General features: G+C 73.5%; 103 protein-coding genes and 3 pseudogenes (1 of these 106 cut by a window edge). 36 read left to right on the forward strand and 70 right to left on the reverse strand.

Annotated features, from left to right (window positions below):
* Window positions 1–532: 532 nt before the first annotated feature.
* Window positions 533–2041, reverse strand: coding sequence for a glutamate synthase subunit beta (locus ACPXCB_RS09720; protein WP_425874147.1), 1509 nt, complete (start codon window positions 2039–2041; stop codon window positions 533–535).
* Entirely contained in the window at window positions 2034–6755 is a 4722-nt protein-coding gene (gene gltB / locus ACPXCB_RS09725; RefSeq protein ID WP_425874149.1) for a glutamate synthase large subunit, read from the reverse strand. The genes ACPXCB_RS09720 and gltB overlap by 8 nt, the downstream gene beginning before the upstream one ends.
* A gap of 146 nt (window positions 6756–6901) precedes the next feature.
* Here gltB and ACPXCB_RS09730 point away from each other — a divergent pair, with 146 nt between their 5' ends.
* The gene (locus ACPXCB_RS09730) at window positions 6902–7747 is read left to right on the forward strand and encodes a GNAT family N-acetyltransferase (RefSeq protein ID WP_425874151.1); all 846 of its coding nucleotides are present in this window, start codon (window positions 6902–6904) and stop codon (window positions 7745–7747) included.
* 34 nt (window positions 7748–7781) lie between these two features.
* Here the strand turns inward: ACPXCB_RS09730 and ACPXCB_RS09735 are convergent, their stop codons facing one another.
* Both ACPXCB_RS09735 and lgt read right to left on the reverse strand, forming a co-directional pair.
* Window positions 7782–8969 (reverse strand): FAD-dependent oxidoreductase, encoded by a 1188-nt coding sequence (locus ACPXCB_RS09735; protein ID WP_425874153.1) that lies wholly within the window; start codon window positions 8967–8969, stop codon window positions 7782–7784.
* Between the two features lie 13 nt (window positions 8970–8982).
* Window positions 8983–10170, reverse strand: coding sequence for a prolipoprotein diacylglyceryl transferase (gene lgt, locus ACPXCB_RS09740; RefSeq protein ID WP_425874155.1), 1188 nt, complete (start codon window positions 10168–10170; stop codon window positions 8983–8985).
* 101 nt (window positions 10171–10271) lie between these two features.
* Here lgt and ACPXCB_RS09745 point away from each other — a divergent pair, with 101 nt between their 5' ends.
* Window positions 10272–10820, forward strand: coding sequence for an NUDIX hydrolase (locus ACPXCB_RS09745; RefSeq protein WP_425874157.1), 549 nt, complete (start codon window positions 10272–10274; stop codon window positions 10818–10820).
* Between the two features lie 115 nt (window positions 10821–10935).
* On the opposite strand, the gene trpA is transcribed toward ACPXCB_RS09745, so the two are convergent.
* Genes trpA through trpC form a run of 3 tightly spaced genes read right to left on the reverse strand, consistent with a single transcriptional unit; the run spans window position 10936 to window position 13823 of the window.
* Complete coding sequence (gene trpA, locus ACPXCB_RS09750; protein WP_425874159.1) at window positions 10936–11739, reverse strand: tryptophan synthase subunit alpha; 804 nt, start codon at window positions 11737–11739, stop codon at window positions 10936–10938.
* A gap of 4 nt (window positions 11740–11743) precedes the next feature.
* Window positions 11744–12979 carry a tryptophan synthase subunit beta gene (gene trpB, locus ACPXCB_RS09755; protein WP_425874161.1) on the reverse strand — a complete coding sequence of 412 codons (1236 nt, stop codon included), beginning with the start codon at window positions 12977–12979 and terminating at the stop codon, window positions 11744–11746.
* A gap of 40 nt (window positions 12980–13019) precedes the next feature.
* Window positions 13020–13823, reverse strand: a complete 804-nt coding sequence (gene trpC, locus ACPXCB_RS09760; protein WP_425874487.1) for an indole-3-glycerol phosphate synthase TrpC — start codon at window positions 13821–13823, stop codon at window positions 13020–13022.
* Between the two features lie 490 nt (window positions 13824–14313).
* Here trpC and ACPXCB_RS09765 point away from each other — a divergent pair, with 490 nt between their 5' ends.
* Window positions 14314–14571, forward strand: coding sequence for a hypothetical protein (locus ACPXCB_RS09765; RefSeq protein WP_101415126.1), 258 nt, complete (start codon window positions 14314–14316; stop codon window positions 14569–14571).
* Here the strand turns inward: ACPXCB_RS09765 and ACPXCB_RS09770 are convergent.
* The 4 genes and pseudogenes from ACPXCB_RS09770 to ACPXCB_RS09785 form a co-directional block, all read right to left on the reverse strand.
* Window positions 14564–15178: a Trp biosynthesis-associated membrane protein gene (locus ACPXCB_RS09770; RefSeq protein ID WP_425874162.1), complete on the reverse strand. Its 615-nt coding sequence runs from the start codon at window positions 15176–15178 to the stop codon at window positions 14564–14566. The genes ACPXCB_RS09765 and ACPXCB_RS09770 overlap by 8 nt on opposite strands.
* A complete protein-coding gene (locus ACPXCB_RS09775) occupies window positions 15175–16761 on the reverse strand; it encodes an anthranilate synthase component I (protein WP_425874164.1) in 1587 nt (528 codons plus the stop codon). Before ACPXCB_RS09775 ends, ACPXCB_RS09770 begins: the two co-directional genes overlap by 4 nt.
* The gene (gene hisI / locus ACPXCB_RS09780) at window positions 16758–17195 is read right to left on the reverse strand and encodes a phosphoribosyl-AMP cyclohydrolase (RefSeq protein WP_311411668.1); all 438 of its coding nucleotides are present in this window, start codon (window positions 17193–17195) and stop codon (window positions 16758–16760) included. Before hisI ends, ACPXCB_RS09775 begins: the two co-directional genes overlap by 4 nt.
* A gap of 180 nt (window positions 17196–17375) precedes the next feature.
* Window positions 17376–17972, reverse strand: a pseudogene (locus ACPXCB_RS09785) (phosphoribosyl-AMP cyclohydrolase); the annotation flags it as partial.
* A gap of 310 nt (window positions 17973–18282) precedes the next feature.
* Here ACPXCB_RS09785 and ACPXCB_RS09790 point away from each other — a divergent pair.
* From ACPXCB_RS09790 to ACPXCB_RS09800, 3 genes are all read left to right on the forward strand, one after another.
* A complete protein-coding gene (locus ACPXCB_RS09790) occupies window positions 18283–19011 on the forward strand; it encodes an ABC transporter ATP-binding protein (RefSeq protein ID WP_425874166.1) in 729 nt (242 codons plus the stop codon).
* Entirely contained in the window at window positions 19008–19763 is a 756-nt protein-coding gene (locus ACPXCB_RS09795) for an ABC transporter permease (RefSeq protein WP_425874168.1), read from the forward strand. Before ACPXCB_RS09790 ends, ACPXCB_RS09795 begins: the two co-directional genes overlap by 4 nt.
* A 67-nt stretch (window positions 19764–19830) precedes the next feature.
* A complete protein-coding gene (locus ACPXCB_RS09800; RefSeq protein WP_425874170.1) occupies window positions 19831–20439 on the forward strand; it encodes a TetR family transcriptional regulator in 609 nt (202 codons plus the stop codon).
* Window positions 20440–20466: 27 nt separating this feature from the next.
* Here ACPXCB_RS09800 and ACPXCB_RS09805 read toward each other — a convergent pair whose 3' ends face one another.
* The 3 genes from ACPXCB_RS09805 to ACPXCB_RS09815 all read right to left on the reverse strand — a co-directional run bounded on the left by ACPXCB_RS09805 (window position 20467) and on the right by ACPXCB_RS09815 (window position 25199).
* Entirely contained in the window at window positions 20467–21225 is a 759-nt protein-coding gene (locus tag ACPXCB_RS09805; protein WP_425874172.1) for a DUF2470 domain-containing protein, read from the reverse strand.
* A 166-nt stretch (window positions 21226–21391) separates the two neighbouring features.
* Complete coding sequence (locus ACPXCB_RS09810) at window positions 21392–23119, reverse strand: ABC transporter ATP-binding protein (protein WP_425874489.1); 1728 nt, start codon at window positions 23117–23119, stop codon at window positions 21392–21394.
* Between the two features lie 199 nt (window positions 23120–23318).
* Window positions 23319–25199, reverse strand: a complete 1881-nt coding sequence (locus ACPXCB_RS09815; protein ID WP_425874491.1) for an ABC transporter ATP-binding protein — start codon at window positions 25197–25199, stop codon at window positions 23319–23321.
* A 145-nt stretch (window positions 25200–25344) separates the two neighbouring features.
* Between ACPXCB_RS09815 and ACPXCB_RS09820 the strand changes: the two genes are divergently transcribed.
* The 3 genes from ACPXCB_RS09820 (at window position 25345) to ACPXCB_RS09830 (ending at window position 29032) form a co-directional block, all read left to right on the forward strand.
* Window positions 25345–25974, forward strand: coding sequence for a TIGR03085 family metal-binding protein (locus ACPXCB_RS09820; protein ID WP_425874174.1), 630 nt, complete (start codon window positions 25345–25347; stop codon window positions 25972–25974).
* A 126-nt stretch (window positions 25975–26100) separates the two neighbouring features.
* Window positions 26101–27066: a terpene synthase family protein gene (locus ACPXCB_RS09825; protein ID WP_425874176.1), complete on the forward strand. Its 966-nt coding sequence runs from the start codon at window positions 26101–26103 to the stop codon at window positions 27064–27066.
* Between the two features lie 139 nt (window positions 27067–27205).
* Window positions 27206–29032 (forward strand): AMP-dependent synthetase/ligase, encoded by a 1827-nt coding sequence (locus ACPXCB_RS09830; RefSeq protein ID WP_425874178.1) that lies wholly within the window; start codon window positions 27206–27208, stop codon window positions 29030–29032.
* 141 nt (window positions 29033–29173) lie between these two features.
* Here the strand turns inward: ACPXCB_RS09830 and ACPXCB_RS09835 are convergent.
* Window positions 29174–29362, reverse strand: a pseudogene (locus ACPXCB_RS09835) (low temperature requirement protein A); the annotation flags it as partial.
* Window positions 29363–29467: 105 nt separating this feature from the next.
* Window positions 29468–30925, reverse strand: coding sequence for a PLP-dependent aminotransferase family protein (locus ACPXCB_RS09840; protein ID WP_425874179.1), 1458 nt, complete (start codon window positions 30923–30925; stop codon window positions 29468–29470).
* Between the two features lie 58 nt (window positions 30926–30983).
* Between ACPXCB_RS09840 and ACPXCB_RS09845 the strand changes: the two genes are divergently transcribed.
* On the forward strand, window positions 30984–31637 hold the full coding sequence (locus ACPXCB_RS09845) for a YczE/YyaS/YitT family protein (RefSeq protein ID WP_425874181.1): 654 nt from the start codon (window positions 30984–30986) through the stop codon (window positions 31635–31637).
* A gap of 54 nt (window positions 31638–31691) precedes the next feature.
* Window positions 31692–32153: a hypothetical protein gene (locus ACPXCB_RS09850; RefSeq protein WP_425874183.1), complete on the forward strand. Its 462-nt coding sequence runs from the start codon at window positions 31692–31694 to the stop codon at window positions 32151–32153.
* A gap of 54 nt (window positions 32154–32207) precedes the next feature.
* On the opposite strand, the gene hisF is transcribed toward ACPXCB_RS09850, so the two are convergent.
* The 12 genes from hisF to hisD all read right to left on the reverse strand — a co-directional run bounded on the left by hisF (window position 32208) and on the right by hisD (window position 40674).
* The gene (hisF, locus tag ACPXCB_RS09855; RefSeq protein ID WP_101411832.1) at window positions 32208–32975 is read right to left on the reverse strand and encodes an imidazole glycerol phosphate synthase subunit HisF; all 768 of its coding nucleotides are present in this window, start codon (window positions 32973–32975) and stop codon (window positions 32208–32210) included.
* A gap of 105 nt (window positions 32976–33080) precedes the next feature.
* Entirely contained in the window at window positions 33081–34082 is a 1002-nt protein-coding gene (locus ACPXCB_RS09860) for an NADP-dependent oxidoreductase (RefSeq protein WP_311411641.1), read from the reverse strand.
* Entirely contained in the window at window positions 34079–34504 is a 426-nt protein-coding gene (locus ACPXCB_RS09865) for an organic hydroperoxide resistance protein (protein WP_425874493.1), read from the reverse strand. The genes ACPXCB_RS09860 and ACPXCB_RS09865 overlap by 4 nt, the downstream gene beginning before the upstream one ends.
* A 5-nt stretch (window positions 34505–34509) precedes the next feature.
* Window positions 34510–34953 carry a MarR family winged helix-turn-helix transcriptional regulator gene (locus ACPXCB_RS09870; RefSeq protein ID WP_425874186.1) on the reverse strand — a complete coding sequence of 148 codons (444 nt, stop codon included), beginning with the start codon at window positions 34951–34953 and terminating at the stop codon, window positions 34510–34512.
* A gap of 93 nt (window positions 34954–35046) precedes the next feature.
* Entirely contained in the window at window positions 35047–35436 is a 390-nt protein-coding gene (locus ACPXCB_RS09875; protein ID WP_425874188.1) for a RidA family protein, read from the reverse strand.
* Window positions 35433–36158, reverse strand: a complete 726-nt coding sequence (priA, locus tag ACPXCB_RS09880; RefSeq protein WP_151454280.1) for a bifunctional 1-(5-phosphoribosyl)-5-((5-phosphoribosylamino)methylideneamino)imidazole-4-carboxamide isomerase/phosphoribosylanthranilate isomerase PriA — start codon at window positions 36156–36158, stop codon at window positions 35433–35435. Before priA ends, ACPXCB_RS09875 begins: the two co-directional genes overlap by 4 nt.
* 17 nt (window positions 36159–36175) lie before the next feature.
* On the reverse strand, window positions 36176–36499 hold the full coding sequence (locus ACPXCB_RS09885) for a hypothetical protein (RefSeq protein WP_425874190.1): 324 nt from the start codon (window positions 36497–36499) through the stop codon (window positions 36176–36178).
* Window positions 36500–36598: 99 nt separating this feature from the next.
* The gene (gene hisH / locus ACPXCB_RS09890; protein ID WP_425874192.1) at window positions 36599–37231 is read right to left on the reverse strand and encodes an imidazole glycerol phosphate synthase subunit HisH; all 633 of its coding nucleotides are present in this window, start codon (window positions 37229–37231) and stop codon (window positions 36599–36601) included.
* Window positions 37228–37401: a hypothetical protein gene (locus ACPXCB_RS09895; RefSeq protein WP_425874194.1), complete on the reverse strand. Its 174-nt coding sequence runs from the start codon at window positions 37399–37401 to the stop codon at window positions 37228–37230. The genes hisH and ACPXCB_RS09895 overlap by 4 nt, the downstream gene beginning before the upstream one ends.
* Before the next feature lie 112 nt (window positions 37402–37513).
* Window positions 37514–38125, reverse strand: a complete 612-nt coding sequence (gene hisB / locus ACPXCB_RS09900; RefSeq protein ID WP_132236332.1) for an imidazoleglycerol-phosphate dehydratase HisB — start codon at window positions 38123–38125, stop codon at window positions 37514–37516.
* Window positions 38126–38219: 94 nt separating this feature from the next.
* Window positions 38220–39293 (reverse strand): histidinol-phosphate transaminase, encoded by a 1074-nt coding sequence (locus ACPXCB_RS09905; protein WP_425874196.1) that lies wholly within the window; start codon window positions 39291–39293, stop codon window positions 38220–38222.
* 58 nt (window positions 39294–39351) lie between these two features.
* On the reverse strand, window positions 39352–40674 hold the full coding sequence (hisD, locus tag ACPXCB_RS09910; protein ID WP_425874198.1) for a histidinol dehydrogenase: 1323 nt from the start codon (window positions 40672–40674) through the stop codon (window positions 39352–39354).
* 106 nt (window positions 40675–40780) lie between these two features.
* Here hisD and ACPXCB_RS09915 point away from each other — a divergent pair, with 106 nt between their 5' ends.
* Window positions 40781–41485: an LON peptidase substrate-binding domain-containing protein gene (locus ACPXCB_RS09915; RefSeq protein ID WP_151454285.1), complete on the forward strand. Its 705-nt coding sequence runs from the start codon at window positions 40781–40783 to the stop codon at window positions 41483–41485.
* On the opposite strand, the gene ACPXCB_RS09920 is transcribed toward ACPXCB_RS09915, so the two are convergent.
* The 24 genes and pseudogenes from ACPXCB_RS09920 to mraZ form a co-directional block, all read right to left on the reverse strand.
* Window positions 41400–42287 (reverse strand): DUF2567 domain-containing protein, encoded by an 888-nt coding sequence (locus ACPXCB_RS09920; RefSeq protein WP_425874200.1) that lies wholly within the window; start codon window positions 42285–42287, stop codon window positions 41400–41402. The genes ACPXCB_RS09915 and ACPXCB_RS09920 overlap by 86 nt on opposite strands.
* Before the next feature lie 56 nt (window positions 42288–42343).
* Window positions 42344–44227 carry an AAA family ATPase gene (locus tag ACPXCB_RS09925; protein WP_425874202.1) on the reverse strand — a complete coding sequence of 628 codons (1884 nt, stop codon included), beginning with the start codon at window positions 44225–44227 and terminating at the stop codon, window positions 42344–42346.
* Window positions 44228–44537: 310 nt separating this feature from the next.
* The gene (locus ACPXCB_RS09930) at window positions 44538–45482 is read right to left on the reverse strand and encodes an RluA family pseudouridine synthase (RefSeq protein ID WP_311411633.1); all 945 of its coding nucleotides are present in this window, start codon (window positions 45480–45482) and stop codon (window positions 44538–44540) included.
* Window positions 45479–46114 (reverse strand): signal peptidase II, encoded by a 636-nt coding sequence (gene lspA / locus ACPXCB_RS09935; protein ID WP_425874204.1) that lies wholly within the window; start codon window positions 46112–46114, stop codon window positions 45479–45481. Before lspA ends, ACPXCB_RS09930 begins: the two co-directional genes overlap by 4 nt.
* Window positions 46115–46180: 66 nt before the next feature.
* Window positions 46181–46600, reverse strand: a complete 420-nt coding sequence (locus tag ACPXCB_RS09940) for a TraR/DksA family transcriptional regulator (RefSeq protein ID WP_121400566.1) — start codon at window positions 46598–46600, stop codon at window positions 46181–46183.
* A 222-nt stretch (window positions 46601–46822) separates the two neighbouring features.
* Entirely contained in the window at window positions 46823–48322 is a 1500-nt protein-coding gene (locus ACPXCB_RS09945) for a potassium/proton antiporter (protein WP_425874494.1), read from the reverse strand.
* A gap of 22 nt (window positions 48323–48344) precedes the next feature.
* Complete coding sequence (locus ACPXCB_RS09950; RefSeq protein WP_151455895.1) at window positions 48345–48644, reverse strand: DUF167 domain-containing protein; 300 nt, start codon at window positions 48642–48644, stop codon at window positions 48345–48347.
* Between the two features lie 18 nt (window positions 48645–48662).
* Window positions 48663–49283, reverse strand: a complete 621-nt coding sequence (locus ACPXCB_RS09955) for a hypothetical protein (RefSeq protein WP_425874205.1) — start codon at window positions 49281–49283, stop codon at window positions 48663–48665.
* Window positions 49284–49359: 76 nt separating this feature from the next.
* On the reverse strand, window positions 49360–50172 hold the full coding sequence (locus ACPXCB_RS09960) for a DivIVA domain-containing protein (protein WP_311411629.1): 813 nt from the start codon (window positions 50170–50172) through the stop codon (window positions 49360–49362).
* A 44-nt stretch (window positions 50173–50216) separates the two neighbouring features.
* The gene (locus ACPXCB_RS09965) at window positions 50217–50522 is read right to left on the reverse strand and encodes a YggT family protein (protein ID WP_088999245.1); all 306 of its coding nucleotides are present in this window, start codon (window positions 50520–50522) and stop codon (window positions 50217–50219) included.
* A gap of 30 nt (window positions 50523–50552) precedes the next feature.
* Window positions 50553–51248 carry a cell division protein SepF gene (locus ACPXCB_RS09970; RefSeq protein ID WP_151455892.1) on the reverse strand — a complete coding sequence of 232 codons (696 nt, stop codon included), beginning with the start codon at window positions 51246–51248 and terminating at the stop codon, window positions 50553–50555.
* 191 nt (window positions 51249–51439) lie between these two features.
* Window positions 51440–52186, reverse strand: a complete 747-nt coding sequence (locus ACPXCB_RS09975) for a YggS family pyridoxal phosphate-dependent enzyme (RefSeq protein ID WP_425874207.1) — start codon at window positions 52184–52186, stop codon at window positions 51440–51442.
* Window positions 52187–52195: 9 nt separating this feature from the next.
* The gene (gene ftsZ / locus ACPXCB_RS09980; protein WP_425874209.1) at window positions 52196–53311 is read right to left on the reverse strand and encodes a cell division protein FtsZ; all 1116 of its coding nucleotides are present in this window, start codon (window positions 53309–53311) and stop codon (window positions 52196–52198) included.
* Window positions 53312–53557: 246 nt separating this feature from the next.
* The gene (locus ACPXCB_RS09985) at window positions 53558–54373 is read right to left on the reverse strand and encodes a cell division protein FtsQ/DivIB (RefSeq protein WP_425874211.1); all 816 of its coding nucleotides are present in this window, start codon (window positions 54371–54373) and stop codon (window positions 53558–53560) included.
* Window positions 54370–55923 carry a UDP-N-acetylmuramate--L-alanine ligase gene (murC, locus tag ACPXCB_RS09990; protein WP_425874213.1) on the reverse strand — a complete coding sequence of 518 codons (1554 nt, stop codon included), beginning with the start codon at window positions 55921–55923 and terminating at the stop codon, window positions 54370–54372. The genes ACPXCB_RS09985 and murC overlap by 4 nt, the downstream gene beginning before the upstream one ends.
* Window positions 55924–56008: 85 nt before the next feature.
* Window positions 56009–57115 carry an undecaprenyldiphospho-muramoylpentapeptide beta-N-acetylglucosaminyltransferase gene (gene murG, locus ACPXCB_RS09995; RefSeq protein WP_132236301.1) on the reverse strand — a complete coding sequence of 369 codons (1107 nt, stop codon included), beginning with the start codon at window positions 57113–57115 and terminating at the stop codon, window positions 56009–56011.
* Window positions 57115–58527 carry an FtsW/RodA/SpoVE family cell cycle protein gene (locus ACPXCB_RS10000; protein WP_425874496.1) on the reverse strand — a complete coding sequence of 471 codons (1413 nt, stop codon included), beginning with the start codon at window positions 58525–58527 and terminating at the stop codon, window positions 57115–57117. Before ACPXCB_RS10000 ends, murG begins: the two co-directional genes overlap by 1 nt.
* A gap of 308 nt (window positions 58528–58835) precedes the next feature.
* Window positions 58836–59963 carry a phospho-N-acetylmuramoyl-pentapeptide-transferase gene (mraY, locus tag ACPXCB_RS10005; protein ID WP_425874216.1) on the reverse strand — a complete coding sequence of 376 codons (1128 nt, stop codon included), beginning with the start codon at window positions 59961–59963 and terminating at the stop codon, window positions 58836–58838.
* Window positions 59960–61384 carry a UDP-N-acetylmuramoyl-tripeptide--D-alanyl-D-alanine ligase gene (locus tag ACPXCB_RS10010; protein ID WP_425874218.1) on the reverse strand — a complete coding sequence of 475 codons (1425 nt, stop codon included), beginning with the start codon at window positions 61382–61384 and terminating at the stop codon, window positions 59960–59962. The genes mraY and ACPXCB_RS10010 overlap by 4 nt, the downstream gene beginning before the upstream one ends.
* Complete coding sequence (locus ACPXCB_RS10015) at window positions 61381–62904, reverse strand: UDP-N-acetylmuramoyl-L-alanyl-D-glutamate--2,6-diaminopimelate ligase (protein WP_425874220.1); 1524 nt, start codon at window positions 62902–62904, stop codon at window positions 61381–61383. The genes ACPXCB_RS10010 and ACPXCB_RS10015 overlap by 4 nt, the downstream gene beginning before the upstream one ends.
* A 91-nt stretch (window positions 62905–62995) precedes the next feature.
* Entirely contained in the window at window positions 62996–65209 is a 2214-nt protein-coding gene (locus tag ACPXCB_RS10020; RefSeq protein WP_425874222.1) for a peptidoglycan D,D-transpeptidase FtsI family protein, read from the reverse strand.
* Window positions 65210–65214: 5 nt separating this feature from the next.
* Window positions 65215–65820: a septum formation initiator family protein gene (locus ACPXCB_RS10025; RefSeq protein ID WP_425874224.1), complete on the reverse strand. Its 606-nt coding sequence runs from the start codon at window positions 65818–65820 to the stop codon at window positions 65215–65217.
* A pseudogene (rsmH, locus tag ACPXCB_RS10030) lies at window positions 65810–66917 on the reverse strand (16S rRNA (cytosine(1402)-N(4))-methyltransferase RsmH). Before rsmH ends, ACPXCB_RS10025 begins: the two are co-directional and overlap by 11 nt.
* Before the next feature lie 204 nt (window positions 66918–67121).
* Window positions 67122–67553 carry a division/cell wall cluster transcriptional repressor MraZ gene (gene mraZ, locus ACPXCB_RS10035; RefSeq protein ID WP_132236289.1) on the reverse strand — a complete coding sequence of 144 codons (432 nt, stop codon included), beginning with the start codon at window positions 67551–67553 and terminating at the stop codon, window positions 67122–67124.
* 355 nt (window positions 67554–67908) lie between these two features.
* Here mraZ and ACPXCB_RS10040 point away from each other — a divergent pair, with 355 nt between their 5' ends.
* From ACPXCB_RS10040 to ACPXCB_RS10055, 4 genes are read left to right on the forward strand one after another with little or no spacing between them, the layout of a single operon-like run.
* A complete protein-coding gene (locus ACPXCB_RS10040) occupies window positions 67909–69156 on the forward strand; it encodes a MurT ligase domain-containing protein (RefSeq protein WP_425874498.1) in 1248 nt (415 codons plus the stop codon).
* Complete coding sequence (locus tag ACPXCB_RS10045) at window positions 69146–69868, forward strand: type 1 glutamine amidotransferase (RefSeq protein WP_132236287.1); 723 nt, start codon at window positions 69146–69148, stop codon at window positions 69866–69868. The genes ACPXCB_RS10040 and ACPXCB_RS10045 overlap by 11 nt, the downstream gene beginning before the upstream one ends.
* On the forward strand, window positions 69865–70548 hold the full coding sequence (locus ACPXCB_RS10050; protein ID WP_425874226.1) for a TVP38/TMEM64 family protein: 684 nt from the start codon (window positions 69865–69867) through the stop codon (window positions 70546–70548). Before ACPXCB_RS10045 ends, ACPXCB_RS10050 begins: the two co-directional genes overlap by 4 nt.
* Before the next feature lie 8 nt (window positions 70549–70556).
* Complete coding sequence (locus tag ACPXCB_RS10055) at window positions 70557–71453, forward strand: aminoglycoside phosphotransferase family protein (protein ID WP_425874228.1); 897 nt, start codon at window positions 70557–70559, stop codon at window positions 71451–71453.
* 100 nt (window positions 71454–71553) lie between these two features.
* Here the strand turns inward: ACPXCB_RS10055 and ACPXCB_RS10060 are convergent, their stop codons facing one another.
* Window positions 71554–72210, reverse strand: a complete 657-nt coding sequence (locus tag ACPXCB_RS10060) for a response regulator transcription factor (protein ID WP_357580154.1) — start codon at window positions 72208–72210, stop codon at window positions 71554–71556.
* Window positions 72207–73478 (reverse strand): sensor histidine kinase, encoded by a 1272-nt coding sequence (locus tag ACPXCB_RS10065; protein WP_425874231.1) that lies wholly within the window; start codon window positions 73476–73478, stop codon window positions 72207–72209. Before ACPXCB_RS10065 ends, ACPXCB_RS10060 begins: the two co-directional genes overlap by 4 nt.
* A gap of 132 nt (window positions 73479–73610) precedes the next feature.
* Here ACPXCB_RS10065 and ACPXCB_RS10070 point away from each other — a divergent pair, with 132 nt between their 5' ends.
* A complete protein-coding gene (locus ACPXCB_RS10070) occupies window positions 73611–74525 on the forward strand; it encodes an ABC transporter ATP-binding protein (protein WP_425874233.1) in 915 nt (304 codons plus the stop codon).
* Window positions 74522–75376 (forward strand): hypothetical protein, encoded by an 855-nt coding sequence (locus ACPXCB_RS10075; RefSeq protein ID WP_425874235.1) that lies wholly within the window; start codon window positions 74522–74524, stop codon window positions 75374–75376. The genes ACPXCB_RS10070 and ACPXCB_RS10075 overlap by 4 nt, the downstream gene beginning before the upstream one ends.
* A 131-nt stretch (window positions 75377–75507) precedes the next feature.
* Here the strand turns inward: ACPXCB_RS10075 and leuS are convergent, their stop codons facing one another.
* Complete coding sequence (gene leuS / locus ACPXCB_RS10080; protein ID WP_425874237.1) at window positions 75508–78342, reverse strand: leucine--tRNA ligase; 2835 nt, start codon at window positions 78340–78342, stop codon at window positions 75508–75510.
* Window positions 78343–78923: 581 nt separating this feature from the next.
* Between leuS and ACPXCB_RS10085 the strand changes: the two genes are divergently transcribed.
* Genes ACPXCB_RS10085 through ACPXCB_RS10095 form a run of 3 tightly spaced genes read left to right on the forward strand, consistent with a single transcriptional unit; the run spans window position 78924 to window position 83758 of the window.
* Entirely contained in the window at window positions 78924–79979 is a 1056-nt protein-coding gene (locus tag ACPXCB_RS10085) for an AAA family ATPase (RefSeq protein WP_425874239.1), read from the forward strand.
* Between the two features lies 1 nt (window position 79980).
* Window positions 79981–81279, forward strand: a complete 1299-nt coding sequence (locus ACPXCB_RS10090) for a DUF58 domain-containing protein (protein ID WP_425874241.1) — start codon at window positions 79981–79983, stop codon at window positions 81277–81279.
* A 16-nt stretch (window positions 81280–81295) separates the two neighbouring features.
* Window positions 81296–83758 carry a transglutaminaseTgpA domain-containing protein gene (locus tag ACPXCB_RS10095; protein WP_425874243.1) on the forward strand — a complete coding sequence of 821 codons (2463 nt, stop codon included), beginning with the start codon at window positions 81296–81298 and terminating at the stop codon, window positions 83756–83758.
* 341 nt (window positions 83759–84099) lie between these two features.
* On the opposite strand, the gene ACPXCB_RS10100 is transcribed toward ACPXCB_RS10095, so the two are convergent.
* The 9 genes from ACPXCB_RS10100 to ACPXCB_RS10140 form a co-directional block, all read right to left on the reverse strand.
* Entirely contained in the window at window positions 84100–84495 is a 396-nt protein-coding gene (locus ACPXCB_RS10100; protein ID WP_132236265.1) for a DUF3040 domain-containing protein, read from the reverse strand.
* Window positions 84496–84610: 115 nt separating this feature from the next.
* Entirely contained in the window at window positions 84611–85870 is a 1260-nt protein-coding gene (locus tag ACPXCB_RS10105; protein ID WP_425874245.1) for a DNA polymerase IV, read from the reverse strand.
* A gap of 52 nt (window positions 85871–85922) precedes the next feature.
* On the reverse strand, window positions 85923–87119 hold the full coding sequence (locus ACPXCB_RS10110) for an alkaline phosphatase family protein (protein WP_425874500.1): 1197 nt from the start codon (window positions 87117–87119) through the stop codon (window positions 85923–85925).
* On the reverse strand, window positions 87071–87835 hold the full coding sequence (locus tag ACPXCB_RS10115) for a methyltransferase domain-containing protein (RefSeq protein WP_425874502.1): 765 nt from the start codon (window positions 87833–87835) through the stop codon (window positions 87071–87073). Before ACPXCB_RS10115 ends, ACPXCB_RS10110 begins: the two co-directional genes overlap by 49 nt.
* Window positions 87836–87892: 57 nt before the next feature.
* The gene (locus ACPXCB_RS10120) at window positions 87893–88066 is read right to left on the reverse strand and encodes a hypothetical protein (protein WP_425874247.1); all 174 of its coding nucleotides are present in this window, start codon (window positions 88064–88066) and stop codon (window positions 87893–87895) included.
* Between the two features lie 99 nt (window positions 88067–88165).
* Window positions 88166–91543 (reverse strand): error-prone DNA polymerase, encoded by a 3378-nt coding sequence (locus ACPXCB_RS10125; protein ID WP_425874249.1) that lies wholly within the window; start codon window positions 91541–91543, stop codon window positions 88166–88168.
* Between the two features lie 771 nt (window positions 91544–92314).
* Window positions 92315–93877: a DNA polymerase Y family protein gene (locus tag ACPXCB_RS10130; RefSeq protein WP_425874251.1), complete on the reverse strand. Its 1563-nt coding sequence runs from the start codon at window positions 93875–93877 to the stop codon at window positions 92315–92317.
* A 28-nt stretch (window positions 93878–93905) separates the two neighbouring features.
* Window positions 93906–94706 (reverse strand): hypothetical protein, encoded by an 801-nt coding sequence (locus tag ACPXCB_RS10135; RefSeq protein WP_425874253.1) that lies wholly within the window; start codon window positions 94704–94706, stop codon window positions 93906–93908.
* 86 nt (window positions 94707–94792) lie between these two features.
* Window positions 94793–95242, reverse strand: a complete 450-nt coding sequence (locus ACPXCB_RS10140; protein ID WP_425874255.1) for an SAV_6107 family HEPN domain-containing protein — start codon at window positions 95240–95242, stop codon at window positions 94793–94795.
* Window positions 95243–95723: 481 nt separating this feature from the next.
* On the opposite strand from ACPXCB_RS10140, the gene ACPXCB_RS10145 reads away from it, so the two are divergent.
* Genes ACPXCB_RS10145 through ACPXCB_RS10175 form a run of 7 tightly spaced genes read left to right on the forward strand, consistent with a single transcriptional unit; the run spans window position 95724 to window position 102208 of the window.
* Window positions 95724–96830 carry an EamA family transporter gene (locus ACPXCB_RS10145; protein ID WP_425874257.1) on the forward strand — a complete coding sequence of 369 codons (1107 nt, stop codon included), beginning with the start codon at window positions 95724–95726 and terminating at the stop codon, window positions 96828–96830.
* 34 nt (window positions 96831–96864) lie between these two features.
* On the forward strand, window positions 96865–97353 hold the full coding sequence (locus tag ACPXCB_RS10150) for a YbaK/EbsC family protein (RefSeq protein WP_425874259.1): 489 nt from the start codon (window positions 96865–96867) through the stop codon (window positions 97351–97353).
* Window positions 97350–98114 (forward strand): monooxygenase, encoded by a 765-nt coding sequence (locus ACPXCB_RS10155; protein WP_425874261.1) that lies wholly within the window; start codon window positions 97350–97352, stop codon window positions 98112–98114. Before ACPXCB_RS10150 ends, ACPXCB_RS10155 begins: the two co-directional genes overlap by 4 nt.
* On the forward strand, window positions 98111–98686 hold the full coding sequence (locus tag ACPXCB_RS10160; protein WP_425874263.1) for a GNAT family N-acetyltransferase: 576 nt from the start codon (window positions 98111–98113) through the stop codon (window positions 98684–98686). The genes ACPXCB_RS10155 and ACPXCB_RS10160 overlap by 4 nt, the downstream gene beginning before the upstream one ends.
* Window positions 98683–99585, forward strand: a complete 903-nt coding sequence (locus ACPXCB_RS10165) for a carotenoid biosynthesis protein (protein ID WP_425874265.1) — start codon at window positions 98683–98685, stop codon at window positions 99583–99585. Before ACPXCB_RS10160 ends, ACPXCB_RS10165 begins: the two co-directional genes overlap by 4 nt.
* Window positions 99582–100709 (forward strand): glycosyltransferase, encoded by a 1128-nt coding sequence (locus tag ACPXCB_RS10170; protein WP_425874267.1) that lies wholly within the window; start codon window positions 99582–99584, stop codon window positions 100707–100709. The genes ACPXCB_RS10165 and ACPXCB_RS10170 overlap by 4 nt, the downstream gene beginning before the upstream one ends.
* 11 nt (window positions 100710–100720) lie before the next feature.
* Window positions 100721–102208, forward strand: coding sequence for a phytoene desaturase family protein (locus ACPXCB_RS10175; protein ID WP_425874269.1), 1488 nt, complete (start codon window positions 100721–100723; stop codon window positions 102206–102208).
* A gap of 110 nt (window positions 102209–102318) precedes the next feature.
* Here ACPXCB_RS10175 and ACPXCB_RS10180 read toward each other — a convergent pair whose 3' ends face one another.
* Window positions 102319–103008 (reverse strand): CDP-alcohol phosphatidyltransferase family protein, encoded by a 690-nt coding sequence (locus tag ACPXCB_RS10180; protein WP_425874271.1) that lies wholly within the window; start codon window positions 103006–103008, stop codon window positions 102319–102321.
* A 43-nt stretch (window positions 103009–103051) separates the two neighbouring features.
* A complete protein-coding gene (gene metF, locus ACPXCB_RS10185) occupies window positions 103052–103969 on the reverse strand; it encodes a methylenetetrahydrofolate reductase [NAD(P)H] (protein WP_425874273.1) in 918 nt (305 codons plus the stop codon).
* Window positions 103970–104221: 252 nt separating this feature from the next.
* Between metF and ACPXCB_RS10190 the strand changes: the two genes are divergently transcribed.
* Both ACPXCB_RS10190 and ACPXCB_RS10195 read left to right on the forward strand, forming a co-directional pair.
* On the forward strand, window positions 104222–104380 hold the full coding sequence (locus ACPXCB_RS10190; RefSeq protein ID WP_425874275.1) for a hypothetical protein: 159 nt from the start codon (window positions 104222–104224) through the stop codon (window positions 104378–104380).
* A 28-nt stretch (window positions 104381–104408) separates the two neighbouring features.
* Window positions 104409–105941 (forward strand): recombinase family protein, encoded by a 1533-nt coding sequence (locus tag ACPXCB_RS10195; protein WP_425874277.1) that lies wholly within the window; start codon window positions 104409–104411, stop codon window positions 105939–105941.
* A gap of 112 nt (window positions 105942–106053) precedes the next feature.
* On the opposite strand, the gene ACPXCB_RS10200 is transcribed toward ACPXCB_RS10195, so the two are convergent.
* The 4 genes from ACPXCB_RS10200 to ACPXCB_RS10215 form a co-directional block, all read right to left on the reverse strand.
* On the reverse strand, window positions 106054–107130 hold the full coding sequence (locus ACPXCB_RS10200) for a hypothetical protein (protein ID WP_425874279.1): 1077 nt from the start codon (window positions 107128–107130) through the stop codon (window positions 106054–106056).
* A gap of 1005 nt (window positions 107131–108135) precedes the next feature.
* Window positions 108136–108534 carry a hypothetical protein gene (locus ACPXCB_RS10205; RefSeq protein ID WP_425874281.1) on the reverse strand — a complete coding sequence of 133 codons (399 nt, stop codon included), beginning with the start codon at window positions 108532–108534 and terminating at the stop codon, window positions 108136–108138.
* 33 nt (window positions 108535–108567) lie between these two features.
* Complete coding sequence (locus ACPXCB_RS10210; protein ID WP_425874283.1) at window positions 108568–109059, reverse strand: hypothetical protein; 492 nt, start codon at window positions 109057–109059, stop codon at window positions 108568–108570.
* Between the two features lie 4 nt (window positions 109060–109063).
* Window positions 109064–109513 (reverse strand): hypothetical protein, encoded by a 450-nt coding sequence (locus ACPXCB_RS10215; protein WP_425874285.1) that lies wholly within the window; start codon window positions 109511–109513, stop codon window positions 109064–109066.
* A gap of 449 nt (window positions 109514–109962) precedes the next feature.
* Between ACPXCB_RS10215 and ACPXCB_RS10220 the strand changes: the two genes are divergently transcribed.
* The 6 genes from ACPXCB_RS10220 to ACPXCB_RS10245 form a co-directional block, all read left to right on the forward strand.
* Window positions 109963–110199, forward strand: a complete 237-nt coding sequence (locus tag ACPXCB_RS10220) for a hypothetical protein (protein ID WP_425874286.1) — start codon at window positions 109963–109965, stop codon at window positions 110197–110199.
* Window positions 110153–111661, forward strand: a complete 1509-nt coding sequence (locus ACPXCB_RS10225) for a hypothetical protein (protein ID WP_425874288.1) — start codon at window positions 110153–110155, stop codon at window positions 111659–111661. Before ACPXCB_RS10220 ends, ACPXCB_RS10225 begins: the two co-directional genes overlap by 47 nt.
* A gap of 72 nt (window positions 111662–111733) precedes the next feature.
* Window positions 111734–112810, forward strand: a complete 1077-nt coding sequence (locus tag ACPXCB_RS10230) for a phage portal protein (RefSeq protein ID WP_425874290.1) — start codon at window positions 111734–111736, stop codon at window positions 112808–112810.
* Window positions 112803–113459, forward strand: coding sequence for an HK97 family phage prohead protease (locus tag ACPXCB_RS10235; RefSeq protein WP_425874292.1), 657 nt, complete (start codon window positions 112803–112805; stop codon window positions 113457–113459). The genes ACPXCB_RS10230 and ACPXCB_RS10235 overlap by 8 nt, the downstream gene beginning before the upstream one ends.
* A gap of 159 nt (window positions 113460–113618) precedes the next feature.
* Window positions 113619–114866 (forward strand): phage major capsid protein, encoded by a 1248-nt coding sequence (locus ACPXCB_RS10240; RefSeq protein WP_425874294.1) that lies wholly within the window; start codon window positions 113619–113621, stop codon window positions 114864–114866.
* A gap of 276 nt (window positions 114867–115142) precedes the next feature.
* Window positions 115143–115343: the beginning of a hypothetical protein gene (locus ACPXCB_RS10245; RefSeq protein WP_425874296.1), read on the forward strand. The gene runs 393 nt beyond the window's last position; the window shows 201 of its 594 coding nt (coding positions 1–201); the start codon lies at window positions 115143–115145; the stop codon falls past the right edge of the window.

The following is a 115343-nucleotide window of genomic DNA, read 5'->3' on the forward strand; positions in this document are numbered from 1 at the left end:
GGACCGGGACCGGGACCGGGACCGGGACCGGGACCGGGACCGGGACCGGGACCGGGACCGGGACCGGGACCGGGACCGGGACCGTATAGGCGAGGACTGCGAGGAGGGCTCTCCGGCTGCCGGTCAGACCGCGGACCGCCAGGTGCTGCGCACGGGACGCGCGTAGGCCCTGCGATCCGACCCGACGTTCTCGCCCTGTGCCCCATCGATGAGCTGGCCCACTCGAGGTGCGCACGACGTACCGGTAGGCCCTGCGATCCGTTTACGACATCAGCTCGACAGCGCCGACACGACCGACAGGGCACCGAGCGCCGACGAATTCCGAACGACAGGGCCCGGACGCCGGTGGAGCCCGCCGCCCGAACGGGATGGCGCACGCCAGCCGGGCGCCAGGCGCAGACGTGGCTCGGGTCGAACGCGTCGACCCGAGCCACGTGTCAGGTACCGGTCCGGGCAGGCCCGCCTGGGAGAGGGCCACCCCAGACAGGGCCGCCCGGGACAGGGCCGCCCGGGACAGGGGCGGGATCGCCGGTCAGCGCGCGGCCAGAGGCTCACAGGCCGGGTCGACCGGGGCCGGCAGGGTGCCCGTCCCGCCCAGGTGGGCGTGGATGGCGGCGGCCGCGGCCCGGCCCTCGGCGATCGCCCAGACGATCAGCGAGGCACCCCGGTGCATGTCGCCGGCGACGAAGACGCCGGCGGTGCCGGTCTGCCAGTCGGATCGGGCGTCGATCGCGCCACGGGCGTTGCGGCCGACCCCGAGCTGATCGAGCAGCGGCTGTTCCTCGGTGCCCTCGAAGCCGATCGCCAGCAGCACCAGGTCGGCCGGCAACTCCCGCTCCGAGCCGGGCAGCGGGGTGACGATGCGCCGCCCGTCGCGCTTCTCCACGGTCACCTCGGCGATCCGTACCGCCCGCACCTGGCCGGTGCCGTCGTCGACGAACTCCTGGACCGCGACGGCGAAGACCCGCTCGCCGCCCTCCTCGTGCGCCGGGTAGCTGCGCAGCAGCCACGGCCACGTGGGCCACGGGTCCCGGGCCTCGTCGCGCGCCTGCGGCGGCTGCGGGTAGAGGTCCAACTGGTGTACGCCGGCCGCGCCCTGGCGGTGCGCCACGCCCAGGCAGTCCGCCGCTGTGTCGCCGCCACCGATGATCACGATGTGCTTTCCGGCCGCGTCGATCGGGTTGCCGTCGGACAGAACCGCCGTGTCGGGCCGGCCGCCCGCCGCCGCGGCGACCACCCGGTTGGCGGCGACGAGGTGGTCCATCGCCTGGTGTACGCCGCGCAGTTCGCGCCCCGGCGTCTCGGGGGTGTCCCGGCCCCGCAGCGCGCCGCAGGCGAGCAGCACCGCGTCGTGCTCGGCGCGCAACTGCTCGGCGGTGACGTCCACGCCGACGTTGACCCCGGTGCGGAAGCGCACGCCCTCGGCGGTGAGCTGGGCCAGCCGCCGGTCGATGTGGACCTTCTCCAGCTTGAAGTCGGGGATTCCGTACCGCAGGAGGCCGCCGATCGCGTCGTCGCGCTCGTACACCGTGACGGCGTGACCGGCGCGGGCGAGCTGCTGCGCGGCGGCGAGACCGGCGGGCCCGGAGCCGACCACGGCGACCGAGCGGCCCGTCGGCGCCGGCGCCGGACGCGGCGCCAGGCCGCCCCGGGCGACGGCCGCGTCGGCGATCTCCACCTCGACCTGCTTGATGGTGACCGGCTGCCCGCCACCGATGCCGAGCACGCAGGCCGCCTCGCAGGGCGCCGGGCAGAGCCGGCCGGTGAACTCGGGGAAGTTGTTGGTGGCGTGCAGCGAGTCCACCGCGGCGTCCCAGTTGCCCGTGCGGACCAGGTCGTTCCAGTCCGGGATGCGGTTGCCCAGCGGGCAGCCGTCGTGGCAGAACGGGATGCCGCAGTCCATGCAGCGGGTGGCCTGCTCGCGGATGAGCTCCTCGCCTGCCGGCGGGTACACCTCGCGCCAGTCGCTGATCCGCACCGGCACCGGGCGGCGCGCGGGCAGCCGCCGGTCGTAGCGCAGGAAACCGTTCGGGTCAGGCACGAGCCACCTCCTGGACCGTCACCCGCGGGGCGGGCAGGGTCGGAACAGACGAAGCGGAGGGCGCCAACTGCGCAGCTGGGGCGGCGTTCGCCGCGAGTGCGCTCATCACCGCGTCGTCGACGTCGCGGCCGGCGGCTTCGGCGGCCCGCATGATCTCCAGCACCCGGCGGTAGTCCCGGGGAACCACGGCGGTGAACTCCGCCACCGCTTCCGGCCAGCGCTTGAGCAGCCCCTCGGCGACCGCCGAGTCGGTCTCGGCGAAGTGCCGCTGCACCAGCTCGTGCAGCATCGCCTGCTCCTCCCCGGACAGCGGCGCCAGGTCGACCAGCTCCGCGTTGACCCGGCGGCGGTCCAGCCGGTGCACGAAGGCCATGCCGCCGGACATGCCGGCGGCGAAGTTGCGGCCGGTCGGGCCCAGCACCACCACGGTCCCGCCGGTCATGTACTCGCAGCCGTGGTCGCCGACGCCCTCGACGACGGCCACCGCGCCGGAGTTGCGTACGGCGAACCGCTCCCCCACCCGGCCGCGCAGGAACAGCTCGCCCGCGGTGGCCCCGTAGAGGATGGTGTTGCCGGCGATGGTCTGGTCCTCGGCCCGCTGCCCCGGCGCGGCCTCGCCGTCGAGAAAGGGGGCGGCGGCGTCCGGCCGCACGATGAGCCGACCGCCGGAGAGGCCCTTGCCCACGTAGTCGTTGGCGTCGCCGTGCAGCCGGAGGGTGACCCCGCCCGGCAGGAACGCGCCGAACGACTGGCCGGCGGTGCCGCGCAGCGTGAACTCGATCGTGTCGGCGGGCAGGCCGGCCCCGCCGAAGCGGCGGGTCACCTCGCCGCCGAGCATCGCGCCGACGCTGCGGTGCTCGTTGCGCACCGCCACCTCCACCCGCACCGGCGTACGGTCGGCCAGCGCCGGCCCGGCCAGGGCGATCAGCTCGTTGTCCAGCGCCAGCTCCAGCCCGTGGTCCTGGGCCCGTACGCCCCGGCGCGCGGCCCCGGCCGGCAGCTCCGGCAGGTGCAGCACGGGGGCCAGGTCCAGCCCGCCGGCCTTCCAGTGCGCGATCGCCGGGGCGACGTCGAGCAGCTCGGCCTGGCCGATGGCCTCCTCGATCGACCGCAGGCCCAGCTCGGCCAGGTAGCCGCGGACCTCCTCGGCGAGGAACAGGAAGAAGTTCTCCACGAACTCCGGCCGGCCGGTGAAGCGTTCCCGCAGCACCGGGTTCTGGGTGGCGATGCCGACCGGGCAGGTGTCGAGGTGGCAGACGCGCATCATGACGCAGCCCTCGACGATCAGCGGCGCGGTGGCGAAGCCGAACTCCTCGGCGCCGAGCAGCGCCGCGACCAGCACGTCGCGGCCGGTCTTGAGCTGCCCGTCGACCTGCACGGTGACCCGGTCGCGCAGCTTGTTGAGCAGCAGCGTCTGCTGCGCCTCCGCCAGCCCCAGCTCCCACGGGGTGCCGGCGTGCTTGAGCGAGTTCAGCGGGGACGCGCCGGTCCCGCCGTCGTGGCCGGAGATCAGGATGACGTCGGCCTTGAGCTTCGCCACGCCCGCCGCGACGGTGCCGACGCCGACCTCGCTGACGAGCTTGACGTGCACCCGGGCGGACGGGTTGACGCACTTCAGGTCGTGGACGAGCTGCGCGAGGTCCTCGATGGAGTAGATGTCGTGGTGCGGCGGCGGGGAGATCAGGCCGACGCCCGGGGTGGCGTGGCGGGTACGGGCGATCCACGGCCAGACCTTGTTGCCGGGCAGCTGCCCGCCCTCGCCGGGCTTGGCGCCCTGCGCCATCTTGATCTGGAGGTCGTCGGCGTTGACCAGGTATTCACTGGTCACCCCGAACCGGCCGCTGGCGATCTGCTTCACGGCGGAGCGGCGGGCCGGGTCGTGCAGCCGGTCGACGTCCTCGCCGCCCTCGCCGGTGTTGGACTTGCCGCCGAGGCGGTTCATCGCGATGGCGAGGGTCTCGTGCGCCTCCGCCGAGATCGACCCGTACGACATGGCGCCGGTGGCGAACCGCTTGACGATCTCGGTGGCCGGTTCGACCTCGTCGAGCGGCACCGGGGGCCGCACGCCCGTACGCAGGGTGAACAGCCCGCGCAGCGAGCCGGCCGCCGCGGCCAGCTCGTCGACCTTGGCCGTGTACTGGCGGAAGACGTCGTACTGGCGGCTGCGGGTGGCGTGCTGGAGCAGGAAGACCGTCTCCGGGTTGAACAGGTGCAGCTCGCCCTCGCGGCGCCACTGGTACTCGCCGCCGACCTCCAGCCGGTCGGACGCCACGGCGCCCGGCGGCGGCCAGGCCACGGCGTGCCGGGCGGCGACCTCGGCGTGGATGCCGTCCAGCCCGATCCCGCCGATCTTGCTCGGGGTGCCCCGGAAGTAGCGCTGGACCAGCTTGGCGTCCAGCCCGACGGCCTCGAAGACCTGCGCCCCGCAGTACGACGACACCGTCGAGATGCCCATCTTCGACATGATCTTCAGGACGCCCTTGCCGAGGCCCTTGACGTAGTTGCGCACGGCCTTGGCCGGTTCCGTGCCGACCAGCGCCCCGGTGGAGATCATGTCCTCCACCGACTCGAACGCCAGGTACGGATTCACCGCCGCCGCGCCGTAGCCGATCAGCACCGCCGCGTGGTGCACCTCGCGGCAGTCGCCGGACTCGACGATCAACGCCACCTGGGTGCGGGTCTGCTCGCGCACGAGGTGCTGGTGCACGGCGGCGGTGAGCAGCAGCGACGGGATGGGGGCGAGGTCGGCGTTGGAGTCCCGGTCCGACAACACCAGGATGCGTACGCCGTCCTCGATGGCCTCGGAGACGTGCCGGCAGATCTCCGTCAGCCGGGCCTTGATCCCGGCGCCGCCCTCCCGGATGCGGTAGAGCCCGGAGACCCGGACCGCCTTGAAGCCGGGCAGGTCGCCGTCCTCGTCGATGGAGAGGATCTTCGCCAGCTCGTCGTTGTCGATCAGCGGGTACGGCAGCACGATCTGCCGACAGCTCGCCGGGCCCGGGTCGAGCAGGTTGCCCTCCGGGCCGATGGTCGACGCCAGGCTGGTCACCAGCTCCTCGCGGATGGCGTCCAGCGGCGGGTTCGTGACCTGTGCGAAGAGCTGATGGAAGTAGTCGTAGAGCAGCCGCGGCCGGGTGGAGAGCGGGGCGATGGGGGTGTCGGTGCCCATCGAGCCGAGCGGCTCGACGCCCGTGCGCGCCATCGGCGCGAGCAGGATCTTCAGCTCCTCCTCGGTGTAGCCGAAGGTCTGCTGGCGGCGGCGTACCGAGTCGTGGGTGTAGACGGTGTGCTGGCGCGGGGGCAGGTCGGTCAGCTCGATCAGGCCGGCGTGCAGCCAGTCGGCGTACGGCTGCTCGGCCGCCAGCTCCGCCTTGATCTCCTCGTCGTGCACGATGCGGCCGGCGACGGTGTCGACCAGGAACATCTTCCCCGGCTGGAGGCGGCCCTTGGCGACCACCCGGGCCGGGTCGAGGTCGAGCACGCCCGCCTCGCTGCCGAGCACCACGAGCCCGTCGTCCGTACGCCACCAGCGTCCCGGGCGCAGCCCGTTGCGGTCCAGCACGGCGCCGACGACGTCGCCGTCGGTGAAGGCGACCGACGCCGGCCCGTCCCACGGCTCCATCAGGCTCGCGTGGAAGCGGTAGAAGGCGCGCTTGTCGGCCGCCATGTCGGGGTCGTTCTCCCACGCCTCGGGGATCATCATCAGCACCGCGTGCGGCAGGCTCCGCCCGGCCAGGTGCAGCAGCTCGAGGACTTCGTCGAAGTTCGCCGAGTCGGAGGCGGCGGGGGTGCAGACCGGGAAGACCCGGCGGATGTTGCCGGGAAAGTTCGGGCTACGGAGCAGTGCCTCGCGGGCCTGCATCCAGTTGCGGTTGCCCCGGATCGTGTTGATCTCGCCGTTGTGCGCGATGAGCCGGTACGGGTGCGCCAGCGGCCAGGACGGGAACGTGTTGGTGGAGAACCGGGAGTGCACCAGCGCGATCGCGCTCTCCACCCGCGCGTCGGACAGCTCCGGATAGAACGCCGGGAGCTGGTCGGGGGTGAGCATGCCCTTGAACACCATGGTCCGCCCGGACAGCGACGGGAAGTAGGCCGGCACGCCCCGCTCGGCGCTCTCCCGCTCGGCCTGCTTGCGCACGCAGAACGCGACCCGCTCCAGCTCGACACCGCCCAGCGGCGACCCGGCCGGTCCGGCCGCCGAGCCCGTGAGCCGGCGCGCGGCGAGGAAGAGCTGCCGCACCCGGGGCATCGCCGCGAGGGCGGTCTCGCCGAGGCCGCTCGGGTCGACCGGCACGTCCCGCCAGCCGAGCACGTCGGCCCCCTCGACCAGCGCGTACTTCTCCACCACGCGGCGCGCGCGGGCCTCGGCGGCGTCGTCGTCGGGAAGGAAGACCAGGCCGGTGGCGTACTCGCCGGCGGGTGGCAGCGGGAAGTCCACCACCGCGCGCAGGAACGCGTCCGGAATCTGGATCATGATGCCCGCGCCGTCGCCGGTGTTGGGTTCCGCGCCTCGGGCTCCCCGGTGGTCCAGCCGGCAGAGCGCGTCGAGGCCGTTGACCACGACCACGTGCGAGCGCCGCCCGTGCAGGTCCGCCACGAAGGCCACACCGCAGGCGTCGTGCTCCTGCGCGGGGTCGTAGAGCCCGGCCGCGGGCGCTCCCGGGCCGAGGTGCGGGGCCTGCTTCGGGCTGCTGTGAGGGTACGGAAAGGCCACCGGGCCTCCTGTCGTCGCTCAGGGTGGATCTCGATCGGGACGACGTCGGCCCTCAAGGGTCTATTGAGTCTACGTTAGGGTCCACCGCGCAAGGCCAGTGCAGATTGATCACACCTTCCAGACTCTGGGACATGTAGTCTCGCGCGGTGGATTTTCTTGACAGGGACCTGTTCGGCCGGTTGGAGCGCTTCTACGACGCGGTGCCCCGGGACGCGGCGCGTACGGAGGAGTACGGCCCGCTCGTGCTGTTCGTCAGGGAAGGCGCCGGTTGGCCGTTCTACGCCCGGCCCCGGCTCGACGCCACCGGTGCCCCGTCACTGGCGGACATCACGGCCGTACGCGAGCGGCAGCGCGAACTCGGCCTGCCCGAGGCCCTTGAATGGGTGCACGAGACCAGCCCCGACCTGCTGGCCGTTGCCCGCTCGGCGGGGCTGGCGGTGCTGGAGGCGCCGCTGATGGTGCTCGACCCGGCCGCCCTGCCCGACCCGGGCACCCTCACGGACGTACCGCTGCGGATGCTCGACGCGGCGGCGCCCGACTTCGCGACGGACCTGGCGGCGCGGGGAGCGGTCGCCGCCGTCGGGTTCTCCGCGGCCGGCACCGCACCCGGCGAGGCCGGGCCCGCCCAGCGGGACGCCGCGATGGCCGAGCCGGACGAGGCGGCGCTCGACGAGGAGCGCACCCGCGTCGCGGACGGCCGGCGGCTGTCGGTGCTGGCGGGAACGCCCGCCGAGGGCGCGCTGGCCAGCGGGATCGCGATGCGCGTGGGCGACGTCGCCGAGATCGCCGGCGTGGCCACCCTGCCGTCCGCCCGCCGCCGTGGCCTGGGCGCGGCGGTCACCGCCACGCTGGCCCGCGAGCTGCTGGCCGCCGGCACCGACCTGATCTTCCTCTCGGCGGGCAGCGAGGACATCGCCCGCGTCTACCTGCGGGTCGGCTTCCGCCGCGTCGGCACCGCCTGCATCGCCGAACCCACCCCCGTCACCCCCTGACTGAGCGCTCGGGGCGGCACATCGGCCCGACGGGTCAGGTCGGGGGGCGCCACTGGGCGGCCGTGGTGGCGGCCGTGGAGAGGAGGCGGGGGGTGAGGGCGCCCAGGGCTACGTCGCGGGCGCGCAGCGCCAGCGGGCCCCGGGCCTTCAGCACCGCCGACATCCGGCGGGTCTGCCGGACCACCGTCGCCGCCCGGGGCCGGCGCACCCGGTCGTACGCGACCACCGCGTCGGGCAGGCGGGACTCGCGCAGCAGCGAGGCGAGGGTAGCGGCGTCCTCGAAGGCGAGGCAGGCGCCCTGGCCGAGGTGCGGCGGCATGGCGTGGGCGGCGTCACCGAGCAGCACCACCCCGCCCGGGCCGGTCGGGAAGCCGTACGACCTCGGCAGCGGCCGCAGCTCGCGGATCTCCTGCTGCACCAGGTCCGTCGGGTCGGTGGCGTCGAGCAGGTCGGCGATCGGCGCGGGCCAGCCCGCGTACCAGCGGCGCAGCAGGGCGAGCTGGGTCTCCGGCGGCTCCGGGCGGGGCGCGCCGACGGCGGTGGCGACCCAGTAGATGCCGCCCCGGCTGGAGCCGCCGGAGGAGCCGCGCTCGCCGAGCGAGGCCGACACGAAGCGGTAGCCGGCACCGAGCACCTCGCCGCCGACGGGCCGGTCGGCGGGCAGCTTCGGGGCCCGGTACCAGGGGATCACCGCCCGCCAGGCGGCGCAGCCGGAGCTGATCACGCCGGACTCGGGGGCGAGTTGCCGGCGCAGCGCACTGTCGGTGCCGTCGGCGGCGACGACCAGGTCGGCCTCGATCGTGTGCCGGCCGTCGCCGACCGAGGGGCGCTCCCCGGACACGGCGTGGACCGTCCGCACGGTCACCCCGGTGCGTAGCTCGACCTCGTCGCCCAGGCCGGCGATGAGCGCGTCGTGCAGGTCCTCCCGGTGCACCACCACCGGCATCCGGTCGGCCGGCGTGGGGCGGGGCTGCACCAGCCAGTGCCCGTCCGGGCGGCGCACCCCGCCGTCGGGCAGCTCCGTGGCGATCGCCTCCAGGCCGGCGCCGAGGCCCAGGGCGCGCAGCGCGCGTACGCCGTTGGGCCAGAGCGCCACGGCGGTCGGCTCGGGGCGGACGCGGTCGGCACGCTCCAGCAGGGTGACCCGCCAGCCGGAGCGGGCCAGCGCGCCGGCGACCGCGAGGCCGCCGATCCCGGCGCCGACCACGACCGCGCTACGCATCGGGTGCTCCTTCTCAGCTGTCGCGCTCGGCGGCCCGGGTGCCCGTGGCCCCGGCCCGGTCCTGCGGGGTCTCCCCGGCGGGCGCGGCATCGTCGCCGGCGGATCCCGGGGTGTCGTCCGCACCGGCCGTCCCGTCCGACGGCGCGTCCACCGAGCCGGGCGCGGCCTCGGCGTCCGGCTCGGCCGGCGTCTCGCCGGTCTCCCGCCAGTGCCGGTACTGCTCCTCGCTCACCACGTGGTAGCCCTCCGGGGCGGCCGCCTGCGCGCCGGCCTCCCGCGCGGACAGGTCGACCTGCGAGACGTCGGAGTCGACGGCCGGCTCCGCGGTCGCGGCGGGGCCGATGGGAATGACGTACTCCCGGGGGCCGCGCACCCGCACGAAGTAGGCGAGGGCGCCGAGGAAGACCAGGCCGGCGGTCCACACGTTCAGGCGTACGCCGAGGATGGTGTTCGCCTCGTCGGTGCGCATCAGCTCGATCCAGAACCGCCCGGCCGTGTAGCCCATGACGTAGAGCGCGAACGCCCGTCCCCGGCCGAGGCGCAGCTTGCGGTCGAGGACGAGGACGAGCGCGGCCACGCCGACGTTCCACAGCAGCTCGTAGGCGAACGTCGGGTGGTAGAGGCCCGGTTCGAGGATCGGCTTGCCGGCGTCGTCGCGCAGCGCGTGGCCCGGGTTGTCCGGGTCCATCCGGTGGATCTCCAGACCCCACGGCAGGGTGGTCCGGCCGCCGTAGAGCTCGTTGTTGAACCAGTTGCCGAGCCGGCCGATCGCCTGGGCCAGCGGCAGGCCGGGGGCCAGCGCGTCGGCGACCACCGAGAACGGGATGCCGAGCTGCCGGGCCGCGAACCAGGCCCCGACGGCCCCGCCGGCCACCGCGCCCCAGATGCCGAGACCGCCCTCCCAGATGGCGAACGCCTTCATCGGGTCGCCGCCGGTGCCGAAGTATTTCTCCGGGGAGGTGATCACGTGGTAGATGCGGGCGCCGATGATGCCGGCCGGCACCGCCCAGACGGCGATGTCGAGGACCGCACCGGGGGCGACGCCGCGCTGGCGCAGCCGCCGCTCGGTGACCCAGCAGGCCACCACGATGCCGACGATGATGCACAGCGCGTACGCCCGGATCGGCACCGGTCCGAGCTGCCAGACGGCGGTGCTGGGGCTGGGCAGGGCCGCCTGGGGAGTCAGCGAGGCGAGAGTCACGGATGCACACGCTACCGCCGTGACCCCCTCCGGTGGCACCCCGGTCCACCGTCCGCCGGTCCCGGTGACTTCTGGTTTGCGCCGCCGTAGGCTCTTTGTCCATGAGCGCGCTCACCTGGGCGGTCGCCGCGGTCGTCACCGACGACGCCGGCCGGGTGCTGCTGTGCCGGCAGGGCCGGGGCGAGCGCCACGGGCTGCCCGGTGGGCGGCTGCGCCCGGCCGAGAGCCCCGTGCACGCGGTCACGCGCGACATCCGGGCCGAGACCGGGTGGGAGGTCGAGGTCGTCGACCTCGTCGGCCTCTACCACCTCGCCGGGCGGTACGGGGCGTCGCCGGCAGCGCTGGCCGGTCCGGCCCCGGCCGCCGGGCGCGCCGGGCCGCTGCCCGACGTCCTGGTGCACGTCTTCCGGGCGCGTACGCGGGGGCCGGGCCCGGCCGGCGACCCGACGGGCGGCTGCCGGCTGTCCTGGCACCACCCCTCGGCACTACCCGAGGCGCTCACCCCGACCACCCGGGCGGCGCTCACCGACGCCCTGGCGGGCCGCTCCGGCGTGCTGCGTGACACCGCCCCGGGCGTCCCGGCGCCGACGGCGGGCCACCCACCGGGGCAGCGGAGCACCCTGCCGGCCGACCGGGCACCGCACCACTGACCGGGGCGAGCCGGAGGGCCGGGCACGCACCACTGATCCGGGCGGGACAGGAGGCCGGGTATCGCGCCACTGACGTGGCGCGAGCGGGCGGGAGTGCGGCAGGGGGCGGCCGGGGTCAGCGGGTGGGGTTGCGGACGCCCTCGGCGAGTTCCGCGCTGAGCGCGCGCAGGGCGGCCAGCCCGGACGCCTCGTCGGGCGCGTCGAGCAGGCAGCGGATCAGTGCGCTGCCGACGATGACGCCGTCGGCGTACCCGGCGACCGTGCCGGCCTGCGCGCCCGTGCCGACGCCCAGCCCGACGCCGACCGGCAGGTCGGTGACCTCCCGCGTGCGGGAAACCAGGATCGGGGCCGCGTCGGAGTTCTTCGCCCGGGCGCCGGTGACACCCATGATCGCGGTGGCGTAGACGAAGCCCCGGCAGTGCTCGACGGTCATCGCCAGCCGCGCGTCGGTCGAGGACGGCGAGACCAGGAAGGTGCGGTCCAGCCCGTACGCGTCCGAGGCGGCGAGCCACTCGCCGGCCTCCTCCGGGATCAGGTCCGGGGTGACCAGCCCGGTGCCCCCGGCCGAGGCGAGGTCCCGGGCGAAGGCGTCGACGCCGTAGCGCTCCACCGGGTTCCAGTAGGTCATGGTGACCACGGGCGCCCCGGTGGCCGCGACGGCCTCGATGACGCGCAGCGTGTCGCGGGTGCGTACGCCGCCGGCGAGGGCGATGTCGCTGGCCTTCTGGATCACCGGGCCGTCCATCACCGGATCGGAGTACGGGATCTCCACCTCGATGACGTCGACGCCGGCCTCGACCATCGCGGTCATCGCGGCGATGCTGCCCTCGACGGTCGGGAAGCCGGCCGGCATGCAGCCGACCAGCACGGCCCGCCCGTCGGCGCGGGCCTTGTCGAAGGCCACCCCGATCCGGCTCACGTTCTCACTGCTCCTTGTCGAGGATGCCGAAGTAGTCGCCGGCGGTGTGCACGTCCTTGTCGCCCCGGCCGGAGAGGTTGACCACGATCGTCGGCTCCCGGCCCAGCTCCGCGGTGAGCTTCGGCGCGATCTTGAGGGTGCCGGCGAGCGCGTGCGCGCTCTCGATCGCCGGGATGATGCCCTCGGTGCGGCAGAGCAGCTCGAACGCCGCCATCGCCTCCTCGTCGGTGACCGGCAGGTACGTCGCCCGGCCGCTGTCGTGCAGCCAGGCGTGCTCCGGCCCGACGCCCGGGTAGTCCAGCCCGGCGGAGATAGAGTGCGACTCGCACGTCTGCCCGTCGGCGTCCTGGAGCACGTACGTCCGGGTGCCGTGCAGCACCCCGGCGGACCCGCCGGTGATGCTGGCCGCGTGCCGGCCGGTCTCCACCCCGTCGCCGCCGGCCTCGAAGCCGTAGAGCCGCACGTCGGGGTCGCCGACGAAGGCGTGGAAGATGCCCAGCGCGTTGGAGCCGCCGCCGACGCAGGCGGTGACGGCGTCCGGCAGCGCGCCGGTCAGGTCCAGGCACTGCTGGCGCGCCTCGTCGCCGATGCCCCGGACGAAGTCGCGGACCATCGCCGGGAAGGGGTGCGGCCCGGCGGCGGTGCCGATCAGGTAGTGGGTGTCGTCGACGTTGGCGACCCAGTCGCGCATCGCCTCGTTCATCGCGTCCTTGAGGGTGCGCGAGCCGTTGGTGACGGGGACGACGGTGGCGCCGAGCATCCGCATCCGGGCCACGTTGAGCGCCTGCCGCTCGGTGTCGACCTGCCCCATGTAGACCACGCAGTCGAGGTCGAACAGGGCGGCGGCGGTGGCGGTGGCGACGCCGTGCTGGCCGGCACCGGTCTCCGCGATCACCCGGCGCTTGCCCATCCGCCTGGTCAGCAGGGCCTGGCCGAGCACGTTGCGCACCTTGTGCGCCCCCGTGTGGTTGAGGTCCTCCCGCTTGAGCAGCACCCGCGCGCCCAGCTTGGCGGAGAACCGCTCCGCCGCGTAGAGCAGCGAGGGGGTGCCGGCGTAGTCGCGCAGCAGGGCGCCGAACTCGGCCCGGAACGACTCGTCGGCCATCGCCGTGCGGTGCGCCGCGTCCAGCTCGTCGAGCGCCGCGACCAGCGCCTCCGGCACGAACCGGCCGCCGAACCGGCCGAAGTGACCGGCGGGGTCAGGCAGCGGACCGGCCGCAGCCGTCACGTCGGCGCTCATGAGATCGATCGTCCTCTCGGTGCTGACGAACCGGCGCGGGTCAGCGCACCGGGCGGGGCGTGGCCGGGTGGTTGCCGGCGTTGACCAGCTCGGCCACCGCCTCGCGGGGGCTCTTCTGGGTGACCAGGCCCTCGCCGACCAGGACCGCGTCGGCGCCCGCCGAGGCGTACCGGATGAGGTCGTGCGGGCCGCGCACCCCCGACTCCGCGATCTTGACGACGCTACTGGGCAGGCCGGGCGCGATCCGCTCGAACACCGAGCGGTCGACCTCCAGGGTACGCAGGTTGCGGGCGTTGACCCCGATGACCTGGGCACCGGCCTCCAGGGCGCGGTCGGCCTCCTCCTCGTCGTGGACCTCGACCAGCGCGGTCATGCCCAGCGACTCGATCCGCTCCAGCAGGCCGACGAGGGCGTTCTGCTCCAGCGCGGCGACGATCAGCAGCACCAGGTCGGCACCGTGCGCGCGGGCCTCGTGCACCTGGTAGCTGGAGACGACGAAGTCCTTGCGCAGCACCGGGATGCGGACGGCGGCGCGGACGGCGGCCAGGTCGTCGAGCGAGCCGCCGAACCAGCGCCCCTCGGTGAGCACGCTGATCGCCCGCGCCCCGCCGGCGGCGTAGTCGCCGGCCAGGTCTGCCGGGTCGGCGATCTCGGCCAGCCGCCCCTTGGACGGCGACGAGCGCTTCACCTCGGCGATCACCGCGACGCCCGGCTTGCGCAGGGCCGCGTACGCGTCCAGCGGCGGCGGCGCGGCGGCCGCCAGTTCGCGGATCCGCTCCAGCGGAACCTGCTCCTGGCGCCGGGCGATGTCCTCGCGCACGCCGGCCAGGATCTCGTCGAGCACGCCTACGGACGCTGCCGTACCGGCCTCGTCCCCCTCCGCGTGCGCATGCTCAGCAGTCACCAACGGACTCCCCTCTCCGGGTGTCATGGGCCGATGCTAGGGGGCGCCACCTGGCGACGGCCGCCGGGGGTATGGCGTGCCTCACGAGATGGGCTGGGGCATAATGGCCGACCTCCGGTGAACGGGATGTCACGCAGGGCGACCACACCCCGCGACGAACGACACCCGACCATTCCCACCTCCGCCCCCAGTGCATCGACGTGATCCTATCTGAGGGCGCGGCCCGCCGCCCGGCCCGGCGACCGCTGCGGACGCCGGTCGATGGTGTGACCTACCTCAAGGTCGAACGGCCCTTTGCCTGGTGGCGGCCCTGCGAGCAGTGTTGACGTGTCGGTCACCACGGCGAAACGTGAACCAGCCAGCATCGTCCTCGGGCAGACTCGATGACGCGCCTGCCCCACCGTCACCAACGATCCTCGCGGGGTGATCCATGAGCACTGTCGAGCCGCACCAGCCCATCGGACTGACGACCGTCTCGCGCACGGTCGCATCGCTCGCCGTCGGCGTGGTCCACACCCTTGAGCGCGCCGTCGTGGGCGAGGCCCGGATGCGGACCGCGCGGGGCAACGCCTGGGAGGCGGTCTGCGCCGACCGGGCCCGGGCCGAGCAGCGGGCTGAGCTGGACCGCCTGGTGGCGGAGCTGGCGGCGGCCCGGGCCGCCGCCCGCGAGCGCCAGCCGGTCAGCTGACCGTCGGGTCCTCGCCCCGGTCCAGCGCGTCCCACGCCTCGGTGGTGTGCCGACCGGTGACCCGGTCGCCCTCGCCCCGGGCGGCCGGCGCGGCGTCGCCCGCGGGCCGCCGCTCGTAGCGGGCGCCCATCGCCGGCCAGTGCCGCCCCCGCAGCGCCGTCAGCAGCCCGCCCGCCGTGGCGAGCACCCCGCCGAGCAGGCAGAGCGCGGGCCACTGCCGGGCGACCTCGCCGTCGAACGCCGCGACCAGGCCGTAGCCGCCGCCGGCCGCCACGGCCACGCCGAGCACGCACAGCAGCCCGCCCAGCAGCCGCCGCGCCCGTCCCCGGGTGGCGAGCACGGCGCCGCCGCCGGCCAGCCCGACCAGGGCCAGCGCCGGCAGCCAGGGCAGCAGGCCGGCGCCCGTGCGGGCGTCGCGTACCGGCGGCAGCGGGGTGGGCCGGGCGGTCAACTCGACCGCCCAGGTGCGGGTCGACGCCCACAGCGCCAGGCCCGCGCCGGCCACGCAGAGCAGCACGGCGTACGTCAGCTCGCGCCGCTGCGTGCCGGACCGCGCGCCCCCGCCCGCGTCGGCGGCCGGAGTCGTCCCCGGCTCGGCGGCCGTCATCGGGCGGGCCGGAGGGTCTCGGCGGCGGCGATGGCGGCGAGCACGGCGGCGGCCTTGTTCCGGGTCTCCTGGTCCTCGGCGGCCGGGTCGGAGTCCGCCACCACCCCGGCCCCGGCCTGCACGTACGCCGTGCCGTCGCGCATCAGCGCGGTGCGGATCGCGATCGCCATGTCCAGGTCGCCGCCGAAGCCGAAGTAGCCCACGGTGCCGCCGTAGATGCCGCGCCGGACCGGTTCCAGCTCCTCAATGATCTCCATGGCCCGCACCTTGGGCGCGCCGGAGAGGGTGCCGGCGGGGAAGGTCGCGGCCAGCGCGTCGAAGGCCGTACGGTCCTCGCGCAGCGTGCCGACCACGGTCGAGACGATGTGCATGACGTGGCTGTAGCGCTCGATGGTGGCGAACTCCGGCACCTCGACGGTGCCCGGGCGGCAGACCCGGCCCAGGTCGTTGCGCCCCAGGTCGACCAGCATCACGTGCTCGGCGCGCTCCTTCGGGTCGGCGAGCAGCTCCGCGGCGAGGCGGGCGTCGGCCTCGGGGGTGCCGCCGCGCGGCCGGGTGCCGGCGATCGGGTGCAGCAGCGCACGCTGCCGCCCCTCGGCGTCGCTGGTCACCTTCAGGTGCGCCTCCGGCGAGGACCCGACGATGTCGAAGCCGTCGAAGCGCAGCAGGTACATGTACGGGCTGGGGTTCGTCGTGCGCAGCACGCGGTAGACGTCCAGCGGGTCGGCGTGCGTGTCCCGCTCGAACCGCTGGGCCAGCACGATCTGGAAGCACTCGCCGGCCCGGATCGCCTCCTTGGCCGCCTCGACGGCCTTCGGGTAGCCGCCCTCGGGCGTACGGCTGCGCACCTCGCCGGCCGGGGGCCGCCCGACGGTCGAGACCATCGGCGGGATCGGCCGGGACAGCGCGGTGGTCATCGCGTCGAGCCGCCCGACCGCGTGGTGGTAGGCCGCCGTGACCTGGGCGTCCCGGTCCGGCTCGGCCAGCGGCGGCAGGATGGCGTTGGCGACGAGGATCGCCGAGCCGTCGTAGTGGTCGAGCACCACCAGGTCGGTGGCGAGCATCATGCCCAGCTCGGGCACGCCCAGGTCGTCCTCGGTCAGCTCGGGCAGCCGCTCGAAGCGCCGGATCAGCTCGTAGCCCAGGTAGCCGACCATGCCGCCGGTCAGCGGGGGCATGCCGCTGGCCGCGTCGAACGCCGGACCGGCGAGCGCCTCGACGGTCTCGCGCAGCACCTGGACCGGGTCGCCGGAGGTGGGCAGGCCGGCCGGTGGCCGCCCCGTCCACACCGCGGCGCCGTCCCGTTCGGTCAGCGTGGCGCTGCTGCGTACGCCGATGAACGAGTAGCGCGACCAGGCCAGGCCGGCCGAGCCGACGCCCTGCTCGGCCGACTCCAGCAGGAACGTCCCCGGACCGCCGGCGAGCTTGCGGTAGACGCCGACGGGGGTCTCCGCGTCGGCGAGCAGCCGGCGGGTGACCGGCACGACCCGCCAGCGGGCGGCCAGCTCGGCGAAGGTGGCCGGGTCCGGGCTGACCGCGCCGTCGGTGCGGGAGCCGCCGGGCGTGACGCGCTGCGCGCTCACCGGGCACCCGCCCCGTCCCCGCCGACCGGCAGCTCGGTGAAGAAGCAGGTGCGGTGCCCCGTGTGGCAGGCCGCGCCGACCTGGTCGACGTCGACCAGCAGCGCGTCGCCGTCGCAGTCCAGGGCCACCGCGCGGACGTACTGGTGGTGCCCGGAGGTGGCGCCCTTGACCCAGTACTCCCGGCGGCTGCGCGACCAGTAGGTGGCCCGGCCGGTGGTCAGGGTGCGGTGCAGCGCCTCGTCGTCCATCCAGGCGACCATCAGCACCTCACCCGAGTCGTGCTGGCGGACCACGGCGGCCACCAGGCCGTCGGGGGTGCGGCGCAGCCGGGCGGCGATGGCCGGGTCGAGCCGGGACGGACGGACCGCGCCGTCGGCCGCGGGCTCCTGCGGACTGGGGTGGGCGCCGGTCACGGGCGCGTCAGGTACGGGCACAGTGACCCATTGTCCCGCACGCGGGGCGGGCACGGGTGACGGCTCCCGCCGGGGCCGCGGCGGCCGGTGGGCGGGCCGGGTCAGCTGGTCGACGTAGCGGTCCAGCCGGCCGTCGGTCAGGGCGTCGGCCAGGTCCGCGCCGGCGGCCCGCGCGACCTCGGCGGCGTACGGGCGGATCAGCGGCAGGACGCCGGTGACGAGACGGGCCGCGGCGGCGCAGAGCTGGCCGACGGAGCCGGGCCGCAGGCCGAGGCAGAGCAGCAGGTCCTCCCGGTAGTGCGGGGGCGCCACCGGCAGGTCGAGGGCGGCGGCGAAGGCCGCCCGCCGGGACGTCACCCGGACCGTGGGGTTGGCCAGCCGCAGCACGGACGGGCAGAGCCGGGCCAGATCGGCGGCGGCCAGCCGCACGCCGAGGTGGTCGTCGGTGTCCCGTGCGCCGGCCACCTTACCGAGCGTCGCGATCAGCTCCTCCAGCTGCGGCTCGCCGGCGGGATGGCAGAGCACCGGCAGGTCGATCCGGGGCCGCCAGTGCGGGTCCGCCCACAGCAGCCGGGCCGGCGCCGTCACCGGCAGCCCGAACGCCCAGTCGGCGGGCTCGCCGAGGCGGGTCAGCCAGGAGTTCACGTCGCGGGCGGCCACCGAGACGTGGGTCAGCCGGCCAGCGTGCTCGGCCAGGAACGCCCGGCGGGCGGCGTACGGGGCGCCGTCGAGCAGCACGTCGACGTCGACGTCGCTGTGCGCGGTGGCGGCCCGCCGGGCATGGCTGCCGCGCAGCATGATGCCCACCACGGGCTGCTCGGCTCCGGCCCGCAACCGGGCCGCCCATTCGCCGAGGAACCCCTCGTCCGGTGACGCAGCGTGACCCACCGCGCCATCGTGCCGTACGTCCGATCAGGGCGCAATGCCCTATGCCGCGCCTGATGCCCGTTGGCGGACCCGCTGTCCGGGTCCGAAGGCTAATGCCCGACCGATCTCCCCGCCGCTCCGGGGTCCCGCGCGGGTGGACCGGGGTCGACCGTTGCGGCCCGGCGGACGTCTCCGTTAGCGTCGAGTTCAACGGATGATGAGTTTCCCCGGGAGGGCGCCGGTGGACGAGGCGATCGCCGTACGTGACCTGGTCGTCGAGCGGGGCGGGCGGCGGGTGCTGCACGGCATCAGCGCGGACGTGCCGCGCGGTTCGGTCACCGGGCTGCTCGGCCCGAGCGGCAGCGGCAAGACCACGCTGCTGCGGGCGGTGGTCGGCGTGCAGGTGGTCGGCGCCGGCTCGGTGACCGTGCTGGGGCGCCCCGCCGGGTCGCCGGAGCTGCGCCGCCGCGTCGGTTACCTCACCCAGGCGCCCAGCGTCTACGCCGACCTGACGGTGCGCGAGAACGCGCGCTACTTCGCCGCCCTGCACGGCCGGGGGCGGGCCGAAGCCGACCGGGCGGTCGCCGACGTCGGGCTCGGGTCGGCCGCCGGCCAACTGGTCGGCACCCTCTCCGGCGGGCAGCGCAGCCGGGCGTCGCTGGCCTGCGCCCTGGTCGGGGAGCCGGAACTGCTCGTCCTCGACGAACCGACCGTCGGCCAGGACCCGGTGCTGCGGGCCGACCTGTGGGCCCGGTTCCACGCCATGGCCGCCGCCGGCACCACCCTGCTGGTCTCCAGCCACGTCATGGACGAGGCGGCCCGCTGCGACCGGCTGCTGTTGATCCGCGAGGGGCGGCTGATCGCCGACGACACCCCCGACGCGGTCCGCGCCGCCGCCGGCACCGACGACCTGGACGAGGCGTTCCTGCGGTTGATCAGGGCGGGCGCCGCCGGACGGGAGGCGTCGTGAACCCCCGGATCCTGGCTGCCACCACCGACCGCATCCTGCGCCAACTGCGGCACGACCGGCGCACCGTGGCGCTGCTGCTGGTGGTCCCGTCGGTGCTGCTCGCCCTGGTCCACGCCATGTACGTCGACCAGCCCGCCCCGCCGGGGCAGCCGTCGACCTTCGACCGGGTCGCCCTGGTGATGCTCGGCTTCTTCCCCTTCGTGATCATGTTCCTGGTGACCAGCATCGCGATGCTGCGCGAGCGCACCACGGGCACGCTGGAGCGCCTGCTCACCACCCCGCTGGGCAAGCTCGACCTGCTCTTCGGCTACGGCATCGCGTTCGGGCTGGCCGCGGTGCTCCAGGCGGTCGTCGCGTCCGTGGTCGCGTACGGCGTCTTCGGGCTGGACACCGCCGGACACAGCGGGCTGGTGGTGCTGGTCGCCGCGCTGAACGCCGTGCTCGCCGTCGCGCTCGGGCTGTTCTGCAGCGCCTTCGCCCGCACCGAGTTCCAGGCCGTACAGTTCATGCCGATCGTGGTCGTGCCCCAGTTGCTGCTCTGCGGGCTCTTCGTGCCCCGGGGCGAGATGGCGGGCTGGTTGCAGGCGGTCAGCGACGTGCTGCCCCTGTCGTACGCCGTCGAGGCGCTCCAGGAGGTCGGCGCCCACGCGGAGCCGACCGGCACGATGTGGCGGGACGTGGCGGTGGTCGCCGGCGCGGCGGCGCTGGCGCTGGTGCTCGCCGCGGCCACCCTCCGGCGGCGCAGCCGCTGAGCCGCCGCCCCGGCTGACGGGGCGCGACGCGGCCGGCGACGGGACGACGGTGGAGCGAAGGGCGACGATGGCGCGGCGGACCGGACGACGACCCGGCAACCCGGACACCCGGCAGGCCATCCTCGACGCGGCCCGCGCCGCCTTCGCCGAGCGGGGCTTCGACGGGGCCTCGATCCGGGCCGTCGCCGCCGCCGCGCAGGTGGACCCGGCGCTGGTGCACCACTACTTCGGCAGCAAGGACCGGCTCTTCCTGGCCGCGATGCACGCGCCGGCCGACCCGGCGGAGCTGCTGCCGAGGGTGCTCGCGGGCGACCGCGCGGGTCTCGGGGAGCGGCTGGTGCGCACCTTCCTCGGCGTCTGGGACTCCCCGGCCGGCACCGCCGGCGTGGCCCTGCTGCGCTCGGCGGTGAGCAACGAGTGGACCGCCCGGCTGCTGCGGGAGTTCCTGGTCACCCAGGTGCTGCGCCGGATCCTCGACGAGCTCGACGTCGACCCGGCCGAGCTGCCGCTGCGCGGCTCGCTGGTGGCCAGCCAGCTGATCGGGCTGGCCATGATGCGGCACGTGGTCCGGCTCGAACCGGTCGCCTCGGCCGCCCCGGAGACCCTCGTCGCGGCGGTCGGCCCCACCGTGCAGCGCTACCTGACGGGCGACCTCGCCGAGGTCTTCGCCGGCTGACCGGACGGCCGGGGCGGCGGCACCCGGTCAGGCGTGGTCGGCGTGCCGGGACGAAGCGTGCCGGCAGACCAGCGGATGCAGGAGCCGGGTCAGCTCCGCCTGGCAGTCCAGCGGACGCGGGAACGCCAGCCGGACGCGCCGGCGGGCGCCGGGTCGGCCGTGGACGACCAGCAGGCCGTACCGGTCGATCCGGACCACCCGGGGCGCGGTGTCGCCGCCGCCGTCGGCGAGGCCGAGCTGGCCGCGCAGGTACCCGGCCATCCCGGCGGCGTGGTGGTCGGCGAGGTCGGCCAGGAGCTCGGCCTCGACGGCGTGCAGCGGGTCGGGCTCCGCCTCGGCGTACGCCTCGGGGTCGATGCGGCGGACGGTGTCGCCGCGTTCCCAGCGGGCCTCGACCACCTCGAAGCGGTGCAGCCGGAACCGGGTGCCGACGTCGAGCAGGTCACCGGCCGGCTCCACGGCCGCGAAGTCCAGCGCGGCGCGGCGCTCCTCGTCGCCGTCCAGCCGGCCCGCCCAGCCGGAGACCCAGGCCCGGCCGAGGCTCGGCGCGCCGGCGGCGGGCGGCAGGTCCAGCACGTCCAGCACCAGCGCGACCTCGGAGTCGCCGTCGGCGGGGCGCAGCGCGGCGGCGAGGTCGCTGACGACCGGCACCAGCAGCAGCACCCGGCCGTCCGGATCGGTCACGTGCCGGACCTGGTGCGGGCCGGGCCGGTGCGCGACGTGGGCGATGCCGGGCAGCCGGCCCGCGACGAGGGTGCGGACGATCTCCGCCGGGCTGGGCCGCATGAACGACTCCTTCGTAGGTTAGCCTTACCTAACTCGGAGACTAGAGCACCGGATCGGGGACGTCCAGGACTACCAGGTGCGGCTCCTGGAGAAGCAGCGCCTGCGCGCGGCCCGGCGCGCCACCGGGCCGCGCGCCGCACGGGCCCGACGCCCGCGCCGGGTCGGCTCAGCGGGTCTGTTCCAGCCAGGAGGCGTAGAGCAGGGCGTAGACCGACTCCGGGTCGCGGACCAGCTCGTCGTGCGGACCGCGCTGCACGATCCGGCCCTTGTCCACCACGATCACCTCGTCGGCGGCCTGCGCCGTGGAGAGCCGGTGCGCGATCGCGAGGGTGGTGCGCCCCCGGGTCACCGCGTCCAGGGTGCGTTGCAGCCGCACCTCCGTGGCCGGGTCGACCGCGCTGGTCGCCTCGTCCAGCACCAGCAGGTCCGGGTCGGCCACGTACGCGCGGGCCAGCGCCACCAACTGCCGCTCGCCCACGCTCAACGCCTCGCCGCGCTCCCCCACCGGCGTGTGCAGGCCCGACGGGAGCCCGTCCAGCCAGTCCGCCAGCCCCAGCTCGGTGAAGGCCGCCGAGAGCTGCGCGTCGGTCAGCTCCGGGCGGGCGAAGCGGACGTTCTCCGCCACCGTGGCGTCGAAGAGGAAGCCGTCCTGCGGCACCATCACCACCCGCGAGCGCAGCGAGCCGAACCGGACCCGCTCCAGCGGCACGCCGGAGAGCAGCACCTGGCCGGCGCTCGGGTCCATCAGGCGGGTCAGCAGCTTGGCGAAGGTGGTCTTGCCGCTGCCGGTCTCGCCCACCACCGCCACCCGGCTCTTCGCCGGGATCTCCAGGCTGACGTCGTGCAGCACCGGCGGACCCCCCGGGTACGCGAAGCGCACCCCCGCGAAGCGGATGTCCAGCGGGCCGGACGGCAGCTCGCGCCCCTGCTCGCCCGGGTCGGCGACGTCCGGCTCGACGTCCAGCACATCCAGCACCCGGCGCCAGCCCGCGATGGCGTTCTGCGCCTCGTTGAGCACCTCGGTGGCGATCTGCACCGGCTGGATGAAGAGCGTGACCAGGAAGAGGAAGGCGGTCACCTCGCCGATGCTCAGGGTGCGGTCGGCGCCGAGGGTCACCCCGAGCACCACCACGCCGGCCAGCGCCAGGCCGGCCGCCAGCTCCCCGACGGAGCTGCCCATGATGCTGATCCTGATCGCCCGCTGCTGGGCCCGACGCTGGCCGTCGATCGCCTCGTCGAGCCGGCGCGCCGTCCGGCCGGCGATCCCGTAGGCCCGGATCACCGGCGCGCCGACCACGCTCTCCCCGATCGCGCCGAGCAGCGTCCCCGTACGCTGCCGGACCACCCCGTACGCCCCGGCGAGGCGACGCTGGAGCCGCCGGATCACGAACACGGCGGGCAGGAAGGCGGCGAAGACCACCAGGGTCAGCTGCCAGGAGTACGCGTACATGACAAGCGTGGTGACCGCCAGCTGACCGAGGTTGATCACCAGGATCACGCCGCCCCACTGGAGGAACTGGGTGATCTGGTCGACGTCGCTGGTCACCCGGGAGACCAGCGAACCGCGCCGCTCCGACTGCTGGTGCAGCATCGACAGGTCGTGCACGTGCCGGAACGCCCGGATCCGCACGTTGGCCAGCGCGGTCTCGCTGACCGTGAAGAGCCGGCGCATCATCAGGTAGCCGCAGATCGTGGTCACCACCAGCACCGCGACGGTGGCGGCGACCACCGTCCAGACCACGCCCAGGTCCAGGCCGCCGACGATGCCGTTGTCGATGCCCTGCTGCACCGCCACCGGGACGGCCGCCCGGCCGACCATGTAGACCAGGGCCAGGCCGAGCGTGCCGGCCAGGCCGACCCGCAGCTCCGGGGAGAGCGCCAGACCGCGGCGCAGCGTCTGCCAGGTCGTCTCGGGCGTCTCCGGAACGTCGGCGGCCTCGGCCTTCCGCGCCGTGTCCGTGGCAGTGGCAGTGGTCACCGGCCTGGCCTTTCGTTCGCGACTGCGGGGCTCCGCTGCGCTGCACTCCTCGCGCTCACCGGTGCTGGCCTTTCGTTCGCGACTGCGGGGCTCCGCTGCGCTGCACTCCTCGCGCTCACCGGTCCACCTCGATTTCCAGGCCCGACGTCAGCGGGGCGACCTCGTCGTACGTCTCGTCCTTCGCGTGGTCGACCTCGGCCTGCTCGTAGGCGGTGACCAGGTCGGCGTAGCCCGGCACCGTGGCCAGCAGCTCGGCGTGCGGGCCGCGGGCGAGCACCCGGCCCTGTTCCAGGTAGACCACCTCGTCGGCCAGCGCGATGGTGGCCCGCCGGTAGGCGACCACCAGGATCGACGCGGCCGGCGCCCCGGCCTGCCCCGCCGAGGAGCGCAGCCCGGCCAGGATGACCGCCTCCACCCGCGGGTCGACGGCGCTGGTCGCGTCGTCGAGGACCAGCAGGCGGGGCCGGCCGGCGAGCGCGCGGGCCAGGGTGAGCCGCTGCCGCTGGCCGCCGGAGAGCGAGGTGCCCCGCTCGCCGACCCTCGTGTCGAGCCCGTCGGGCAGGGCCGCGACGAAGCCGTCCGCCTCGGCCAGCCGCAGCGCGGCCCAGACGTCGTCGTCGCCGATGCCCGGCCGGTCCAGCGTGACGTTGGCCCGCACCGTGTCGTCGAAGACGAACGGCACCTGGGCGACCAGCGCGGCGGTGCCCGCCAGCGAGGCGGCGGTGAGCTGGCGGACGTCCACCCCGTCCACGCACACCGTGCCGGCCAGCGGGTCGACCAGCCGTACGGCCAGCGAGGCGATCGTCGACTTGCCGGAGCCGGTCGGCCCGACCAGGGCGACGATCTTCCCGGCGGGCACGGTGAAGGAGACCTCGCCGAGCACCTCCGTGCCGGGCAGGTGCGCCTCGACGGGCTCGTAGCCGAACCGGACGCCCGCGAACGCGAGGGTGGCCGGGCGGGGGTCCGTCACGTCGAGCGCCGTGTCGCCGTACGCCATCTCGCCGGTCGCGTCGAGCACCCGGCGGACCCGGTCCCAGCCGGCGACGCTGCGCGGCAGCTCGGCCAGCACCCAGCCGATGGCCCGGACGGGGAACGCCAGCACCGTGAAGAGGAAGGCGACGCTGATCAGCTCGGCGACGCTGATCGCGCCCTGTTGCAGCCGGATCGCGCCGACCACCAGCACGGCGAGGGTGCCGAGGCTGGGCAGGGCCTCCAGCAGCGGGTCGAAGACGCCGCGCAGCCGCCCGACCGCCACCAGCGAGTCGCGCAGCTCGCCCGCGCGGGCGGCGAACCGGTCGGTCTCCTGCGCCTCCCGGCCCATCGTCTTGACGACCAGGGCGCCGTCGAAGCTCTCGTGCGCGATGCCGCTGACCTCGGCCCGCAGCCGCTGGGCCCGGGCCTGGCGGGGGGCCATCCGGCGGGAGTAGGCGACATTGAGCGCGAAGAGCGCCGGGAAGACCGCGACGCCGACCAGGGCCAGCGCCCAGTCGGTGGCGAAGAGCGACGCCACCGCGCCGACCAGCATCACCAGGGTGCCGACCGCGAACGGCAGCGGGGCGATCGGGTACCAGGCGGCCTCGACGTCGGAGTTGGCGTTGGACAGCAGCGTGCCGGTGGCGTTGCGGTGGTGCCAGGACAGCGGCAGCTCCAGGTAGCGGCGGGTGACCCGGCGCCGGTAGGCGGCCTGGAGGCGGTACTGCATGTAACCCGCGCCGAGCCGGCGGCCGAAGATGCCGGCCACCCGCAGCACGCTGATGCCGAACAGCGCGACGGCCGCCAGGGCCAGCCCGCCGACCCCGACCTCGCCACGCTCGATCGCCGGCACCACCACGTCGCCGACCACGGCACCCACCACGTAGGCGCTGGCCACCGTCATGGCGCCGAAGAGCACGCTGCCGCTCACCGCGACCGCGAAGATGCGCGGCTGCTCCCGGATCGCCCGCCCGAGGACGACCAGCCCCCGCACCAGCACGTCCCGACTTGTCCTGCTCGCCACGCTCTCCCCCGCCGTAAGCCGCACCTATCCTCCTCATCCTTACCGGTCCGAGCCAGCTCCGCCGCCCCGGACCGCTATGTCCACCGTCACGGCCGCCCGGCCCACTCGGCGCGCCGAGTGGGCCGGGCGCGCCTACGATCGGGGCATGCCGCGGTACGCCCGAACGGAGCGCGAGGCGCTCGCCGACCTGATGCAGACGCTCGGACCGGACGCGCCGACGGTCAACGAGGGATGGACCACCCGCGACCTCGCCGCCCACCTGGTGCTGCGCGAACGCCGGCCCGACGCCGCCGGCGGCATCCTGCTCCCGCCGCTGCGCGGCTACGCCGAGCGGGTGCGCCTGCGCGTCGCCGCGCGCCCCTGGCCACACCTCCTCGAACAGGTGCGCCGGCCGCCGGTGTGGAGCCCGGTCAGCAACCCGCTCACCGACGAGCTGGCCAACACGCTGGAGTTCTTCATCCACCACGAGGACGTGCGCCGCGCCCGCCCGGGCTGGCTCCCCCGCGACCTGTCGGCGGGGCTGAACGCGGCGCTCTGGAAGCGGTGCAGCGGGCTGGCCCGGCTGGCGCTGCGCCGGTTTCCCGCGGACGTATTCGTCCAGGCGCCCGGCTACGGGGAGCTTTCCGTCGGCCGGGGCGGCGAACGCGTTCGGGTGGTGGGGGCGCCGGGCGAGCTGGCCCTGTTCCTCAGCGGCCGGCAACGGGTGTCCCGGGTGCAGATCGACGGGCCGGCGGCACCGGCCGAGCGACTCCGGGGCACCGACCTGGGCATGTGACGCCCGGCAGGTGGAGAGGCACAGCCTGATCCGGAGGAGCCGCTGGCCCAGCGATCGTCACCGATCCATGCTTCCCGTACGCTGTCCCGCGCCGTCCCGCTGTGGGGCGGCGCGACAGGGGGCACCATGCGGACCTTCGCGATCTCGGCGCTACGGGAACCCCCCTTTCCCGCGCGCCAGCACGACGCCACCGCACGGGTGGCGCGGGAGAGCACCGAGTGGGCGCTCGGCCACGGGCTGATCGGCGACGGGCACCGGCTGCACCGGCTGCGCCGGGCCGACGCCGCCGGGCTGGCCGGGCGGGCCTGCCCGGAGGGCCCGGTGGAGGGGCTGCGGCTGCTCACCGACCTGGTCTCCTGGCTGTTCGTGATGGACGACGCCTGCGACGAGGACGGGCTCGGCGACTCCCCCACCCGGCTGGCGCCGACCGTCGCCGCCCTGCTGGACGTGCTGGACGGCCACGGGGGACGGGCCGACGCTGCGGCGACCGAGACGGAGACCGTGGCCGGGCCGCTCGGCGAGGCGCTGGGCGATCTGTGCCGGCGGGCCCACGCCGCCGGCGGGCCCGTGGCGCTGCTGCGCTTCGTCGGCGAGGTGCGGGAGTATCTGCTGGCGCTGCTCTGGGAGGCGGCGAACCGGGAGCACGGGCGGGCGCCGGGGCTGGCCGAGTACGTCCAGATGCGCCGGCACACCGGAGGGGTCCACCCCAGCTTCACCCTCACGGAGCTGGCCGCCGGGGCGCTGCCGGGCGCTACCCACCGCGCCGAGCCGTCGCTGGTCGCGCTCGACCTGCTCGCCGCCGACCTGGTCTGCTGGTGCAACGACGTCTTCTCGTACGGCAAGGAGCACCTCGCCCAGCCGGACGTGCACAATCTGGTCGCGGTGATCGCCGCGGGGCGGGCGGCCGGCGACGAGTCGTCGGCCCTGTGGGCGGCGGCCGACCGGTTCAACGAGGGCCTCTCGGCGTACCTGGCGACGGAGGCGGCGCTGCTCGCCACCGGCGACGACGGCCTGCGGCCGGCCCTCACCGCGCGGCGCAACTGGATCCGGGCCACCTACGACTGGTCGCTGGAGGCGGCCCGGTACGCCTGAGCCGGGCGTCCATCCTCCGAGACGTGGCCCAGCCGTGATCCACAGGGCTAGCCGATGCCCGGGCGCAGGCAATACCCTTCGGTAACGAACGCCGACGTGACCGTGGTCACGTCTCCACCCCCCGAAGGCGGCTACAGCGATGGCTCTCGATGTACCGTACCGTTCCATCCCCGACATGTTCCTCAAGCGCGTGGCGGCGTCCCCCGACCGCGACGCCTTCGCCCACCCGGCCCCCGACGACTCCGGGCCGGTCTGGCTGACCTGGGAGCAGATGGCCCACCGCGCCAAGGCGGTAGCCGCCGGGCTGCACGGCCTCGGTGTCGGCCTGGAGGATCCGGTCGCGATCCTGGCGAACACCCGGCTCGACTGGGTGATCGCCGACCTCGGCATCATGTGCGCCGGCGGCGCGACCACCACCGTCTACCCCACCACGGAGCCCGACGACGCGACCTACATCATCGCCGACTCCGGCTCCCGGGTGCTGTTCGCCGAGAACCCGGCGCAGGCCGCCAAGATCGCCGGGGCGGAGCTGCCGGCGCTGACCCACGTCGTGCTCTTCGACGGCGCCGCCGACCCGGCCGCCGCCGTCCCCCAGCTCACCCTCGCCGAGCTGGAGGAGCAGGGCGCCCGCGCGCTGGCTGCCGAGCCCGACCTGATCGACATGCTGGTCGCCGGGATCGGCCCCGAGCACCTGGCCACGCTGATCTACACCTCCGGCACCACCGGGCGCCCGAAGGGCGTCGAGCTGCTGCACGGCGGCTGGTGCTGGGAGGGCGTCGCCCAGGCCGAGCTGGGGCTGCTCCGCGAGAACGACCTGCAGTACCTCTGGCTGCCGCTGTCGCACTCGTTCGGCAAGACCCTGCTCTGCGGGGCGATCCACGTGGGCCTGCCGACGTACGTCGACGGCCGGGTCGACAAGCTGGTCGAGCTGCTCTCGGTGATCCGGCCGACGCTGATGTGCGGCGCGCCCCGGGTGTTCGAGAAGGTCTACAACAAGACGGTGACCACCGCGCAGGACAGCGGCGGCGCGAAGGCGAAGATCTTCGCCTGGGCCGTCCGGGTCGGCAAGGAGAAGGTCGCCCTGGAGCAGGCCGGCCGGCCCCTCCCGACCGGGCTAAGGCTGAAGTACACGGTGGCCGAGAAGCTGGTGTTCAGCAAGCTCCAGGCCCGCCTCGGCGGCCGGATCCGGGTGCTCGTCTCCGGCGCCGCCCCGCTCAGCCCGGAGATCGCCACCTTCTTCGCCGCGGCGAACCTGCCGATCTCCGAGGGCTACGGCCTCACCGAGACCAGCGCCGGCAACTTCGTCAACCCGCCGGACGGGTTGCGGATCGGCACCGTCGGCAAGGCGATGGGCGACCTGGAGTGCCGGATCGACACCGACGGCGAGATCCTGGTGCGCGGCCGGCCGGTGATGCGCGGCTACCACAACCTGCCCGAGGAGACCGCGGCCTCGTTCACCGAGGACGGCTACTTCCGCACCGGCGACATCGGCACCCTGGACTCCGACGGCTACCTCAAGATCACCGACCGGAAGAAGGACCTGGTCAAGACCTCGGGCGGCAAGTACATCGCGCCCTCGCACATCGAGGGGATGTTCAAGGCCACCTGCCCGTACACCTCGCAGGCGGTGGTGATCGGCCAGGCCCGCAACTACTGCACGATGCTGGTCACGCTGGACCCGGACGCGATCAAGGGCTGGGCCGCCGGCACCCCGCTGGAGGGTCGCGACTACGCCGAGATCGTCGCCTCGCCGGAGGCGAAGGCCATGGTCGAGGGGTACGTGGCCGAGCTCAACGCCAAGCTCAACCGCTGGGAGACGATCAAGAAGGTCGCCATCCTGCCGCGCGACCTGACCATCGAGGACGGCGAGATCACCCCGTCGCTCAAGATCAAGCGCCGCGGCGTGGAGAGCAACTTCGCCGGCGAGATCGAGAAGATGTACGCAGGCACGCTGGCCGAGCTCTGAGCCCGCGACGTCGGCGGCCCCACGATCCGTACGGGGTCGCCGACGTCGGACGGGCGGGGCGCCGGCTCACAGGTGGTGGCCCCGCCAGCGCGTCTGCTCGGCCTCGGAGGCGAGCTGCTCCTCCAGCGCCACCTGCCGCACGCCGCTCCAGCACCACCAGAGCAGGGCGAGCAGCACGAGGAACCGGACCATCCCGCGGGCGTCCGGGCTGCCGGACGTCACCGTGGTCACGTTGAGGAAGGCGAAGACGAAGACGAGATCGTAGAAGAGTTCGAGCCGGGTGGTGCGGGAGCCTGGTGCGCTCGGCAGGATCCCGCGCGGCCACCGCATCCCCCGCACATCCCCCACCTGCGCAGTCTCGCAGCCGCGGGACCGGAGGCAGGCGCGATTGACCGACCCGGCCGGCAACCCCGGCCCCGGGCCACCCGGTCCGACTCAGGCGATGACCGCCGGCTCCCGCCACTGCGACCGGCCGCCCCGGTCCAGGTCGTACCGGACGGCGGCGATGCGGCCGACCGCCTCGACCAGGTCGGCGGCCGGCAGGGTGAACGGCAGCCGCAGGAAGCGCTCCAACGTGCCGTCCAGGCCGAACCGGGGTCCGGGCGCGAGGCGTACGCCGACCTCCTCGGCGGCCCGGGCCAGCGCGCTGGAGATCGGCCCGTCGAGTTCGGCCCAGAGGGTCACCCCGCCGTGCGGGACGGTGACCCGCCACTCGGGCAGGCGCTGCGCGAGCGCCGCCAGCAGGGCGTCGCGCTGGGCGGTGAGCTGGGCCTGGCGCGCGGCGACGATGGCCGGCGCGTCGGCGAGCAGGTGGACCGCGACCAACTGGTCCAGGACCGGGCTGGCCATGTCGACACCGACCCGGGCGGCGGCGAGCCGCTGCACCTGCGGGGCGGAGGCGCGCACCCAGCCGATCCGCAGGCCGCCCCAGAAGGGCTTGCTCATCCCGCCGATGCTGACCACCCGGGAGTGCCGGTCGAAGCTGGCGGTGGGCGGGGGCAGCACCGTCCCGTCCAGCGGCAGGTCCACGAACGACTCGTCGACGACCAGGTCGGTGCCGACGGCGTGCGCGGTGGCCACCACCCGCTCGCGCAGCGCGGCCGACATCAGGTGGCCGGTCGGGTTCTGGAAGTCCGGGATCAGGTACGCCAGCTTGGGCCGGGCCTGCCGGAGGGCGCCGAGCAGCAGGTCGGCGTCCCACCCGGGCTCCTCGACGGCCAGGCCGTGAGTGGTGATCCGGGCCCGGCGGGCGGCCAGCGCGGCCAGCGCGTTCGGATAGCTGGGCGCCTCGACCAGCACGTTGCCGCCGGGGGCGAGGGCCAGCCGGAGCACCAGGTCGAGGGCGTGCTGGGTGCCGTTGGTGACCATGATCTGGTCGGGCGAGGTGGGCAGGCCCCGGTCGGTGTACGCGCGGGCCACCGCCTCGCGCAGCTCGATGATCCCGGTCGGGTGGTAGCCGGCGCCGCCCAGGTAGCGGGGCAGGTCCTCGGCCGCCGCGCGGGCGGCCGGCAGCAGCTCGGGCGGCGCGGCGAGCGCGGCGACCCCGAGGTCGATCATGTCGCGGTCGTCCAGCGGGGTCCAGAGCCCGGTGCTCGCCACCCGGTGGGTCCCCGGGAGCATCGTCCAGCTGCCGGCACCCCGCCGGCTGGCGAGGTGCCCGCTCTCCCGCAGCTCCCGGTACGCGGCCGTGACCGTGGTCCGGCTGATCTTCAGCGCCTCGGCCAGCTCCCGCTCGGCGGGCAGCCGCACGCCCAGCGGCAGCCGGCCATCGGCGAGCAGGCCGCGTACGGCACCGGCCAGGGCGGCGTAGTCGGGGCTGCGCCGGCGGCCGGGAAGCGCATGCCACTGACCGAGGAGCCGGGCCAATTGGACACCCCGAACCTGACTCGTCATGGCCACTCCTCCCGGATTGGCTCTTACGCTGCGCCAATTGGCCTTTAGCGTGGCATGGGTGACACCGATTGGCAATCTCCGACATCGTCCCGCGCGGCGGCTCAGCCAGCTCTACGCGGGCCTCGTCCTCTACGGCGTCAGCATGGCTCTGATGATCAACTCGGAGCTGGGCCTGGACCCGTGGAACGTGTTCCACCAGGGCCTGTCCGAGCTGACCGACCTCTCCATCGGCACCGTCACCATCGCGGTGGGCGTGCTGGTGCTGCTGCTCTGGATACCGCTGCGCCAGCGCCCCGGCCTCGGCACGGTCAGCAACGCGCTGGTGGTCGGGCTGGTGGTCGACGCGACACTCGCGCTGATGCCGGCCGGCGGGTCGCTGGGCGTACGGGCCGGGATGCTGGTCGCCGGCATCGTGGCCAACGGGGCGGCGACGGGTCTCTACCTCGGCGCCCGCCTCGGACCCGGTCCCCGCGACGGCCTGATGACCGGCTACGTCGCCCGCCGGCCCGGCCGCTCGATCCGGCTCGTCCGCACCGTCATCGAGGTCACGGTGCTGGCGCTGGGCTGGCTGCTCGGCGGGACGGTGGGCGTCGGCACGATCGCCTACGCGCTGGGCATCGGCCCGCTGACCCAGGTCTTCCTGCCGCTGTTCACGGTCCCCGGGCCGCAGGACCCCGCCCCGGGCCCGGTCGCGCCGCTCCCCGCCACCTGACGCGACCCGGACGCCGGTGTTCCCTTCGGACGCGACGCCCGGCAGAATCCTCGCATGGGGGAGAACGGATGGCGCTGGACCGATGCCTGGATCTTCGTCTCGGTGGTGATCGCCAGCGGTGCGGGACGGCACCGCCGCGCGGCGGCCAGCCGCCGCCCCGAGGGCGTACGCCTCGCCGACGTGCTCTCCACCGCCGACCATCTCAACCAGGCGATCCCCGAGCGCCACGAGGTGGAGGCGGCGGTCCGTCGCCTCGTCGGGGCCGGGCTGGTCAGCGTCACCGACGGCTGGTTCCGGATCACCGCCGACGGTGAGCGCCTCTGGCGCACCAGGCCGAACGCCGGGCTGGCCACCACGGTGGACACCGTGCAGGGCGTCCTGGTCCGGCGACACGCCCCGGCGAGCGCCGACTGGCACCTGGACGAGGCCGACCACGCCGCGGCCGTGCAGGAGTACGTGGTGCGGTCGATCCCGGCGCCCCGGCGCTCCCCCGAGAACCGTTCCCGCCGCGACTGAACGGGCGCCGACGGGCCGGACGGGCCGGCGGGACCGGCCGGATCGCGCGGGCGGTCAGCGGACGGGGTGCCCGGCCCCGCGCAGCGCGTCCTTGACCTCGGCGACGGTCAGCTCGCCGAAGTGGAAGACGCTGGCGGCGAGCACCGCGTCGGCGCCGGCGCCGATCGCCGGCGCGAAGTGCGCCACCTCGCCCGCGCCGCCGCTGGCCACCACCGGCACGTCCACCACCCGGCGCACCGCGCCGATGAGTTCGAGGTCGAAGCCGGCCTTGGTGCCGTCGGCGTCCATCGAGTTCAGCAGGATCTCGCCCGCGCCCAGCTCGGCGCCGCGCCGGGCCCACTCGACCGCGTCCAGCCCGGTGCCGCGCCGACCGCCGTGGGTGGTCACCTCGAAACCGCTGGGCGTGCCGCCGCCGGGCGCGCGCCGCACGTCGAGCGAGAGCACCAGCACCTGCCGGCCGAAGCGGTCGGCGATCTCGGCGATCAGCTCGGGGCGGGCGATCGCGGCGGTGTTCACCCCGACCTTGTCCGCGCCGGCGCGCAGCAGGGTGTCGACGTCGGCGACCTGCCGGACGCCACCGCCGACGGTCAGCGGGATGAAGACCGACTCCGCCGTGCGGCGGACCACGTCGAGCATGGTGCCCCGGTCGCTGGAGGAGGCGGTGACGTCGAGGAAGGTCAACTCGTCCGCGCCGGCCCGGTCGTACGCCGCCGCCAGCTCCACCGGGTCGCCGGCGTCGCGCAGGTCGAGGAAGTTGACCCCCTTGACCACCCGACCGGCGTCCACGTCGAGACACGGGATGACCCGCACCGCCACCGTCATGCCGCGAGCCTATCCCTCCCGGCACCGGCGGTGACCGACCTGTGAGGCCGACCACCGCCGTCGCGGCACGCCGCCACGCTTGCCGGGTCGGGAAGGGGCTATTCCTTACACGCGGACGAGCATCTTGCCCAGGTTCTCGCCGCGCAGCAGGCCGAGGAACGCCTCCGGGGCGTTCTCGATGCCGTCGACGACCGTCTCGTCGTACGAGACCCTGCCGTCGCGCAGCCAGCCGGCCATCTCGCGTACGAATTCGTCGCGCAGGTGGCCGTGGTCGCCGACCAGAAAGCCGCGCAGGGTGAGCCGCTTGCCGATGACCAGCGCCAGGTTGCGCGGCGCGGCCGGGGGCTCGGTGTCGTTGTACTGCGCGATCATGCCGCAGATCGCGGCCCGGCCGTGCACCTTCATCGCGGAGATCGCCGCCTCCAGGTGGTCGCCGCCGACGTTGTCGAAGTAGACGTCGACGCCGTCCGGGGCGGCGGCCTTCAGCGAGTCGCGCACCGGCCCGTCGTGGTAGTCGAACGCGGCGTCGAAGCCGAGCGCGCGCAGCCGCTCGACCTTGGCCGCCGAGCCCGCGCTGCCGACCACGTGCGCCGCGCCCCGCAGCTTGGCGATCTGGCCGACCAGGCTGCCCACCGCGCCGGCGGCGGCGGAGACGAAGACGGTCTCCCCCGCCTTCATCCCGGCGACGTCCAGCAACCCGGCGTACGCGGTCAGGCCGGTCATGCCGAGCACGCTCAGGTAGGCGCTGACCGGGGCGAGGTCGGGGTCGACCTTCCGGGCGGCCCGCGCGTCGAGCAGCGCGTACTCGCGCCAGCCGAGGCCGTGCAGCACGGTGTCGCCGGGCTGGAGGCCCTCGGCCTCGCTGGCCACCACCTCGCCGACCGCCCCACCGTCCAGCGGGGCGTCGAGCGCGAACGGCGGCACGTACGACCTGACGTCGTTCATCCGCCCCCGCATGTACGGGTCGACCGACACGTACCGGTTGCGGACCACGATCTGCCCCGGCCCCGGGGTGGGCACCTCGGTCTCGACGAGCCGGAAGTTGTCCGCGGTCGGCCAGCCCTGCGGGCGGGCGGCCAGGTGGATCTCCCGGTTGCGGGTGCTCACAGCGCCTCGCGCACGGTGAGGGCGACCTCGACGTTGCCGCGGGTGGCGTTCGAGTACGGGCAGACCTGGTGGGCCTGCGCGACGACCTGCTCGGCGGCGGCCCGCTCGACGGCCGGGAGGTCGACCAGAAGGGTGACGGCCAGCCCGAAGCCGCCGCTGCCGTTGGCGCCGATGCCGACCTCGGCCTCGACGACCGAGCCGGAGACGTCGACCTTCGCCTTGCGGGCGACCAGGCGCAGCGCCGAGTGGAAGCAGGCGGCGTAGCCGGCCGCGAAGAGCTGCTCGGGGTTGGCGGCGCCACCGGCGCCACCCATCTCCTTCGGCACGGCCAGGCCCAGGTCGAGCGTGCCGTCGGAGGTGCGGACCTGGCCGTCCCGACCGTCCCCGGTGGCCCGGGCGGACGCGGTGTAGAGCACCTGCATGGTGGTCACTGCTCCTTCTGTCGGTGGATCGTCTCGGTGACCCGGGTGAGGGTGTCGCGCAGGGCGACCAGCTCCGCCTCGGTGAGGCCCGTGGCGCGGGCGACCCGCAGCGGCACCTCGTCCATCCGGTGCCGCAGGGCCCGCCCGTCGCCGGTCAGGCCCACCTCCACCCGCCGCTCGTCGCGCGCCGACCGGTTCCGGACGACCAGCCCCGCCCCCTCCAGCCGCTTGAGCAGCGGGGAGAGCGTGCCGGAGTCCAGTCGCAGCGCGGCGCCGAGCTCGGAGACCGTGGGGGCGTCGTCGCGCTCCCAGAGCACCAGCAGCACCAGGTACTGCGGGTACGTCAGGCCGAACTCGTCAAGGACGGGCCGGTAGACGTCGGTGAGGGCGCGCGACGCGGCGTAGAGCGCGAAGCACACCTGCCGGCGCAGCACCAGATCCTCGGTCACCGGTGAACCGTAGCGCGCAATTTAATTGTGCACAACCGATCAGGCCGCGCAGGGGCACGTCGGGCGGCACCGTCTCGGCGCGCTTCCCGAGGCTCAGCGCTCGCCGAGGTACGCCTCCAACTCCACCTCGACCAGATGGTCCGGGTCGAGCAGGCCGGCCACCACCACCATGGTGGCCGCCGGACGGACCGCGCCGAAGACCACGTTGTGCGCCCGGCCCACCTCGTCGGCGTACGTCCGGTCGGTGACGTACATCCGGGTCCGCACCACGTCCCCGGGCTCCGCGCCCACCTCGGCGAGCGCGTCCAGGCCGATCCGCAGGGCCTGCGCGGTCTGCGCCGCCGCGTCCCCGACGTGGGTGACCACGCCGTCCACCGTCGAGGTGCAGCCGGCCGTCCAGGCCAGGTCGCCGGCCCGGACGACCCGGCAGTAGCCGTACACCGGCTCCCAGGGGCCGCCCGAGCCGAGCCGCGTGACGGTCACGCCGCCGCCAGGGTTTCCAGCGCCTGCGCCACGGTGAAGGCGCCCGCGTACAGCGCCTTGCCGGCGATCACGCCCTCCACCCCGATCGGCTCCAAGGTGGCCAGCGCCCGCAGGTCGTCCAGGGTGGAGACGCCGCCGGACGCGATCACCGGGGCGTCGGTGCGGGCGCAGACCTCGCGCAGCAGGTCCAGGTTCGGCCCGCGCATGGTGCCGTCCTTGGTGATGTCGGTGACGACGTAACGCGCCGCGCCCGCCTTGTCGAGCCGCTCCAGCACCTCGAAGAGGTCGCCGCCGTCGCGCGTCCAGCCCCGGGCGGAGAGGGTACGGCCCCGCACGTCCAGCCCGATCGCCACCCGGTCGCCGTACTCCCCGCACACCCGGTCGCACCAGACCGGATCCTCCAGGGCGGCGGTGCCGATGTTCACCCGGGCGGCGCCGGTGCCGAGCGCGGCGTGCAGCGACTCGTCGTCGCGGATGCCGCCGGACAGCTCCACCTTCACGTCGAGCTGCCGCACCACCTCGGCCAGCAGGTGCGCGTTGGAGCCCCGGCCGAACGCGGCGTCGAGATCGACCAGGTGGATCCACTCGGCGCCGTCCCGCTGCCAGGCGAGCGCGGCCTCCAACGGGTCGCCGTACGTCGTCTCGCTGCCGGCGGCTCCCTGCACGAGTCGGACGGCCTGACCGTCGGCGACGTCCACGGCGGGCAACAGGGTGAGGCTCACGGTATTTCTCCTCGAAGTCAGGTGCGACGGTCCAGGGCGATCACCACGATCGCCGGCAGTACGAGCAGCAACAGCACGACCAGCGCGACGCGCAGCGCCAGATCGTCGACGAACGACCAGATCAGGACCATCGCCACCAGGGTCAGCAGCACGATGGCCGCCCGCTCGCCGCGGCTGTGCCGGGGCAGCCGGCCCGTCCGCCCCCGGCGCAGCGACGGCGTCAACCGGCGGACCAGTGCCCGCCGCCGAGACCGCCGGGCCGCGCGCCGCTCGCGGACGGCCCGTTCCCGGGCGACCTCGGCCTCCCGGGCCGCCCGGCGCCGGGCCCGCTCCTTGCTCACGGCGTGACCCGCCGGGGGCGCGGTCGTCCGGGTGGTCGTGGGCTCGCGACAAGGCGGCCGGCGGCGGGCCGGAGCGGGCCCGCCGCACCGGGCAGGCGCTCAGTCACCGGTGGGCAGCGTGGCGAGCCAGTTGCGCAGCAGCGCGGCACCGGTGTCGGCGGACTTCTCCGGGTGGAACTGCGCGGCGCAGAGCGGACCCCGCTCCACGGCCGCCACGAAGTCCGTCCCGTGGTGGGCGGTGGTGACCGTGGCGCCGGCCTCCGCCAGCGCGCCCGGGTCCCCGACCCCGTACGAGTGCACGAAGTAGAACCGGCTGTCGGCGGGCAGGCCGGCGAAGAGCACCGAACCCGCCGGCGCCGCGACCGTGTTCCAGCCCATGTGCGGCAGCCGGGGGGCGGCCAGCCTGGTCACCCCGCCGGGCAGCAGCCCGAGTCCCTCGGTCACCACCCCGTGCTCGTCGCCGTGCTCGAAGAGCACCTGCATGCCCACGCAGATGCCCAGCACCGGACGGCCGGCGGCGACGCGCTCGGCGATCACCGGGCCGGCGCCGAGGGCCTCGATCCCGGCCATGCAGGCGGCGTACGCGCCCACACCCGGCACCACCAGGCCGTCCGCCTCGGCGGCGGCGGTCAGGTCGTCGGTCACCGTCACGTCCGCACCGGCGTGGGCCAGGGCCCGCTCGGCCGAGCGCAGGTTGCCCGACCCGTAGTCGAGCACCACCACGCGGCTCACGCGCCCTCCCCCGGCAGCAGCCACAGCACGCCGCCGATCGTGGCCAGCGCGGCGAGCAGCGCCGTGAGGACCACCGCCCCACGCGGAGCACCCTGCTTGTGCAGCGACAACGCCCCGCCGACCAGCACGCCGGCCAGGATCAGCAGCAACGTCGGCAGCACCCCACCCATCAGAACCGCCTTCCGTTCGCGACTGCGGGACTCCGCTTCGCTGCGTTCCTCGCGCTCACCGCACCGCGCTCGCTCGCGACTGCGGGACTCCGCTTCGCTGCGTTCCTCGCGCTCACAGGGCCCCCTTCGTGCTGGGGATCGCGCCCGCCGCACGCGGGTCGACGGCCGTGGCCTCGCGCAGCGCGCGGGAGACCGCCTTGAACTGGGCCTCCACCACGTGGTGGGCGTCCGGGTGACCGCCGGGGCGGGCCGCCCGCAGCACGTCCACGTGCAGGGTGATCCGGGCCGCCTGGCCGAAGGACTCCCAGATGTGCCGGGTCATGCTGGTCGGGTAGACCGGCCCGATGTACGGCGCCAGCACCGGCTCGTCGTGCACCACGTACGGGCGGCCGGAGAGGTCGACCGCGGCCCGGACGAGGACCTCGTCCATCGGGACGGTGGCCGAGCCGTACCGCCGGATGCCGGCCTTGTCCCCCAGCGCCTGGTCGAACGCGGCGCCCAGGGCGAGCGCGGTGTCCTCCATCGTGTGGTGGGCGTCGATCTCCAGGTCACCCACGGTGCGCACGGTCAGGTCGAAGCCGCCGTGCCGGGCGATCTGGTGCAGCATGTGGTCGTAGAAGCCGACCCCGGTGCCGATCTCGGCCCGGCCGGTGCCGTCGAGGTCGATCTCGACGAGAACCTTCGTCTCCTTGGTGATCCGCTCCACGCGGGCGGTCCGGCTCATTGCTTGCCTTTCGATCGCGGCTGCGGGGCTCGCAAGCTCACTCCTCGCGCTCCCAATTGCTTGCCTTTCGGTCGCGACTGCGGGGCTCGCACGCTCACTGGATCTTCTCCGCGGCGGCGAGGAAGGCGTCGGTCTCGGCGGGGGTGCCGGCGGTGACCCGCAGCCAGCCCGGCAGGCCGACGTCGCGGACCAGCACGCCGGCGTCGAGCAGGGTGCGCCAGACGGCGGCCTGGTCGCCCCCGACCTCGAACAGCACGAAGTTGGCGTCGCTGTCGGCCACCCGCACCCCCCGCTCGCGCAGCCGCGCCACGATCCGGTCCCGCTGCGCGCAGATCGCGGCCACCGTGTCGAGGAGGGCGTCGCGGTGCGCCAGCGCCGCCCGGGCCGCGGCCTGGGTGAGCGCCGAGAGGTGGTACGGCAGCCGGACCAACTGCACCGCCGCCACCACCGCCGGGTCGGCCGCCAGGTAGCCCAGCCGGCCGCCGGCGAACCCGAACGCCTTGCTCATCGTCCGGGTCACCACCAGCCGCGGGTGCCCGGGCAGCACCGCCAGGGCGCTGACCGTGCCGGGGCGGGCGAACTCGGCGTACGCCTCGTCGACGACCACCATGCCGGGCGCGGCGTCCAGCACCGCGGCGACCACCGCCGGGTCGAGGGCGGTGCCGGTGGGGTTGTTCGGCGAGCAGAGGAAGACCACGTCCGGGGCGTGCTCGCGGACCTGGGCGACCGCCTCGTCCGCCGTCAGCCCGAAGTCGACGCCGCGGCGGGCCGGCACCCACCGGGTGCCGGTGCCGAGGGCCAGCAGCGGGTGCATCGAGTACGCGGGGACGAAGCCGAGCGCGCTGCGCCCCGGGCCGCCGAACGCCTGGAGCAGCTGCTGCTGGATCTCGTTGGAGCCGTTGGCCGCCCACACCTGCTCGACGGTGAGCCCGTGGCCCAGGTAGCCGGCCAGGTCGGCGCGCAGCGCCACGGCGTCGCGGTCCGGGTAGCGGTTGAGGTCGCGCAGCTCCGCCGCGAGGGCCTTGCCGATCGCGTCCACCACCGGCTCGGGCACCGGGTAGGAGTTCTCGTTGGTGTTCAGCCGCACGGGCACGTCGAGCTGCGGCGCCCCGTACGGCGACAGCCCGCGCAGGTCGTCGCGGATCGGCAGGTCGTCGAGGGTGGTCATGCCGTCACCTCGCTTCGCTCGGCGACGGCATCGGGGCTGAGCCTGCTGGTTCGCTCGCTCACGTCAGCTCTCCCGGGAAGCGCACCTGGACGGCCCGGCCGTGCGCCGGCAGGTCCTCGACGCCGGCCAGGGTGACCACGTGCGGGGCCACCTCGCGCAGCGCCTGCTCGGAGTAGTCGACCAGGTGGATGCCACGCAGGAAGGACTGCACCGACAGCCCGGAGGAGTGCCGGGCGCAGCCGCCGGTGGGCAGCACGTGGTTGGAGCCGGCGCAGTAGTCGCCGAGCGACACCGGCGACCAGGCGCCGACGAAGATCGCCCCGGCGTTGCGCACCCGCAGCGCCCACTCGCGGGCGTCCCGGGTCTGGATCTCCAGGTGCTCGGCCGCGTACGCGTCGACCACCCGCAGCCCGGCGTCGAGGTCGTCGACCAGGACGACGCCGCTCTGCTCGCCGGTGAGCGCGGTGGTGACCCGCTCGGCGTGCTTGGTGGCCGGCACCTGCCGGGCCAGCTCCCGCTCCACGGCCTCCACCAGCTCGACCGAGGGGGTGACCAGCACGCTGGCCGCGAGGGGGTCGTGCTCGGCCTGGCTGATCAGGTCGGCCGCGACGTGCGCCGGGTCGGCCGTGTCGTCGGCCAGGATGGCGATCTCGGTCGGGCCGGCCTCGGCGTCGATGCCGACGACGCCGCGCAGCAGCCGCTTGGCGGCGGTGACCCAGATGTTGCCCGGCCCGGTGATCATGTCGACCGGGTCACAGTGCGCGGCGCCCTCGGCGTCGACCGCCGCGCCGTACGCCAGCATCGCGACGGCCTGGGCGCCGCCGACGGCGTAGACCTCGTCGACGCCGAGCAGGGCGCAGGCGGCGAGCACCCGGGCGTCGGGCAGGCCGCCGTTCTCCTTCTGCGGCGGGCTCGCCACCACCAGCGAGCGCACCCCGGCCGCCTGGGCCGGCACCACGTTCATCACCACGGTCGACGGGTACATCGCCAGGCCGCCGGGGACGTAGAGGCCGACCCGGTCGACCGGCACCCAGCGCTCGGTCACCGTGCCGCCCGGCACCACCTGGGTGGTGTGGTCGGTGCGGCGCTGGTCGGCGTGCACCTTGCGGGCCCGGGTGATGGACTCCAGCAGCGCGGCGCGCACCTCGGGAGCGAGGGTGCCCTCCGCCTCGGCGATCGCCTCGGCGGGCACCCGCAGCACCTCGGGCGAGACCCCGTCGAAGCGCTCACTGGCCTCCCGGATCGCCGGGTAACCATGCTCCCGGACCGCCTCCACGAGGGGGCGGATCCGCTCGACGGCCACGGAGACGTCGAGTTGGGCACGGGGCAGCAGGCGGCGCGGGTCACGGACGCCGCCGCGCAGGTCGATCCGGTTCAACACCCTTGCGAGTCTAGGCGGCCCGCCCGGACGGCGACCGGCGCCGCCCGTACGCCGGGACGGTGAGCCGGGCCACGCCGCCGCGCCGGGATCGGGCTACGCTCGACGCGTGACTGCGCGGCTGCCGGTGTTTCCGCTCGGAATGGTCCTCTTCCCCGGTCTGGTGCTGCCGCTGCACATATTCGAGGAGCGCTACCGCGCCCTGGTGCGGCACCTGGTCGCGCTGCCCGAGGACGCCCCGCGCGAGTTCGGCGTGGTGGCCATCCGGGCCGGCTGGGAGGTCGCCCCCACCGGGCCGGACGGCAAGCCGCTGCCCGGTGGCGGCGACGTCACCCTGCACGAGGTGGGCTGCACCGCCGAGCTGCGGCAGGTCACCGAGCGCCCCGACGGTGGCTTCGACATCGTCACGGTGGGCAAGCGCAGGTTCCGCGTCGCCGACGTCGACCGTGACACCGAGCCCTACCTGACCGCCGACGTGGAGTGGCTGCCCGAGCCGGGCGGGCCCGACGAGGTCGCCGACCTGCTCGCCGCCCGGGTGATCTCGGTCTTCCGGCAGTACCTGGGCCTGATCCGGGCCGATCCCGAGGAGCTGTCCGAGCAGTTGCCGGAGGATCCGACGGTGCTGTCGCACCTGGTGGCCGCCACGGCCGTGCTGACCGTGGCCGACCGGCAGCGGCTGCTCGCCATCGACGACACCGCCGCCCGGCTCCGCGCCGAGCTGCGCCTGCTCAACCGTGAGGCGGCGCTGCTGCGCCAGGTGCGGGCGGTTCCGGTGCCGCTGACGGAGCTGGCGTCTCCGCCGACCCCCAACTGAGCCCGGGCACGCCGGGCTCGCGCTCCGGGCGCAACGACGGCCAGCGGGACCAGCCGGCCAGCAGGGTATACGTCACGGCCGCGCCGAACGCGGACAACAGCAGGTTGCCGTGCGGCACCGGCAACACGCCGAACAACCACTCGATCCCGCCGGCCCGCAGGTCGGCCGGCTTCTCGAAGGCCCGCCCCACGGGCGCGTTCTCCAGCAGCCGCTCGTAGCCGGCCAGCCCCGTGCGCCGGCCCACCTGCCAGGCGACCAGCGCCGCGCCGAAGGCGCCGAGCACGGCGGCGAACAGCCCGACCGGTCCCCGTACCCGGCGCAGCAGGAACCACAGCGCGAGCGCGGCGAGCACCCCGAAGCCCAGCCCCAGCAGGCTGAACCAGCCGTCGGCGGCGATCGGCTGCTCCGGTTGCGGCTCGGCGTAGACCGCCCCCTCGGCGACCTTGAGCACCGGCGTGTCCGGCGCGAGGGCGGCCCAGAGCAGCCCGAGCGGCACCCCGAGCACGCTCGACGCGAGCACCGCCAGCAGGGCGAGCCGCACCGCCCGCCCGCGTGGCAGGTCCGGCTCCGCCGGTGGCGCGAGCGGGTAGCCGGCGGCGTACTCCAGGCCGGTCCCGCCGGGGACGTACTCCACCGTCCCGCCGTACGGCGGGACGCCGGTCGTGGCGTCGTGCGGCGGGGCGGGCTCCCCGGCGGCGTACGGGTCGGCGGGGCCGACGCGGTGCGGCGGGTCGGGTTCCGTCCAGGCGGCCGGTGCCCCCGGCTCGTCGGGCCGGTCGGGTTCGGGGGTGTCCGCGCTCACCCGGTGATCCTCTCAGGCCCGTTGGCGCCGTGGGCGGTCGGTGGCGGCACACCCGCTCACCGGGCGAACGGCTCCAGCATCACCGAGGCGGCCTTCAGCCACGCCTGCCGGGTCTCCTGCTGGAGCTGGTGGTACTCGATCGAGGAGCCGGTCTCCAGCGCCGGGTCGTACGGCACCACGGCGACGGCCCGGGTACGGGTGGCGAAGTGCCGCTCCAGGTCGTCCTGCAACGGCGAGCGGCCCGGGGTGGGGCAGGAGATCAGGGTGATCGCGTTGTCGGCCAGCTCCCCCATCCCGACCTCGTGCAGCAGGTCCAGCATCCAGTCGGCGCTGAACGCGGCGTCCTCGCGGGGCACGGTGGTCACCACGAGCTGGTCCGCCGCCTGCATGACGGTGCGCCAGTTGGCGCTCTCCACGTTGTTGCCCGTGTCCACGCAGACCACGTCGTGGGTGCGCCGCAGCAACTCCAGCACCCGCCGGACGGTGAACTGGTCGAGCCGCTGGGCGAAGCGGGGGCTCTCCTCGCCGGCCAGCACGTCGTACGAGCCGTCGGAGGCGTGCCGCAGGTATTCGTCCAGGTGCGCCAGCAGCTCGGCGCCCTCCTTGATCTCGACGTGCGCGAGATCGCCGACCAGGTGCCGGATGGTGCGGGCGTGCCGGGCGCTGCCAGCGCGCAGCCCGAGCGTGCCGCGCAGCTCGTTGTCGTCCCAGGCCAGCACGCCCCGCCCCCGTACGCTGCCGACGGTCGCCGCGGCCAGCACGGTGGCGGTGGTCTTGTGCACGCCGCCCTTCGGGTTGGCGAACGCGAGCACCCGGGGGGAGCCCAGGTCGCGGCGGAGCACCCCGACGGCGCGCTCCACCTCGTTCTCGGTGCCGCGTGGGCGCCACTCGACGCGCGCCGGGTAGCCCCGCTCGGCGAGCGGCGGCGCGGCGGCGAGCGGCGGTACAACGGGCGGCGGCGCGGCGGCGAGCGGCGGTACAACGGGCGGCGCCGCGGCGGGCGGTGGCACGGCCGGCGGCGGCGGTGCGGCGGGCGGCGGCACGGCGGGCGGGGCCTGGTGGGCGCGTCGGGAGCGATAGCCGTTGTCGAGCACCGCGTAGCGGGACTCGACCGGGGGTGACTCGTGCCGGTAGCCGTTGTCCAGCACCGCGTAGCGCGACTCGACCGGCCCCGGGCCCCCGCGCGGCTCGGTCTCGATGCGGGGCGGCGGGGGCTGGGCCGGCACGCGGTACGCCGGCTCGGCCGGATACCCCGGGTCCGCCCGGTAGGTCGGCTCGACCGGCTCCGCCCGATAGGACGGCTCGATGGAGCCCGCCCGGTAGCTCGGCTCGATGGGATCCGCCCGATAGGACGGCTCGACCGGATCCGACCGGTAAGACGGCTCGACCGGATCCGACCGGTAAGACGGCTCGACCGAATCCGACCGGTAGGTCGGCTCGATGGGATCCGACCGGTAGCTCGGCTCGACCGGATCCGACCGGTAGGTCGGTTCGACCGGATCCAACCGGTAGCTCGGCTCGGGCGGGTGTTCGGGCTCCACCCGGTAGGCGGGGTCCAGCGGGTCCACCCGGTAGGCCGGCTCCACCCGGTAGGTGGCCTCGGCCCGGTAGCCCGCGTCGACCGGGCGGCCGTACTCCGCGCCGTACGGCGGTGGGCCGTCCGCGCCGTACGGCGGTGGGCCGTCCGCGCCGTACGGCGGTGGGCCGGGCTCCGGCGCGTACGGCTCGGGGGCCCGCCCGATGGCCGGCACCCGCGCGGCGTAGCCGTTGCCCGACGAGCGGCGGGGCAGCGGCTCCGGCGGGAGGGGCGGCGGATCGGCGTGTCGGTCGGCCTCGGCCTGCTCAGCCGTGCGGCTGCCGTGCCGGGCCCGGTCGAGCAGCGCCCGCCACCGCGGTGCTGGTTCGGCCGGCCGCCCCCAGCCGGTCTCGCTGCCCTCCAAGGCTCGCCCTCCCAGCGCCATCGATGCCCGTCTGACAGGCTACGAACGAAACCCTATTCGGACCACACCCGTCTACGCACCTTCGGTTCTTCCTCCCGTCACGGCACGGGCCCCCGCACGCCGTCGGCGCCGGCGTACGGGGAGGTCGACAGGACCGCTGGCGGCGACCCGCCGCCGGCCGGTCCGGCCGGTGTCGGTGATGGTCCCGTCACGCCCGGCGCGGGTTCCGACGTTTCGCCCACGGTCGGCTCCGGGGCACCGGCACACACGGCGGGATCCCCTCGTCGGATCGTCACGGGCGGGACGACGCTCAGTCGCGGAGGATCTCGAGCGCGCGGTCCAGGTCGTCAGGGTAGTCGCTGACGAAGCGCACCTCATCCCCCGTGCGGGGGTGCAGGAAGCTCAGCGACCGGGCGTGCAGCCACTGCCTGGACAGGCCGAGCCGGGCGGACAGGGTCGGGTCGGCGCCATACGTGAGGTCGCCCACGCACGGGTGCCGCAGCGTGGAGAAGTGCACCCGGATCTGGTGGGTGCGCCCGGTCTCCAGCCGGACGTCGACCAGGCTCGCCGCCGGGAACGCCTCCACCGTGTCGTAGTGGGTGATGCTCGGCTTGCCGCCGGAGACCACCGCCCAGCGGTAGTCGTGGGTGGGGTGCCGGTCGATCGGGGCGTCGACGGTGCCGCGCAGCGGGTCCAGGTGCCCCTGCACCACCGCGTGGTAGCGCTTCTCCACCTCGCGGTACTTGAACGCCCGCTTCAACGCGGTGTACGCCTGCTCGCTCTTGGCCACCACCATGATGCCCGTGGTGCCGACGTCGAGCCGGTGCACCACGCCCTGTCGCTCGGCAGCGCCGCTGGTCGAGATGCGGTGCCCGATGGCGGCCAGCGCGCCGATCACCGTCGGGCCGGTCCAGCCGGGGCTCGGGTGGGCCGCGACGCCGACCGGCTTGTCCACCACCACGATGTCGTCGTCGGCGTACACCACCCGCAGCCCGGGCACCGCCTGCGGCACCACGGTGGGCGGGGCGACCGGCGCGGGCAGGGTCACCTCCAGCCAGGAGCCGGCCTTCACCCGGTAGGAGTTCGGCCGGGCGGCCCCGTCGACCAGCGCGTCGCCGGCGTCGACCAGGGCCGCGGCGGCGGTGCGGGACAGCCCGAACAGCCGCGACACGGCCTGGTCGAGCCGCGTGCCGTCGAGGCCGTCGGGGACGGGCAGGGAACGGTGGTCGCCGCCGGCGGCGAAGGCGGCGGTCATGCCCGCTCCCGCTGTCCGGCGTCGGCCTGGGCCGCCGCCTCGTCGGTGGACTCGCCGTGGCCGATCCGGCTGCCGTCACGCTGCCGGCCGGTCAGCTCCAGCAGGAGGGCGAGCAGCACGCCGCAGACGAGGGCGCTGTCGGCCAGGTTGAACACCGGGAACACCCGGCCGTACGGGGCGAAGACGCTGACCATGTCCACCACGTGCCCCACGAACCAGCCCGGGGCGCGGAACACCCGGTCGGCGAAGTTGCCCAGCGCCCCGCCCAGCACCAGGCCCAGCGAGATCCCCCAGGGCAGCGAACGCAGGCGCAGCGCCATCCAGACGATCCAACCGACCACCCCGAGGGTGATCAGCGGGAAGACCCAGGTGTAGTCGGCGCCGATGCTCCACGCCGCGCCACTGTTGCGGGTCAGGCTGAGGTAGACCGCACCGCCGAGCAGCCTGACCGGCTCGCGGTCCTCGAGAGCGCCCAGGGCGAGGTGCTTGGTCGCCGCGTCGGCGGCGAGCACCGTGAGCGCGAGGCCGAACAGGGTGGCGGCGGCCCGGCGGTGGGGCGTGCCGGACCTCGGCTCGGCGCTGTCGGCACCCGGCTCAGTGCTGCCGGGCCCGGCGGGCGGTGCTTCGGACATCTGCTCCCCATCGACGCTCGCGGCGACGCGTCCGCGCCGCCTCCCATGGCCGCCGGGGAGCGGGCCTCAGCGCCGCTCCTCCAGCTGCTTGCACGTCACGCAGAGGGTGGCCGACGGGAAGGCGGCGAGCCGCTCCACCGGGATGGGGTTGCCGCACCGCTCGCACCAGCCGTAGCCACCCTCGTCGAGCCGCTCCAGCGCCCGCTCGACCTGCGTGATTCGTTCCAGGATGCTGTTGGCGAGTGAGATCTCCTGCTCACGCTCGAACGTCTTGGTCCCGGTGTCGGCCTGGTCGTCCCCGGCCGAGTCGGTCAGCCGGTCGCGCTGCAGCTCGGTGATCTCGCTCAGCGTCCGATCGTACTCGGCGCGCAACTCGTCGCGCCGCGCCGCCAGGGCCGCCCGGATCTTCTCGGTCTCCGCAGCGCTGCGGGTGGCCTTCGCCACCGGCTTCCGGCCTGCGGTCCTGGTGTCGGCTGGCTTCGCCATCGTCGCTCCCTCGGCCGCGGAACCGCGGCCTTCCGCGGCACCTGGACAGGGGCCGCCGGCATCGGCGCCCCCAGGTACAAAAGGGGCGCGCGGCGACGGGGCCGCGCACTCCGGAGATTCGCAAGAATACGGAACGTACAGGCGCACGACAACGTGCCGCTCCGACGTACCGGCGTTCGGCCCCTGGTCATCCCTAACCGGGGCAAAAGGAACGCTAGCAGATCACGCGGCGGGTCCCTGGCCGTACTCGCCAAACCAGCGGGCCAGCCGGCCCCGCCGACTGACCGCCCGCAGCCGCCGCTCCGCCTCGTCGCGCACCCCGGCCGTGGCCACGATCAACATGCTGTCGCCGGTCTTCAGCCGGAAGTCCGGGCCGGGCACGACGCCCGCCCCGTCGCGCAGCACCAGGGTCACCGAGGCGCCCAGCGGCAGCCGCAACTCGTCGACGTGCACCCCGGCCAGTCGGGAACCGGGCGGCACCTCCAGCTGGAGCAGGTCCGCGCCCATCCGCTCCAGCGGCGCCGTCTCCACCCGGATCTCGGTCGCCTCGGCCGGCGCGGTCACCCGCAGCCGGCGGGCCACCGGAGTCAGCGTCCCGGTCTGGAGCAGCGTGAAGATCACCACCAGTACGAAGACCGAGTCGAAGAGCCGGTCGGCGCCCGGCACCCGCTCCGACAGCGGAATGGTGGCGAGCACGATCGGCACCGCCCCGCGCAGCCCCGCCCAGGACAGGAACGCCTGCTCACGCAGGTCGAACCGGAACGGCAGTACGGACGCCGCCACCGACAGCGGCCGGGCCAGCAGCACCAGCGCCAGCCCGGCGACCACTGCCGGCAGCACCGCCGAGCCCAGCCGGCCCGGCGAGACGAGCAGCCCGAGCAGCACGAAGAGCCCGATCTGGGCCAGCCACGCCAGGCCGTCGGCGAAGCCGAGGATCGCCTGCCGGTGCGGCAGCCGGGCGTTGCCGAGGATCACCCCCGCCACGTAGACGGCGAGGAAACCCGAGGCGTGCAGCACCGCGCCGGCGGCGTAGGCGAACACGGTCAGCCCGACCGCCGCGATCGGGTAGAGCCCCGCCGACGGCAGCGCCGCCCGGCGCAGCGCCCACCGCCCGCCGACGCCGGCCGCCAGACCGACCGCCGCGCCGGCGCCCAGCTCGTAGCTGACCAGGGAGACTTCGTACCACCACGGGTGGGTGACGCCCTCCCGGGACAGCAGCACCACCAGCAGCACGACCGGGGCGTCGTTCATCCCCGACTCCGCCTCCAGGGTGGCCACCAGCCGGGGCGGCAGCCGCAGCCGGCGCAGCGTGGCGAAGACCGCCGCCGCGTCGGTGGAGGAGAGCACCGCGCCGTAGAGCAGGGCCAGCCGCCAGTCCAGTCCCAGCAGCAGGTGCACGACGAGGCCGACGACAAGGATGCTGACCACCACGCCGACCGTGGAGAGCAGTGCCGCCAGCCCGAGCACCGGACGCAGCGTGCTCCACCGGGCGGTCAGCCCGCCCTCGGCGATGATCACGATGAGCGCGCAGAAGCCCAGGGTCCGGGTCAGCTCGACGTCGTCGAAGCGGATGCCCAGCCCCGCCTCCCCGATCGCCACCCCGAGGGCCAGGTACGCCAGGAGGCTCGGCACGCCGAGCCGGGTGGAGAGACGGACCGCGCCGACCGCGACCAGCAGGACACCCGCACCGAGCAGGAGCGCGAGATCCAGCCCCGGCGTCACCGCCGCCCGGCCCCGGCGTCCGTCACCCGGCGGCCCCGTCACGCAGCCGGCGCAGTGCCTCCGTCAACTCCGGGGCGGGCCCCTCGACCAGGAAGAGCTTGTCGCGGCTGGCCGCGCCGGCCCGCAACGACACCACGGCCGGCCGTACGCCCAGCGCCCCGGCCAGCGCCCGCCGGGCCGCCTCGGTGGCCCGCCCGTCCACGGCGGGGGCGTGCACCGCGATCACCAGGGCCGGCCCGTGCGGCCCGTCGAAGCGGCCGCCGACGCGGGCCCGGGCGGAGCCGGGCTTCACCCGGACCGCGACGGTCAGCGTGGCGTCCATCAAGAAACGTCCCGCCGCTCAGATCCGACCGGCGTCGGCGAGCAGGGCGGTGTCGGGCGCGCAGCGTGCGCACGGGGTGAAGCCGAGGTCGACGGCCTCCGCGACCGGAAGCGGCTCGTGCTCCCGCCCCACGAGGTACGCGCAGTCGGCCAGGTGGTAGCGGGGCCGCCCGTCGACCACCCGCACCTCGGCGGCGAGGCGGGCCACCCGGGCGGCCTCGCCCGGGGTGACGTCCTGCGCGGGCGGCTCGTCGTCGTACGGCACGGCGGGGTCGGCGCCGGGCGTGGCGGCCGGGACGGTGCCGTCGGCCACCGGCGGCTCGGGCGGTTGCCGCCACCCGCTGCCGTCGGCGTAGACCGTGGAAGGAACGTGCTGGACGGGGATCTCCGGCTCCGCCGGCGGCCCACCGGCGGAGGCCGGTCCGGCCGGGCGGGTCGCCCGACGGGGTCGCCACCCCGGCCGGCCTGGATCCGCCGCCGCCCGGTCCGCGGCCGCCTGGCGGGCGCCCGCGACCAGCGCGACGGCGGCCAGCAGGCTGGCCGCGATGGAGATGGTCAGGAGAACGCTGGAGCCACCGGCCAGGCCGAGCACCAGCAGCACCACCGCGACGAGGATGAGCAGGAGACTGGCGACTATCACGGCTCACCCCCGCCGCGTCGTGCTGATGAGGCGAGGTCGGCGACCGTCATCGTGACGACGGTCGCCGACCGATGGTTCAGCGTCCGGTCTCGAGAGCGCCGGAGCGACCGCCGCCGCCGTAGGAGCCGGCGAGCCCTGCGGTGGCCAGGCCGTTGCCGCCGCCGGCGGCCCGGGTGCCCTCACCACCACGGGTCATCTCGACCTCCAGGCCCTGGCCGCGGCCGTCGAGGTCACGCAGCTGGCTCTCCAGGTATGCCTTGAGCCGGGTGCGGTACTCACGCTCGAACTGCTTGAGCTCCTCGATGTGCTTCTGCAGGGCCGTGCGCTTGGCGTCCAGGCCGCCCATGGCCTCCTGGTGCCGCTGGCGCGCGTCGCGCTCCAGGGCGTCGGCCTTGGCGCGGGCCTCGCGGGTGACCTCCTCGGCCTTGGAACGGGCCTCGGAGAGCAGCTGGTCGGCCTCGCGACGGGCGTCGGAGACGTGGTCGTCGGCGGTCCGCTGGGCCATCATCAGCACCCGCAGCGCCTGCTGCTCACCGTCGGCGCCGCCGACGGCCGGGCCACCGGCGGAACGGACCTGCTCCAGCTCGGCCTGCATCGCGCGGGCGGCCTGCTCGGCCGCCGCCTTGTCGCGCTGCACCCGGTCGAGCTGGGCCTTGACGTCGTTGAGCTCCGCCGCGAGACGGGCGTCGCCGCCGGGGCCGGCGGGGGCGCCACCACGGCCGCCGCGCTCCACCTGGGCGCGCAGCTCGTTGTTCTCCTCGATGAGACGGGCAAGCTCGCGCTCCACCTCGTCCAGGAAAGCGTCGACCTCCTCCTCGTCGTAGCCCCGCTTGCCGATCGGCGGCTTTTTGAAGGCGACGTTGTGGACGTCGGCCGGGGTCAGCGGCATCGAAACTCCTCGGGTCAGTTGCGGCCGCGAAAGCGCGTCGGTCATCAGACGGTGCCGATGATCGACCGCCTCAACACGAACTCCATCAGCACGAACAGGATAACCAGGAGCACAAGTGAGGCCAGGTCGATGCTCACGGTACCAATTCGCAACGGAGGGATCACACGCCTCAACGCGTTGAGAGGGGGATCAGTGACGCTCCACACGATTTCCAGCCCCACCGATGCCCCACGCCCCGGCTGCCAGCGTCGGCCGTACTGCAGGACGGCGCTCAGGACGAACCGGGCCAGCAGGACGAGCAGGAAGAAGTAGAGCACCAGATACAGCACTTGCAGCACGATCGACAACACGGCAGGCGACGTCCCTCGGGTCGGGCGGGGCTAGCTCAGGCTGAAGAAGCCGCCCTCGGCGATCTTGGCCTTGTCCTCCGCGGTGACCTGGACATTGGCCGGTGAGAGCAGGAACACCCGATTGGTCACGCGCTCGATCGTACCCCGCAGCCCGAACGCCAGGCCGGCGGCGAAGTCCACAAGTCGACGCGCGTCGGCCTCGTCCATCTCGGTGAGGTTGATGATCACCGGAACGTTGTCGCGGAAGTGCTCACCGATGGTGCGCGCCTCCCGGTACGTGGTGGGGTGCAGCGTGGTGATCTGGTAGCGCTGCTCCTCCTCGGCGACCACCGCACGCTCCCGGGGCTGCGCCTGCGGCGCCAGGGCCAGGTTGTCGCGGGTGTGGTAGGTCAGCGCGCCCGACGTGTCGCCGGCCGACGGCCGGGTGATGGAGCGGACGCTGGACCGCTCGGCCCGCTCCGCCCGGTCGGTGTCGCCCCGCTCGGCGTCGGCCGCCCGACCGGCGGCGCGCTCCGAGAGCCGGCCACGGTCGCTCAGCCGGGACCGGGGCGCCGGCGGCTCCTCGGAGTCGTCCTCGTCGTCGTCGGCGAACTCCTCCGAGTACCGGCTCTGCCGGTAACGTGAATCGCGGTAGCCACCCTTGTCGTAGCCACCATCGTCGTAGGCCCGCTCGTCGTCCTCTTCGACCAGACCGAGCCAGACCCCCGCCTTGCGCAGTGCACCCATCCCGCGCCCTTCCCGTCCGCCGTGCGGCACGCGCCCCCGTACCGTGTCGCTTGTCGCGAGTGGACCACTTCTGCCCACCGGGGCGGATCGGCAATCCCCTGGCACGCGATTCGCGTCGCATGCCACGACCCCCGACAACGGGACGCCGCTCCCCCAAACAACACAGATGTAATTTGCTTCCCGCGGTCAGGCTACCGCAGCGTGGGACGCATTCCGAGCAACGCGCTGCCGACGCGGACATGTGTCGCGCCGTACCGGATCGCGATCTCCAGGTCGCCGCTCATTCCGGCGGAGAGCGCGGCGGCTCCCGGGTGGACCGTCCGGAACCCGGCGGCCACCTCGGCCAGCCGGGCGAACGCCCGCTCCGGCTCCCAGCCCAGCGGCGCCACCGCCATCAGGCCGGCCAGCCGCAGCGCCTCCGCGCCGGCCACCGCCTCGGCCACCGCGCCGAGCCCGGCGCCCGGGTCGGCCGAGCCGGGCAGCGCCCCGCCCCGGGCCACGTCGCCGTCGATGCTCACCTGGACCAGCACGTCCAGCGGCCGGTCCCGCGCCGCAGCCGACGCCGCGTCCAGCGCCCGCGCCAGCCGGACACTGTCGACCGAGTGCACGACGTCGGCGTAGCGGACCACCGACCTGGCCTTGTTGCGCTGCAACTGCCCGATGAAGTGCCACCGGGGCGTCACCCCCGCCGCGGCCACCTCGGCCGACTTGGCGGACGCCTCCTGGTCGCGGTTCTCCCCCATGTCGACGACGCCGAGCCCGGCCAGGGCCACCACGTCCCCGGCCGGGTAGGTCTTGGTCACCGCGATCATGGTGACCTCGGAGTCGTCCCGACCCGCGGCGGCACAGGCGTCCGCGATCCGGGACCGTACGCGGCCCAGGCCGGCCGCGATCTCGGCGCGCCGGTCCGGGCGCACCGTGGCTGGGCTGTCGGTCATCGGCGGTACTCAGGAACCGTTCTTGAGGAAGTCGGGCACGTCGACGTCGTCGAAGAGCACCCGGCGGGGCGACTGCTGCGGGGCCGGCATGGTGGCCGGCGGCGCGACCGGGGCGCTCGGCTGCGCCGGCTGGTTCTGGTTGCTCTTGCGGGGCGGCTCGACCGCCTTGTACGCCGGCGTGCCACCGTCGAAGCCCGCCGCGATGACGGTGACCCGCACCTCGTCGCCGAGGGCGTCGTCGATGACGGCGCCGAAGATGATGTTGGCGTCGGGGTGGGCCGCGTCGGTGACGAGCTGGGCCGCGTCGTTGATCTCGAACAGGCCCAGGTCCGACCCGCCGGCGATGGAGAGCAGCACGCCGCGCGCGCCGTCCATGCTCTGCTCCAGCAGCGGGCTGGAGATGGCCGCCTCGGCCGCCTCCACGGCACGGTTCTCGCCCCGCGCGCTGCCGATGCCCATGAGGGCGCTGCCCGCGCCGCTCATGACGCTCTTCACGTCGGCGAAGTCCAGGTTGATCAGACCCGGCGTGGTGATCAGGTCGGTGATGCCCTGGACACCGGAGAGCAGCACCTGGTCGGCGGTGCGGAACGCGTCCATCATGCTGATGTTGCGGTCGCCGAGCGCCAGCAGCCGGTCGTTGGGGATGACGATCAGCGTGTCGCACTGGTTACGCAGTTCGTCTATTCCGGACTCCGCCTGCACCTGGCGACGCTTGCCCTCGAACGAGAACGGCCGGGTGACCACGCCGATGGTCAGCGCGCCGAGCTTGCGGGCGATGTTCGCCACCACGGGCGCGCCGCCGGTGCCGGTGCCGCCGCCCTCGCCGCAGGTCACGAAGACCATGTCGGCGCCCTTGAGCACCTCCTCGATCTCGTCGCGGTGGTCCTCGGCGGCGTTCTTGCCGACGTCGGGGTTGGCGCCGGCGCCGAGCCCGCGGGTCAGCTCACGGCCGACATCGAGCTTCACGTCGGCGTCGCTCATGAGCAGCGCCTGCGCGTCGGTGTTGATCGCGATGAACTCGACGCCCTTGAGCCCAACCTCGATCATCCGGTTGACGGCGTTGACGCCGCCGCCACCGATGCCGACGACCTTGATGACCGCCAGGTAGTTGTGCGGAGGTGTCATCTCCGGTCCTTTCCCTTCGAGATTGGCATGGGCCGACCGGGTAGGGCCTGGCCAGACCAGCGGCCGACGACAGCTGTCACCAGCGAGGATCAGGGTTGAACCCTCACCCTCTACTAGAGGCTTACTGTTATGTCAACCACTGATCCCCTTCGGGGCAACGTAAGCGCCCTCACGCGATGAGCCAAGGACCCGCTCGGCGTGTCGCCCCCGGAGCGGGGCGGGTCACGTCGTCGGTGGAGCGGCCGGTCACCGCAGGGTAACCACGTCGGGCGCGCTGACGTCGATGGTGTCGGCCTTCCGGTCGAGCAGGGCGCCGGCCACCCGGGCCTTGTCCGCGCCCCGGGTCGCGTCCCCCCAGACCACCACCCGGTCGCCGCGCAGCCGCAGCGTGATCCGGGCCAGCCCCTCGACGGTCACGTCCACCAGCTCGGCGCGCAGCTGCGGGGTGAGCGCGCCGAGCACCTCCAGCGCCGCCTGGGTCGACCCGTCGTCCGGGCCCGGCTCGGCGAGCCGGACCACCGGCAGGCCGTCCGGCGGCCGCGGCACGCTCCGGAAGACCACGCCTGCGCCGTCGATCACCACGAACTGCTCCCCGCGCGGCACCGCCGCCACGCCGGTGCGCTCCGTCACCCGCACGACCAGCGTGTCCGGCCAGTCCCGGGTCACCACCGCCCGCTGAACCGCCGGCAGCTCGCCGACCCGCCGCGCGGTGGCGGCCAGGTCCACCCGGGCCAGCGGGGCGTCGTCGGGCACCGCGGCCGCGTCGCGGACCTGCACCGTCGTGACCAGCGCGGCACCCTCGACGCGGACCTCGCGCACCCCGAACAGGCCGGTGCCGAGCAGGGTCCAGGCGACCAGACCGGCCGCCGCGAGCACGCCCGCGGCGACCGCCCACGGCAGCGCCGCGCGCATCCGACGCTGCCGGGCCCGGGCCATGAACCGACGGGTCGAGGCGGGGACCGCGTCGCTGCCGGCCCGGACCAGCTGCCACCGGCGCACCGGCCCGCGCCGGCCGCCGCCGTCAGCGCCGGTGGTGCGCCCCCGCGCCGGACCGGGACTCATCCGGCCGCGGGCGCCGCGCCGTCCGCGGCCGCGCCGCCGGCACCGCCGACGCCGGGGACGGTGCCGCCGATGGTCGTCGTCCCGCCGGCGTCGCCGCCGGGCGTCGTGCCCGTCGGCGCCGCCGGATCGGTGGTACGCGCCGAGAGCACGGCCAGCAGCTGGTCCCCCATCAGCGAGATCGGCGGGGCGCCCATGGTCACCACGACGTCACCGGGGCGGGCCCGTCGGGCCACCTCCACCGGCGCGGCCTCCCACGAGTCCACGAAGACCTTCCGCTCCGCCGGCAACGACACCGCCTCGATCAGCGCCGCCGATCCCTCCCCCGGCTCGCGCAGCTCGCCCGGGCCGAATACCTCCAGCAGCACCAACTCGTCGGCGATGGCCAGCGACTCGGCGATCTCCGCCTGGAGGTCGCGGGTGCGGTAGAGCCGGTAGGGCTGGAAGACCACGATCAGCCGGCCGTCCCCGGCCACCTCGCGCAGCGTCTGCAACGCCAGCGTCATCGAGGTCGGGTGGTAGGCGTACTCGTCGTAGACCAGCACGTCGTCCGCGACGCCCTTGCGCTCGAAGCGCCGCCGCACGCCGGGGAACGCCGCGAGCGCGCCCTCCGCCGCCTCCAGCGGCAGCCCCAGCAGGTACGCGGTCAGCACGGCCGAGGCGCTGTTGAGCCCCATGTGCCGCCCGGGCACCGGCAGCCGGAACTCGCCGAGCGACCGCCCGTCGATGCTCGCGATGTAGCGCACGCCCCGGGCCGACGAGGCGATGTCGGTCAGCCGCAGGTCGGCGTCGGCCGCCTCGCCGTAGGTGTGCACCCGGCGGCCCTCCGCGCGCAGCGTCTCGGCCAGCCGCCGGCTGCCCGGGTCGTCGGCGCAGGTGATGATGAAGCCGTCCGGGTCGGTGAGCCGGGCGAACTCGGCGAAGGCCGCCTCCAGCGTGGCGAGGTCGCCGTAGGTGTTCAGGTGGTCGGCCTCGACGTTGGTGATGATCGACACGTACGGGCGGTAGATGAGGAAGGAGCGGTCGCTCTCGTCCGCCTCGACCACGAAGTGCTCGCCCGTGCCGTGGTGGGCGCCCGAGCCGACCTCGGAGATCTCCCCGCCGATCACGAAGGACGGGTCCTGCCCGGCCTGCTGGAACACCATGGTGACCATCGAGGTGGTCGTGGTCTTGCCGTGGGTGCCCGCGACCGCCACCGTCCGGCGGCCCGTCATCGCGGCGGCCAGCGCCTCGGAGCGGTGCAGCACGCGCAGGCCGCGCCGGCGTGCCTCCACCATCTCCAGGTGGTCCTGCGGGATCGCCGAGGAGTAGACGACCGTGTCGACGCCGTCGAGGTTGGACGCCTCGTGGCTCATGTGGATCGTGCCGCCGAGGGCGCGCATGCCCGCCAGGGAGGGCCACTCCCGCAGCTCGCTGCCGGAGACCCGGATGCCCCGGGTCAGGAAGAGCCGGGCCAGCCCGCTCATGCCGACCCCGCCCACCCCGATCAGGTGGATCGTGCCCAGGTCCTCGGCGGTGAGCGTGCCGGCCGGGGTGAACTGTGCGGTGTTCATGCCGAGTACCTTCCCGTCGCGGTGCGCCCGGTCACGGGGCCACCGTCGTTCGCGACTGCGGGGCTCGCAAGCTCACTCCTCGCGCTCACGGGGCCACCGCCTCCAGGACGAAGTTGAGCAACGCCTCGTCGCCGTCGCGGCGGCCGTACGCGGCGGCGGCGGAGCCCATCGCGTGCAGCCGGTGCGGATCGCGGATCAGCGGGATGATCGTCCGCTCGACCCAGTCCGGCGTCAGCTCGGCGTCGTCGACGAGCAGCCCGCCGCCGGCCTCCACCACGGGCAGCGCGTTGCGCTTCTGCTCCTGGTTGCTGTGCGGGTACGGCACGTAGATCGTGGGCAGCCCGATGGCCGCCACCTCCGCGCAGGTCATCGCCCCGCCCCGGCCGAGCATCAGGTCCGCCGCGGCGTAGCCGGCCTCCATCTCGGACAGGTACGGCAGCGTCACGTACGGCACCGGCAGGTCGGTGGGGACCGGCACCGGCTCGTTGCGGGCGCCGATCACGTGCAGCACCTGCACCCCGTTGCGGGCGAGTTCCTTCGCCGCGCCGGCGACCGCGAGGTTGATCGAGCGGGCCCCCTGCGAGCCACCGGCGACGAAGAGCACCGGCAGGTCGGGGCGGAGTCCGAAGTGGGCCCTGGCGGCGTTGCGCATGGCGAACCGGTCCAGCCCGGCGATGCCCCGGCGCAGCGGCACGCCGACGACGCGGGCGTCGCGCAGGGCCTCGGCCTGGGCGGGCTGGTGCGGGAAGCCGACCGCCACGTGGCGGGTGAACCTCATCCCGAGCCGGTTGGCCACCCCCGGCGGCACGTTGACCTCGTGGATCACGATCGGCAGCTCGCGCCGCCAGGCGGCGAGGTAGGCCGGCACGGAGACGTACCCGCCGAAGCCGACCACCACGTCGGCGCGCACCTCGTCGATGACCTTGCCCGCGGCGCGGGCCGCGGTCCACATCCGGCCGGGGGTCTTGACCAGGTTCATGTTCACCGACCGGGGCAGCTGGTAGGCCGGGATCTGCCGCAGGTCGTAGCCCTGCGGCGGGATCAGCTCGTTCTCCAGGCCCTTCGGTGTCCCCAGGCAGGTGATCCGGACGCCGGGGTCGTGTCGGCGCAGGCAGTCGGCGAAGGCGAGCAACGGGTAGATGTGCCCCCCGGTGCCACCTCCCGCGAGCACCACCGAACGCAGCGGACCCATCAACGTCTCCTCTCGTCCGCCGACCCGCGGCGGGTCCGGGCCAGCCGGACACCGCGCGGTGCGGCCACATCGTCCGGCCGCCGCTCCCGCGACCGGGGTACGGACCCTCGGGCAGCCGGGGGCGCCGCCGGACGGCGGCGCCGCCCGGGAAGCGGCGGCAACGGGGCCCAGAGTAGTCGGACCCATCTGGCCGGCGGACGGGCATGCAGTGCTCTGGCGGCGTCGGGTTCGGCGCGGGCGAAGGAGGCGAGCATCCCGATGGCGGCGAGGGTGACGACCAGGGCGCTGCCGCCGTCGGAGATGAACGGCAGCGGCACACCGGTCAGCGGCAGCAGGCCGACCACCCCGCCGATGTTGATCACTGCCTGGCCGACCAGCCAGGTGGTCGCCGCCGCGGCGGCGAGCCGGCGGAACGGGTCGTCGACCCGGCGGGCGATCCGCAGCCCGGTGTACGCCAGCACGGCGAAGAGCGCCACCACCACGACGCACCCGACGACGCCCAACTCCTCGGCGACCACGGCGAAGATGAAGTCGTTCTCCGCCGCCGGCAGCCACTGCCACTTGGCGATGCTCTTGCCGAGGCCGACGCCGAACCAGCCGCCGTTCTCGATCGCGTAGCGGGCCTGGGCGATCTGGTAGCAGTCCTCCAGCTTGCACTGGTCCGGCGGCGGCGGGCTGATGAAGGCGGTCAGCCGCGCCAACCGGTAGTTCTTCGCGCCCACCTCGCCCGAGCCGGCACCGAGCGAGGCCACCGCGACCAGCAGGCCGATGCCGAGCAGGCCCACCGCGGAGAGCGCGGCGAAGACCCGCATCCGCACCCCGGCCGCCCAGAGCAGCCCCACCACCAGGGCCAGCAGGCAGAGCATCGTGCCCAGGTCGTTGTAGCCGACGAGGACGAAGAGCAGGCCCACCACCGGGAAGAGCGGGGTGGCCAGCTCACGCCACCAGCCCAGCGCGGCGCCCTTGCGGGCGATCACGTGGGCCCCCCAGAGCACCAGGGCGAACTTCGCGAACTCGGAGGGCTGCACCTGGATGCCGCCGATGAAGAGCCAGAGCAGCCGGGCCTCGACCGGGCCGATCTGGGCCGAGTCCTGCTTGGTCAGCCGGGCGTAGGCGAGCAGCAGGTTGAGCACCAGCAGCAGGCCGATGGCGGTGAACAGCAGCGGCCGGCCCAGCGTCCGGTAGGTCGTCGCCGGCAGCCGCTGGCACGCCCAGAACACGACGATGCCGATCACCGCGAAGATCGCCTGCTTGACCAGCGACGTCGAGGCGTTGCCGTTCTCCGCGTAGTCCCGGACGCTGGTGGCGGAGAAGACCATGGTGAGGCCGATCAGCAGCAGCAGGCCGGCGCTGGACAGCAGCAGGTGGTAGGAGGCCAGCGGTCGGTCCAGCAGCCCGCGCAGCGCGGCCAGCCCGCCCGCCGGGTCCAGCCCGCGCGGCACCTGGGGACCGGGATCGTCCGGTCCCCGCGTCGCGGCGGGCGCGTCGCGCGTACGCCTGCCTCCCGCCGACCGCCCGGACGTCCCCTCCGCCGTGACCTCTGTGCCTCGTCCCTCCCCCACCCGACCATCATGGCGGTTCCGCCGGGTCGCCACCGGCGCAACCGCCCGGTCGGCGTGTCGGGCTTGCGCCGGGGGCCGCGCGCCGTCGCGGCGGACGGACACGCCGCGGGGCCCGGGCGACGCGCGCCCGGGCCCCGCGGCGGGAACTGCCGGCCGGCTCAGGTCATGTTGGCGAGGAACTCGCTGTAGAACAGGCCCAGCGCGATGGCCACGCCGATGCCGGCGATGATCCAGAACCGGACCACGATGTTGACCTCGCTCCACCCGGCGAGCTCGAAGTGGTGCTGCAACGGCGACATCCGGAACACCCGCTTGCCGGTGGTGCGGAACGAGATGATCTGGATCACCACGGACATCGTGATGATCACGAAGAGGCCACCGATGATCGGCAGCAGCAGGATCGTCCGGGTGGACATCGCCATGCCGGCGATCAGGCCGCCGAGGCCCAGCGCGCCGGTGTCGCCCATGAAGATCCGCGCCGGCGAGGTGTTCCACCAGAGGAAGCCCACGCAGGCCCCGGCCGCCGCGCCGGCGATCAGCGCGATCTCCAGCGGGTCCCGGACGGCGTAGCAGTAGTCCTGGGTGTAGTTCGGGTCGGCGCACCAGTGCCGGTACTGCCAGAACGCGATCAGCGCGTACGCGGCGAGGACCATCACCGAGGCGCCGGTGGCCAGGCCGTCGAGGCCGTCGGTGAGGTTGACGCCGTTGGTCGCGGCCATCACCACGAAGATGAAGATGACCACCGCGCCGATCTTGGTGATGTCGAGCGCCGGGATGTCCCGGATGAAGCTGAGCGTCGTGCTGCCCACGGTCTCGGTGTTGGTCTCCGCGCCCGAGGCGTCGGTCATGGTGCTCGGGAAGTAGAGCGCCACGACGCCGAAGACCGCGCCGACCAGGATCTGGCCGAGCAGCTTGCCCCGCTTGTTGAGCCCGCCGCTGTGCCGCTTGCGCACCTTGAGGAAGTCGTCGATGAAGCCGACGGCGCCGGAGAAGACCATCAGCCCCAGCAGCACCAGCGCGGTGATCGTCGGCTCGACCTGGGCGATCTGCGCGTCCGGCAGGGTCGTCAGCGCCAGGTGGCCGGCCACGTACGCGATGACCGTGGCCAGGATGAAGACCACGCCGCCCATCGTCGGCGTGCCCTTCTTGCCCTCGTTGCTGGCGAGCCCGAGGTTCGATCGGATCGGCTGGCCGGCCTTCAGCCGGGCGAACACCTTGATCGCGATCGGGGTGGCGAGCAGCGAGACCAGGAAGGCCACCCCGATGGCGACGATGACCGCCCTCATGCGGCGCCGCCCCCCGTCGCCGTCGGATCAGCACCGTTGCCGGCGGCGTCCGCGCGCAGCGCGTCGGCCACCTCCCAGGTGCGGTACCGGGAGCCCTTCACCAGGACGACGTCGCCCGGTCGTAACTCGCTCCGCAGCACCTCGACGGCCGCCGCCTGATCGGTGAGCAGCACCGACTCTCCTCCCCAGTCACCTACCGATGTCGCGCCTTCGTGGATCGGCGCGGCCGGCTCGCCCACCACGAGCAGCCGGTCGACGCCCAGTTCGGCCGCGAGCCGGCCGACCTCGGCGTGCCCGTCGCGTTCGAAGGGACCCAGCTCGGCCATGTAGCCCAGCACCGCGACGGTGCGCCGCTCCCGCCCGATGCCGGTCAGCGCGCGCAGCGCGACCGCCATCGAGGCGGGATTGGCGTTGTACGAGTCGTCGATCACGGTCACCCCGTCGACGCGTTCGAAGACGTCCATCCGACGGGTGGAGACCAGCCCCATGGCGCCCAGCGCGATGGCCAGCTCGGCCAGCGGCATGCCCAGCTCGCGGGCCACCGCGGCGGCGGCGAGCGAGTTGGACACCTGGTGCCGGCCGGTCAGCCCCAGCCGCACCGGCGCGGTCCCCTCCGGGGTGACCAGGGTGTACGCGGGCCGCCCCCGGTCGTCCAGCGTCACGTCCTCGGCCCGCACGTCGGCGTGCGCCGCCTCGCCGTAGCGGACCACCCGGGCGACCGTACGCGCGGCCATCGCGTCGACCAGCGGGTCGTCGGCGTTCAGCACGGCCAGGCCGTCGGCCGGCAGCGCCTCGACCAGCTCGCCCTTGGCCAGCGCGATCGTCTCCACCGAGCCGAACTCGCCGATGTGCGCCACCCCGACGTTGAGCACCACGGAGATCCGGGGCGGCACCACGTCGCAGAGGTAGCGCACGTGCCCCACCCCCCGGGCGCCCTTCTCCATCACCAGGTAGCGGGTCTCGGGCCCGGCCTGCAACGCCGTGTACGGGTGCCCCAGCTCGTTGTTGAACGACCCGGGCGGGGCGACGGTCGGGCCGAGCCGCGCGGTGAGCTGCGCGATCAGGTCCTTGGTGGTGGTCTTGCCCGACGAGCCGGTCAACCCGACGACGGTGAGCCCGGGCAGCCGGTCGACCACCGCACGGGCCAGCCGGCCCAGCGCGGCCAGCGCGTCGTCGACCAGCACCATCGGCACGCCGGGCACCGCACGGGTGCCGAGTACGGCCACCGCGCCGGCCGCCACCGCCCCGGCGGCGTAGTCGTGCCCGTCCACCTTCTCGCCCGGGAAGGCGACGAAGAGCGCACCCGGGCGCACCTTGCGCGAGTCGAACTCGACCGGGCCGGTGACCCGGGCCTGCGGGTCGGCGCCGGCCAGCCGCCCGTCGACCGCCGAGGCGACCTCGGCCAGGCTGAGCGGGATCACCGCTGACCCGCCGGGTCGGCGAAGCGGGCGCGCAACGCGGCGGCCAGCTCGGTGCGGTCGTCGAACGGGTGCACCTCGCCACCGATCTCCTGCCCGCGCTCGTGGCCCTTGCCGAGCACCGCGACCACGTCGCCCGGCCCGGCCAGCCGGACCGCCGCGTCGATCGCCGTCCGGCGGTCGGCCACCTCCTCGACGCGGGCCGTCGTGCCGGCGCGCCGGGCGCCGGCGAGCACCTCGGCCCGGATCGCCGCCGGATCCTCGGTGCGCGGGTTGTCGTCGGTCACCAGCACCACGTCGGCTCCCTCCGCCGCGGCGGCGCCCATCACCGGCCGCTTGCCCCGGTCCCGGTCGCCACCGGCACCGATCACGCAGATCAGCCGGCCCGCGCTGAGCTCCCGCAGCGCCGCCAGCGCGGCGACGATCGCGTCCGCCTTGTGCGCGTAGTCGACCACGCCCCGGACCGGGCCGGGGGCGTTCACCAGCTCCAGCCGGCCGGGGACCCCGCCGCACGCGGCGACCCCGGCGGCGGCGGTCTCCGGGTCCACCCCGGCGGCCACCAGCACGGCGATGGCCAGCAGGGCGTTGGCCACGTTGTGCCGGCCCGGCAGCGCCACGCCGGCCGCCACGACGAGCCCGTCCGGGCCGTGCGCGGTGAACCGTTGTGCGTAGCCCTCGCCGCCGACCCCGTCGGCCCACCAGGTGGCGCTCGGGTCGCCGGCCGCCGAGTAGGTGACCGTCGCCGGGCGGTACAGCGACTTCAGCGCCGGGTCGTCGTGGTTGAGCACCTCGACCGCGCAGCGCCCGTCGAACAGCTGCGCCTTCGCGGCGAAGTAGTCCGCGGTGTCGGCGTGGAAGTCCAGGTGGTCGGAGCCGAAGTTGGTGTAGCCGCCGACGGTGAACCGGACCCCGCCGACCCGGCCCATCGCCAGGGCGTGGCTGGAGACCTCCATGACCACGGCGGTGACGCCGCGCTCGCGGGCGGCGGCCAGCATGGCGTGCAGGTCGGTGGCCTCGGGCGTGGTGCGCACGCTGTCGATCGCCAGGTCGCCGAGGCGGGTCTCGACGGTGCCGATCAGGCCGGTGGTGTGGCCGGCGGCGCGCAGGCCGGACTCGACCAGGTAGGCCGTCGAGGTCTTGCCGGCCGTCCCGGTCACCCCGATCACCGTCAGGCCCTCGGTCGGGTCGCCGTAGACGGCCGCGGCGAGGGTGCCCAGCGCGGCGCGCGGGTCGGACACCACCAGCGCCGGCAGGCCCGCCTCGGCCGCCGCGTCGGCGCCCGCCGGGTCGGTCAGCACGGCCACCGCGCCGGCGGCCGCCGCACCGGCGGCGAACTCCGCCCCGTGCCGGCGGGCGCCCGGCAGGGCCGCGTACAGGTCGCCGGGGCGGACCTCCTGGCTGGCGTGGGTCACCCCGGTCACGACCAGCTCGGCGGCGCCCTCCGGGGGCTCGACGGCGAGCCGGGCGGCGAGGTCGCCGAGCCGGACACCGATCACGGTACGGGGACGAGGATTGCCGGGCACGGCGTCAGACCCTACCCGGTCGTCCGGTTCCGGCCGCACTGCCGCCCCGGTGGTTCGTCCGCACTCACCGATGATGTCGCGGCGTGGCCGCTCAACGCGGATAGACCGTGAACTTCGGGGCCTTCTCCCCACTCGGCGGCACCCCGTAGTGACGCAGCGTGAACTGCATCATGTCCCGGAACGCGGGGGCCGCGATGTCCCCGCCCCCGCCGGACGGGGTGTGCGCGAAGACCGCGATCACGTAGCGCGGCTTCTCGGCCGGGGCCATCCCGATGAACGAGGCCACCTCGCCGAGCTGCTTACGCCCGTCGACCAGCCGCCAGCCGGTGCCGGTCTTGCCGGCGACCCGCCACTCGGGGATCGCCGCGGCCCTGCCGGTCCCGTCCTCGACCGTGGTGACCGCCTCCAGGATGGTCCGCAGCGCGGCGGCGTTCTCCGGGCTGAGCACCGACCGGGTGACCGGTGGGTCGGTCGGCGTACGCTTCCCGTCCGGCCCGATCACCTCCTTGACCAGGCGCGGCTGCACGTACGTGCCGTTGTTGGCGATCGTCGCGTAGACGGCGGCCATCTGCAGCGGCGTGGCGTCCACGCTGTGCCCGATCGGCACCGACCCGTACGACGACCCGCTCCACTCGTCGGCCGGCAGCAGCCGCCCGCTGGCCTCGCCGGGCATGCCCACCCGCGTCGGCTCCCCGAGGCCGAAGCGCTTCTGGTAGTCGATGAGCCGCTCCGGGCCGAGCTTGTCGGCGATCTGGATGGTGCCGACGTTCGACGAGTACGCCATCATGCCGGGCAGGCTCATCCGCTTTCCGTCGGCCCGGTGCGTGTCGGAGAACCAGGTGTCGCCCATCTTGATGCTGTTGGCGATCGGCAGCGTGGTGTCGGGGGTGATCACGCGTTCCTGGAGCGCGGCGCCGAAGGTGATCGCCTTGTGCACCGAGCCGGGGTCGACCACGAAGCTGGTGGCCGCGTCCTCGCGGTCGGTCGGGTCGCTCGGCACGGGCTTCGCCGCGTTGTAGGTCGGGTGGCTGGCCTGAGCCAGCACCTCGCCGGAGGGGATCTCGATGACCACGGCGGCGCCGGTGCTGCCCTTGCTCTGCGCCATGTGCCGGCTCAGCATCCGCTGCACCATGAACTGCAGGTCGCGGTCGATGGTGAGCTGGAGCGAGCTGCCCGGCTTGGCCTTCGTCGTCTCGCTGTAGCCGCCGGGGATCGGGGCGGTCAGGTCGCCGAGGCCGACCTCGTAGACCCGCTTGCCGTCCTTGCCGCGCAGCACGTCGTCGTAGCGGGCCTCCAGCCCCTCCAGCCCGACCATGTCCTGGCTGGTGAAGCCGAGCAGGTTGGCCGCCAGGTCGCCGCCGGGCACCTCGCGCCGCTCGTCGCGGTGGGTGTAGATGCCGGGCAGCTCCAGCGCCGTGATCCGCCGGGCCCGGTCGATGTCCACCCCCCGGGCGAGGTACTCGAACTGCGAGTCGACGCCGTTGACCCGCTTGCGGGGCTTCATCCTCTCGGCCAGCTCCGAGGCCGGCATCCCGAGCAGCGGGGACAGCGCCCTGGCGGTGGCCTGCTGGTCCTTGACCTGGGTGGGGTCGGCGTAGACGTAGCGCGCCTCGACGCTGTGCGCCAGCGGGGCGCCGGACCTGTCGTAGATGGCGCCGCGTGCCGCCGGCAGCGTGACGGTGCGCAGCCGGTCGGCGAGACCACCGCCGGCGTACGCCGGAGTCTCCACGGCCTGGAGGACCACCAGCCGGATGCCGATGACGGCGAAGAGCGTCAGGGTGAGCACGGTGCCCAGCCGCAGCCGGCGCCGGGGATCGGCCAGCCGGGGCGGCTTCGGCGGCTTGCGCGACGGTCGCCGGGCGGCCGGACGGTCCGGCCGGCGCGCGGGGCGCGGGGCGGCGCGGCGGCGCGGCGCCGCCGGCTCGTCGTCGTGGCGCGGGGTGCGCGGCGTGACGGTGCGGACGACGCCGGAGCGGCCCGCCGCCTCCCGCCGGCCGGCCCGGCCGGCGCCGGCGCGCCCGCCGTCGAGGACCTGGAGGGCGGGGCGGAACGGGTCGCCGGAGCGCGTGCTGCGTGGCGTCCGGCGCTGCTCGGCGGGGCCGGCGTCGGCGTCCCGCTCGGCGCGACCGCCGGCGCGCTGCTCGCGCACGGTGCGCCCGCGCGGGGTGTACGCCCGGGCGTCGGAGATGCCACCGACCCCCGGCTCGCCGGAGCGCGGCTCGCCGCCCCGGCCCCCGGCGTTACGCGACGAACCGCGCCGGGAGCCTGTGGCGTCCCGGCGCGGTTCCTCCGATCTCGGCGGCACGGTCGTCAGCCTCCCGCGCCCTGCTGGCTGGTGATCGAGGGCTTGCCCCCGGCGGGCTGCGGCACGCCGATGACCTTGCCGTCGGGCAGCCGGATGTACGCCGGCTCGCCCGCCTCCACCAGACCGAGCTTGCGGGCCCGGGCCTCCAGGTTGCCCGGGGCCTCCGCGTCGGCGATCTCCTTGTTGAGCTGCTGCTGCTCCACGTCGAGCTTGGCCTGCTGCTCCTGGAGCTTCTCCAGCCGGAAGGCGTTCTCGTTGATCTTCGTGTTGACCGCCAGGATGCCGAGCACCCCGCCGACCACCAGCACCAGCACCAGGGCGGCGAAGGGCGCCCGCGGCACCTTCACCGGCGGCGGCGGCGCCACCCGCAGCCGGGGCGGACGGGTCGTGACGGCGCTGTCCCGCTCGGCCGGACGCAGCGCGGCGCTGCCCTGGGTCGGGAACTCGCGCGCCCCCCGGGCGCCAGTCTCCCCCTGCCGGTTCGCGCGGTCCGCCCGCGGCGTGCCGGTCCCGATGCGCGTGGCCCGCTCCGCCGCGGTCCGGCCCCCCGACCGCGGTGCGCGCTGCCCGCCGCCGGCGATGTCCCGACGGTCGCGCTTGTCAATAGTCATGTCCCTCCCCCTCTTCGTCCGTCCCGTCCCCCGGGGTCCGTCGGATCCGTGTCGGATCCGGGAGACCCCGCCCCTGGTTGGTGCATCGCCTTGACCCGCCGGCGGTACCGTTCGCGGCCGGTACCGCCCTGCTGCGCCGCGTCCGGGTCGAGTCGCTCCGCGGCCCGCAGCCGCACTGACGCGGCCCGCGGGTTCGCGGCGACCTCCACCTCCCCGGGCAGTTCGGCGCCCCGGCTGAGCAGCCGGAACGTCGGACCGGACCCGGGCAGTTCGACCGGGAGGTCGACCGGGCCCTTGCTGCGGACCCGGTCGCTGAGCGCCGCCTTGGTGAGCCGGTCCTCCAGCGAGTGGTAGGACAGGACCACCATGCGGCCGCCCACGTTGAGCTTGTCGAGCGCGGCCGGCAGCGCCGTCTCCAGCGCTGCCAGTTCCTTGTTTACCTCGATCCGTAAAGCCTGAAACGTTCTCTTGGCCGGGTGTCCCCCGGTTCGTCGGGCGGGTGCCGGAATGGACTCCCTGACCAGTTCGGCCAGCCGCGCCGACGAGGTGATCCGGGCCCGCTCCCGCTCGCGGATGATCGCCGAGGCGATCCGGCCCGCGAACTTCTCCTCGCCGTAGACCCGCAGCACGCGGGCCAGGTCCGGATGGGCGTACGTGTTGACCACCTCCTCGGCGGTCACCCCCCGGGTCTGGTCCATCCGCATGTCCAGCGGGGCGTCCTGCGCGTAGGCGAACCCGCGGTCGGGTGCGTCGAGTTGCAGGGAGGAGACGCCCAGGTCGAACAGGATGCCGTCGATCGCCGGGTAGCCCAGCCGACCGAGCACCTCCGGCAGCTCGTCGTAGACGGCGTGCTCCAGATGGACGCGGTCGGCGAAGCGGGCCAGCCGGACGCGTGCGTGAGCGAGCGCCTCGGTGTCCCGGTCCAGCCCGATCAGCACCGTCTCCGGATGCGCCTCGAGCACCGCCTCGGCGTGCCCGGCCAGGCCCAGCGTCGCGTCGACGTGGACCGTCCGCCCGCCCCGGCCCAGCGCGGGGGCCAGCAACTCGAGACACCGCTCGAGCAGCACCGGCACGTGCGTGCCGCGTAGCTCCCCCATGTCGACCCCCACTGGTGTGAAACCTTCGTCCTTCACGCGTCCGTCGTCGGACGACGCCGTGCCGTCGTACCGCCAGATCCCCATCCGCTCCCGCCGTCGGAGGCCGCGGCCCTCCGATCGGATCGTGCGCCTGGCACCGGGGAAGGGGTGCCAGGAACTCGAAAGCGGGTGGAGATCTCGCAGTACGTCGGGCGCCGTCACGCCCTACAGACCGCCGGGCAGCACCCCCTCCTCGATGTCGGCGAAGTCGTCTTCGCTCTCCGCGAGGTAGGTCTCCCAGGCAGCCTTGTCCCAGATCTCCACCCGGGTGCTCGCGCCGATCACGACCAGATCCCGGTCGAGGGCGGCGTAGTCCCGCAGGTGGGCCGGGATCGTCACCCGGCCCTGCTTGTCGGGCACCTCGTCGTGCGCGCTGGCGAAGAAGACCCGGCTGTAGGCTCGGGCCGCCTTGTTCGTCATCGGCTGCGCACGCAACTGCTCCGCGATCCGCTGGAACTCGGGCATCGGGAAGGCGTAGAGGCAGCGATCCTGCCCTTTGGTTATCACGACACCCCCCGCCAGCTCGTCCCGGAACTTCGCCGGGAGGATCAACCGGCCTTTGTCGTCCAGGCGCGGGGTGTGGGTGCCGAGGAACATCGGCCCAACCCCCTCGCCCTTGAGCGGCGTTCGCGGCGCCGCTGACCCCCCGGGCCGGTGGGCCCTCCCGGCCTCACCACTGCGCCCCACTCTACTCCACTTCCCTCCACCCGCAACCAGAATCGCCCGCGTGGCGCGGCCTTTCGGCGCGCAAAACAGCACGTCAACGGGGGTGGGGCGGAGTGGAGGGCCGCGGGGCCCGCCGGGCCGGTCCGCTTTCCGACATAGATCGACTCCGTCCGGCTGAGCGCGTCCCGACCACCCCGCCGGACCACCCCGGCCGAACGGTTCGCCGTCGGCGGCGATCTGGCGGGGTCGCCGGTCCGGTAACCTCGCTCGGGTGACGGACGCGAAGATGCCCCTGCGGGCAAAGGTGGCAAGCTCGGTGTCGCGGACCGCCGCGGCGCTGTCGCGGGCCGCGGGACGCGGTGACGGTTCGGTGATCGGCGGCTGGATCGGCCTGAAGATCGACCCGGACCTGCTGGCCCACCTGTCGGCCGGGCGCGCCATCGCCCTGATCTCCGGCACCAACGGCAAGACCACCACCACCCGGCTCACCGCGGCGGCGGTCGGGGTGCTCGGCCGCGTCGCCACCAACTCGTTCGGCGCCAACATGCCGACGGGGCACACCTCGGCGCTCGCCAAGGCCGGCAGCACGCCCTACGCGGTGCTGGAGGTGGACGAGCACTACCTCGCCCAGGTGCTGGACGCCACCGAGCCGCACGTGGTGGCGCTGCTCAACCTCTCCCGCGACCAGCTCGACCGGGCCAAGGAGGTCGCCATGATGGCGCAGCTCTGGCGCGCCGCGCTGGTCCGGCACACCAACGTCCGCGTCGTCGCCAACGCCGACGACCCGATGGTGGTCTGGGCCGCGACCCCGCCGCCCAACCACGACCACCGCATCGCCCCGCCGGTGGTCACCTGGTTCAGCGCCGGGCAACGCTGGCACGACGACTCCTGGGTCTGCCCCGAGTGCGGCTCGACCATCCAGCGCTCCGGCGACCAGTGGTGGTGCAGCGGCTGCCCGCTGCGCCGGCCCGAGCCGCAGTGGACGGTGGAGGACGACGGCGTGCTCGACCCGACCGGCGCCTGGCACAAGGTCAAGCTCCAGCTCCCCGGCAAGGTCAACGTCGGCAACGCCGCGACCGCGCTGGCCGTCGCCGCCGAGTTCGGCGTCCGGCCCGTGGACGCGGTGCTCCAGCTCGGCAGCGTCACCTCCGTCGCGGGCCGCTACGCCCAGGTCGACCGGGACGGGCGCAACATCCGGCTGCTGCTGGCGAAGAACCCGGCCAGCTGGCTGGAGGCCTTCGACATGGCCGACGTCGCCCCGACGCTGCTCTCCATCAACGCCCGGGACCCCGACGGGCTGGACACCTCGTGGCTCTTCGACGTCGACTTCGCCCCGCTACGGGGCCGGCAGGTGCTGATCACCGGGGACCGCGCGTACGACCTCGCGGTCCGGCTCGAGGTCAACGACGTGCCCTTCCAGCATGTGCGGACGTTCGACGACGCCGTCCGGTCGGTGCCCCCGGGGCGCCTGGAGGTCATCGCGAACTACACCGCGTTCCAGGACATCCGAGCGGAGTTGGACCGTGTCAACTGAGAGCCTGCGCATCGTCTGGATCTACCCTGACCTGCTCTCCACCTACGGCGACCGGGGCAACGCCCTGATCCTGGCCCGCCGGGCGCGCCAGCGCGGCTTCCCGGTCGAGGTGCTGGAGGTGCGCTCCGACCAACGCCTCCCCTCCACCGCCGACATCTACCTCATCGGCGGCGGCGAGGACGGCCCGCAGGCGCTCGGCGCGCAGCGGCTGCTCGCCGACGGCGGCCTGCACCGGGCGGTCGCCCAGGGCTCGGTCGTGTTCGGGGTCTGCGCCGGCTACCAGCTCCTCGGCACCTCCTTCTTCGCCAAGGGCACCCTCTGCGCCGGGCTGGAGCTGCTCGACCTCTCCTCCGACCGGGGGCCGACCCGCGCCGTCGGCGAGCTGGCCGGCGAGATCGACCCCCGGCTGGGCGTGCCGGCGCTGACCGGGTTCGAGAACCACGGCGGGCGCACCCACCTCGGCCCGGGGGTCTCCCCGCTGGCCCGGGTCACCGCCGGGGTCGGCAACGACGGCGCCACCGAGGGGGCGTGGCGGGGCAAGTTGCTCGGCACGTATTCGCACGGCCCGGCCCTCGCCCGCAATCCCGCCCTGGCGGACCTGCTGCTGCGCTGGGCCACCGGCGCGCACCAGCTCCCGCCGCTCGACGACACCTGGTCGGACCGGCTGCGCGCCGAGCGCCGCACCGCGGTGGCCGCCGCCGCCCGGGCATGATCCCGGCCGTCCGGCGGCTGCTGCGGCAGCCGTCGGCCGTCCGGTTCGCCCTGCTGCTGCTCCTGCTCGCCACCTTCGGGGCGGTGCTGCTCGTCGTCGACCTGCCCGAGGCGCGGGAACTGCCCGGGCTGGGCGACCGGCTGGGCGGTTTCGCCCCCGTGGCGGCGGTCCTCGGCGGAGCGCTGCTGCTGGTCGCGCTGGTGCCCCGGACCTTCATCACGCTCGCCTCGGGCGCGATCTTCGGTGCGCTGGAGGGCGCCGCGTACGCGCTGGGCGCCGCCCTGCTCGCGGCGGCGCTGGGCTTCACGGTCGGCCGCCTGCTCGGGCGGGACTTCGTCGCCGAGCGGGTACGCGGCCGGCTGGCCCGGCTGGACGGCTGGTTCGCCCGCCAGAGCGTCCTCGGCGTGGTCACCGTACGGCTGCTGCCGATCGCCGGCTTCGGGCTGGTCAGCTACGGCTACGGCACCACCGGCGCCCGGGTGCTGCCGTTCCTCGCCGGCAGCGTGATCGCCTCCGCGCCCACCGCGTTCGGCTACGCGGCGGTGGGCGCGACGGTCACCTCCCCGGGCGACGTCAACTGGTTCGGCGCCGCGCCGGCCGCGCTCGGCCTGATCGCCAGCGTCGTGCTGATCCACCGCTGGTGGCGCGCCGAGCGGCAGCGCCGGCTCGGGCCGAGCTGAGGCCGGCGGTGCGCGGCGGGTCGCCCGGAGCGGGCGGGGACACGGGGCCGGGACACGAGGGGCGGCAGCCGACCGGCACCACCGGTCACGCCGATCCGACCGCCAGTGGTCGCGTCGACCCGATCGCCACCGGTCGCGCCGACCCGACCGCCGCCGAGGAACGGCTGCGGGGCGGCTTCATCGCCGAGGTGGTCCGGGTCGGCGACACCGTCCGGCGTACGCCGCCGGAGAACGCCGAGTTCGTCGCCGCGCTGCTGCGGCACCTGGAGCGGGTGGGCGCGGACGTCGCGCCCCGCCACCTCGGCACGGACGAGCGGGGTCGGCAGGTGCTCAGCCACGTCGACGGCCGGGTGCCGTGGCGGGACAGGGAGGATCCGGCGTACTTCGCCGACCCGGCGCTGACCCGGCTGGCCGAGCTGCTCCGGCGGCTGCACGACGCCTGCGCGGGCAGCCCGCTGGCCGGCGACGCCGAGACGGTCTGCCACCGCGACCTGTCCCCGAAGAACACGGTGTACCGGGACTCTCCCGCCGGCCCGCTGCCCGTGGCGCTGATCGACTGGGACCTGGCCGCGCCCGGCCGGCGGGTCGAGGACGTCGCCTTCGCCGCCTGGCACTGGGCGGCGGTGGGGCCGGCAGCCGACCCGGCGGAGCTGGGCCGGCGTGCCCGGCTGCTCTGCGACTCCTACGAGGCGGCCGGCGCGGGGTCGCCCGCGCTGCCCCGCGCCGAGCTGGTCGACGTGATGCTCGCCCAGATCGACGGCACCTGGCGCGGGATCGCGGCCGGCGCGGAGCGCGGCGATCCGGCCATGTGCCGGCTCCGCGACGCGGGGATCGCCGACACGGTGCGCCGCTGGCACGACTGGCTGGCCGGGCACCGCCCGGTGGTGGCGGCCACGCTGCGCTGAGCGGCTCCGCGCCGCACGGCGGCCGCGCTGCGCTGACCGGCTCCCCGCCGCACGACAGCCGCGCTGCGCTGAGCGCCCCGAGCGCGCCCGGTCGCGCGCCTCATCCCGCCGGGGAGACCAGCCCGGCCTCGTAGGCGGCGATGACGAGGTGCACCCGGTCGCGGGCGCCCAGCTTGCTGAACAGCCGGGCCACGTGCGCCTTGGCGGTGGCCGCGCTGATCACCAGCTCGGCGGCGATCTCGCCGTTGGACAGGCCCCGGCCGACGAGGGTCAGCACCTCGCGCTCCCGCTCGGTGACGCCGTCGAGGGCCCGGGTGGGGGCGGCGGGGGTCGGCCGGCGGGCGAACTCGGCGATGAGCCGGCGGGTGACGCCGGGGGCGATCAGCGCGTCCCCTGCGGCGACCACCCGGACCGCGCCGAGGATGTCGTCCAGCGCCATGTCCTTGACCAGGAACCCGCTCGCCCCGGCGCGCAACGCGGCGTGCACGTGCTCGTCGTCGTCGAAGGTGGTGAGCACGAGGACGCGGGTGGCGCCGCCGTGCGCGGTGATCGCGCGGGTGGCCTGGATGCCGTCCATGCCGGGCATCCGCAGGTCCATCAGCACCACGTCCGGCACGACCTCGCGGGCCAGCCGCACCGCCTCCGTCCCCGTACCCGCCTCGCCGACGACGTCGATGTCGGGGGCGTCGGCGATGAGCACCCGCAGGCCGGCGCGGACCAGTGGCTGGTCGTCGACGAGCAGCACCCGGACGCTCACCGGTCCCCCGCCCCGGTCCGCACCCCGGCCGGCTCCCCCGCCGGCGATACCGCCGACACCGGCGACACCGGTGACACCCCCGTCGCCGTCGCCGTCGTCGGCGCCGGCAGCCACGCCGCCACCCGGAAGCCGCCCTCCGGGCGCGGCCCGGCGTGGAACCGGCCGCCGGCCAGGGCGACGCGTTCCCGCATGCCGACGATGCCGTGCCCCTCGCCGCCGACCGCGCCGCCCCGGCCCTCGTCGACGATCTCCACGGCGACCTCGTCGGGGGCGTGCGTGACGGTGACCCGGCACCGGTCGCTGCCCGCGTGTCGCACCACGTTGGTGAGCGCCTCCTGCACGATCCGGAACGCGGCGAGGTCGACCTCGGCCGGGACCGGTCGCCGTTCGCCGACGCGCCGCAGGTCCACCCGCACCCCGGCGTCGGCGGCGGCGACGACCAGCCGGTCGAGGTCGGCCAGCCCGGGCGTCGGATCCAGCGACGCCGACTCCGACTGCGGGCGGCGCAGCGCGCCGAGCGTACGCCGCAGGCCGGCCAGGGTGTCGCGGCTGGTCGCCTCGATGGTGGCCAGCGCGGCGCGGGCCTGCGCCGGTTGGGTGTCGATGACCCGGGCGCCCACGCCGGCCTGGATGGCGATCACCCCGATGCTGTGGGCGACCATGTCGTGCAGCTCGCGGGCGATGCGCAGCCGCTCGGCGGTGACCGCCTCGGCGGCGGTGTGCGCCCGGACGGCCTCCGCGTAGCCGCGCCGGGCCCGCACGGAGTTGCCGACCGTCCACGCGGTGACGACCGCCAGCACGGAGAACGTGGCCCGGTTCACCGGGTCGCTGGAGGGGTTCACGAAGCCCGCGAAGATCTGCACGACGAGCGCCCCGACGGCCACCGGCACCGAGACCCGGCGGGACCTCCTCGCCGCGATCAGCCCCACCACCAGGTCGATCGCCAGGAACTGCACGTACCAGATGTCGGTCAGGTAGCCGTCCTCCGGAACGTTGACGGCGGCGGTGACCACACACGCTGCGACGAGCATCAGGGCCAGGGCCAGCACCGGACGGCGCCGCAGCAGGCCGGCGGGCGGCGCCACGGCCAGCAGCGGCACCAGGTAGCGCTCGGGAAACCACCAGTCGCCGAACCCGACGCCCGCCCTGCTCGACGCCACGACCGGGGCCAGGACCACGGCGACCGGCAGCAGCGCGACGCCGACCCAGGGCAGGGCCGCCCCCGCCAGCGACGAGGCGCGGCGCGACAACGGCACGGTGACGTCCATGCGCCCACCGTAGCCAGCCCGCCGCCGCCCGGGCATCGGCCCGCGGGCGTACGCCCCGGGGCTGACGCCCTGCCACCGGTTGTGGCCGCCGGGGCGACGCTGCGCCGGCCGCCGCCCGGCAGCGTGGGGCAGGTGATCGAACTTCAGTCCCTGACGAGACGGTACGGCCGCACGACGGCCGTCGACGACCTCACCCTGACCGTGCGCCCCGGCCACGTGACCGGGTTCCTGGGCCCCAACGGAGCCGGCAAGTCCACCACGCTGCGGATGATCATCGGGCTCACCGCGCCGACCAGCGGCACCGTCACGGTGGACGGGGTCCGCTTCGCCGACCGGCCACGCGGGCTGCGCCACGCCGGCGCGTTGCTCGACGCCGGGGACGTGCACGGCGGGCGCAGCGCCGTCGCGCACCTGTCGGCCCTGGCCCGCAGCAACGGCATCGCGCGCGCCCGGGTCGACGAGGTGCTGCGGGAAGTGGGCCTGGCCGCCGTCGCCCGGCGGCGCATCGGGGGCTTCTCGCTCGGCATGCGGCAGCGGCTCGGGATCGCCGCCGCGCTGCTCGGGGACCCGCCCGTCCTGCTCTTCGACGAGCCGTTCAACGGCCTCGACCCGGAGGGGGTGCGCTGGGTACGGGACCTGTTCCGGCGGCTGGCGGCCGAGGGGCGCACGGTCTTCGTCTCCAGCCACCTGATGAGCGAGATGCAGAACTGCGTCGACCGGCTCGTGGTGATCGGCCGGGGCCGGCTGATCGCCGAGCAGGGCCTCGCCGAGTTCGCTGCCCGGAGCGCCCGGGCCGACGTGACCGTCCGTACGCCCGACCCGGCGACCCTGTCCGCCGTGCTCACGGCCGAGGGCGCGCACGTCCGCCCGGACGACGCCGGGGCGCTCGTCGTGACCGGCCTGACGGCCGCGCGGATCGGCGACCTCGCGCTCGCCCATCGCGTCGGGCTGCACGAGCTGACCGCCCGTACCGCCTCGCTGGAGGAGGCCTTCATGGCACTCACCGCCGACAGCGTCGAGTATCTCGCCGGGGAGGGGACCCGATGACCGCCGTGATCGCGCCGACCCGCCGACCGACCATGACCGACGTTCCGGCCCGTTTCCGCGACCTGCTGGCCGCCGAGTGGATCAAGCTGTGGTCGCTACGCTCGACCCGCTGGACGCTGCCGCTGGTCTTCCTGTTCGTGGTCGGGGTCAGCGTCAACGCCAGCCTCGCCGACCACCGGAACTGGCCGACGTACCCGCAGGGGCGGCGGGAGATGTTCCGCCTGTACGGGCCGGTGCGCGACGCCTTCCCCGAGGTCGGCTACCTGCTGCTGATCCTCGTCTCGGCCACCATCGGCGCCCTGACCATCGTCGGCGAGCACCAGAGCGGGCTGATCCGGGCCACGTTCGCCGCCGTCCCGGCCCGCCGCGCGCTGGTCGCGGCGAAGGCCGCCGTACTGGCCGGGGTCATGCTCGTCTTCGGCGCGGTCACCGCGGCGACGTCGTTCTGGGTGTCCCAGGCGATCCTCGCCGACCGGGGCGCCGGCTGGTCGATCGGCGAGCCGGGGGTGCTGCGCGCCGTCGTGGCGAGCGCCGTGCTCGTGCCCGTGTGCGCGCTGGTCGGGATGGGTCTGGGCGCGCTCACCCGGCACGCCGCCGGGGCGGTGGCCGCCGCGACGGCGGTGCTCGTGCTGGTGCCGATGACGGTGGACAGCGACGAGCACCGGTGGATCGCCGAGGCGTACAACGCCCTGCCCCTCACCGCGTGGCTACGACTGATCGAGGTGCATCCCGACATCATCAACCGCGACCCGTACCCGGCCACCGTCGCCGGCTCCTGGCTGACCCTGGCCGCCTGGTCCGCGGCCGCCACCCTGGCGGCGGTCACCCTGACCCACCGCCGCGACCCCTGACCCAGCCCAGGCCCCGACCCGAGCCGGCCTGACCCGGCGCGTCGATCATGCAGTCGTGGCGGTCGATCCATCCCGACCCGGGGACTTCGTCCCTCACCACAACTGCATGATCGACGGCGCCACGGCGTGGGTCAGGCCACCACGGAGACCATGCGGCCCTTGATCACGATGACCTTGCGGGGTTCCTTGCCGGCCAGGGGGCCGGAGACCGCCTCCAGGGCCGCCGCGCGGACGGTCTCCTCGGACGCGTCGGCGGGGACCTCGACGCGGCCCCGCACCTTGCCGTTGATCTGCACCGGGTACGTCACCGTCTCGGCCACCAGCAGCGCCGGGTCGGCGGTCGGGAAGTCCGCGTACGTCAGGGAGGTGTCGTGCCCCAGCCGGCGCCACAGCTCCTCGGCGACGTGCGGGGCGAACGGCGCCAGCATCAGCACCAGCGGCTCGGCCACCTCGCGCGGGGTCTCCGCCAGCCGGGTCAGCCCGTTGGTCAGCTCGATCAGCTTGGCGATCGCGGTGTTGAACCGGATCGCCTCCATGTCGCCGCGGACCCCGTCGACGGTCTTGTGCAGCAGCCGCCGGGTCGCCTCGTCGGCGGGCTCGTCGGTGACCCGCAGCGCGCCGGTCTGCTCGTCGACGACCGCCCGCCAGACCCGCTGCAGGAACCGGTACGACCCGACGACCGCCCGGGTCTCCCACGGACGGGACACCTCCAGCGGACCCATCGACATCTCGTAGACGCGGAACGTGTCCGCCCCGTACGCGGCGCACATCTCGTCCGGCGTGACCACGTTCCTCAGGGACTTGCCCATCTTGCCGTACTCGCGGTTGACCTGGGTGTCGCCCAGGTAGAAGCCCCCGTCGCGCTCGGTGACCTCCTCGGCCGGCACGTAGGTGCCCCGTGCGTCGGTGTACGCGTACGCCTGGATGTAGCCCTGGTTGAACAGCTTGCGGAACGGCTCGAACGACGAGACGTGCCCCAGGTCGTACAGCACCTTGTGCCAGAACCGCGCGTACAGCAGGTGCAGCACGGCGTGCTCGGCGCCGCCGACGTACAGGTCGGTGCCGCCGCAGTCGCCCTCGCCGCGCGGCCCCATCCAGTACGCCTCGTTCTCCGCGTCGACGAAGCGCTCGGAGTTCGTCGGGTCCAGGTAGCGCAGCTCGTACCAGCACGAGCCGGCCCACTGCGGCATCACGTTGGTCTCGCGGGTGTAGCGCTTCGGGCCGTCGCCCAGGTCCAGCTCCACCTCGACCCAGTCGCGCCGGCGCGACAGCGGGGTCTCCGGGTTGCTGCCGGCGTCCTCCGGGTCGAACGTGCGCGGCGAGAAGTCGTCCACCTCGGGCAGCTCGACCGGCAGCATCTCCTCCGGCAGGGCGATGGTGGCCCCGGTCTCGTCGTACACGATGGGGAACGGCTCGCCCCAGTAACGCTGCCGGGAGAACAGCCAGTCGCGCAGCCGGTAGGTCACCGCGCCCGCGCCGTGGCCGTTGGCCTCCAGCCACTCGATGATCCGGGCCTTCGCCTCGGCCACCCCCAGGCCGTTCAGGTCCAGGCCGCGCTCGGGCGCGGCACTGTTGATCGCCGGGCCGTCCCCGGTGTACGCCTTGCCGTCGAAGCCCTCCGCCGGCTGCACGGTACGCACGATCGGCAGCTCGAAGACCTCGGCGAACGCCCAGTCCCGCTCGTCCTGGCCGGGCACCGCCATGATCGCGCCGGTGCCGTAGCCGGCCAGCACGTAGTCGGCGACGAAGACCGGGACCTGCCCCCCGGTGACCGGGTTCGTGGCGTACGCCCCGACGAAGACGCCGGTCTTCTCCTTCGTGTCGGCCTGCCGCTCGACGTCGGTCTTGGCCGCCGCCGCCTTGCGGTACGCCTCCACGGCCGCGCGCGGGTTGGCGTGCCCGCCGGTCCACGCGTCCTTCGTCCCCTCGGGCCAGGCCGCCGGCGCCAGCGCGTCGACCAGCTCGTGCTCGGGGGCCAGCACCATGTAGGTGGCGCCGAAGACGGTGTCCGGCCGGGTGGTGAACACCCGGACCGGCGCGACGGTGGTCGGGAAGTCGATGTGCGCGCCCGTGGAGCGGCCGATCCAGTTGCGCTGCATCAGCTTGATCGGCTCGGGCCAGTCCAGCGTGTCCAGGTCGTCCAGCAGCCGGTCGCCGTACGCGGTGATCCGCATCATCCACTGCTTCAGGTTGCGCTTGAAGACCGGGAAGTTGCCGCGCTCGGAGCGGCCGTCGGCGGTGACCTCCTCGTTGGCCAGCACGGTGCCCAGCCCCGGGCACCAGTTGACCGGCGCCTGCGAGACGTACGCCAGCCGGTGGTCGTCGACGACGGCCCGGCGCTCGGCGACGGACAGCTCCGCCCACGGCCGCCCGTCGGGCGTGGGCCGGTTGCCGCCCTCGAACTCGGCGATCAGCTCGGCGATCGGGCGGGCCCGCTTCGCCCCGGTGTCGTACCAGGAGTTGAAGACCTGCAGGAAGATCCACTGCGTCCACCGGTAGAAATCGGTGTCGATGGTGGCCACCGAGCGGCGCTCGTCGTGGGCCAGACCCAGCCGGCGCAGCTGCGCCTTGTAGCGCTCGATGTTGGCCACGGTCGTGGTCCGGGGGTGGGTGCCGGTCTGCACCGCGTACTGCTCGGCGGGCAGGCCGAACGCGTCGAAGCCCATGGCGTGCAGCACGTTGCGCCCCGCCATCCGCTGGTAGCGGGCGAAGCAGTCGGTGCCGATGTAGCCCAGGGGGTGGCCGACGTGCAGCCCCGCGCCCGACGGGTACGGGAACATGTCCAGGACGTACAGCTTCTCCGCCCCGGCGCGCGGATGACCGGGGTCGGCCAGCGGGCCGGTCGGGTTCGGGGCGTGGAACGTCCCCTCCCGCGCCCAGGCGTCCTGCCAGCGCTGTTCGATCTCCTCGGCCAGGGCCGCGGTGTACCGGAACGGGGGAATGTCGGCCGGTGCTGCCTCACTCATGGCGTCTCCTCGCTTCGCTCGTCGCCGCCGGCCACGCCACGGCCGGGCTGGGTGCTGACCTCGCTCGGCGCGGTCATGTCGGTCTGGCTCGGGTCTGTCCGCCGCCGGCGCCGCGCCGCCCGAGGGCCGGCGCCGGTGCCGGGTGCCGATCGCCGGGGCGTCCGGCGGAGGGCACAAAAAAGCCCCTCGCGCAGGAGGGGCCGCCGTGCTGTCGCGCGTCAGCGCATCAGCACGGCCCGGTAAGAAGCAGGAAGAATCCGGCCATGCCCGGGAGTGTACCCCGCCGTCCGGTCCCGCACGTCGCCCGCCGCCACGGGTCGGGACGGCGACCCCGGACGTACACGCCGCGGCAGCCCTTCGTGATCATCGCCGGCACCGAGAGCGACGGGCCGATCCCCCGACCCGGCGAATGTTCGGTGCGTAACCGACCGTCTACCTGCGGGGGTCGGCGGCGGCGACAAACATGGTTAGCCTGAGAGACCAGTGAGATTTCTGCGGCAGACGAGGCTCGGCGTCGCGAACCCTACGGCGGGTCCAGGTGCTCTATACAGAGCTGCCGTCCGGCGACGAGGAGGAGGCCCGTGACACAACAGACCAGGGACGAGGTGGGCGGCGTGTTGCCGCACGACGAGTTCCGTGCCGCCAGCGAAGCCATCGTGTCGAACATCGAGCAGGTCATCGAGGGCAAGACCGCCACCGTGCGGCTCGCCCTGGCCGTCCTGCTCGCCGAGGGCCACCTGCTCATCGAGGACGTGCCCGGGGTCGGCAAGACCAAGCTCGCCAAGGCAATGGCCCGGTCGATCGACTGCTCCGTGCGCCGGATCCAGTTCACCCCCGACCTGCTGCCCAGCGACGTCACGGGGGTCAGCGTCTACAACCAGGAGACGCACGACTTCGAGTTCCGCCCCGGTGCGGTCTTCGCCAACCTGGTCGTCGGCGACGAGATCAACCGCGCCTCGCCGAAGACGCAGTCGGCGCTGCTGGAGTGCATGGAGGAGCGCCAGGTCACCGTCGACGGCGTCACCTACCACCTCCAGACGCCGTTCATGGTCGTCGCGACCCAGAACCCGATCGAGATGGAGGGCACCTATCCCCTCCCCGAGGCGCAGCGCGACCGGTTCACCGCCCGCATCGCGATGGGCTACCCGGACCCGAGCGCCGAGCTGGCGATGCTCGACGGGCACGGCGCGACGGACCCGCTGGACGAGCTGCGTCCGGTCGCCGACGCCAACACCGTGCGGCAGCTGATCGGCCACGTCCGGCAGGTGCACGTCGCCGACGCCGTCAAGCAGTACGCGATCGACCTGGTCACCGCCACCCGCGAGGCCTCCGACCTGCGGCTGGGTGCCTCCCCGCGGGCGACCCTCCAGTTGCTGCGCACCGCCCGCGCGGTGGCCGCCCTGGAGGGGCGCGACTACGTCCTGCCCGACGACCTCCAGGTGCTGGCCGTGCCGGTGCTCGCGCACCGGATCATCCCGACCGCCGACGCCCAGCTCGCCCGGCGTACGACCGACGCGATCGTCTCCGAGCTGGTGCACCGGCTGCCGCTGCCGCACGACCGCGGGCGCTCCCCGTACGACACCCGCCCCACTGGCGAGGGCAACGGCCGAGCCACGTACGAGCCGCGGAGGCGGTGACGTGCGCGACGGGCTGCGCGGGCTGACCACCCGCGGCCGTTCGTTCCTGGCGGCCGCGGTCGCGGCGGCGGTCTCGGCCGGCATCCTCGGCGAGAAGGACCTGCTCCGGGTGGCCGTGCTGCTGGCCGTCCTGCCGCTGCTCGCCGCGGCCTACGTCGGGCGCAGCCGCTACAAGTTGGCCTGCAACCGGTCGCTGGACCCGCACCGGGTGCCCGTCGGGGCCAGCTCCCGGGTGGTGCTGCGGTTGCAGAACATGTCCCGCCTGCCCACCGGCACCCTGCTGCTGGAGGACCGGCTGCCGTACGCGCTGGGCAGCCGGCCCCGGGTGGTGCTGGAGCGGCTCGGCGCCCACCAGGCCAGCTCGGTGGCCTACACCGTGCGCGCCGACGTGCGTGGCCGCTACGAGGTGGGCCCGCTGGTGGTCCGGATGACCGACCCGTTCGGGTTGTGCGAGCTGAGCCGCGCCTTCCCGAGCACCGATCATCTGACCGTCGTCCCGCAGGTCACGCCGCTGCCCTCGGTGCGCCTGCCCGGCGAGTACGCCGGCAGCGGCGACAGCCGGGCCCGCTCGGTGGCGGTGCACGGCGAGGACGACGCCGCCACCCGGGAGTACCGGATGGGCGACGACCTGCGCCGGGTGCACTGGAAGTCCACCGCGCGCACCGGCGAGCTGATGGTGCGCCGGGAGGAGCAGCCCTGGGAGAGCCGGGCCACCGTCGTGCTGGACACCCGCGCGTACGGCCACCGCGGCGACGGGCCGACGGCCTCCTTCGAGTGGGCGGTCTCCGCCGCGGCCAGCATCGCGGTGCACCTGCGGCAGGCCGGCTACAAGCTGCGCCTGGTCACCGGTTCCGGCGCGGACGTGGACGCGTCCGAGGCGGCCGGCGACGGGGTGCTCCTCGACCACCTCGCCGAGGTCCGGCTCGACAAGAACGGCGAGCTCACCACCCTGGTGCAGCGGGTCCGGCAACGGGCGGACGGCGGCCTGATCATCGGCCTCTTCGGCTCGGTGAGCACGGCCGAGGCCGAGCTGCTGGCCGGGCTGCGGGGCAACGGCGCCACCTGCGTCGGTTTCCTGCTCGACAGCTCCACCTGGCTCAACCTGCCCGCCAAGGCCCGGGCCGAGGCCGACCACGCCCACGGCGCCGCCGCGCTGGCCATGTTGCAGAGCGGCTGGCGGGTCATCGGCGTCGACCACGGCACGCAGTTGCCCGCGCTGTGGCCGCAGGCGGCCCGCGGCTCGCAGGGCTTCGCGCTGCGGGCGGCCATGGCCGAGACGGTGGCCGGCGGCATGCGATGAACGGAAGGGTCCCCTCATGATCGCCCACCGGAACCTGGGCTTCGTGGCCGCCGCGGCGACGCTGCTCGCCGCCGCGCCGCTGTCGGCCATCTTCGAACGCTGGACGTGGCTGATCCAGGCGACGATCGCGGTGGCCGTGGTCGCCGCCGTGGCCGCGCTCGCCCGGCTGGCGCGGGTTCCGCTCTGGGGCCAGGCGCTGGGCATGCTGGCCGGCCTGACGCTGGCCCTGACCTGGCTCTTCCCCGGCGGCACCGAACTGCTGGGCATCGTGCCCACCCCGTCGACCTTCACGCACTTCGGCGAGCTGCTCGACGGCTCGCTGGAGGACATGCGCTCGTACGGCGTCAAGGTCCCCGACACCGACCCGCTGCTGTTCGTCACGGTGCTCGGGATCGGCGGGGTGGCCGTGGTGGTCGACGTGCTCACCGTCGGGCTGCGCCGGCCGGCGCTGGCCGGCCTGCCGATGCTGGCGATCTACTCGGTGCCCGTCGCGGTCTACGTGGACAGCGTCCCGGCGGTGCCGTTCGTCGTCGGTGCCGCCGGGTTCCTGTGGCTGCTGGTGACCGACAACGTCGACCGGGTCCGCCGGTTCGGCCGGCGGTTCACCGGCGACGGGCGGGACGTCGACGTCTGGGAGGCCTCGCCCCTGGCCGCCGCCGGCCGGCGGCTGGCGGCGGTTGGTGTGGTCCTGGCCGTGGTGCTGCCGCTGGCCGTGCCGGGGATGACGGGCGGGCTGCTGGACACGCTGGCCGGTTCGGGCAACGGCAACGGCAACGGGCGCTCCGGGCAGGGCGGCAACGGCCGGATCGACCTGTTCGCGGCGTTGAGCGGGCAGCTCAACCAGTCCGAGGTCGCCGACCTGGTCAAGGTCACCACGAACGAGCCCCGCCCCTTCTACCTGCGCTTCGGCGTGGCCGACAAGCTCACACCGAACGGCTTCCGCGAGGGCACCCCCACGGGCCGGCCCGTCGACGACCTGCCGGCGCCGTCCGCGCGGGGCGTCGAGCAGCGGACGTACCAGGCCACGGTCGAGGTGACGAAGACCCTCAACATGCCGCTGCTGCCGGTCTACACCGAACCGGTGCGCTCCGAGGGCCTCAACGGCAACTGGGCGTACGACCCGAGCCTCCAGGTGGTCTTCTCCCACCGGGACAACTCGCGCGACAAGCGCTACGCGTTCGAGTACGTGCGCTCGACCTACACGCCGGCGGCCCTGCGCCGGTCGTCGCCGCTGCCGGCCGACCACGCCGTGCGGCGCCTGCATCCCGCGCCGCCGCCGGTGCCCGAGGTCGAGGAGCTGGTCTCCACCCTGGTACGGGGCAAGGACACCGAGTACGACAAGGTCCGCGCGATCTACGACCACTTCTCCGCGGACAACGGCTTCACCTACTCGCTCAGCACCAAGGGCGGCACCAGCGGGCGGGAGATCGTCGACTTCCTCGACAACAAGGTCGGCTTCTGCCAGCAGTACGCCGCCGCGATGACGTGGTTGGTCCGGGCCGCCGGCGTACCGGCCCGGGTGGCGTTCGGCTTCGCCAACGGCAGCAACTCCGGCAACGGCACGTACACGCTGACCAACCGGAACCTGCACGCCTGGACGGAGGTCTACTTCAACGAGATCGGTTGGGTGCCCTTCGACCCCACCCCGGCGTACGGCGTGCAGGGCTCGACCCGGTCGGCCTGGGCGCCGGACATCGACGCCCCGGAGGCGGAGACGCCGACCGCGGGCCCGACGAGTGCCCCCGGCGACGTCGACCCGTCGGCCGGCCCGGCGGGGCCGGAGGGCCCCGAGGAGGACATCGACTCCGGCCTGGCCATCGACGGCACGGCCCCGACCGACCAGGCTCCGGTCTGGCCCTGGTACGCCGCCGCGGCGGTGCTGGCCCTGCTCGCTCTGCTCGCCCTGCCGGCGCTGCGCCGCACGGCCCTGCGCCGCAAGCGCAGCGCCCCGGCGAAGCCGGCCGCGGCGGCGGTGCGCCCCGGGGCCGCCGGCGACGCGCCCGCCGACGGGCGACGCATGGTGGTGGTGGCGGACGCGGAGCGGGCGCGGGCGGACGCGCACGCCGCCTGGGACGAACTGCTGGACACGCTCGTGGACTACCGGGTCCGGGTGGACCGGACGGAGACCCCCCGGGCGACCGCCGACCGGCTGTCCCGGGAGGCGCTCACCGCCGACGCGGGGGCGACCACGGCCGTACGCCTGCTCGGCCGCGCCGAGGAACGCGCCCGCTACGCCCGCGATCCGCTGACCGGCGAGCAACTCCTGCCGGCCCTGCGCACCGTACGCGCCGCGCTCGCCGCACAGACCGACCGGCGTACCCGCCTGGTGGCGGCGGTGCTGCCGCCGTCGGTGCTGCTGCGCTGGCGCACGGGCACGGCCGAGGCGTCGTCCCGGCTGGTGGCGGCGGGCGGTCGGGTCCGGCACCGGTTGCTGCGCTGGAGCCCGCGTCGTCTGCTGGCCGGCCGCATGGCCCGCTGACCGACAGCCGAACGGGCCGGTAGGGGCACCCGCCCCCGCCGGCCCGTCGCGTTCGCGGGGCTGCCGTCGCGGCACGGGCCTCGGTCGGCGAGCGTTCCAGGTTCTCCAGGTCCGCTATGCCGGGTGCCGGGTGCCGGGCTGTCGGGCCGCCAGGGCCGACCGGCGGTCACGGCCGTGAGGGCCGACCGGGCTCAGGGCGGACGTGGCCGGCCGGATGCCGGACATCGGGGAGATGATGCGGAGGATGCACGCCCCCCGGGGCGTGCGGAGTCGTCGCTGGCCGCCGGGCGTCCCGGCGGCCGACTGTTTGTCGCGCGGCCCGCCTCAGGGGCGGGCCGGGCTCAGCGGTGCCCCTCCGGGCGCTGCCGCCACCGGTCCTCCATCCGATCCAGGATCGAGGGCCGACGACCCGACCGGCCGCGGGGGCGACGACGGCTGGTCGTCCCGCCCACGACGTGCAGGTCCGGTGACTGCCCCCGACGGTGCGACTGCACCGCGAACGCGGCCGAGGCCAGCATGACGACGAAACCCGCCACTGCCAGCGGCGGAAGCTTGATCACCGCGCCATAGACCAACAGGGCCAGCCCAGCGATGATCACGCCGGCAGCGACGAGCAGGCGACGCCGCGCGTGGAAGCGCGGATCGCTGGCGCGCACGGCCGAGGCGAATTTGGGGTCCTCGGCAAGCGACCGCTCGATCTGCTCGAACAGCCGCTGCTCGTGCTCCGAGAGCGGCACGGCACTCCTCCCCGGTCACGTTGGTCGGCCCGGTCGGGCCGACAGACCGTGGCAGCCAACCGGCTGCTTACCCGCAAGTCTACGAGGGCCCTCGCGCGTCGGAAAGCGGGACGACCTACGGCCGGGGTGGATTTTCATTTCGTCGCCCCTCGCGGACCCCGAGCAGACTGGCCGGACCTATGACGGACCGCCCGAAACGGGCAGCGGCGGCGTCGGCTGCGGCCTCCGCCTCCCGCCAGCCCCGCTCGGGCGCGCCGAGGGTGAGCTGCCGCGGGGTCTCCCGCGCGGCGGCGAGCCCCTCGACCCGTACGCCGACCAGACGGACGGGCTCACCCGGGTCGAGCGCGGTGTAGAGCGCCCAGACGGTGTCGAAGATCTCCCTGGCGACGTCGGTCGGCACGCCCGCCGTGCGGGAGCGGCTGACGGTGCGGAAATCGGTCAGTCGCACCTTGAGCGACACGGTGCGCCCGACCTGCCCCGCCCGGCGCAGCCGGATGCCGACCTTCTCGGCGAGGGCGAGCAGCGCCCGGCGGATCTCCAGCGGGTCGGTGACGTCCACGTCGAAGGTCACCTCGGCGCCGATCGACTTCTCCGCCTGCTCGGGCGTGACCCGGCGGGGGTCGCGCCCCCAGGCCAGCTCGTGCAGGTGGGCGGCGGACGCCTCGCCGAGCGCCTTGCGCAGCATGCCGACCGGGGCCTCGGCGAGATCGCCGATCGTGGCCAGGCCCAGCCGCCGCAGCGTCTCGGTGGACCGCTCCCCCACTCCCCACAGCGCCGACACCGGCAGCGGGTGCAGGAAGTCGAGCACCCGGGTGGCCGGGACGACGAGCAGGCCGTCGGGCTTGGCGCGGGTCGAACCGAGCTTGGCCACGAACTTGCTCGGCGCGACGCCGACGGAACAGCTCAGCCTCTGCTCCCCCGCGACCCGCTCGCGGATGCGCCGGGCGATGGCGGCCGGCGGGCCGAAGAGCCGCCGGGCGCCGGCCACGTCGAGGAACGCCTCGTCCAACGAGAGCGGCTCGACCAGGGGGGTGACGTCCCGGAAGATCTGCATCACCGCGGCGGAGGCCGCCGAGTACTGCGTGAAGTCCGGCGGCAGGTAGACCGCGTGCGGGCAGAGCGCCCGGGCCCGGGCGGTGGGCATGGCGCTGCGTACGCCGTAGCGCCGGGCCTCGTAGCTGGCGGAGCTCACCACCCCGCGCGGGCCGGTCCCGCCGACCACGACGGGGCGACCCCGCAGCTCCGGCCGGCGGCGGACCTCGACCGAGGCGAAGAAGGCGTCCATGTCGACGTGCAGGATCGGGCAGCCGGAATCGTCGGCGTCCGGCCCGAACCGGGGATCGCCGCCCCGGGGCAACGACTGGCTGCGGCCCATCCCCGCAGGCTAGCCCGGACCTGCGACATCCCCGCGCGACGGGCCGACGCGGTCAGCCCCGTACGACCAGCAGCGGGATCGTCATCTCGGCCGCCGTGTCCGCCCCGTGGTACGCCACCAGCCGGGAGACCGCCGGCGGCTCGGAGCGGGAGGCGGTCACCGCGTACGTGCCGTTGCAGATCACCACCACGTCGCCGATGCGCGCCAGGTGTTCCTCCGCCACCGGACCGAACCAGCCGGCGGCCACCACCTCGTCGCGGGTACGCACCCGGGCCGCGTCGCCGAGCACCGCCGACCAGGCGGCCACCACGTCGTCCACGGCGCCGGGGGTGACGTGCAGGTAGCGGACCCGCGGCTCCCCGGCGACCACTTCCAGCCCGGCGCGCAGCCGGGGGTCGGTGTCCAGGTCGAAGCGGTCTTCGGCCGGCACGTCGAGCTGGCCGTGGTCGGCCGTGACCAGCAGCGCCGCGTCGGGCGGCAGCCCGTCGACGAGCCGGGCCAGCAGCCGGTCCACCTCGGCCGCGGCGATCCGCCAGGGCGCCGAGTCGACGCCCGTGAGGTGGCCGTGCCGGTCCAGGTCGGGGTGGTAGCCGGAGACCAGCGTGGGCCCCGCTCCGGCGGCGAGGGCGGCGAGCATCCGTTCGGCGAGCGCGTCGACGCCGGACGCGCCGCGGTAGTCGCCGCCCCGGTTGGCGGCCAGCGTCAGCCCGCTGCCGCCGAACTCCGGCCGGCTCACCACGGTCACCGCGACCCCGGCGGCGCTGGCCCGTTCCAGCTGGGTACGCACCGGCTGCCAGCGCAGCGGCGCCGGATCGGCCGCCCACTCGACGTGGTTGAGCACCCGGTCGGTCCCCGGCACCCGCACCGTGAACCCGAGCACGCCGTGCGCGCCGGGGGCGGCGCCGGTGCCCAGCGTCACCAGGCTGGTCGGCGTGGTCGACGGAAAGCCGGAGGTCAGCGGCCTTCCTACGGTGGCGGCGAGCCCCACCAGGGTCGGCGCGTACGGGGCGGCGGTCGGGATCTGGTGCCAGCCGAGGCCGTCGACGAGCAGCACCGCGATCCGGCGTACCCCGGGCAGCGCGGCCCGCAGCCCGAGCGGGTCGGTGGCGCCGGGCACGTCGAGCACGGCGAGCGCGGATGGCAGGACGTCGGCGAGGCTGGCGTCGCCGTAGCGCGGCCCGACGATCTCCAGTGGGTCGGTCACGGGCGGCGGGCGAACAGGTGCAGCTGGGCGGCGAGGTCCCGCCAGGGCGCCCGCGCGGCGAGCGCCCGCTCCAACTCGACCAGGGCGGCGGGCTGGCCGTCGGCGACGGCGGCGGGGAGCAGGTCGGCGAGCACGCGTACGCCGTGGATCTGCTCGACCACGAGCCCGGCGGCGGTGAGCAGCGCGGCGGCGCCGTCGGCGTCGTAGCGCCGGCGCAGGGTGTCCCGGGTGCCGGCGGTGCCGGCCGGATCGGCGGCCAGCGCGGCGGCGACGTCCAGGTGCCCGTTCATGGCCCGGCCGAGCACGGCGGCGGCCCGGCCGGCGACGAGCACGCTCGCGGCGCCGCCCGGTCGCAGCGCGGCGGCCAACGCCGCCACCACCGCCGCCGGATCGTCGACGACCTCCAGCACGGCGTGGCAGAGCACCAGGTCGGCGCTGCCCGGCTCGACCAGGCCGGCGAGCGCGTCGCCGTCGCCCTGCACGGCGCGGACCCGCTCGGCCACGCCGGCCTCCGCCGCCCGGCGGGTCAGTGCGGCGAGCGCGTCGGGACTGGCGTCGACCACGGTGACCCGGTGCCCGGCCTGAGCCAGCGGCACGGCGAAGCCGCCCGTGCCGCCGCCGACGTCGAGCACGGTCAGCGCGGTGCCGGCGCGGCGCTCCAGCTCGGCGCGCAGCACCGACCAGATCACGGCGGTACGGGGGGTCAGCGGCGGCCCGGCGAGCCGGCCTGGGGTCTGCTCCACCCGGTCGAGCCTAGTCACCCGGTCCAGCCGCACCGCGCCGCACCTGTGGCGGCCCGGCCGACTCCGGGTGGGAGGTCAGGACTCGCCGGCTGCGGCGTCGTCCTCGGCCCGCGACCGCAGGGCGTTGGCCACCGGGCCCTCGACGATCTCGTACTCGCGCGGCTCCGTGTGGTGGCTCGGGGTCCAACCGGCGCCGAGCCGGGTCCGCCGGGAGTTCGCCACCCCACTGCTACGGTCGTTGTTTCCCATGATCGTTCGTCCCCCTCGTGCTCGCGCGGGCCACTCTGCCCACGCGAGCTGGAGTGTCCCTCCATCCGGCCCGGAAAACCGTAATGTGGATCACTGCCGTCAGCGGAAGTCGCGCGAGGGCGGACTGACCGGGGGCTCGATCGCGTCCAGCCGGTCGGCGGTGAGGTTGATCACCCCCTCGTGCCGTTGCAGCCGCCCCCGCACCACCAGCGCGGCGCTCGTGCGGGCCACCCGCCGGTAGCGCTGCCACAGGCCCGGGGAGCAGGTGACGTTGAGCATCCCCGTCTCGTCCTCCAGGTTGAGGAAGGTGACCCCGCCGGCGGTCGCCGGCCGCTGCCGGTGGGTGACGATCCCGCCGACCCGGATGCGCCGCCCCGGCTCCACCCTGCCGAGCCGGGCGATCGGCACCGCGCCGAGCGCGTCGAGCCGGGGGCGGATGAAGCTCGCCGGGTGGCTCTCCGGCGACAACCCGGTCGCCCAGACGTCGGCGACCAGTCGTTCCACCGCCTCCATCCCGGGCAGGGTCGGCGCGGTCGCGCCGGTCACCGTGCCCGGCAGCCGGCCCGGCCGGTCCTGGGCCGCCGCGCCGGCGGCCCAGAGGGCCTGCCGCCGGGACAGCCCGAAACAGGCGAAGGCGTCCGCGGTGGCCAGCGCCTCCAGCTGCGCGGCGGTGAGACCCACGCGCCGGGCCAGGTCCGGCATGTCGCGGTACGGCCCGCGCGCCGCCCGCTCCGCCTCGATCCGCTCGGCCACCCCGTCGCCGAGGGTACGCACGCCGGAGAGCCCGAGCCGGACGGCGGGCCCGTTCAACCCCCAGGCGTGCGGCGGCTCCCCCGGCGCGCTGCCCCACCGGGTCTGCGGGGTGGACTCCAGCACCGCCAGGGCGCCGCTGGCGTTGATGTCCGGCCGGCGCACCTCCACCCCGTGCCGGCGGGCGTCGTCGACAAGCGTCTGCGGCGAGTAGAAGCCCATCGGCTGGGCGTTGAGCAGCGCGGCCAGGAACGGCCCCGGGTGGTAGCGCTTGAGCCAGGAGCTGGCGTAGACCAGGTAGGCGAAGCTCATCGCGTGGCTCTCCGGGAAGCCGTAGCTGGCGAACGCGGAGAGCTTGCGGTAGACGTCGTCGGCCAGCTCGCCGGTGATGCCCCGCTCCGCCATGCCCGCGTAGAGCCGGTCGGCGATGCGGGCCATCCGCTCCGCCGAACGCTTCGCGCCCATCGCCCGGCGCAGCTGGTCGGCCCCCGCCGCGTCGAAGCCGGCCAGGTCGATGGCGAGCTGCATCAGCTGTTCCTGGAACAGCGGCACGCCGAGGGTCTTCTCCAGCGCGTTGCGCATCAGCGGGTGCGGGTAGGTCACCGGCTCCTGGCCGTTCTTGCGCCGGATGTACGGGTGCACCGAGCCACCCTGGATCGGGCCGGGCCGGATCAGCGCCACCTCGACCACCAGGTCGTAGAACTCGCGGGGCTTCAACCGGGGCAGGGTGGCCATCTGGGCGCGGCTCTCCACCTGGAACACCCCGACCGAGTCGGCCCGGCAGAGCATGTCGTAGACCTCGGGATCGTCCAGCGTCATGTCCCCGAGGTCCAGGCTCATCCCGATCATGTCGTAGCCGTAGTGCAGCGCGGAGAGCATGCCGAGCCCGAGCAGGTCGAACTTGACCAGGCCGACGGCGGCGCAGTCGTCCTTGTCCCACTGGAGCACGCTGCGGCCCGGCATCCGCCCCCACTCCACCGGACACACCTCGATCACCGGCCGATCGCAGATCACCATGCCGCCGGAGTGGATGCCCAGGTGCCGGGGGAACGTCTGCAACTCGTTGGCGTACGCGACCACCTGCTCGGGGATGTCCGCCACGTCGACCGGGGCCACGGAGCCCCAACGGTCGATCTGCTTGCTCCAGGCGTCCTGCTGACCGGGCGAGAACCCGAACGCCTTGGCCACGTCCCGCACCGCCGAGCGGGGCCGGTAGGAGATGACGTTGGCCACCTGCGCGGTGTGCTCCCGGCCGTAGCGTGCGTAGACGTGCTGGATCACCTCCTCCCGGCGGTCGGACTCGATGTCCACGTCGATGTCGGGCGGGCCGTCGCGCTCCGGGGCGAGGAAGCGCTCGAAGAGCAGCCGGTGCCGGACGGCGTCCACGTTGGTGATCCGCAGCGCGTAGCAGACCGCCGAGTTGGCCGCCGATCCCCGCCCCTGGCAGTAGATGTCCTGCTCGCGGCAGAACGTGACGATGTCGTAGACCACCAGGAAGTAGCCGGGGAAGCCCAGCGCCTCGATCATGTTCAGCTCGTGGTCGAGCTGCGCGTACGCCCCCGGGTGCGCCTCGGGCGGGCCGTAGCGCTCGCGGGCGCCGGCGCGGGTCAGGTGGCGCAGCCAGCTCATCTCGGTGTGCCCGGACGGCACCGGGTACGCCGGCAGCCGCGGCGCGACGAGCTGGAGGTCGAAGGCGAGTTCGGCGCCGAACTCGGCGGCCCGGGCCACCGCACCGGGGTACGCGGCGAACCGGGCCGCCATCTCGGCGCCGCCGCGCAGGTGGGCGGTGCCGGCAGCGGGCAGCCAGCCGTCGATCTCGTCCAGGCTGCGCCGGGCCCGGACGGCCGCGACGGTGGTGGCCAGCCGCCGCCGGCCCGGGGTGGCGTAGTGCACGTTGTTGGTGGCCACCGTGGGCAGGCCGGACGCCGCCGCCAGCTCGGCGAGCGCGTCGTTGCGGTCGGCGTCCACCGGATGCCCGTGGTCGGTCAGCTCCACCGCCACCGTCTCCGCGCCGAACAGGGCGGTCAGCCGGTCCAGCTCGCGGGCCGCCGCGTCCACCCCCTCGGTGAGCAGCGCCGACGGCACGTGCCCCTTGCGGCAGCCGGTGAGCACCAGCACGTGGTCGCGCAACTGCTCGGCGATCTCCTCCAGCTCGCCGTAGACCGGGCGGCCCTTCTCCCCGCCGCGCAGTTGGGCGCGGGCGATGGTCGAGGCGAGCCGGGCGTACCCCTCGTGGCCGTGGGCGAGCAGCAGCAGGTGCCGCCCGAGCGGGTCGGGCTCGCCGTTCTGCGGGCCGGGCAGCTCCAGGGAGAGCTCGGCGCCGAAGATCGTCGGCAGGTGCAGCGCGCGGGCCGCCTCGGCGAAGCGCACCACCCCGTAGAAGCCGTCGTGGTCGGTGACGGCGAGCGCGGTGAGGCCCAGCCGGGCCGCCTCCTCGGCCAGTTCCTCCGGGTGGCTGGCGCCGTCGAGGAAGCTGAAGTTGGTGTGCGCGTGCAACTCGGCGTACGGCACCGCGTCGTCGGGGCGGGCCACCTCGGGCGGCTGGTAGTGCTCCCGCCTGCGGCTCCAGGCGGGAGAGTCGCCGCCGTCGGCGTCCACGGCCAACGGGTCGACCACATGCAGGTGCCGCTCGTCGCGCACCCGGCTGCCCTCCCCGGCCCGCCCCTCCCCCGGCTCGCCGGCACCCCCTCGTTCCGCCCCCGACCGCCCCGCACCCGCTCGGCCCACACCCGCACCAGACCGCTCCTCGCTCGTCGCCCCCGCACCCGGCCGACCCACGCCTGTCCCGCCCGCACCTGGCCGCCCCGCGCCCGCACCAGGGCGTTCCTCGCCCGAGGCCCCCGCACCCATGCCCGGCCGACCCGCGCCCGTCGCGCCTGCACCCAGTCGGTCCTCGCCCGAGACCCCCGCACCCATGCCCGGCCGGCCCGCGCCCGATCGGCCGGTTCCGGCGTCTCGGCCGGAGAGCACACGCTCCAACTCCGACCAGGGCAGCTTCGGGTTGTGGAAGCCCATCAGAGCCCCACCGGACGGGCAGCCGGAGAGATCTTGGTGAGTTTGAGCCCCTGGAGGGGCCGAAACTCACCAAGATCCGAGAGCCTGCGTCCGGCGGTCCCGTCAACGGGGCAACTCGACAGCGTCGGCGGGCCGGTTGGCGAAGCCTCACGCCGGCCGAACCGACCCGCCGGCAGGGCATCGGACCGGCCGGACCGAGCCGCCCGTAGGGGTTCAACCCGCGCAGGCCGAGCTGCCGGCAAGGCTCCACCCCGGCCGAGCCGTCCCGCCGGCAGGGCGTCAGGGCGACCCGCCGGCAGGGCGTCAGGGCGACCCGCCGGCAGGGCGTCAGGGCGACCCGCCGGCAGGGCGTCGGGGCGACCCGCCGGCAGGGCGTCGGGGCGACCCGTCGGCAGGGCGTCGGGGCGACCCGTCGGCAGGGCGTTGGGCCGAGCAGGGCGGAGGGGGCGGGGCGGGGGCCGGTCGAGGACCGTGGGCGGGCGCTCAGTCATAGATCGCCTCCACCAGCCACCGCCCGGCCTCGACGGCGAGCAGCAGGGCCGTACCGTCGGCCAGGCAGACCTGGAAGCGGGCCCGGCGGCGGGCCTCGGCCGGCGCCCACCAGCGCTCGTCGACCGGCCAGGGGCCGGCCCAGCCGACGATCTCGACCGGCCGGGCGGCGCCCACGGTCAGCCGGGCCGGCTCGGCGCTGACCTGGAGCCGCGCGCTGACCTCGACCGGTGTGCCGGCGGCGTCGTGCACGACCGCGGCGAGCGGGTCGGGCAGCACCACGGCCGGCGCTGGTGGCGGCAGGCGGCCCGGCCACGGCGGCGGGACGGGCCGGGCCGGAAGGCGTTCGTCGCCCCACGGCACCAGGCGCACCTGGTCGGCCGGCGAGCGCCCGCCGCCGAGCACCGCGGTGACCACCGCCTCGGGGCCGAGGATGCCCTGCACCCGGCTCAACGCCCGGTGCGCCCGCTCCCGCTCCTCGCCGGTCTCCCCCCACAGGCCGGGTTGCAGGCCGGCCTGCGCGACCACCCCGTCCGGGACCAGCCGCAGCCGGATGATGCCCGCCGTCGGGCGGGTCGGGCGGGTGCCGGCCCGGCCGGTGCTGCCGGACAGCCAGCCGTCGAGCTGCCAGCGCACCCGGTCGGCGATGGCCGCGGCGGTGAGCAGCCCGTCGTGCCGCCAGACCCGGTGCAGTTCCTGGCCGTGCGCGGTGACCGCCTCGATGCCGAGACGGGTGCAGGCCAGCCCGTACGCGGCGAGCCGGTCGTGCAGCCGTTCGGCCAGCGCCCGGGCGGCGAAGGCCGCCGCGTCGACCCGGTCGAGCGGCTCGTCGTGGTCGGCGGTGACCGCGAGGTCGGCCGGGGGTTGCCGGACCGCGAGCGGACGGTGGTCCCGCCCGGCCGCCAGCCGGTGGGCCAACGCACCGTCGAAGCCGAACCGGGCCAGCACGTCGCCGGCGGGCAGCGCGGCGAAGTCGCCCAGGGTGCGTACGCCGAGCCGGCGCAGCAGGTCCGCCAGGGCCGGGCGGCCGAGCGCCTCGACCGGCAGGTCGGCGAGGAACCCCGGTGTCCCGCCGGGCGGAACGACCCGTCCGTCGCGGGCGGCCAGCCCGGCGGCGAAGACCCCGTCGGCGATGCCGACCTGGCTCTCCACCGCGCAGGCCTGGGCGACGTGCTCGACGATCCGCTCGGCGGCCGCCTCCTCGCCCCCGAGGTAGCGGCTCGGCCCCCGGGCCGCCACCGCGCACGCGCCGGGGCGTACCACCTCGACGCCGGCGACCAGTTCCTCGACGGCGGCGACCACCGGTTCGAACGCCCGGGCGTCCCGCCCGGGGTCGTACTCGACGGCGGTGAGCTGGGGGCATCGGCCCTGGGCCTCACGTTTGCGCAGACCCCGGCGCACCCCCTCGGCGCGGGCCCGCTCGGAGCAGGCGACCACCCGGTTGGCGTGCAGCACGGCGACCGGGTCGGTGGCCGGCACCCCGTCGACGATCTCCGCGGCGAGCACCGGCCAGTCCGGGCACCAGAGCAGCAGGGTCCGCACGGGCGCGGCGGTCACGTCGGACCGACCAGGGTGAGCACGGCGGTCACGTCGGACCGACCAGGGTGAGCGCGGCGCGACGGGACGGGGCGGTGGGCGCGGAGGCGACGGCCGGGCCGACCTGGCGGAGCCGGCCGGCGGTCGACCGGCCGGTGGCGGAGACGGCGGCGGCGGGAGCGGAGCGGGGAATGACCCGGGTGAGCCCGTCCCCGGGCAGCCAGACCTTGATCTCCTTGGGGCGGGCGGCGGCCCCGCGGCCCCGCGCGGAGACGGTGACCTCGCGGCGACGCAGCCGGCCCCGCCCCTGTCCGAGCCCCTCCCAGGCGCCCCGGACGACCTGGAGCGTCACGTCCGCGCCGTCCCACCGCCCGTACGGGACGAGGACGCTGCCACGCTGCCGGGCCCGGGCGGCCAGCCGGTTGGCGACCGAGGCGGAGACCGTCGCCGGCACGGCGGCGACCACGACGTCCACCCCGTCGATCAGCGCGGCGATGACGGTGGCCCACTCCGGGCCCGGGTGGGGCACCAGGGCGAGCCGGTCCAGGGCGATGCCCAACTCGGCGGCGGCGCCCGCCCCGAACGTCGGGACCCCGACCACGGCGCACCACGAGCCGGCTCGGGACGCCTCGGCGAGCAGCGCCAGGACCAGCGAGGTGCCGCCGCTGCGCCGGGGCTGGCCGGTGGCGACCGCGATCGTGCTGCCCCGTCGCAATCCCCGGTTGGGCAGCAGCCCGGTCAGCTCGGGGGCCACCGGCAACAGCCGGTGACCGGTCGCCGGGTCCTGGGCGCTCGCCGGGCGCACCAGACCGGCCAGTGCGGCGGAACCGACCACCATCCGGCCCGCCATCGGACCTACCCCCCGTCGTGCTGTCGGATCAGACGTGCGCGTGCCGCGCCGGGCCCCGGTCGCCGCCGGCTGGCCGGGCGCCCGGGTCAGGCCGCGAGGCCGTCGAGTGCCGGTTGGTGGGCCACGCCGAGCGCGGCCTCCACGACCGTGACGAACTGCTCGGCGGAGCGCAGCAGGTCGTCGGCCTCCCGGGCGGTCACGACCCGTGGGATGCCGGCCTCGGCGGCGGCCCGCTTGCTGGCGCCGAGGGCGAAGAACCGGGCCCACTCGTCGAGCTCGGGGGCGACACCGGAGAGCAGGATCCAGACGTTGGTCACCCGGTGGCGTCGGGTGGGGGCGGGACGCGCCCGGGCGGCGAGCACGGCCGCGGCCGCCCGGAGCGCGGCCAGGTGGGCGGCGGCGTAGCGGAGGCCGTCGGGACGGGTCTGGGCGGCCTCAGCCAGCCCGCGCCGGGCCACCGCGAGAAGCTGGGCGGGGGTGCGGTGCGGCAGCACGTGCGCCGGCACCGTCGGTGCCTGAGCCGGGTTGGTCGGCATGGGACTGTCTCCTCCACGTGGCCGAGGCGCCGTCCCGGAGACGGCCCTGGGCCGCCGGCGGGACGCCGGGTCGAGTGGTGCGGAGGAAGACGCACCGGTGGGGTGGCCGGCCGGGTGTGGACGCTTCCCCACACCACACCCGGCCGGCGTTACCGGCGGGTTCGTCGCCCGCCGCCCGGGGGTCGTGGGCGGCGGGCGACGCTCCTGCCTGACGGGCCCGGACTCGCGACTGCCCGGGACCCAGGTGCGGCCCGCGGAGCCGCACCGCCCGGAGCCGCGCCGCGAAACACCGCCCCGGATGGTTGGAACGGGCGTTCGAGGCAATCGAACACTCGTTCTAACTGCTGCTGACAGTACACCCTCCCTCCGACGAAAACGCAACGTGTGGCGCGCGGACCTCGGACGATGTCCGCAGGTGCCGGCTCCGGGCGTACGCCACCGCGGTCGGCGGCGGAGAGGGTCGCGGCGGTAGCCTCCGCCCGTGACCACCCCTCGCCCCGTCCTCGGGGTCGCCATGGTGCTCGCCTCGGCCGGGCTCTTCGCCGTCAACGGCACCGTCTCCAAGTTGGTGCTCCGCGCCGGCCTGGACGCCCCGCAGCTCACCCTGCTGCGCGCCGCCGGCGCCGTCATCGGGCTGCTGGTGCTGAGCGTGCTGCTGCGTCCGGGGGCCCGCCGGCTGCGGGCCACCCCCGGCCAACTGCCGCTGCTGATCGGGTACGGGCTGGCCGGGTTCTTCGCCGTACCGATGCTCTACTTCGTCGCCATCTCCCGGCTGCCGGTCGGGATCGGGCTGCTGTTCGAGTACACCGCCCCGCTGCTGGTCGCCCTCTGGGCCCGGTTCGGTCAGCGCCACCGGGTACGCCCGCGGCTCTGGGCCGGCCTGGCGTTGAGCCTGGTCGGCCTCGGCTGCGTGGCCGAGGTGTGGGGCGAGCTGAAGCTGGACGGCCTCGGCGTGCTCGCCGGTCTCGGGGCTGCGGTCTTCCTCGCCGCCTACTACGTGCTCGGCGCACACGGAACGGCGCGCCGGGACACGTTGTCGCTGTGCACCTGGGCGTTCGGCGCCTCCGCCGTGGCGGGCCTGCTCACCCGCGCGGTCACCGTGGGCACCGGCGGCTGGGAGCCGCTGGCCGCCGACACCGAGGGGGGCGTGCCCGTGGCGCTGCTCTGCGCGTACACGGTGGTGCTCGGCTCGATCGCGCCGTACCTGCTGGTGGCCGGGGCGATGCGGCACCTCCCCGCGACCAGCGTCGGGATCATCGGCATGGCCGAGCCGGTGCTCGCCTCGGCGGTCGCCTGGGTCGTGATCGGCCCCGGTGAGGCGCTCAACACCGCCCAGCTCACCGGCGGGCTCCTGGTGCTGGTGGGCGTCGCGCTGGCCGAGACGGCCCGGGTCGCCCCGGCCCGGACCACCGCGCCGCCCGCCCATGGCACCGTGCCGCCCGCCCCGGACACCGCGCCGGGCGCCCATGGCACCGTGCCGCCCGCCCAGGACACCGTGCCGCCCGCCCCGGACGCCGCCACCGTCCCGCCCGGAGCCGGCCGGACGGCGTCCCGCCCCGCCCGGCCGGGGCCCGGCCCGGCCGGCTGAGCCGCCGACCGGCGTACCGGGAAGAATGGTCGACATGCAGCCACACCCGAACGTGCGGGCGGTGCAGGACGTGCTCGACGCCGCGGGCGCCCGGGACGGGTCCGGCGCGCCGAGCCTCGTCCGCCTGCTGCCCGACGCGGTCCACACCGCCGCTGCCGCCGCCGAGTCGCTCGGCGTCGCGGTCGGCCAGATCGCCAACTCGCTCGTCTTCGAGGCGGACGGCACGCCGCTGCTGGTGCTCACCTCCGGCGCGCACCGGGTGGACACCGCCGGCCTGGCCGCGTCCATCGGGGTCGGCCGGCTGCGCCGGGCCACCCCGGAGTTCGTCCGCGCGCACACCGGGCAGGTGATCGGCGGGGTCGCCCCGGTCGGCCACCCGCGCCCGCTGCGCACCCTGGTGGACACCACCCTGGAGTCGTACGACGAGATCTGGGCGGCCGGCGGCGTGCCGCAGGCGGTCTTCCCCACCACGTACCCGGAGCTGCTGCGGGTCACCGGCGGCGTCCCGACGGCGGTGGCGTGAGCGAGCAGAGCGAGCGGACCATAGGGGCCGACGTCCCGGAGCTGGTCACCCTGCACGTGTGGCGCACCTCCCGCGCCGCGCTGCCCCGGGCGTTGACCCGGATGGCGGTCGACCCCCGCCGGCTGCGGGCCGTGCCCGGCGTGCGGTTCGGCAAGCTGCTCGGCACCGGGACCGGCACCGGCTTCGGGCCGGGCGACGCCGACCTCACCCGGTGGGCGGCGCTGACCGTGTGGGACTCCCCCGCCGCCGCGGCCGGCTTCGACGGCTCGCCGGTGGGGCGCGCCTGGGCGCGGATCGCCCGCGCGTCCGTCCGGGTCGACCTGCGCCCGCTGAGCAGCCGGGGCGAATGGTCGGGGCGCCGGCCGTTCGGGGAGCCGCCCGGTGGCCGGGTCACCGGCCCGGTGCTGGCGCTGACCCGGGCCCGGCTGCGGCCACGTCGGGCGGCCACCTTCTGGCGGGCGATCCCACCGGTGGCCGCCGCGTTGCACGCCGCGCCCGGCCTGTTGGCCCGCTTCGGCGTCGGCGAGGCCCCGCTGGGCTGGCAGGGCACGGTGAGCGTGTGGCGCGACCCGGCGGACCTCGTGGCGTTCGCGTACCGTCACCCGGAGCACCGGGCGGCGATCATGCGGACCCCCACCGAGGGGTGGTACGCGGAGGAGCTCTTCGCGCGGTTCGAGGTGCGCGACGTGGTGGGTGACCGGGCGGTGCTGGGGTGGGTCGCGGACGGCGACCCGGGAGCGGCGGAGGGTGTACGGGCATGAGGTTGGTGCGGTGGACGCCGGACGATCTCGTCCGACGGCTGGACGACGTGGTGGCCGTCTACGGCGAGGCGATGGGGTACCGCCCGGAGCTGCTGGAGTCCCGACGCGGCTACATCGCCACCCACGTACGCCGGCCCGGCTTCCGTGCCGTCGCCAGCCTGACCAGCGAGGGCCACCTGGCCGGCTTCGGCTACGGCTACCTGGGCGGCTCCGGGCAGTGGTGGCACGACCAGGTCTGGCGGGCACTGGACGCCCCGACCCGGCAGCGCTGGCTGACCCACTGCTTCGAGGTGGTGGAGCTGCACGTCCGCCCGCCCGCGCAGGGGCACGGCCTGGGCGCGCGGCAGCTGCGGGCCCTGCTCAGCCTGGCGGAGGGGACGACCACGCTGCTCTCCACCCCCGAGGCCGACGAACAGAAGTCCCGGGCCTGGCGGCTGTACCGCCGGTTCGGCTTCGCCGACGTCCTGCGCGACTTCCACTTCCCCGGCGACGAGCGCCCGTTCGGCGTGCTCGGCCGGGACCTGCCGCTGGAGCCCCCGACACCCACCCCGCCCGGCCGGCCCGTGCCATGACCCGACGGCTGTCCTGGGCGCTGCTGGCCGTGCTGGTGCTGGCGCAGATCTGCTACCCGCTGACCACCGGGGAGACCCGGGCCCGGCTGACCGTCGCCACCGTCGTGCTCGGCTACCTGCTCTCGGTCGGCCACGCGCTGCTCAGCCGGGGCCCGCGTACGGCGGCGGCGCTGGTCGCGGTGGCCACGGTCGGCGGGTTCGCCATCGAGGCGCTCGGCGTGGCCACCGGCTTCCCGTTCGGCAGCTACGACTACTCCGGCGAGCTGGGGCCGAAGCTGGCCGGGGTGCCGCTGATCATCCCGCTGGCCTGGACCTGGATGGCCTGGCCGGCCTGGCTGGCCGCCACCCGGCTGACCGGTGGCGACGCCGGCGCCAGGCCGAGCACCGGAGACAGGCCGAGCGCCGGAGACGGGCCGAGCGCCGGGGACGGGCCTGGGCGCCGGGGCGGGCGGTTCCCCGTCCGGCGGATCGCGCTGGCCGCCGTCGGGCTGGCCGCCTGGGACCTCTTCCTCGACCCGCAGATGGTGTCCGAGGGCTACTGGGTCTGGCGGGACGCCACCCCCGCGCTGCCCGGCCTGCCCGGCATCCCGGTGAGCAACTACCTGGGCTGGCTGCTCTTCGCCGTGCTGATGATGAGCGCGCTGCGCCCGCTGGCCGGGCCCGCCGCGGCCACCACCGACGGGCGGGACGGCCCGATGTTCGCGCTCTGGCTGTGGACGTACTTCTCCAGCGTGCTGGCCCACGCGGTCTTCCTCGACCTGCCCGCCTCGGCGCTCTGGGGCGCGGTCGGCATGTCGGTGGCCGCCGTGCCGCTGGCGGTCACGCTGGTCCGCTCCCGCCGCGACGACCGGCACGGGACCCGTCAGCCGCAGCGCCCCGGCGTCGACGCGACGGCATGACCGCCGTCCTCGCGCTGCTGCTCGGCGTGGCCGCGCTGACCGCGCACACCCTGCTCAACGCCGGCCGCTGGCTGCGCCGCCCGGCCGAGCGGCCGGCGCCGGTCACCGAGCCGGTGGCGGTGCTGCTGCCGCTGCGCGACGAGGCCACGCGGGTCACCCCGTGCCTACGCGCGCTGCTCGCCCAGCGGGGCGTGCCGCGGCTGCGCGTGGTGGTGCTCGACGACGGGTCGACCGACGGCACCGCGGACGTGGTCCGCGCGGTGGCGGGCGACGACCCCCGGGTCACCCTGCTCGACGGGGTCGCCCCACCGCCGGGCTGGCTGGGCAAGCCGCACGCCTGCTGGCAGCTGGCCACCCGGGCCGACCCCGCGACGACCGCGCTGGTCTTCGTCGACGCCGACGTGGTGCTCGCCCCGGACGCGGTCGCGGCGGCCGTCACCGAGCTGCGCGCCGCGCGGGTGACGCTGCTGTCGCCGTACCCCCGGATCCTGGTGGCGACGGTGGCCGACCGGCTGGTCCAGCCGCTGTTGCAGTGGCTGTGGCTGACCTTCCTGCCGCTGCGGGCGATGGAGCGCTCGCGGCGGCCGTCGCTGGCCGCCGCCGGCGGGCAGTTCCTGGTGGTGGACCGGGCCGGCTACGAGGCCGCCGGCGGCCACGCCGTGGTGGCCGGGCAGATCCTGGAGGACGTCGAGCTGGCCCGCGCGGTCAAGCGGGCCGGCGGCCGGATCGCCCTCGCCGACGGCTCGCGGCTGGCCGCCTGCCGGATGTACGAGGACTGGCCGCAGCTGCGCGACGGCTACTCGAAGTCGCTCTGGGCGACCTTCGGCAACCCGGGGGCGGCGGCCGCCGTGGTGGCCCTGCTGCTCCTGCTCTACACCGCTCCCCCGCTGCTGGCGGTCGTCGCCCTGGCCGCCGGCGCGCCGACGGTGGCCGCCGCGGCGCTCGCCGCCTACCTGCTCGGGGTCACCGGGCGGGCGATCAGCGCCCGGGCGACCGGAGGCCGGTGGTGGCCCGACGCGCTGGCACACCCCGTGTCGGTCGTGGTCCTCGGTTGGCTGACCCTGCGGTCGTACCATCTGCGGAAGCGGCGTCGCCTGTCCTGGCGCGGCCGCCCCGTCACCTAGGGAGGCGCGGCATGGCGCGGATCGTGGTCGTCGGCGCCGGGGTGGGAGGGCTGGCCACCGCCGCCCGGCTGGCCGCCACCGGACACCAGGTCACCGTGCTCGAACGCGCGGGCACCGTCGGTGGCAAGCTCGGCCGGTACGTCCGCGACACGCCGGCGGGCGCGTTCCACTTCGACACCGGGCCGAGCCTGCTCACCCTGCCCGACGTCTTCCACGACCTGTTCGAGGCGACCGGCGCGAAGCTCGACGAGTACCTGGACCTGGCACCGGTGGACCCGATCGTGCGGCACGTCTTCCCCGGCGGCGGCCCGGCCCTCGACTCGTGCGCGGACCCGGCCGAGTTCGCCGCCCGGATCGGCGCGGCCTTCGGCGACCGGGCCGCCGCGGACTGGCAGCGGCTGTGGCGCCGGGCCGCGCGGGTGTGGCAGGCCTCGCACCGGGACATCCTGCGCCGCCCGATCGACTCCCCGCTGGACCTGGCCGCGCTGGCCTGGCGGCTGGGCGACCTGGCCGCCATCGGGCCGGGCCGGACGCTGCGCGGGCTGGGCCGACGGCACCTGTCCGACCCCCGGCTGCGGATGCTGCTGGACCGGTACGCCACCTACACCGGCGCCGACCCGCGCCGGGCGCCGGCCGCGCTGGTCGCCGTGCCCTACGCCGAGCTGACCTTCGGCGGCTGGTACCTGCGCGGCGGGCTGGGCACGCTCGCCGACGCGCTGCTCACCCGCTGCCTGGACCTCGGCGTGGTCGTGCGGACCGGCGCCACGGTCACCCGGATCGACGCCGCGGGCGGGCGGGTGCACGGCGTACGCCTGCGCGGCGTCGCCGCCCCGGTCCCCGCCGACGTGGTGGTGGCCAACGTCGACGCGCTCACCCTCTACCGGGACCTGCTGCCCAGCCCGCGCCGGCTGGCCGGGCTGACCGACCGCAGCCTGGCCGGTTTCGTGCTCCTGCTCGGCCTGACCGGGGACTCCGGGCTGGCCCACCACAACGTGTTCTTCCCCGGCGACTACGACGCCGAGTTCGACGCGGTCTTCGGCCACCCGGGGCGCGGCGTGCGGGCCCGACCGGCGACGGATCCCACCGTCTTCGTCACCGTGGCCGACGACCCGGTGGTCCGGCCGGCCGGCCACGAGGCGTGGTTCGTGCTGGTCAACGCACCCCGGCACGGCACCGCCACCGGTGCCGTCGACTGGCGCCGGCCCGGCCTCGCCGAGGCGTACGCCGACCGGGTCCTCGACGTGCTGGCCGAGCGCGGCGTCGACGTGCGGGACCGGCTGGTGTTCCGGGAGGTCCGCACCCCGGCCGACCTGGACGACGCGACCGGCGCGCCCGGCGGATCGATCTACGGCACCGCCGGCGGCCTGCTGCGCCCGGCCAACCGGGGCCCGGCGCACGGGCTGTGGCTGGTCGGCGGCTCCAGCCACCCCGGCGGTGGCCTGCCGATGGTGACCCTCTCCGCCCAGATCGTCGCCGACGACATCGGCCCCGCCTGGTAGATCCGGCTGCGGGGTAAGGAAGGGCGCCTTGTCAACGCCTGAGGTAGCGGAAGGCCCCTTCCTGACACCACGGCACCCGGTCGGAGACCGTCCGGACGGGCCGGCGCCGGTCAGCCGGCGTCGATCAGGGCGCGGCGGACGGCGGAGAGCAGTTGGCCGAGGCCGAACCCGGCCAACAGCACCCAGACGGCGGTCGCCATGGTGATCGTGCCGGCCGGCAGGTCCGGCTCGATCAGCCCGGTCAGCCCGGCCAGCAGCAGCCCGACCAGGGCCACCGAGACCCGGGTGGGGCGCTCCCCCACGGTCACCGCGCCGAGTTCCCGCATGCCGGCGGAGACCGCCCGGGCGCGGACGTACTCGTGCAGCCAGGAGAGCGCGCCGGCGGTCACGACGAGCGCCCCCGGCGCGCCGACCAGCCAGAACGCGGCCAGCCAGGCGACCTCGCCGAGCCGGTCGGCCAGCGAGTCGTAGACGTAGCCGAGCCGGCTGGTCCGGTTCGTGGCCACCGCCACCGCGCCGTCGACGCTGTCCGCCACCGCGGCGAGCAGCACGAACAGCGCCGCGAGGAAGGGACCGTTCTGCGGCCGTACGGCGAACAGCGGCACGCAGGCGCAGAGCAGCACGCCGACCACGGTGACCGGGGTCGGGCCGACCCGCAGCCGGCCCAGCACGAACCCGACGTGGTAGGCGAATCGCAGCCAGGCGCGGACGACGGGGGCCGCCGCCCGGGGGTCGAAGCCCCCGTGCAGCCGTGCCCAGGCCGTGGCGTACTCGTCCCAGTTCAGCTGTGTGCCCACCACGGAACAACCGTCGCACCGCCGCTCAGGTGTCGCGGCACCGGGGTCACACCCGCGCGTCGACCTGGAGGTTCTGCCACACCTCGCGGGTGGCGGTGGAACGGTTGAGGGTGATGAAGTGGATCCCCGGCACGCCCTCGTCGAGCAGCCGCCGGCACATCTCGCTGGCCTGCTCGACGCCGAGCCGGCGCACCGCCTCCGGGTCGTCGGCGACCTTCGCGAACCGCTCGGCCAGGGCCGGCGGGAAGGGCGCCCCCGAGAGCTGCGTGGAGCGCTCGATGGTGCCGATCTGGGTCACCGGCATCACGCCGGCCAGGATCGGGGTGTCGCAGCCGGTGGCGGCGACCCGGTCGCGCAGCCGCAGGTAGTCGTCGGCGTCGAAGAACATCTGGGTGATCGCGAAGTCGGCGCCGGCCCGGCACTTGCGCACGAAGTGCTCGGTGTCGCTGTCGACGTCGGCTGAACGCGGGTGCTTGAAGGGGAAGGCCGCCACCCCGACGCTGAAGTCGCCGGCGTCGCGCACCAGGCGGACCAGGTCCTCGGCGTAGAGCACCCCCTCGGGGTGGCGCACCCAGTCGCCGCCCGGGTCGCCCGGCGGGTCGCCCCGCACGGCGAGCACGTTGCGCACCCCGACCCCGGCGAGCCGGCCGATGACGTGGCGCAGCTCGGCCACGGAGTGGTTGACCGCGGTCAGGTGGGCCATCGGCAGCAGGGTGGTCTCGGTGGCGATCCGCTCGGTGACCGCGACGGTGGTGTCGCGGGTCGACCCGCCCGCGCCGTAGGTGATCGAGACGAACGACGGGCGCAGCGACTCCAGCTCGCGGATCGCCTGCCACAGCAGCCGCTCGCCCTGCGGGGTCTTGGGCGGGAAGAACTCGAAGGAGAAGGTCGGCTGGCGGTCACGGATGAGCTCCCCGATCGCCGGCTGCGGATTGGGGAGGACCGATGGAAGACCGAGCGCCACGCCCCGACTCTAGCGGGCCGGGCCCTCCGGGCCGAGACCTTCCCACACTGGTGGACACGGACCGCACGGCCGCCGGCCCGGCCGGGGCCGGAAAGCGTCGTACCCCCGGAGTAGTCATGGGGTTGCGCGGGGTGGGCCCGGCCGGAAGCCGACCCGCCGGGGGCACGCGCGGGGGTCAGCATCCACCGGTGGCGCACCGGTCCCGTTCCGGGGTCCGCGCCGCCGCCACGCCGACACCGTCCCGGAGGACCGATGACGCCGCCCCCGCCGCCCGGCCCGCAACTGCTCGGGCCGCTGCTCGCCCAGCTCCGGCTGGCCCGGGGCTGGAGCCAGCTACGGGTCGCGGCCGAGCTCTGCGCCGCGTCCGGGGTGCCGACCCTCAGCCGGCACGAGGTCTCGAAGCTAGCATAGTCACACACTCGCGCGTAGCGTGCTGGTCATGAGAGTTCTAGGGGCACGGAGGCTCAGCCGTGGGGACGACGAGTCAACCTCCGAGGAGCGCCAGGGAGAGAGCATCACCACCTGGGCGAAGCTCCACGGTCACACCGTCATCGGCTGGGCCGACGACATCGACGTCTCAGGTTCGGTAGACCCCTGGGACCGCCCGGGGCTTGGTCCGTGGCTCAGGGGTGAACGCCTGCCGTTCGACATCATCGTTGGAGCGAAGGTTGACAGGCTCTCTCGGAAGCTCCTGCACTTCGTCAAGCTGGTCGATTGGGCGGACGAGAACGGCAAGGCCATTGCCTCCGCTACCGAGCCGATCAACACCGGAGACAAGTACGGCAGGATCATCGCGAACATTCTCGCCATGTTCGCGGAGTTCGAGAGGGAGGCCATCCGCGAACGAAACCAAGGCTCTCAAGAGTTGGCGAGGGAGGAAGGCCGTTGGCATGGCGGCACTCCCCCTTACGGCTACAAACCTGAGAAGCAGCCCAAGGGTGAGGGTTGGAGGCTAACTGTCGATCCCGAGAGCAGCGAGCACGTCAAGTACATTGTCAAGCGCCTCCTCAACGGAGACTCCCTAAACAGCATCGCTACTGATCTGAACAACGCCGGAGTTCTCGCCCCTAGCGACCACCACCGAAGGTCAGTGGGCAGAAAGACCCTCGGGTATCGCTGGAAAACGACGTCACTGAGCCCCATCCTGCGATCTCGCACAATCCTTGGTATTGCGGAGCAGGGTGGCGAGGTAGTCCGAGGTGCCAATGGGATGCCTGTCAAGCGAGCTGAGGAAATCATCAGCCGGGCAGATTGGGAACGAGTGCAGAAGCGGCTTGACGAGATAAGCCGCAAAAAGACTCGCTCCGTGGCGACTAGCCCACTTCTCGGTGTCGTGTTTTGCATCGAGTGCGGCGAGCCCTTGTATCGACTCGTAACCGGTCCGGCAGCCAAGCAGAATAGGCGTGAATACTATCGATGCCGAGGACGGGCCGAGAAGCGGAACCAGTGCGAAGTCACCTCCGTCCGGGCCGACGCCCTTGAGGAGGCCATCGAGCTAGCAATGCTCAGCCACATCGGAGACCTAGAAATGCACGAGGAGGTCTTCATCCCCGGGGAGTCGCATCAACAAGAGCTAGCTGAGGCGACGGAAGCCCTGGACGACCTTCTCAAGAAGTCAGCCGGCAAGAGCGCTGCTGTACAGAAGGTGTACGCGAAACAGATTACCTCCCTAGAGACCCTGATTGACCGGCTGAGCGAGATGCCTGAGAGCCCTGACCGGACAGAGTTGCGCAGCACTGGTCAGACGTACCGAGAGGTTTGGGACGCTGCTGACGCCTTGGGGCGAAGGAAGCTCCTCCTGAAGGCGGGTGTCCGCGTAGAGGCCGCGAGAGCATCCAAAGATGGCGCTGTGACCATTGGTCGCTTCGAGCGCCCTGAGCGCTTGGACGAAGCTGTTGAGCTAGGCGTTCACCAAGGCATCCGGTACGCCTTCTACGTACCCAAGAATTTGATCGGAAGAGCAACTCGCTAGCTTTGGGGAGCCCCGGCTTTGCCGGGGCTTTCCTTTGTCCTCCATTGCGTAGAGCATGATGCCTTTCGAGAATTCCAAGCATTATCGGGAATCCGTTACAATTTCGTGACCGTTACTTCTTCGCCATTCCCTTGCCTTCGGCAATCCCTAGGGCTCCACGAAGAGCCTTCAGGATCACAATGGCTTCCTCGTGAAGGTTGCGCTTGTCCTTGCTGTCCGCCTCCGGTGAGTACCGAGTCCACAAGGCGTACCGCATCCCTCGGGTCATCTGGTCAAGGAACCCCGCTAGGAACGGATCAGAGACCCGACCGGTAAGCGCCCAGGTGAACAACTCAAGGTCAAGGTCGAAGTACTTCCTCAGCCACTCCCGCTGCTGAGCGGCGGGCTTCCCGCGCATCCCCGAGGGGGCGCAGACGTACCTCAGGATTTCGGTGTCAGTGCTGTCGGGCGCAAGAGCCCCACTGGACGCCTTTAGAGGCCCTGACAGGCTGTAGGAAGCCTCAGGGGCACCCCAGTTGCCCCCAGCCCTTTTGAACGCCTCAGGGCGCTTCTGAGGCCCCCAGTGGCCTCCATACCCCTGAGCGACCTCTTCGGGGTCGGCATCCTTGCCCAGGGCGTTGCCAGAGTTCAGGATCTCCACCACCCGGTTGCGGGCTCGGGTCAGGGTCATCTTGCCGACGACCGAGGCGGGAACGCCATCCCGGTAGTGGCGCTCAAGCGCCTGCTTCCAACTCTCTGGAAGCCGACTGGAGTCGAGAGCCTTCTTCAGGGTCTCCGGGAGATTCCAGCCCTTGAGGGCTGCACCTACGGCCTTGCTGGTCCAGAGCGCCTGGACGTCCTCCTCAGACTCGAAGCGGCGGTCTGAGGTCTTCATGGCCTGAGCAATCTCGTTCGCCTTGAGCGACAACACCTTCGCGGCGAAGTAACAAACCCCGAAGTCCTCTGGCGTCTTGTAACTCGGGTCTTCTGCAATCCGCTTCTCGTGGTTCTCGCGGATGGTTGCCCGGTCGATGAGATCGGGCCGGCTCGCGTAAGCCCAGGACAGCAGCTCAGCGAAAATGTCGTCGGCGTCTTCCTTGGGGCTAGCTAGTCCGTATTCGGCAGCAGCCCGCTTGGCGGTCTGCTTAAGGAAGATGTCCAGCCGCTTACCAGCAACGTGAGCGAACTGCTCAAAGTCTTCTTCGATCATCGGCGTTTCCTATTCAGTTGTGTATTCAGTTGTTGTGCTCACCATCGATACTCGATGGCTCTGGCTGCTATCCCTACCAGTCAGAACAACCTGAGGTCAGTTTTAGTTTTCTGGCGTCAGGGTTTGGTCATCTACTACCACCCGAGAGTTGCCGTACCGGCAGTACGGTCCCCAAGGAGTAGGTAGGCGAACTCCGAGAAGTTCCGCAGCATTGGCGGAAGGAGTTCGCCGTAGAAGCCCTGCACTGGCAGGGCGAAGGATGCCTGCCATAGGCAGAGTGAAGTTCCCACTTAAACAACCCTGCCGAAGGCAGAAGGGTTACCGGTGCTGCTGCGCAGCGTCATCGGCTGTCGAAGTAGCAACGGAGACAGCGATGTCCTTCCAGGGATAGTTAACATGCCTTCGGCATGTGACTTGAGTCACTATCCAAAAGGTAACAGGCTCTAACTTATGGAGAAGAGATGAGGGAGCCTCGCCAGGCTCGGCAAGGAGTGAGTAGTGCTGGCTTGGTGCCAGCGATCACGATTACGAACTACTGACTAGCCGAGACTGAGGGAGCGAGGCTCCCGAATGAGCGAGCAGAGAAGTAACGAGCCTTGGAGGGCTCGACTTGGGAGAGCCCGGATGACAAGGCTCGCTCTGCTCGCCTTATAGAGGCCCCCTAAGAAATGCCGTCCTCAAGACGGCTCCCGGGAATCACCTGTTCACTTAATACCGTAGTTGTCCGTCCGGCTTCCTGCCGGACAATCAGTGACGGAGATCACAAAGACTCAGGCTTGAAGCCTGTGACTGTTGGGCCAGCGCAAACAGCGTGGCCGGGATGGTGGCGGACAGGAGTGCTGATCGGCTAGATGCCGATGCTGTCCAAATGGGCAACGCACTATCAATGGTGTCGGTTCTGCCGACGCCCCAAGGGTTGAGCACCAGAGGTGCGAACAGATCCCTCTCCGTCTGTTCCCTCTGGTGCTCCCCTCACTTCTCTGGCCAAGTTCATTGAGTCAAGGGCTACTCGATCCGGGCTTTGATGGCCCTCCTCAGGTCATCGGCCATCTCCTGCCATTCTCCAGGCTTAAGCGGCCGGCATGGCGATCCAGCCGGCCTGGCTTGCTCCATCTCCTTTATCCACATCACTTCCCAGATGGGCAGCGTATCGTCGGGGAGCAGCCACATTAAAGATATAGCCTCATGATCAACGAATGGCGACGGCTTCTTGTCAAGCACGCTGGCCAACTTACGGAGAGTTTCAAGATCGAAGGTCTTGCGATGCTGGTCCCTAGCGACTTGATATGACTTGACCGCGACCTTGTAAGCCTGGACCGACAGGGCGATTGCAACCACTGCACCGACCGACGCCAGAGCGTCGAACACGAATCCGGCGTACGTCATCCAAACGGGCTCATCCACGACTCCCATTATGGCAAGCGCCCACAAGCGCCGCTACTCTACCCGCTGTCGAACGGCATCATAGATATCCCTCCGTAAGCAATTAGCGATCAGGGACTTCTCGTACTCACGTCGGCGATGTGCCGGAATGACAGCCAATGACATCGCGTACTGAGGGGCGATCTCCACTGCGCGAGGAAGTTCCGCAAACCGGCTGAGTTCGCGCCATATCATAAGCTCTGACGCTGGAAGTAGTGCGAGTTGCACACGCACGCCTAATCTCCCGAACGCTACATTGGGTTCTTCCAAGAGATCGTCAATCGCCTCCTCGTCAAGAGTGAGCGCCAACAACTCTCGCAATATCTGAAGCTCAAGAGTGCGTCGCCCCTGATCCTTGGCAACCCGGTATGACTCGGCACTTACCTCGTAGGCCTTGACGCCGATTCGGTACGCCTTGATGGCAAGGAATAGACCGAAGAGTCCTGCTGCCGTGGCAAGGACATTGAAGACGAGGCCCGCGTAGTCGAGCCAGGTTGGGTCATCCACGGCTCTACAATGCCCTCTTCTTCATGGCCTTAAGAATCTCGTGATACATCACGGCGTGAGCCGTCATGCTCAATGTAGCCCTAGGTCTCAAGCTGTCCAGCATTTCTCTGACTTCGGGCATATCAGCGATCTCTTTATCAGCCACTCCTTGGGCCTGGTATCTAGCAAGCGCCCGCGTGAACGGAAATTCCTCCTCATGCAACAGCTGCATTCTGGCGAACTGCTGCGCAGTTATCGTTGGTAGCCAGTCTTGACGATCCGGCTCACTGTGGAGTTCTCCCGACCTATCAAGCAGTCCGCTTAGCTCTCGAAGAATCTCAAGCTCGAAGGTCTTCCTGCCCTGGCTTTTCGCGACCTTGTACGCGCGTACGGCGACGAACAGACCGACCAGACCGCCGGTAGTAGCGAGCGTGTTGAAGATGAGGCTTGCCCAATCGAACCAGTCACGTTCCACGGCTAACAAGTGAAGCACCCTTGGTCAAGTAGGCAGGTGAGGCAGTGACCAGCAACCCTGCCTATCGACGCCTGCACACAGGTCAGGCATACACCCGAGCCCGTGAGGAGATGCTTCTCCTCTACGGCTATGTCTGCTGGCTGTGTGGTCATGACATCCACGGCAGCCCTGAAGCTGACTACATCATCCCCGCCCAAGTGGACCCGTACCAGGACCCAGGCGACCCACACAACAAGCGCCCCAGTCATGGCCCTAAGGGTCGCTGCTTCGAGTGCGACCCCATCAAGGGGAAATGCTGCAATCAGTCAAGAAACAAGAAGGCAATCAGTAAGCCCTCGAATCTGTCTGAGGACTGGTGAGCCTACCCCGGGGTGGGGTTCTGTTTTTAAATCGGACATTTGCTGACCCTCATTGCCTTTGTCAAAATTTCTCTCTCTAGGAGCCAGACCATGAGCGACGACTTCAGTCATGTCATGCAGAAGGGCACCTATCGAGAGCAGCTAGAAGCAATCCGAGACCTTCTGGCTGAACGCCTCGTGAAGGCGTTCCCGAAGGATGCCGCTGGAATCGCCAAGCAGCTAGGGGAAGTCCTGGCTGAGCTTGAACAACTGAATGCCGATGAGGAAGGGAGTTCCCCACTTGACGAACTCCTTGCTTCGCGGGAGGCAGACGCCTCGGATCGGTAACTGGCCGGAGTACATCTCTAGCCGTGGTGATGAAGCCATCAAGCTTGCTGAGCTGATGGGCATCCCGCTCGATGAGTGGCAGAAGTACGTCATCCGTCACGCCTTAGGTGAGGTCGAAGACCCCCTCAACCCTGGTGCCCGCATCTGGGCAGCCAGAGACGTTGGTCTCGTTGTACCTCGCCAGCAGGGTAAAAGCTTCCTCCTGGAAGTGCTCATCCTGGCTTCGCTGTTCCTGTTTCACGAAGTCGTTGTCCTGACTTCACAGAACCTCGCCAACTCCAAGAAGATCCTCACCAGCGTTGCTGAGCGGATTGAAAAGTCTCCGAAGTCTCTCGGGCTTAAAAGCAAGTTGCCTAAGCGCTGGTTGGTGCTGAACAACGGCAAAGAGGAAATCAAGCTGAAGTCCGGAGCTAACCTCTCCATCCGGGCTAGAGGCAAGGATGCCGGTCGCGGTGGAACTATCGATCGGCTCATCAACGACGAAGCCTATGACGTCGTAGACGAAGACCTTGCTGCCCTCATCCCGATGTTGTCGGCTAGGCCGAACCCTCAGACATGGTGGGCAAGTACGCCCCCACTGAACGCTGTCACCGGAGAGCCCTTCACTCGCCTCCGGAAGCGCGGTCACGAGGGTGCCCCTGGTGTTGCCTGGTTCGAGTGGTCTGCCCCTGAGGGGCCCCTAGACCTAGACGACAGGCAGCTATGGGCTGACACGAACCCGGCCTTCAACATCCGACTTCGTGAGTCGACGGTCGAGTCAGAGCGGATGACGCTCCCTGACGCTGACTTCGCTCGGGAACGTCTAGGGGTCTGGCCCCTGCGGGTTGACGACTCTCTGATCACCCCCGAGGACTGGTCGACTCTGGCCGATCCAGAGTCCCGCCGCTCAGGTGATGTCGCGTTCGCTGTTGATACCTGCGGCTGGGGAGACCGAGCTACTACCTCCATCGTTGCCTACGGCCTCCGTGAAGACGCTACAGGCCACGTAGAGCTTATTGACCAGCGCCCTGGTACTGACTGGGTGGTTGAGCGGATCTCTGGGCTTGTAGAGGCTCACAAGCCTGTTGCCATCGGCTTCGACGTCAAGAGCCCTATCGGCTCTCTACTGGTAGACCTTCAGAAGGTCGGCATCGACAAGCCAGAGAATCCGGATGAGCCGAAGTACGGGGATCTAGCTATTCCTGGTGGACAGGAATTCTCGGCGGCTTGCGTTCAGTTCGTTGACGCCATCCATCAGAAGACGCTTCGTCACCGAGATCAAACGGAACTCAACCGAGCCATTCCCAATGGGAAGACAAGGAAGCTCGGAGACTCCTGGGCTTGGGACCGCTACAAGAGCGAAATCGACATCTCTGCCTTGACGGCAGCAACGCTGGCTCGCTGGGCCTATGAGTCGAGGGCTCACCTACTTCAGAAGGAGTACGACGTGATGAATTCCGTCTGGTTCGGGGGAGGTGATTAAGTGGGGCTATTTCAATCCTTCCGAAGCCTCTTCCGCAAGGAAGAGCAACGAGCAATCACAACTCTCCCGTGGGTGGCCGGCGGACCGAGGCCAGGGCAGGTCACCTCAGAGCAAGCTCTGAGCTTGATTCCGTACTTCTCCTGCGTCCGGCTGCTAGCCGATCAGGTGTCTTCCCTGCCGGTACACGCCTTCATTGAGATCGGCGACAAGCGGGTTAGGACTGATCTGGCTCTTCTGGACTCACCTGCCGTCATCGGCACAAACGTTCAGTGGGTCAGGCAGCTTGTTATCTCGCTGGCTATGCGAGGGAACGCCTACGGCTTGGTGACCCTCAGGGATGAAGGCGGCTACCCGGTAGCCATCGAATGGCTGAACCCTGACGAGGTTTTCGTTGACGAGCTGAAGCCGACGCTCCCGGTCTACTACTGGCAGGGCCAGGTGGTTCCTCGGGAGAACATCGTTCATATCGCGTGGTTCGTTCTGCCGGGCAAGGTCGTTGGTCTTTCTCCGGTCTCGGCGTTCGCCAACTCTATCGGGGTTGGCCTTCAGGCCACTCAGTACGGCTCTAGCTGGTTCGAAGCAGGCGGTACACCGCCGGGCACCTTCAAGAACACCCAGGTTGAGGTAACCGGCACTCAAGCACGAGACATCAGCGAGTCTCTTGCTTCCGCCATCCGAGGCCGTAGGCCGATCGTGTACGGCAAGGATTGGGACTACAACTCCCTCAGGGTGTCGCCTGAAGAGTCTCAGTTCATCGAGACGATGAAGATGAACGCGACACAGATCGCCGCAATCTTCGGCATCCCTCCGGAGATGGTTGGTGGTGAAGCCGGCGGTGGCCTCACCTACAACACCGTCGAGGGCAACGGCCTGAACCTGTTGAAGTTCGTTCTTCGACCGTGGCTGGTGCTCATTGAGTCAGCTCTCTCGGAGGTTCTTCCTCCAAGTGTCGTCGTTCAGTTCAACGCTGACGCCGTAGTGCGAGCGGACATCAAGACTCGCTACCAGGCTCACGCCCTGGGCATCAGTTCGGGCTTCCTGACCCCCAATGAAGCGCGAGCTTTCGAGGATCTTCCCCCGCTTCCCGGGGGCGACGAACTCAGAGCACCAATCAAACTAAACCTAAATCAGGAGTCGCCAAGTGACTGATGTCGAAAGGCGGTATACGCCACTAGTCGTTGAGCTTCGTGCCGACAAGGACCGTAAGCGCATCGGCGGGTACGCCGCTGTGTTCAATCGCGAAAGCCGGAACCTCGGTGGTTTCGTTGAGGTTGTCGACCGGGCTGCATTCAACAAGTCCCGTGGGGACGGCTTTCCAGACGTGATTGCTCGGTACAACCACGACGACAACATGCTTCTAGGGACCGTGGCCGCCGGGACTCTCCGGCTGAGCATCGACAACACCGGCCTTGAGTACGTGGTTGATCCTCCGGACGCTCGTGCCGACATCGTTGAGCTTGTGCAGCGTGGCGACATCCGTCGCAGTTCCTTTGCGTTCCGGACCATCGAGGACGACTGGACGATGACTGAGCAGAACTTCCCCAAGCGGACCCTGCTTGCTGCCGCCCTAGTGGACGTCGCTCCCGTGAACATGCCTGCCTACCCGGATGCCACTGCTGGACTCCGGTCTCTTGCTGACCGGTTCGAGGCAGACCTTGAAGAGGTTCGGTCTCTGGCTGAGGCCAACGAGCTTCGGAAGTTCTTCGTCCGCACGGACGGTCCGGTGACCAAGAGGGAGACAACCCTCGCTCAGCAGCGCATGGCACTACTCGCTCGGCGTACCGATCCGTACCTGTAAGCACCACCCACAAATGAATAGCTAGGGCAGAGCGACACTCACCCTTTCTTTCATTAATCCGCCAACCCGAATGGGGGCGGATTTCTTTTTGTGCTCATTTGAGGCAGGGCGAAACCCACCTCAGGCATTCCATCCAACTTTCCTAAGAGGGGTTTCCCTATGTCTGAAATCGCTAACCGGCTGCGCGAGCGGCGTAACAACGTCTGGGAGCAGGCCAAGGGCCTTGCTGATCGTGTTGCCGATGAGAACCGCAACTTCACTGGTGAGGAGCAGCGTCAGTGGGATGAGCTGAACGCTGAGCTTGACGGCATCGACAGCCGGATTAAGTCCGTCATCGAGGGTGAGAAGCGGGCTCAGGACACCGAGGCTGAGTTTGCTCGGTTCCGTGGTGAGCCCAAGCGCCAGGAGTCGCGCGGCCAGGAGTCGGCCGAGCTGCGGTCGGTGCTGCTGGGTGAGGTGGGCGCTGCCCGTACCTACACCGTTCGTCCTGAGGGCCAGGTTGACTACCGGGACCTGCTGAAGGGCACGGCCGCGTCAGGTGGCAACACCGTGCCGACGAGCTTCTACCACCGGCTGATGGTTCACGCCGTTGAGTCGTCGGGTGTTCTTCAGGCTGGTCCGTTCATCCTGAACACCAGCTCGGGCGAGAACCTTGAAATCCCGAAGACCACGGCGCACTCGACCGCCACCCTCGTCGGTGAGGCTGCGGCCATCCCCGAGTCTGACCCGACGTTCGGCAAGGTCACCCTCGGCGCGTACAAGTACGGCCTTCTGCTTCAGGTCTCTCGTGAGCTTGCCAGTGACACTGGCGTAGACCTTGAGGGCTACCTGGCGAAGCAGGCCGGTCAGGCGCTTGGCCGAAAGTTCGGTGAGCACCTGGTCTCTGGCACTGGCACCAACCAGCCGCGTGGCCTGATGACTGACGCCACGGTCGGTGTCACCGGCCCGACCGGTACGGCTACCGGCTTCGGTACCCAGAACACCGTGGGCCAGGGTGGCGACCTTCTGATCGACCTGTACCACTCGGTGATCAGCCCCTACCGGGCTTCGCCGAGCTGCGGTTGGCTGATGCGGGATTCGACTGCTGCCGCCCTGCGGAAGCTCAAGAACTCTCAGGGTGACTACATCTGGCAGCCGTCGCTTGTGGCCGGTCAGCCGGACACCATCCTTGGGAAGCCGGTCTTCATCGACCCGAACATGCCGGCCGTTGGTGCCGGGAACAAGTCGATCCTCTTCGGTGACCTGTCCGCGTACTTCGTGCGCCTGGTTGGTGGTGTCGAGTTCGTCCGCAGTGACGAGTACGCCTTCAACACCGACATGATCACCTACCGGGCGATTATGCGTGGTGACGCGGCTCTGGTGGATCTGACTGGCGCTGTGAAGGTTTTCCAGCACTCCGCGACCTGATCCCGTCTTTGAGTTGCCAGGGCAGCCTATGCGCTGCTCTGGCTCTCTCCTGCGAAAGGAACCAGTAATGAAGATTCGTCTGACCGGCGACATCTCTGGTACCCGTAATGGTGAGCAGTGGCCTGCTCGTGGCTCGGTCGTAGACCTGCCTGACAATGAGGCAGCGACCCTTTGCGCACACGGCATGGCCGTTCCTGTTGTCGAGGATGACACCGAGACCGCTACCGCTAAGGACACTCCCGAGAAGCGCATCCGAACTGCACGGCGGGGGTAGCCATGGCACTTGGCGATCCGTACGCCACTCCGGTTGAGTTCAAGAGCTACATCTCTGTCAGTTCCGCTGACCTTGATTTGCAGATCGCAGATTCCCTCACTGCTGCTTCCCGAGAGATTGAGAAGCACTGCGGCAGGCAGTTCAACAGCACCACCGTTCCGAGCCTCCGAACCTTCGAGGTTCGTGATTCCAGCGTCCTGCTG

It is taken from the genome of Micromonospora sp. DT62 (genome assembly GCF_049847285.1).
Taxonomy (GTDB): domain Bacteria; phylum Actinomycetota; class Actinomycetes; order Mycobacteriales; family Micromonosporaceae; genus Micromonospora; species Micromonospora reichwaldensis.

Excerpts from the sequence above, each read along its gene's own strand:
- ACPXCB_RS09735 (WP_425874153.1), bottom strand. The coding sequence starts at position 8,969 with ATGCGTAGCGCGGTCGTGGTCGGCGCCGGGATCGGCGGCCTCGCGGTC.
- ACPXCB_RS09745 (WP_425874157.1), top strand. The coding sequence starts at position 10,272 with ATGAGCGCGCTCACCTGGGCGGTCGCCGCGGTCGTCACCGACGACGCC.
- trpB (WP_425874161.1), bottom strand. The coding sequence starts at position 12,979 with ATGAGCGCCGACGTGACGGCTGCGGCCGGTCCGCTGCCTGACCCCGCC.
- ACPXCB_RS09765 (WP_101415126.1), top strand. The coding sequence starts at position 14,314 with ATGAGCACTGTCGAGCCGCACCAGCCCATCGGACTGACGACCGTCTCG.
- ACPXCB_RS09770 (WP_425874162.1), bottom strand. The coding sequence starts at position 15,178 with ATGACGGCCGCCGAGCCGGGGACGACTCCGGCCGCCGACGCGGGCGGG.
- ACPXCB_RS09800 (WP_425874170.1), top strand. The coding sequence starts at position 19,831 with ATGGCGCGGCGGACCGGACGACGACCCGGCAACCCGGACACCCGGCAG.
- ACPXCB_RS09805 (WP_425874172.1), bottom strand. The coding sequence starts at position 21,225 with ATGCGGCCCAGCCCGGCGGAGATCGTCCGCACCCTCGTCGCGGGCCGG.
- ACPXCB_RS09820 (WP_425874174.1), top strand. The coding sequence starts at position 25,345 with ATGCCGCGGTACGCCCGAACGGAGCGCGAGGCGCTCGCCGACCTGATG.
- ACPXCB_RS09825 (WP_425874176.1), top strand. The coding sequence starts at position 26,101 with ATGCGGACCTTCGCGATCTCGGCGCTACGGGAACCCCCCTTTCCCGCG.
- ACPXCB_RS09830 (WP_425874178.1), top strand. The coding sequence starts at position 27,206 with ATGGCTCTCGATGTACCGTACCGTTCCATCCCCGACATGTTCCTCAAG.
- ACPXCB_RS09840 (WP_425874179.1), bottom strand. The coding sequence starts at position 30,925 with ATGACGAGTCAGGTTCGGGGTGTCCAATTGGCCCGGCTCCTCGGTCAG.
- ACPXCB_RS09850 (WP_425874183.1), top strand. The coding sequence starts at position 31,692 with ATGGGGGAGAACGGATGGCGCTGGACCGATGCCTGGATCTTCGTCTCG.
- hisF (WP_101411832.1), bottom strand. The coding sequence starts at position 32,975 with ATGACGGTGGCGGTGCGGGTCATCCCGTGTCTCGACGTGGACGCCGGT.
- ACPXCB_RS09865 (WP_425874493.1), bottom strand. The coding sequence starts at position 34,504 with ATGCAGGTGCTCTACACCGCGTCCGCCCGGGCCACCGGGGACGGTCGG.
- ACPXCB_RS09895 (WP_425874194.1), bottom strand. The coding sequence starts at position 37,401 with ATGGGTGGGGTGCTGCCGACGTTGCTGCTGATCCTGGCCGGCGTGCTG.
- hisB (WP_132236332.1), bottom strand. The coding sequence starts at position 38,125 with ATGAGCCGGACCGCCCGCGTGGAGCGGATCACCAAGGAGACGAAGGTT.
- ACPXCB_RS09905 (WP_425874196.1), bottom strand. The coding sequence starts at position 39,293 with ATGACCACCCTCGACGACCTGCCGATCCGCGACGACCTGCGCGGGCTG.
- ACPXCB_RS09930 (WP_311411633.1), bottom strand. The coding sequence starts at position 45,482 with ATGACCGCCGCCTTCGCCGCCGGCGGCGACCACCGTTCCCTGCCCGTC.
- lspA (WP_425874204.1), bottom strand. The coding sequence starts at position 46,114 with ATGTCCGAAGCACCGCCCGCCGGGCCCGGCAGCACTGAGCCGGGTGCC.
- ACPXCB_RS09940 (WP_121400566.1), bottom strand. The coding sequence starts at position 46,600 with ATGGCGAAGCCAGCCGACACCAGGACCGCAGGCCGGAAGCCGGTGGCG.
- ACPXCB_RS09950 (WP_151455895.1), bottom strand. The coding sequence starts at position 48,644 with ATGGACGCCACGCTGACCGTCGCGGTCCGGGTGAAGCCCGGCTCCGCC.
- ACPXCB_RS09960 (WP_311411629.1), bottom strand. The coding sequence starts at position 50,172 with ATGCCGCTGACCCCGGCCGACGTCCACAACGTCGCCTTCAAAAAGCCG.
- ACPXCB_RS09970 (WP_151455892.1), bottom strand. The coding sequence starts at position 51,248 with ATGGGTGCACTGCGCAAGGCGGGGGTCTGGCTCGGTCTGGTCGAAGAG.
- ACPXCB_RS09975 (WP_425874207.1), bottom strand. The coding sequence starts at position 52,186 with ATGACCGACAGCCCAGCCACGGTGCGCCCGGACCGGCGCGCCGAGATC.
- ftsZ (WP_425874209.1), bottom strand. The coding sequence starts at position 53,311 with ATGACACCTCCGCACAACTACCTGGCGGTCATCAAGGTCGTCGGCATC.
- ACPXCB_RS09985 (WP_425874211.1), bottom strand. The coding sequence starts at position 54,373 with ATGAGTCCCGGTCCGGCGCGGGGGCGCACCACCGGCGCTGACGGCGGC.
- murC (WP_425874213.1), bottom strand. The coding sequence starts at position 55,923 with ATGAACACCGCACAGTTCACCCCGGCCGGCACGCTCACCGCCGAGGAC.
- murG (WP_132236301.1), bottom strand. The coding sequence starts at position 57,115 with ATGGGTCCGCTGCGTTCGGTGGTGCTCGCGGGAGGTGGCACCGGGGGG.
- mraY (WP_425874216.1), bottom strand. The coding sequence starts at position 59,963 with ATGAGGGCGGTCATCGTCGCCATCGGGGTGGCCTTCCTGGTCTCGCTG.
- ACPXCB_RS10025 (WP_425874224.1), bottom strand. The coding sequence starts at position 65,820 with ATGACTATTGACAAGCGCGACCGTCGGGACATCGCCGGCGGCGGGCAG.
- mraZ (WP_132236289.1), bottom strand. The coding sequence starts at position 67,553 with ATGTTCCTCGGCACCCACACCCCGCGCCTGGACGACAAAGGCCGGTTG.
- ACPXCB_RS10040 (WP_425874498.1), top strand. The coding sequence starts at position 67,909 with ATGCCCCTGCGGGCAAAGGTGGCAAGCTCGGTGTCGCGGACCGCCGCG.
- ACPXCB_RS10050 (WP_425874226.1), top strand. The coding sequence starts at position 69,865 with ATGATCCCGGCCGTCCGGCGGCTGCTGCGGCAGCCGTCGGCCGTCCGG.
- ACPXCB_RS10065 (WP_425874231.1), bottom strand. The coding sequence starts at position 73,478 with ATGGACGTCACCGTGCCGTTGTCGCGCCGCGCCTCGTCGCTGGCGGGG.
- ACPXCB_RS10075 (WP_425874235.1), top strand. The coding sequence starts at position 74,522 with ATGACCGCCGTGATCGCGCCGACCCGCCGACCGACCATGACCGACGTT.
- leuS (WP_425874237.1), bottom strand. The coding sequence starts at position 78,342 with ATGAGTGAGGCAGCACCGGCCGACATTCCCCCGTTCCGGTACACCGCG.
- ACPXCB_RS10095 (WP_425874243.1), top strand. The coding sequence starts at position 81,296 with ATGATCGCCCACCGGAACCTGGGCTTCGTGGCCGCCGCGGCGACGCTG.
- ACPXCB_RS10105 (WP_425874245.1), bottom strand. The coding sequence starts at position 85,870 with ATGGGCCGCAGCCAGTCGTTGCCCCGGGGCGGCGATCCCCGGTTCGGG.
- ACPXCB_RS10120 (WP_425874247.1), bottom strand. The coding sequence starts at position 88,066 with ATGGGAAACAACGACCGTAGCAGTGGGGTGGCGAACTCCCGGCGGACC.
- ACPXCB_RS10135 (WP_425874253.1), bottom strand. The coding sequence starts at position 94,706 with ATGGCGGGCCGGATGGTGGTCGGTTCCGCCGCACTGGCCGGTCTGGTG.
- ACPXCB_RS10140 (WP_425874255.1), bottom strand. The coding sequence starts at position 95,242 with ATGCCGACCAACCCGGCTCAGGCACCGACGGTGCCGGCGCACGTGCTG.
- ACPXCB_RS10150 (WP_425874259.1), top strand. The coding sequence starts at position 96,865 with ATGCAGCCACACCCGAACGTGCGGGCGGTGCAGGACGTGCTCGACGCC.
- ACPXCB_RS10160 (WP_425874263.1), top strand. The coding sequence starts at position 98,111 with ATGAGGTTGGTGCGGTGGACGCCGGACGATCTCGTCCGACGGCTGGAC.
- ACPXCB_RS10165 (WP_425874265.1), top strand. The coding sequence starts at position 98,683 with ATGACCCGACGGCTGTCCTGGGCGCTGCTGGCCGTGCTGGTGCTGGCG.
- ACPXCB_RS10170 (WP_425874267.1), top strand. The coding sequence starts at position 99,582 with ATGACCGCCGTCCTCGCGCTGCTGCTCGGCGTGGCCGCGCTGACCGCG.
- ACPXCB_RS10175 (WP_425874269.1), top strand. The coding sequence starts at position 100,721 with ATGGCGCGGATCGTGGTCGTCGGCGCCGGGGTGGGAGGGCTGGCCACC.
- ACPXCB_RS10190 (WP_425874275.1), top strand. The coding sequence starts at position 104,222 with ATGACGCCGCCCCCGCCGCCCGGCCCGCAACTGCTCGGGCCGCTGCTC.
- ACPXCB_RS10195 (WP_425874277.1), top strand. The coding sequence starts at position 104,409 with ATGAGAGTTCTAGGGGCACGGAGGCTCAGCCGTGGGGACGACGAGTCA.
- ACPXCB_RS10200 (WP_425874279.1), bottom strand. The coding sequence starts at position 107,130 with ATGATCGAAGAAGACTTTGAGCAGTTCGCTCACGTTGCTGGTAAGCGG.
- ACPXCB_RS10220 (WP_425874286.1), top strand. The coding sequence starts at position 109,963 with ATGAGCGACGACTTCAGTCATGTCATGCAGAAGGGCACCTATCGAGAG.
- ACPXCB_RS10240 (WP_425874294.1), top strand. The coding sequence starts at position 113,619 with ATGTCTGAAATCGCTAACCGGCTGCGCGAGCGGCGTAACAACGTCTGG.